We start from the raw sequence: 115,343 nt of genomic DNA on the forward strand, positions 1-115,343 counted from the left end.
TGCTCGACACCTAACCGGCCGTCGCGTTGGGCGGCGGCGGTCGCGGCTAGCACCGGCGCCAACGGTTCCCCGGTCAACGCGCGCCGCTCGCCTAGATCGGCGGCGTCGCGTACCCGGCGACCGGCTTCGGCGCGGCTGATCAGCGTGGCCTCGGCGATCGCGTGGGACAGTTTGCCGCCCAACTCCGCCGGCGAGGCTTCGCGCTGGAGTTCGTTGATCAGTGGGTGTTCACCGGCGGACAGGCGGCGCCGGACGTTCTCGTAGCGGGCCAGCCGGTCCAGCCGTTCGCGGGTGTCCAGCATCGAGGAGTCCAGCCCGAGCACGGCATCGAGGGCGGCGTCCAACGCATCAAAGGCCACCGTGATGGCCTCTCGATCCGCGACGACACCTGAACTCATGCCCCGAAACTTATCGGCACCCACCGACAAAAAACCCCGCCCAGGGACTACTGAAACGAAAGTGACACAAGAGAATTCACCCGTGTGCACTAACGGCGATTGTCGCTACGAGGCGGGCAAATCACCGGGTGGTCCAAACACTGCGGTAGGCGGCCACCCTCAGAATTTCAGGCCGGAGTACATGACCTGGTTGGGATCGTACTTCTGACGCACGGAGGTCAGTTGCGACAGATTCGAGCCGAAGTAGCGCGCCGCCGGGGAGTTGGGCTCCAGATAGTTGACGTAACCGCCGACCGAAAACTGTTGTACCGCTTGGTGCGCTGAACTCAGCCACTGCGTCGCGGCGGCGACCTGGTTGGCGGCGGGCTCGACATACCACTGCAGGACCGCGGACTGCCGGCGCCACGGAAACGCCGAATCCCCCGGGGCGACGTCGGCGATGGCACCACCGAGCGGATCCACCAGCAGCGACGCCTTCCCGGCCGATGCGGGCCACTGCCCGATCGCGGTCGCAATAGCATGCGCCGCAGCAGAATTCACGGTGGTGATCACGTCGGATCCGGCCACGAAACCCCGCGGCGGCGAAGTCGAGCTGCCACCGGCCAGATACGTCACGAGGTCCATTCGGTTCATCGTCTTGTTGGTCACCGCACTGGGCTGCAACCCGACCGCGGCCTTGATCGCGTCGACCACGCCGGACGCGCCGCCGGCAGGGCAGGTCGCCAGGATATGGCAGTCAGGCTGGGGCGAGCCGACTGCGAGATCAACCATGGCCCAAGCGTTTCGGTCGGCACCGTTCAGCCAGTTCTGCCAGCCGACGAGTACCTGGACCGCCGACGACGGGGCGAACTCCAGCCGGATCACGTCGGTGTCGCCGGTCGGGAAGGTCGCGAAGGTCATCGACGTCGTCACCCCCATGTTGCCGCCACCGCCCCCGCGAAGCGCCCAGAACAGGTCCGGATGATCGTTGGCGGACGCGGTGACCACGTCGCCGCTGGGAAGCACCACAGTGGCCGACTGCAACGCGTCGCAGGCCAGGCCGGCATGCCGGGAATCTGCGCCGATCCCGCCGCCGAGCGTCAGCCCCGCGACACCGACGGTGGGACAACTGCCGGTCGGCACGCCGCGACCGGCCCCGGCGCAAACCTGGTGCACCGCCCACAGATTCGTCGCCGGGGTCACCGTGACGTTGCCGCCGTCGAGGTTCGCACCGCCCGGCAGTCCGCGCAGGTCGAGCATCATCGCGCCGTTGGCGCTCGATGCGCCGATGTAGGAATGCCCACCGCCGCGTGGTGCCACCTTGAGCTTGTTCGCCGTCGCGAAGGCGACCGCCTTCTGGACGTCGGCTTGCGAGGACACCGCCACGATCGCCGCGGGGCTGGAGTTGTTGTAGAACGAGTTGAAAACCTGCTTACTCGAGACGAATTGGGCGCCGTTGGCCGGCAGCACGACACTGCCGCCGATGGTGGAGGCTAAACCGCTCCAGCTCGCGACGGCGGCACCGGGGTCGGCGGCAGCCCGCGTGGTCCCGAGCACCGCTCCGGACGCCAACATTGAAACGGCGCCACGCAGAAACGTCTGGCGCGAGATGCCACGATCCATGATGCCGAATTCTTAACTATTTCTCACCGAAGGGCACGACGCCGGCGCAGGTGTCGGATCACAGTGTGGCTTCGATTGGCTGGGACGCGATCCGCCTTCGCCGGTAACGCTTTCCGCGCAATAACCGATGTCTCAGAAGCATCGCGCTCACGAAACGCATAGTGTGCAAACCTTGATCTCCCCGTGTCGTAAATGTGACAGCCGTAGACCAGTCTTGCCAGAGTGATTTGAGTGCCTTCCGAGCACTCCGCGACAGATGGGGAAGCTGTCATGAAAGCAGTTGCAGCTGCGCATGGTTGGGTCTGGATGTTTCGTCAGCAACCCCTGCCGCTTCGCGTGCTGACCGCGGTGGCCGGGCTGCTCGCCGTCGCCGCGGCGTTTGGTTCGCCGCCGGCCGAGGCGGACGCCAACGCTGACGACAGCTTCATCGACGCGCTGAACCACGCCGGCGTCGACTTCGGCCAGCCCGGCAACGCGATGGCCGTGGGCGAATCCATCTGCCCGATGCTGGCCCAGCCCGGCGGCAGCTTCGCCGGGGCCGTCACCAGCGTCCGACGCCAGGGCATGTCACCGGCGATGGCTCAGATGTTCACCACGATCGCGATTCAGTCGTATTGCCCACAGGTGATGGCGAACTTGGCCAGCGGCAATATGCCCAACATGCCCGGCGGCATGATGCCCGGTGGCATGCCGAACATGCCCGGTGTGATGCCGAACATGCCGGGCGGCATGACGCCTGGCGGCATGATGCCCGGGGGCATGCCGAACATGCCCGGCGGCGCGATGACCAACCTGCCCCAGATAACGGGCCCCGGGATCTAACCCGTACCGAGCGGATCGATGGTCCAGGCGATATAGACCATCGCGGCCCCGACCGTCGCGGTCGTCATGAAGTCAATGCCCTTACTGCGCACCGCCAAGAGCCCGGCGCGATCATCCGATAGCACCAAACGCAATATCGCGGCGACACCGACGGCAATGCCGATCAGCAGCGAACCACGACGCCAGAAGTTGGCGCCCACCAACGCGAATGCCGTCACGAAGATCAGCCCGACCAGCAGGATCGGCCACTGAGCTTTGGCCGCGGTCTTCGCCGAAGTCATTGTCGCTCGGCCAGCTCGACCACGTTCGTCAGCAGGAATGCCCGGGTCAGCGGGCCGATGCCGCCCGGGTTCGGCGACACCTGACCGGCGACCTCCCACACGTCGGGATGCACGTCGCCGGTGAGCTTGTCGTCCACCCGGCTGACGCCGACGTCGAGCACCGCGGCGCCCGGGCGAACCATGTCGGCGGTCACCAGGTGCGGCACGCCGACGGCGGCGACGATGATGTCAGCCTGCTTGGTCAACGACGGTAGGTCGCGAGTTCCGGTGTGGCACAACGTTACTGTCGCGTTCTCCGTGCGCCGTGTCAGCAGCAGGCCCAGCGGCCGGCCGACCGTGACGCCGCGGCCGATGACGACCACGTGCGCACCGGCGATCTCGACGTCGTAGCGGCGCAGCAGGTGCACGATGCCGCGCGGGGTACATGGAAGCGGGGCCGGATTATTGAGCACCAGCCGGCCCAGGTTCGTCGGGTGCAAGCCGTCGGCGTCCTTGGCCGGATCGATGCGCTCCAGCGCGGCGTTCTCGTCGAGATGCTTGGGCAGCGGCAACTGCACGATGTAACCGGTGCAGTCGGGGTTGGCGTTGAGCTCGTCGATCGTCTCGTTCAGCTTGGCCGTGGAGATGTCGGCGGGCAGGTCGCGACGGATCGAGGTGATGCCCACCTTCGCGCAGTCGGCATGCTTACCGCGCACGTAGGCCTGGGAGCCCGGATCATCGCCGACCAGGATCGTGGCCAGTCCGGGCGTGCGCCCCGCCGCGGTGAGTGCCGCGACCCGTTCCTTGAGGTCGACGAAGATCTCGTCGCGGGTGGCCTTGCCGTCCAGTGTGATTGCGCCCACGCCTGCCAGTCTGGCACGTCATGGGCGGTGCCTCATGACGGCGACCCGTCCCCCGCAAGCGGGAGGTGCCCCAACGCCCTACTTCGCAACCCTTGCGATCGCCGTTACGCTCCTCGCATGGCATCTGCTCAGCCCCAGATTCCCGACGTATTCAGCCCAGCCAAGCTGGGTCCGATCACGCTGCGCAACCGGACCATCAAGTCCGCGACGTTCGAAGCACGCACGCCCGGCGCTCTGGTGAGCGACGACCTGATCGAGTACCACCGCGCGCCGGCGGCCGGCGGGGTCGGCATGACGACCGTCGCCTACCTCGCCGTCTCCCAGGGCGGACGCACCGAGGGCAACGGGCTCTGGATGCGCCCCGAGGCGGTACCCGGATTGCGCAAGCTCACCGACGCGATCCACGCCGAGGGTGCGGCGATCAGCGCGCAGATCGGCCACGCGGGCCCGGTCGCGAACGCCAAGTCCAACAAGGCCAAGGCGTTGGCGCCGGTGCGGTTCTTCAACCCGATCGGAATGCGGTTCGCTAAGAAGGCAACCCGCGACGACATCCAAGACGTGATCACCGCACACGCCAACGCGGTCCGGCTTGCCATGGAAGCCGGCTTCGACGCGGTCGAAATTCATTTGGGGCACAACTATTTGGCGAGCTCGTTCCTGTCGCCGTTGATCAACCGTCGCAACGACGAATTCGGCGGCTCCTTGGAGAACCGGGCCAAGGTCGCGCGCGGCATCGTGATGGCCGTTCGCCGCGCGGTGGACAAGGAAGGAACGCCGATCGCGGTCACGGCCAAGCTCAATATGGCCGACGGCGTGCGCGGCGCCATCAACACCGAAGAGTCGCTGATCACCGCCAAATGGCTGGAAGAAGACGGCGGCCTGGACGCGATCGAACTGACCGCGGGCAGCTCGCTGGTCAACCCGATGTATCTGTTCCGCGGCGACGCGCCGATCAAGGAGTTCGCCGGCGCCTTCAAGCCGCCGCTGCGCTGGGGCATGCGCATGACGGGCACGAAGTTCTTGCGCGAATACCCTTACCGCGAGGCGTATCTGCTGCGCGACGCCAAGCTGTTCCGGGCCGAACTCAAGATGCCGCTGATCCTGCTCGGCGGCATCACCAACCGCGAGACGATGGACCTCGCGATGGCCGAGGGATTCGAATTCGTCGCGATGGCCCGCGCGCTGCTGGCCGAGCCGGACCTGATCAACCGGCTCGCGGCCGACGGCGCCCAGCACAGCGTCCATTCGGCGTGCACACACTGCAATCGGTGCATGCCGACGATCTACACGCGCACCCGCTGCGTCGTCACCGGAGCGCCCGACAACAGCTGATTCGCGGCCACAGCCGACCCGACGTGCCGCGTTGGTGCAAAAGCGGAAATAGGTCCACGAGCTAGAGTTGGGGCGATGAATTCACCAGCCCCGCCGGCGCTGACCGTCCGGCACGACGGGTCGGAACGCACTTTCGCAGCAGGTCACGACGTGGTGGTGGGGCGCGATCTCCGGGCCGACATGCGCATTACGCACCCCCTGATTTCACGCGCTCACCTGTTGCTGCGCTTCGACCAGGGCCGGTGGCTGGCGATCGACAACGGTTCACTCAACGGCACTTTCGCTAACGGCAGGAGGGTGCCCGTCGTCGACATCCACGACGGGCAGAGCGTCAACATCGGAAACCCGGACGGCCCGCTGCTGACGTTCGAGGTCGGGCGCCATCAAGGGATGGCCGGACGCCCGCCGCGGACCGAGTCGATGGGCATTCCGGCCGCGGCCGCGTCCGTCGCAACGGCGTGGCCTTCGTCACAGGCGTCGGGGCAACCGGGCCATCCGCTGGCCGCTCCGCCCGGGCGCCAGACTGCCTGGAGCGGGAGTCCCGCGCCACGTCCGCAGCCCGGCGCGCCGGCCCAGCGGCCGGGACCACCGGGGCAACCGGTGTATCCGACGTCGGTGGGTCGCCCACCCGCCTATCCCCCGAATGGCCCCCCACCGCCCGGCGGCCCGCCTCCCCCGCCGATGCCGGCCGCACCGCGAACGCAGATGGCGCCGGTCGTCGCCGAGCCCAAAGCCGCGCCGGAGGTGGGGAATCTGGCGACCAAGATGTTCCAGGCGCTGCTGCCGTCCCGGTCCGGTGCGATGCACAAACCCACCGGCGCGCAGACGATCGGGCGCGCCACCGACAACGACATCGTCATCCAGGACGTCTTGGCCTCGCGCCATCACGCGTTCTTGCTCCAGACGCCGCTGGGCACCGAGATCCGCGACGCACACAGCGTCAACGGGACCTTCGTCAATGGCGTCCGCGTCGGCTCGGCGGTGCTGACCGAGGGCGACGTCGTCACGATCGGAAACGTCGACCTCGTCTTCAGCCGCGACACCCTGGTGCGCCGCACCGAAGCGGCGACGCGCACCGGCGGCCTTGAGGTGAACTCGGTCTGCTACACCGTCGAGCAGGGCAAAAAGCAACTGCTGGACCACATCTCGCTGACCGCCCGCCCCGGGACCCTGACCGCGATCATCGGCGGGTCCGGCGCCGGCAAGACGACGCTGTCGCGGCTGATCGCCGGCTACACCAGCCCGACTTCCGGCACGGTGACCTTCGAGGGCCACAACATCCACACCGAGTACGCGTCGCTGCGCAGCAGGATCGGGATGGTCCCCCAAGACGACGTCGTGCACCGCCAGCTCACCGTCAACCAGGCGCTGGGTTACGCGGCCGAGCTGCGGCTGCCGCCGGACACCAGCAAGGCCGACCGCGAACAGGTGGTGGCCCAGGTGCTCGAGGAACTCGAGCTGACCAAGCACGCCGACACCCGCGTCGACAAGCTCTCCGGCGGCCAGCGCAAGCGCGCCTCGGTGGCCCTCGAATTGCTCACCGGGCCGTCGCTGCTGCTGCTGGACGAACCCACCACCGGTCTGGATCCGGCGCTGGACCGTCAGGTGATGATGATGCTGCGTCAGCTGGCCGACGCCGGCCGCGTGGTGCTGGTGGTCACCCACTCGGTGTCCTACCTCGACGTCTGCGATCAGCTGCTGCTGGTGGCCCCGGGCGGCAAGACGGCGTTTCTCGGTCCGCCCAGCCAGATCGGCGCCGCGATGGGCACTACCAACTGGGCCGACATCTTCGCCAAGGTGGGCGCCGACCCGGATGAGGCCAACCGCCGCTTCCTGGCCGAAAACCAGCAAAAGCTGCCGCAGGTGCCGTCCGAGCACAGCCCGGCGGCCGATCTCGGTGAAGCGCCGCACGCCAACGCCTTTCGACAGTTCTCCACGATCGCGCGGCGCCAGATACGGCTGGTCATCTCCGACCGCGGCTACACGGTGTTCCTCGCGTTGTTGCCGTTCCTGATCGGCATTTTGACCCTCACGGTTCGCGGCAACAGCGGATACGGCATGTCCGATCCGCTGGGCAATAATCCCGCCCAGCCCGACCAGATTCTGGTGATGCTCAACGTCGGTGCGGTGTTCATGGGTACCGCGCTGACCATCCGCGACCTGATCGGCGAGCGGCCCATCTTCCGCCGAGAACAGGCAGTCGGCCTGTCCACGGGTGCCTACATGGGCGCGAAAATCGTGGTGTTCTCGACGTTCGCGATCGTCCAGGCCGCGATCGCGACGATCATCTCGGTGATCGGATGGGGCAAGCCGATCTCGAACGCCGTGATCCTGGGCGACGTCAACTTCGAACTGTTCGTCACCGTGGCGGCGACGTGTGTGGGTGCGGCACTACTCGGCATGGCGCTGTCGGCGCTGGCCCAATCCCAAGACCAGATCATGCCGATGCTGGTGGTGTCGATCATGAGCCAGCTGGTGTTCTCCGGCGGCATGATCTGGGTAACCAACCGGGCCGTGCTCGACCAGTTGTCGTGGGTCACGCCCGCCCGCTGGGGCTTCGCGGCGTCGGCGTCGACGATCGACACGCACCGGCTGATCCCGGGGCCGACGGACCCCAAAGACCAGCACTGGAATCACACCAAGAGTGCGTGGCTGTTCGATATGGCCATGCTCGGAGTCCTGTGCATAAGCTATAGCGCGATCGTGTGGTGGAAGATCCGGCTGAAACGACGCTGAACTGATGAATGCGCCTGCGCAATCGATACTGACCGTTCGATCCAACCGATCGGAGGTCAGTTTCGCTCCCGGCGGCGACGTCATCGTCGGTAGCGACGTCCGCGCCGACCTACGCGTAGCGCATCCGCTGGTCGCGCGGGCACACCTGTTACTGCGCTTCGATCACGGCAGCTGGGTCGCGGTCGACAACAGTTCGCGGGGCGGCATTTTCGTCGACGGACGGCGGGTGCCGACCGTCGAGGTCCGCGACGGCCAGGGCATCAACCTCGGCGCCCCCGACGGACCGCGGATCGTCCTGGCGATCGGCCACCATCGCGGCAACGTGGGCGTGCTGCCGCCCACGTCGCAAGCCGTTCCGACGGTCCCGCCGGCCGACCCCGGCGCCCGGCCGGTGCCGCCGCAGCACACGCCCTACGTGGACCCGCCCACCGACGCGGTGCACACCCGAGCCGTGCCGATCGTGCGGCCCACCGTGACGACCCAGGCCGTCCCGAACGATGCGACCCGGGTGGCCAAGCCCACCGGCACGGACATGTCGCAGTTTCCGACCAGGGTGATGAAGATCGTCGGACCCGAGTCGGGCGTACAGGCGCCGGCCGGGGGCACCGCCTGGATCGGTCGCGAACTCGACAACGACATCGTCATCCACGACGTGCTGGCCTCGCGCCACCACGCGTTCCTGGAGCCGACCCCGGCCGGCATCGAGATCCGGGACGCCAACAGCATCAACGGAACGTTCGTGAACGGGGTGCGGGTCGGGCAGGCCCTGCTTTCCGAGGGCGACGTGATCACGATCGGCAATGTCGACCTGGTGTTCAGCGCCGGCCTGCTGGCCCGTCGCCAGGACGCGGCGACCCGCACCGGCGGCCTGGAGGTACGCGACGTCGGCTTCGCGATCAACGGCAAGGATCTGCTGCAGCAGATCACGATGACGGCCCGGCCCGGCACGCTGACGGCCATCATCGGCGGGTCGGGCGCCGGCAAGTCGACGCTGTCGCGGCTGATCGCCGGCTACACCACCCCGACCGCGGGCGCGGTCACCTTCGAGGGCCACAACATCCACACCGCCTACGCCTCGCTGCGCAGCAGGATCGGGATGGTCCCCCAAGACGACGTCGTGCACCGCCAGCTGACCGTCAACCAGGCGCTGGGCTATGCGGCCGAGCTGCGGCTGCCGCCGGACACCAGCAAGGCCGACCGCGAACAGGTGGTGGCTCAGGTGCTCGAGGAGCTGGGCCTGACCGCGCACGCCGAGACTCGGGTCGACAAGCTCTCCGGCGGGCAGCGCAAACGCGCCTCGGTCGCCCTCGAGCTGCTCACCGGGCCGTCGCTGCTGATCCTCGACGAGCCGACCTCGGGGCTGGACCCGGCGCTGGACCTGCAGGTCATGACGATGCTGCGCCAGCTCGCCGATGCCGGCCGCGTCGTGCTCGTCGTCACGCACTCGCTGACCTATCTCGACGTCTGCGACCAGGTGCTGCTGATGGCGCCCGGCGGCAAGATCGCGTTCCTCGGCCCACCCAGCGATATCGGGGACGCGATGGGCACCACCAACTGGGCCCAGATCTTCGCGAAGGTCGGCGCCGATCCCGACGAGGCCAACCGCCGGTTCCTGGAACGCCAGGACCACACGCCTCCCATCCGGGCCGAGACGCCGGCCGACCTGGGCACCCCGTCGCGCACCAGCATGCTGCACCAGTTCTCCACGATCGCGCGGCGCCAGATTCGGTTGATCATCTCCGATCGCGCCTACTTCGCCTTCCTGGCGGTGTTGCCGTTCATTCTGGGTGCGCTGTCGCTCACCGTTCCCGGCCATAGCGGCTTCGGGATCGGCGACCCGAACAGCGAGACGCCCGACGAAGCCGCCCAGATCCTGACGCTGATGTCGATCGCCGCCGTCTTCATGGGTACGGCGCTGACGATCCGCGATCTGATCGGCGAACGCCCGATCTTCCAGCGCGAGCAGGCCGTCGGCCTGTCCACCGGTGCCTACCTCTGCGCCAAGATCACGGTGTTCTGTGCGTTCGCGATCATCCAGGCGGCGATCGCGACCGGCATCGTGTTGATCGGCAAGGGCGCTCCCAAACAGCCGGCGGTGCTGCTCGGTAATGCCAGCTTGGAGCTGTTCGTCACGGTCGCCGCGACGTGCGTGGCCTCGGCGATCCTCGGGCTGGTGTTGTCGTCGATCGCGCGCTCCAACGAGCAGATCATGCCGCTGCTGGTGGTGTCGCTGATGCTGCAGCTGGTGCTCGCCGGCGGCCTGATTCCGGTGACCGGCCGGCTCTTCCTCGACCAGCTGTCCTGGCTGATGCCGTCGCGCTGGGGCTACGCGGCGTCGGCGTCCACGGTGAACCTGCGGCTGCTGGTCCCGATCGGACCGAAGGACAGCCACTGGGCGCACACCGAGAGCGCGTGGCTGCTCGACATGGGAATGCTCGGCGCGCTGTCGGTGATCTACTCCGTCGTCGTGTGGTGGCGCATCCGGCTCCGCCGTTAGTCCGACTTGCCGTTAGTCCGACTTGGCGTCTGGGCCCCCGTCTAAGCGCAGCCCGTGCGCCAACGCGAACGCCATCGCCTGGGGTACGTCCACCCGCACACCGGTCAGGGTGGCGGTGCGCCACAACGCCGGATCGGCTGTCGCGCCGCGCAGGTCGGCGTCGTCGAGGCGGGTACCGGTGGTCCGCGCTCCGGACAGGTCGGCGCCGCGCAGCACGGCCTTGCGCAGGTCGGTCTCCACCAGGCTGGTCTCGCGCAGCCGGCAGCCGCTGAGGTCGACGCCGCGCAGGTCGTTGCCGCCCAGCACCGCGAGCGTGAAATCCACTTCGTCGAAGGTGATCGGACGCAGCCGGCACTGCACGAAGACCGATCCCAGCATGCTGCACTGCGCAAACATGCTGTGCCACAGCGTTGTTCGCTCGAACTTGCAGTTACGGAAGGCGGAGCCGCGGTGCACCGACTCGGCCAGGTTGGCGCCGCTGAAATCGCATTCGTTGAACACCACCCGTTCGGTGCGCAACCGGCCCAAGTCCTCGTCGCGCAAGTCGCGGCCGGTGAACTCGCAATCGGCCCACTGCAGCACCGCGGTCAAGCCGTCAGACTCTGCAGTGCGTACTCGCTGATCGCGATCAGCGCATCGGTGGCCGACCGGCGATCCCTGGCGTCAACACCGATCACCGGAATGTGCGGGGACAGGGCCAGCGCTTCGCGTATCGCCGCAGCGGGATACCTTGGCGCACCGTCGAATTGGTTGACCGCAATCAGGAACGGCAGATTGCGGTGCTCGAAGAAGTCCACCGCGGCGAAGCTGTCCTGCAGCCGGCGGCAGTCGACCAGCACGATCGCACCGATGGCACCGCGCACCAGGTCGTCCCACATGAACCAGAACCGCCGCTGGCCGGGCGTGCCGAACAGGTAGAGCACCAGGTCGCGGTCCAGGGTGATCCGGCCGAAGTCCATCGCCACCGTGGTGGTGCGCTTGTCGGGGGTGGCTTCGAGCATGTCGACGCCGGCCGAGGCGTCGGTGACGATCTCCTCGGTGCGCAGCGGCATGATCTCCGAGACCGCCCCGACGAACGTGGTCTTACCGGCGCCGAACCCGCCGGCGATGACGATCTTCGTCGAGGCGCTGGCGCCGGAGTCAGAGTGCTTTGAGGCCACGCAGGGTCCTCCCTATCAGTTCGTGGCGCTCATCACGGGTCGACTGCTCGGTCAATGTTGCGTGCACCCGAAGGTAACCGGACAGGACCAGATCACCGACCAGCACGCGCGTGACCCCGATCGGCAGGTTCAGCCGGGCCGACACCTCGGCGACGGACGGGCTCTGCACGCACAGTTGGATGATCTTGCCTCTCGCATCGTCGGCGGGCCAGCGGTGCGCCCGCCCGGCCCGCAACGTCTCAACCGGCGCTTCCAGCGGAATGTCGACGCCCGCGTTCGTCCGCCCGGCCGTCAGGGTGTACGGGCGGACCAGGCTCGCCTCACGCGCGGGCGGCCCGGCTTCGCGTTTGTCCATCGCGGCTCACGAACGACTAGCGGAACGGCGGGTGGACTGCACGACGCCGCCCACCCGTTCGACAAGGATCGCCATCTCGTATCCGATCTGACCGATATCGCACGACGTCTCGGCCAGCGTCGCCAGGTGTGACCCATCCCCGACGCGCATCAACAACAAGTAGCCGTTCTGCATCTCGACCACCGACTGCAGCACCTGACCGCCGTCAAACAGCTGCGCGGCACCGGTTGCGAGGCTGGCCAGCCCGGAGGCCACCGCGGCCAGTTGGTCGGCTCGTTCGCGGGGCAGCAGCTCGCTGGCGGCGATGGGCAGACCGTCGACGGACACCAGCAGGGCATGCGCCACCCCGGGGACCTCGCGGGCGAACTTCGTCACCAGCCAGTCCAGTGAGCTGCCTGCAGACGTCATTGCTCATCGGGTCCTTGACTCGAGTGGCGGGCGTGTGACCGTCCGCTGCGCACGCCGCCGAAGTGGTTACTGAACGAGGCGCGAACCGCCTCCGGGTCGCGGGCCGCGTGCAGCCCGCCGTTCGATCCTACGAGGGAATCGTCGGCGTCGGCCGCGCCGGGCACCAGCCGGGCTCCGGGCGTACGCACCGGCAGGCCGTGGTCGGCGGTGCGCTGTTCGACGGGCTTGTCGTCGGCCTCGGCGGCCAGCGACCAGCCGCGGTCCCACACCGACTGCCAGTCCAGGTCGGGGCTGTCGACCAGGTCGTGCGGGTCACCCATCATCTCCGAGAGCATCCGCCGATAGATCACGTCGTCCTTGGACGGGCCGGCCGCGGGAGGGCTCGGTCTAGGGGCCCGGGCAGGTGGCGGGGCCCCGGTCCCGCGCGACCGCGCGGCGAAGAACGCCGAGGTGTCCGATACCGCCGGGGCCGGCTTCGGGGTTGGCTTGGGAGTCGGCTGCGGGGTTGGCGCCTTGGGGCGTGGCTGGTTCTCGTTCTCCCACCACGCAGTGGCCAGTTCACGCCGGCGCTTGGGCAGCGGCGGCTGGGCGGCGGGTGCGGCGGGCACGTCGGTGATGCCGCTGGAGCCGGGGCTGCGGCGGGGCAGCAACGAGATCGGTGGCGCCTCGCCGGCGCCGTTGCCGGGAGTGGCCGCGACGGGGCGTTGACGCGTCGCGGGGTTGCCGTGGTCCGGCGCTGCGCTGGCCAGCTTGGCACTCGGCGACGAGACCGCCCGGATCCGTTCGCGCGGCTCCGCCGAGATTTCGGCCGGGCCGCCGGCGACGCCCTCCAGCACCGCCGGTGGCAGGTAGACCTCGGCGGTCGTGCCGGTGCCCGCCTCCCCGGTCGCCGGACCCCGCAGCCCGACCCGGATACCGTGCCGCGCGGCGATCCGCCCCACCACGAAAAGTCCCATGTGGCGGGCGTTCTCTGGAACGGGGTCGCGGGTGACCTCGCCGCCGGCCTGCAGACGCATGTTGGCCATCCGGCGATCGGAATCGTTCATGCCCAAGCCGGAGTCGGCGATCCGCAACACCACGCCGCCTTGAGGATCCAAGCCGCCGCGGGCCCCGGAGATCCGGACATACGTCGACGGCGGCGAGTAGCGCAGGGCGTTGTCGATCAGCTCGGCGAACAGATGGATCGCGCCACCGGCCGCCGCGCCGACCAGCATGCAGTCGGGCAACTCACCCAGCTCGACCCGGCGATAGTCCTCGACCTCGGAGACGGCCGCACTGATCACCGTCGACAGCGGAACCGGGTCGCGCTGGTCGCGGGCCAGCTGCGCACCGGCGAGCACCAGCAGGTTGGCGCTGTTGCGACGCAGCCGCGCCGCCAGGTGATCCAGCCGGAACAGGCTGTCCAGACGCTCCGGATCCTCTTCGTTGCGCTCCAGCCGGTCGATCAGCGACAGCTGCTGGTCGACCAGCGAGCGGCTGCGCCGCGACATCGTCTCGAACATGTCGTTGACCAGCAGTCGCAACCGCGCCTCATCACCGGCCAGCAGTAGCGCCTGGGTGTGCAGCTCGTCGACCGCGTGCGCGACCTGCCCGATCTCCTCGGTGGTGTATACCGGCAGCGGAGCCGGAATCGGTTCGGCCTCACCGGCTTTGACCCGGGCGATCTCCTCCTCGAGGTCGGTGTGGGCGACCTTGAGCGCGCCGTCGCGCAACACCCGCAGCGGCACCACCAGCGCGCGCGCCATCAGCAGCACGATGAGCAGTGCGATCACGATGGCGGCCAGCACCAGAACGCCGTCGACGATCGCGGAGTTGCGCCGATCGTCGGCCTGGGTGTGCACCGACTTCGTCACGGACGCGGTGGCGTCGGTGACGACTTGCTCGGCGATGGCGTCGGTGGCCTGGATCGAGCGCAGCAGGTCCGGGTTGTCGACGAGCACGGCGGCCGGATCGGACATGATCGCCATCCGGGTCACCATCTGCTGCTGCAGCGTCTTGGCTTCCTGCGAGCCGACACCGAGCACCTGGCTCATCCCGAACAGCGTGGACGGCTCGGTGCCGGCCAGGGTGATCATCGAGGTGCGCAACTGCGGCTCGGGCAGGTCGGCGCCGCGGGTCACCAGGATCTCCTGCATCGTCATCTGGCCGCGGGCCCCGACCGCCCGGCTCAAACCCTGTGCCTGCGCCCGGATCTGCTCGTCGTCCACCTGCACCGACGCGTTGATGACGTCCTCGGCCGTCAACAGCAGCGGCGCATAGGTGGTCACCCGGTCCCGCACCCCGATGCTGTTGTCGCTCACCTTGTCCAGCAGCGACTGACCGCCGCCCAGCAGCGTGCCCACTCCCGTGCGGACATCGGGAGTGACGTCGGTGTCCGCCAGCCGGGTCTGCAGCTCACCCTTGCGGGCGTCATAGTTCTTCTTCGCGCCCTCGATGTCGCGCCCGGTGGAGTTCGCCAACAGGGCGACGTCCAGTGCCGACATGTATTTGGTGAGTGCCGGCAGCAAGTCGGCGCGCGCGGCGGCCAACCGTAGGCCGCTGGAGCTCGACATGGCTGTGTTGACGCGCAGCCCGCCGAAAATCGCCGCCAGAGTAAGCGGGACCAGCACAATCGCCAGCACCTTCCACCCGACCGGCCAATTGCTGGGCGACCAGGCCGGCGGACGTTTCGCCGGTGCCGCCGCGCGGGACTTGGCCTGGGCCAACCCGGTGGGTGCCGCCCCGGGCGAACTGGCCGGGCGGTTGAACATCGTCATGTGGTACCGGCCGCTGCGCCGACACCGCGCATCGAAAGAAACGAGAGGCTCATGAACTTCCTGCTGTTATTCCGCTCCCCCCGCGCCACGACGCGCGAGCGGTAAACGCGTGGCAATTCGACGAGTATGACAGCCCGAGGCCCAGCTCACCAGAATCGTTACTGAGCAGATAGCCAGGGCCTACGCGGCCCGCAGGAGCGCGACGAGGAAGTCGGAGTCGTCGGTGAACGGTCGCAGATCCCAACTGGACAGCAGCACATCGGGAGCGAACCCGGCGGCCGCCGCGTGCTGAAGAAAATCGGCGAACTCGTAGTCGCGCCCGGCGCCGAATCCGATCACCGCTCGACCGTCGTCGGCGAGGTGGGCGCGTAGCCGCTTTAGCACCTGCCCGCGAGTACTCGGCGCGAGGAACGCCATCACGTTGCCGGCGGACACGATCACGTCGAAAGGTTCGGCGATGCCGCGCGCGGGCAAGTCCAGCTCGGCGAGATCGCCGACCAGCCACTGCGGGCCCGGATAGTCCTGCGCGGCCGCGGCGATCAGCGCCGGGTCAACGTCGACGCCGACGACCTGATGACCGACCGTGGCCAGATAGCCACCCACCCGTCCGGGGCCGCAGCCGGCGTCGAGGATGCGGGCGCCGCGGGGCACCATGGCGTCGATCATGCGGGCCTCGCCGACCAGATCCTTGCCGTCGCGGGCCATGGACCGGAAGCGCTCGATGTACCAGTCCGAGTGTCCCGGATCGGCCGCAACCTTGCGCATCCAGATGCTCTGCTCGACCATGCCGCAATTATCGCCGTGTGAAGATGGCCGTGTGTTCCGGCTGCTGTTCTACTCGCCGCGCATCGCACCCAACACGGGCAACGCCATCCGGACGGCCGCGGCCACCGGCGCCGAATTGCATCTGGTTGAGCCGATGGGCTTCGACCTCTCCGAATCCAAGGTGCGCCGCGCCGGATTGGACTACCACGACCTCGCCTCGGTCACCGTGCACGCGACGCTGCAGGCCGCGTGGGAGGTCTTGAGGCCGGCGCGGGTGTACGCGTTCACCGCGCATGCGCCGACATCGTTCGCCGACGTCGCCTATCAACCCGGTGATGTGCTGATGTTCGGTCCGGAACCCGACGGGCTGGACGCACAAACCCTGGCCGACAGCCACGTCACCGGCCAGGTACGCATCCCGATGCTGGCCGGCCGTCGGTCGCTGAACCTGTCCAATGCCGCGGCGATCGCAATCTACGAGGCCTGGCGCCAGCACGGCTATCCCGGCGCGGTGTAGCGATGAGTCCGGGGCCGGGCGCGAGTCAGCCTTGATATGCCCACCTTCATCACGATCGGATACGGCAACGAGGCCGGATACCGCCAATTGAGTGACGACCGTCGACGGGCCGCGCACACCCGCGATGACGAACTCAGTGCGTCCGGAGCGCTGATCGGTCGCGCCGGCGATCCCGTCCAGGTACGCAATCACGACGGCGCGGGGCCGAGCGTCGAGCCGGGCGCATTCCTGCGATCGACACTGCCGATCGCGGGGTTCGCGGTGATCGAGGCTGACGATCTCGACGCGGCGATCGAGCGGGTGAGCCAGACTCCGTGCGCGATGGCGTACGGGGTCGTCGAGGTCTGGCCGCTACAGCCCTGACTACCAGGTATTCCAGTGCGTCAAGGTCTCGCCCGGCAACCGCTTGGCCGGGCGGAAGTCGGTGCCTTTGGTGTAGGCGATCGGGAACAGCCCACCCTGGCTGAACTCCTCGTACGGGATGCCGAGCACCTCGGCGGCCTTGCGCTCGCCGTCGCCGAGCAGGTGCAGCGTCGTCCAGCAGGAGCCCAGCCCGCGGGAGCGCAGCGCCAGGCAGAAGCTCCAGACCGCCGGGAACAGCGACGCCCAGAACGAGACGCCGCCCAGTGGCGACTTGCCTTCGCGGCCCGCGATGCACGGGATCATCAGCACCGGCGCCTCGTGGATGTGCTCGGCGAGATACATCGCCGAGTCCACGACCTTGGGCATCCGCTCGCTGCGGGTGTCGCCTTCGCCGTAATCGGGTTTCGGCGCGGACAGGTAGGGCTGGGCGTGCGACAGGTAGATCTCGCCGATCGCCTTCTTCTTCTCGGCGTCCTCGACGAACACCCACTGCCAACCCTGCGAGTTGGAACCGGTCGGCGCCTGCAACGCCAGCTCGAGGCATTCCATCAGGACCTCGCGAGACACCGGCTTGTCGAAGTCGAGGCGCTTGCGTACCGAGCGGGTGGTGGTGAGGACTTCGTCGAACGACAAGTTGAGGGTCATAGGTGGAGGCTACATTCGGTTTCATGAGCGTCGAACTGACACAAGAAGTTTCCAGCAGGCTGACATCCGACAACTTTGGCTGGCTGACGACCGTCGCCAAATCGGGTCAGCCGGTCCCCCGGCTGATCTGGTTCTACTTCGACGGCGCGGAGCTGACGGTGTACTCCATGCCCCAGGCCGGCAAGGTCGCCCACATCGAGGCGCACCCGCAGGTGAGCCTGAACCTGGATTCCGACGGCAACGGCGGCGGCATCATCGTGATCGGGGGAATCGCGAGGGTCGATGCGGTCGACGTGAATTGTCGAGACGACGAGCCCTACTGGGCCAAGTACAGCGCGGCCGCGGAGCAGTTAGAGGCCGAGGGCATATCGATGGACGCGTTCAGCACGCGACTGAGGATCACGCCGACGAAGGTGTGGACGACGCCGACGGGCTGAGCCCGGGGTCGCTAGGGCGGAGGAGGCGGCCCGTCGGGCGGAATCGCGCCGCCAAAACCTCGCCGCCAGTGCACGTTCGGCGCGGGTCTCTGCGGGTCGCGGGATTTCTAGCGGAAGTCGCGCGACTTGGAGCCGACGGCCAGGGTGATGCGGCCCAACCGCTCGGCCACGACGGTGACTGCGCCGCTGGCATTTTGGACCTGACCGCGCACCAGCAGCGCCGGTGCCGTGTTCGCGAGCTTGCGGTGTCGCGCCCACACCCCGGGCGTGCAGAGCACGTTGACCATTCCGGTCTCGTCCTCGAGGTTGATGAACGTCACCCCCTGCGCCGTGGCGGGTCGCTGCCGATGGGTCACCGCACCGGCGATCAGCACGCGGTCGCCGTCGGGCACGTCGAGCAGCTCGTCGGCGGGCACCACCCCCATCGCGTTCAGGTCGGCCCGCAAGAACTGGGTCGGGTAGCTGTCCGGGGAGATACCGGTGGCCCACACGTCGGCGGCGGCCAGTTCCAGCTCGCTCATTCCGGGCAGCGCCGGGATGTGCGACGACGAACCCACGCCGGGCAACCGGTCCGGCCGTTGGGTGGCGGCGGCTCCGGCCGCCCACAACGCCTCGCGCCGCGATGTCCCGAAGCAGCCCAGCGCCCCGGCCGTCGCCAGCGCTTCGGTCTGCGGCACCGAGAGCTGCAACCGGGTGGTCAGGTCAAGCAGAGATATGAACGCGCCGTTGGCTTTTCGCTCCTGGACCAGTTGTTCGGCGAGGTCGTCGCCGATATGACGGACCGCACCCAGCCCGAGGCGGACCTCGGTGCCGGCGTTTTCCAGCGTGGCGTGCGCCAGGCTGGCGTTGACGTCCGGGCCGTGCACCAGCACGCCGTGTCGGCGCGCATCGGCCACCAGCGACTGCGGTGAATAGAACCCCATCGGTTGGGCACGCAGCAGCGCGGCACAGAACGCGGCCGGGTGGTGCAGCTTGTACCACGACGAGTAGAACACCAGCGACGCGAAGGACAGCGCATGACTTTCCGGAAAGCCGAAATTGGCGAACGCTTCCAGCTTTTCATAGGTCCGGTCGATCACCTCGTCGGTGGCGCCGTGCAATGCGCGCATGCCCTCGTAGAACCTGCCACGCAGCCGTTGCATCCGCTCGGTCGAACGCTTGGACCCCATGGCGCGGCGCAGCTGATCGGCCTCGGCGGCCGAGAAGCCGGCGCAGTCGACCGCGAGCTGCATCAGCTGCTCCTGAAAAAGCGGCACTCCCAGCGTCTTTCGCAGCGCCGGCTCCATGGACGGATGATCGTAGACCACCGGGTCGATGCCGTTGCGCCGCCGGATGTAGGGGTGCACCGACCCGCCCTGGATGGGCCCGGGCCGGATCAGTGCGACCTCGACCACCAGGTCGTAGAAGATCCGCGGCCGCAGCCTGGGCAGGGTGGCCATCTGTGCGCGCGACTCCACCTGGAACACCCCGACGGAATCGGCGCGCTGCAGCATCTCGTACACGCCCGCCTCGGAGAGATCGAGGCGGGCCAGGTCGACCTCGATGCCTTTGTGTTCGGCCACCAGGTCTTTCGCGTAGTGCAGCGCCGAGAGCATACCCAGACCGAGTAGGTCGAACTTCACCAAACCGATGGCCGCACAGTCGTCCTTGTCCCATTGCAGGACGCTGCGATTCTCCATCCGCGCCCACTCCACCGGGCACACGTCGGCGATCGGGCGGTCGCAGATCACCATGCCGCCGGAGTGAATGCCCATGTGCCGCGGCAGGTTCCGGATCTGGATTGCCAGGTCGATCACCTGTTCCGGGATGTCCTCGATGTCGGACGAGTCGGCAAGCCCGTTCCAGTGGCTGATCTGCTTGCTCCAGGCGTCCTGCTGTCCCTGCGAGTAACCCAGGGCGCGCGCCATGTCGCGCACCGCGATCTTGCTTCGGTAGGTGATGACGTTGGCAACCTGGGCGGCATAGTCGCGGCCGTATTTGTCGTAGACGTACTGGATGACCTTTTCGCGCTGATCCGACTCGATGTCCATGTCGATGTCGGGCGGCCCGTCGCGGGCCGGTGATAAGAAACGCTCGAACAACAACTCGTTGACCACCGGATCGACCGCGGTGACACCCAGGGCGTAACAGACCGCGGAGTTGGCCGCCGATCCCCTGCCCTGGCACAGGATGTTGTTGCACCGGCAGAACCGGGCTATATCGTGCACCACCAGGAAATAGCCCGGAAACCTCAGTTGGGCAATGACTTTCAACTCATGCTCGATCTGGGCGTAGGCGCGCGGCGCGCTCTCGGGGAGCCCGTAGCGGTCGCGTGCGCCCGCCATCACCAACTGCCGCAACCAGCTGTCCTCGGTGTATCCGTCTGGCACGTCGAACGGTGGCAGCGAAGGCGCGATCAATGCCAGCCCGAACGCGCACTGCTCGCCGAGTTCGGCCGCGGCGGTCACCACCTCGGGCCGCCGCGCGAACAGCCGGGCCATCTCCTCGCCGGACCGCAGGTGTGAGCCACCCAGCGGAGCCAGCCATCCGGCGGCCGATTCCAGTGACTGCCGGGCCCGGATCGCGCCCATCGCCATGGCCAGCCGCCGGCGCGACGGGTGAGCGAAATGTGCTGCGGTGGTCGCGACGACGCCGACCCCGAACCGCGGCGCCATCCCCGCCAATGTCGCGTTGCGTTCGTCGTCGAGCGGCTGGCCGTGATGGGTCAACTCGATGCTGACCCGGCCCGCGCCGAAGCGGTCCACCAGGTCGGCCAGCGCCGCCGCCGCGGCGTCCGGCCCGCCATCGGAAAGCGCTTGGCGGACATGGCCTTTACGGCATCCCGTCAGGATGTGCCAATGCCCGCCCGCGGCTTCGGTCAGCGTGTCGATGTCGAAGCGCAGCTTGCCCTTCGCACCGCCGGCCAGATGCGCCGCGGCCAGCTGCCGCGACAGCCGCCGGTAACCCTCCGGGCCGCGGGCCAGCACCAGCAGGTGCGGGCCGGGTGGATCCGGGTTCTCGGTACGAGCGCCGGGCCCCAAAGACAGCTCGGCACCGAACACGGTGCGTATGTCGAGTTCGGCGGCGGCCTCGGCGAACCGCACCGCCCCGTACAAACCGTTGTGGTCGGTCAGCGCCAGCGCCCGCAGATCCAGCCGGGCGGCCTCCTCGACCAACTCCTCGGGCGTGCTGGCGCCGTCCAGAAAGCTGTATGCCGAATGCGCGTGCAGCTCGGCATACGAAACGGAATGAGCGGCCGACGGACGGGCCGTGCGGCCACCGTCCGGTGGTCGATAGGCCGGACGCTTGTGCGAGAAGGGGGCCTCATGCGCCGGGCCGGATGGGGTGGGCGCGCCGGCATGGCGCGGCTTGCCGTCGAGCAGCCGCTCGAGTTCCGCCCAGCTCCGCGGCTCATTGCTAAAACCCACACGCACAGTGTATCGAACGCATGTTCGATTTAGTGCGGGGTTGTTAAAGCGGTTGTTAAACGGGTCTTCAACTTCTAAACACAGTCTTAACGGACTGGGATCTACCGCGACGGGGGCGTGGCGACCGATACTGGTACGGGGCAACTAGGGCGGGAACTGAAAATGGTACAGCTGACCACGGCATTGGATTCGGGCTTTCGCACTGCGGCGGACCCTGACCGGCAGGCAAGTACGGCGACGGGCGCGGTCGCCATCGTCGACGGCGCCGTTCCGAACCTGGGACGCCTCAAAGCGCTTCTGGCAGAACGCATTCAGTCGATACCGCGATGCACCCAGGTGTTGCGGACACATCCGTTCAGCGGTACCCAGCACTGGACCGACGATCCGGGTTTCGACCTCGCCCATCACCTGCGCCGGGTCGCGGTTCCCCGCCCCGGCGATGAAGCCGACCTGTCTCGAGCCATCGCCCACGCCCTGGAACGCCCCGTCGAACTGGACCGGCCGCTGTGGGAGTGCTGGGTCATCGAGGGACTGAGCGGCAAGTGGGCGATCCTGATGAAGGTTCACCACCACCTTGCCGACGCCACGCCAGCGGCCCACCTGCTCACCAGGCTGTGCGACGACGCCGACAACGAGATATTCGCCAACCACGTTGTACCCGAGGATGATTCGACCCCAGCCCCGAAGCGGGGCTGGGCCGAGACGCTCTGGCGAGCCTCGACCGCCGCAACCACCGTCACCAGCACGCTGGCCGAGACGGTCTGGTCGGCGGCCCGTGCTTCGTCGGCCGGCCCGGCGGTCACGATGCGGCGCTACAGCACGGTGCGCGTTCCCCTCGCCGCCGTCGACGCGGTCTGCGGCAAGTTCCGGGTGAGCACCAACGACGTCGCGCTCGCCGCCATCACCGAGGGCTTCCGGACCGTACTGCTACACCGCGGCGAACAACCGCGCGCGGGTTCGTTGCGCACCCTGGAGAAGACGTATCTGCCTGTCGAGCATGACGATCCGGTGCAACGCCTGCGAATTGTGCACAGCAGCTTGAACCAGCCGGCGCCCGTGCGGCAATCCACCAGCATCGTGGATCTGGCAACCAGTTCCATGCCATTCACCTTGTGCGCCAAGGCAGTTCGATTGGTGATGAGCCGACTCCCACAACCTGGCATCGTGACGCTGGCCACCAATGCGCCGGGGCCTCGGTACCGGTTGGGGCTGATGGGCGCAACCGTGGAACGCCTGCTGCCGATCCCGCCGACGGCTTCGCAGCTGTCCAGCGGAGTCGCGGTGCTGAGCTACGGCGACGAGCTGATCTTCGGGATCACCGCCGATTACGACGCCGCCCCCGAACTCCAGCAGCTCGCCAGCGGCATCGAACGCGAGATGGCGCGACTGACGGCACTGAGCCAAGACTCCGTCCTGCTGTTCACCAAGGATCGCCGTAAGCGCCGGGCCGGCACGCTGCGGGGCGGCGTGCCCCGCGCGCACCCGACCGCGCGAGCGCGACACTGACCCGACCCGAGCGGCATTGATCACCGTGAGAGGGTTGATCGGTGCCATCGGTCACCATCGACCCGCGCCGCCACGACGCGGTGCTGTTTGAGCGAGACGTCGACTCCGCGCCGGTAGCGCGACTGCGCGAGGCCGGGGTGCGCGTCGCCCTGGGCGTTGAGGACCCGGCCGCGACCGCCGACCGGCTGGGCGTGCGGGCGGGCCGCAGTGTGGTCGTCGCGGCCAGCGACACGGTGGCCACGGCCGCGCGCGATGCCGGATTCGCTTTGGTGATCGGTGCGCAGGACCTGGGTGATGTCACGGTCCGCACCGGGGACCTGCGGATGTCGCAGCTGCCCGACGCGTCGCAGCTGCTTGGCGAGGACCTCGCGGCCCGGCGCCCGGCGGCGTTCTTCGACTTCGACGGCACGCTCTCGGACATCGTCAACGATCCGGACTCGGCGCAGCTGGTCGCCGGTGCGGCCGACGCGCTGCAGCGGTTGGCCGCGCGCTGCCCGGTCGCGATCCTGTCCGGCCGCGACCTCGCCGACGTCACGGCACGCGTCGGCCTGCCGGGTCTCTGGTATGCCGGCAGCCATGGATTCGAACTGACCGCGCCCGACGGAACGCATCACCAAAACGACGCCGCGGCCGCGGCCATACCGGTGCTGGAATCCGCGGCCGCTCAGCTGCGCGAGCGGCTCGGGTCGATTCCGGGGGTCAGGGTGGAGCACAAGCGGTTTGGCGTTGCCGTGCACTATCGCAACGCGGCGCGAGATCGCGTCGGCGAGGTGACGGCAGTGGTGCGCGCCGCGGGTCAGCGCGAGGCGCTTCGGGTGACCACCGGCCGTGAGGTCATCGAGCTACGCCCGGACATCGACTGGGACAAGGGCAAGACGCTGCACTGGGTCCTCGAGCACCTGGACGGATCGGCGGGCCTGACACCGATCTTTTTCGGCGACGACATCACCGACGAGGACGCGTTCGACGCGGTGCACCCGGACGGAATCCCAATCCTGGTGCGGCACAACGACGACGGCGACCGGGCTACCGCCGCGCAGTTCGCGCTGGACAGCCCGGCCGCCGCGGCCGACTTCGTCGATCGCCTGGCGCGCCAGTTGGCCGCCGCCCGCTAGCTCTGCGCGTATTCGACCGCGCCGTCGTCGAGCACGACTCGTCCCGCCTCGGCGCCCTGCGCACCCGAAGCCGTGGTGCGAAAGACCGCCTTGCCCGGCTCGGTGCGCCAGATCAGCGTGGTCAACGTCTCGCCGGGAAACACCGGCGAGCTGAAGCGCGCGTCGATCGAGGTGATGTTCGCGGCCTGCCCGCCGCCGAGCTCAGCGACCAGCGCGCGGCCCGCCACCCCATAGCTGCACAGCCCGTGCAGGATCGGCTTGGGGAAACCGGCCAACTCCCGGGCGAACCACGGGTCGCTGTGCAGCGGGTTGCGGTCACCGGAGAGCCGGTAGATCAGCGCCTGGTCCTCGCGGGTGGGCAGGGCCCGGGTGATGTCGGGCTCGCGATCCGGGAATTCCGGCGCGAGGGGGCGCTGACCCGGTTGCCCACCGAACCCGCCCGCGCCGCGGACCACAAAGGTGGTCGACGTTTCGGCGATCAGCTCCTGAGTATCCGGGTCGGTGCCGCGGCCACGCAGCATCACCACCGCGTTCTTGCCCTCGCCCTTGTCCTGAATGTCGGTGACCTCGGTGACCACCGACAACTTGCCCGCCGGGGGCAGCGGCGCGTGCAGCCGGATCCCTTGCGAACCGTGTAGCAGCATCGCCCAGTTGAAATCTCCGATCTTGCCCGCCGCCCCGAACGCCGGGCAGCAGATCACCGCGTAGGTGGGCAGCACCTGCTGGGTGATCTCGTGGCTGTTCTCGGTGGTGAACGACAGGTCGTCGAGCCCCGCGCCGACGCCGAGGGCGTAGAGCAGGGTGTCCCGGTCGGTCCAGTCGAACAACTTCGGCTCGGTCACCGCACCGACAGCACTCGGGTCAATCGCCATGCGAGTCTCCTCTCGACTACCAGATTCACGCTTTTGCGCACTCAACCATTGCAAACCCTTCCCCATGGGGCAGTCGGCAGGGCAGGCTATCGACATGGCCACGCGCAGCATGATCGGAAAGGCCTTCTGGAAAACAGGGGCCGTACTCGCGGCAACGCTCATCGTCGGTGCCTGCGGGGGGTCGACGCAGGCGCGCGCCATCACGTTGACGTTCATCCGAAACGCCCAGACCCAAGCCGATGCCGACGGCGTCATCAACACCGACCCCCCCGGCTCCGGCCTCACCGCCGAGGGCAGGGGCCAGGCCCAACAGCTGGCCCACCAGAGCGGCCGCAACGACTTCGACGCCGTTTACGCTTCCGCGATGGCCGAGGCACAGCAGACTGCCGGGCCGTTGGCCAGTGAACTCGGTAAGCAGGTGGAGGTCCTGAGCGGCGTACAGGCGCTGGGTGCCGGCTGGTACAACGGCAAACCTCAATCGATGGCGGCTACGACGTACATGTTGGCGCCGGCGGACTGGATCAACGGCGACATCGCGGACAGCATCCCGGGATCGGTGAGCGGCACGCAGTTCAACAACGAGTTCACCGCCGCGGTGAACAAGGTTTACAACAGCGGCCACAGCAAGCCGGTCGTCTTCTCCCAGGGCGCCGCGATCATGGCGTGGACGCTGATGAACGCCCGCAACGGCAAGAGCAGCCTGTTGAGCACCCATCCGCTGCCGAACGTCGGCCGCGTGGTGCTCACCGGAAACCCGACGGACGGGTGGACGCTGGTCGAGTGGGACGGCATCCGCAGCTTCAGCTGATCCCCGCTACCATGACCCCATGCGGTATGTCGTTACCGGCGGTACCGGGTTTATTGGTCGCCGCGTCGTAGCTCGCCTGTTGGACACTCGGCCCGACGCCGACGTCTGGGTTTTGGTCCGGCCCCAGTCGCTGGGACGCTTCGAACGCCTCGCTGCACGGTGGGGTGAACGCGCCAAACCGCTGGTCGGTGAGCTGCCGGAGCTGAGGCTGACCGATGAGCGGTTGGCCGAGCTGGGCCGGGTCGACCATCTCGTGCACTGCGCGGCGATCTACGACGTCACGGCCGGCGAGGCCGAACAGCGCGCCGCCAACGTCGAGGGCACCCGCGCCGTGATCGAGCTGGCGCGACGCCTGGACGCGACGCTTCACCACGTGTCGTCGATCGCCGTGGCGGGAGACTTCGACGGCGAGTACACCGAAGACGACTTCGACGTCGGCCAGCTGCTGCCCACCCCGTACCACCAGACGAAGTTCGAGGCCGAATTGCTGGTCCGGTCGCAACCCGGGCTGCGCTACCGCATCTACCGGCCGGCCGTCGTGGTCGGCGACTCACGCACCGGCGAGATGGACAAGATCGACGGCCCGTACTACTTCTTCGGCGTGCTGTCCAAGCTGGCCGTCTTGCCGTCGTTGACCCCGATCATGCTGCCCGACACCGGGCGCACCAACATCGTCCCGGTCGACTACGTCGTCGACGCGCTCGTCGCCCTGATGCACGTCGACGGCTCCGATGGGCAAACTTTCCACCTGACCTCGCCGAAAACCATTGGGCTGCGCGGTATTTACCGTGGCGTCGCCAAAACCGCCGGACTGCCCGCGCTGCGCGGCTCGCTGCCCCGCTCGGTGGCTGCACCGGTGCTGAAGGCCAGCGGGCGAGTCAAGCGGGTACGCAACATGGCGGCCACCCAGCTCGGGATTCCGGCCGAGGTGCTGGATCTCGTCGACCTGATCCCCACGTTTGTCAGCGATAAGACGCAAAATGCATTGCACGGCACCGGGATTGAAGTGCCCGAGTTCGCCGGTTACGCACCCAAGCTGTGGCGGTACTGGGCCGAGCATCTCGATCCCGACCGCGCCCGCCGCGACGCCCCGGACGGTCCCCTGCAGGGGCGGCACGTGATCATCACCGGCGCATCCAGTGGCATCGGCCGGGCATCGGCGATCGCGGTTGCCGAACGGGGCGCCACGGTGTTCGCGCTGGCGCGCAACGGCTCCGCACTCGACGAGCTGGTCGCCGAGATCCGCGCGAACGGCGGTCAGGCCCATGCCTTCACCTGCGATGTCACCGATTCGATATCGGTGGAGCACACTGTCAAGGACATCCTGGGCCGCTTCGGTCATGTCGATTACCTGGTGAACAACGCGGGCCGTTCGATCCGCCGTTCGGTGGTCAACTCCACCGATCGCCTGCACGACTACGAGCGGGTGATGGCGGTCAACTACTTCGGCGCCGTCCGCATGGTGCTGGCGCTGCTACCGCATTGGCGGGAGCGCCGATTCGGCCATGTCGTCAACGTCTCCAGCGCGGGCGTGCTGGCCCGCAACCCCAAGTACAGCTCGTATCTGCCGACCAAGGCCGCACTGGACGCGTTTTCCGACGTGGTTGCCTCGGAGACGCTGTCCGACCACATCACGTTTACCAATATCCATATGCCGCTGGTCAAGACGCCGATGATCGTGCCCTCCCAGCGGCTCAACCCGGTGCCGCCGATCAGCCCTGAGCGGGCGGCCGCGATGGTGGTGCGCGGACTGGTCGAGAAGCCGGCACGCATCGACACACCACTGGGCACCCTGGCCGAGGCCGGCAACTACCTGTTGCCTAGGACGTCGCGGCGAATTCTGCACCAGGTCTATCTGGGTTACCCCGATTCGGCTGCCGCGCTGGGAGTTTCGCCGGCAGACGGCGCTGCGCGGAAAAGGCGGCCCAAACGCCCGGTGCGCGCCGTCGGCCGCATCGGGGTCCCCCGACCGGTCCGCAAGGCAGTCCGCCTGGTGCCCGGGGTTCATTGGTGACCCAATCCTGGCCGGTGTTCGCCGACGTCGACACCGGCGTCGATGACGCGCTGGCCTTGATCTACCTGCTGGCCAGCCCGGACGCCGATTTGGTCGGCATCGCGTCGACCGGGGGAAATGTTGGCGTACAACAGGTTTGCGCGAACAACCTCGGCCTTCTCGAGCTGTGCCAAGCCACCGGCGTCCCGGTGTCGAAGGGCGCCGACGAAGCACTGGCCGGCCCGCTGCGCACCCCATCCAAAGTCCATGGCCCGCGCGGCCTGGGGTATGCCGACGTGCCACCGAGCAACGCGGCGCTGACCGACTACGACTCGGCCACCGCCTGGGTGCGCGCGGCGCAGGCGTTCCCCGGCGAGCTGATCGGCGTGGCGACCGGTCCGCTGACCAATCTGGCGCTGGCGCTGCGCGCCGAGCCCGCACTGCCAACACTGTTGCGCCGGTTGGTCATCATGGGTGGCTCCTACGACCACATCGGTAACACCACCGCGGTGGCGGAATGGAACATCAGCGTGGACCCCGAGGCGGCCGCCGAGGTGTTCGCGGCCTGGTCCAGCGAAAACCTTGGACCGCAGCAGCTTCCGATCCTGTGTGGCCTGGATCTGACACGCAACGTCGCGATCACACCGGAAGTCCTGGCGAGATTTGCCGACGCCGCGGGATCGACGTCGACGATGATGAGCGTGGACGACCGCCGGGGCACCCGATCGACGGCGTCCAATCCGGTGATCCGAGTGATCGAAGACGCGCTGCGGTTCTACCTCGAGGGTTATTACGACAACGGGCACGGATACCTGGCACATCTGCACGACCCCTTGGCCGCGGCGGTCGCGCTGGATCCTGAACTCATCGCGACCCGCTCGGGGCGGGTGGACATCGAGCTCGCCGGCACCCTGACCCGCGGCATGACGGTCACGGACTGGCGCCGAGAACCTAACGCGCGCATCGGCGTTGGCGTCGATCCGGCGGCATTCTTCGACCGGTTCATCGAACGTGTGGGGCCCTTCGCGCGGCGGCTCGCCCCCTAAGGGGCCCGGCTGCCGGCTTCCGTTGACAGAACCCGCCCAGCAACGCTGGAATAGGTGGATATCTACGCGGGGTTGCGTTAGTCAACACTGGGAGGACTTCGCGATGACAGAGCTGGTAACGGGGAAGGCACTACCAAACGTAGTGGTCACCGGCATTGCCATGACAACCTCGGTGGCTACCGACGCCGAGAACACTTGGAAGTTGTTGCTGGACAGCCAAAGCGGTATCCGCACGCTTGAGGACTCGTTTGTCGAGCACTATGACCTGCCGGTACGCATCGGCGGCCACCTGTTGGAGGATTTCGACCACGGTTTGACACGTGCCGAGCGCCACCGAATGGGCTGGCTGCCGAAGATGACCACGGTTTTGAGCCGCCGGCTGTGGGAGAACGCCGGATCGCCCGAGGTCGACCCCAACCGATTGCTGGTGTCCGTCGGGACCGGCCTGGGCTCGGCCGAGCAAATAGTGTTCAGCTACGACGACATCCGCGCCCGCGGCATGCAGGGGGTTTCGCCGCTGGCGGTGGCGAAGTACATGCCCAACGCCCCCGCCGCGGCGATCGGGCTGGAACGACACGCCAGGGCCGGGGTGCTCACCCCGATCTCGGCGTGCGCATCCGGCTCCGAAGGCATCGCGCAGGCCTGGCGCAGTATCGTCCTCGGCGAGGCCGATATCGCCATCTGCGGCGGTGTCGAGGTCAAGATCGAAGCGGTCGCGATCGCGGCGTTCGGCCAGATGCGCATCGTGTTGTCGACGAAGAACGACGACCCGCCCGGGGCGTGCCGCCCGTTCGATCGGGACCGGACCGGCATCGTGTTCGGCGAGGCCGGCGCGCTGATGGTCATCGAAACCGAGGAGCACGCCAAGGCCCGGGGCGCCAACATCCTGGCCCGGATCATGGGCGCCAGCATCACCTCGGACGGCTTCCACATGGTGGCGCCGGACCCCAATGGCGCACGCGCCGGGCATGCGATGAGCAGGGCGATTCAGCTGGCAGGGCTGACTCCCGGCGACATCGACCACGTCAATGCGCACGCCACCGGCACCCTGGTCGGCGACCTGGCCGAGGCCAAGGCCATCAACAACGCGCTGGGCAGCAACAAAGCGGCCGTGTACGCGCCGAAGGCCGCGCTGGGCCACTCGGTGGGGGCGGTCGGCGCGGTGGAGTCGATTCTGACCGTGCTGGCGCTGCGGGATCAGGTGATCCCGCCGACCCTGAACCTGGAAAACCTGGACCCCGAGATCGACCTGGATGTGGTGGCGGGCAAGCCGCGGCCCGGCAATTACCGGTACGCGCTCAACAACTCGTTCGGCTTCGGTGGCCACAACGTCGCCGTGGCCTTCGGCCGGTACTGACACCCCCTACTCGTAGCTTCCTTCGAGGTACCACCGCCGCTGGCGATAGCACAGCAGCAATGCCCGCCCACTTTCCAGCAACACCTGGGCGCGGGCGGTGCGGCCCGGCGATCGGTCCGGATCCCACCACCGCTCGTCGACCGGCCACGGCCCGGCCCACCAGCGCAGCGGGTCGTCGCTGCCGCGGGAGACCAGGCGCACCGGGTCAGCGGAGAACATCCCCCGGGCGGTCACCCGTATCAAATTCCCTTGGGCGTCAAGCAATTCCACCGGATCGTCGAGCAGTACCGCCGGCGACGGGTCCGGCAGCTGACCGGGCCACGGCAACCCCGGGTCGGCATCCGGAACCGGCTCGTCACCCAGCGGAGTCAGCGTGATGCGTTCGGCGGGTCCGCGGCCTCCGGACAGCACCGGCACCCGCACCGCTTCCGGCCCGAGCAGGCCCTGCACCCGCACCAGGGCGCGGCGGGCCCGCTGCCGGTCCTCCTCACCGAGGCCGCCCCATAACGGCAGCTGCAGCGCCTCGGCGGACACCACCTCCACCGCCTGCAGCCGCAGCGATGTCACCGGCGCCGTCGGGCGAGGATTGCGGGCGGTCCGGCTGCTCAACCACCCGTCCAGTTGCCAGCGCACCCGATCGGCGGTGGCGTCCTCGGTCAACGGCTCGGCGCACCGCCATACCCGGTTCAGTTCTTCGCCGTTGGCGGTGACGGCGTGAATGGACAGCCGGGTGCACCCCACTCCGGCGGACATCAGCATCTGGTGCAGCGTGCCGGCCAGCGAGCGTCCGGCGAATGCCGCGGCATCGACCCGGTCGATCGGGGGATCGCAATCCAGCACGGCCTCGAGTTCGGCCGGTGGCTCCCGCGCGGACGGGCCTCGCTCGGGCTCGCCGCGGGCGAACCGGTGTGCGCTGCACCCGTCGGCGCCGAACCGGGAAGCCACGTCGGTCGCCGACAGTGCGGCGAACTGACCGATGGTGCGAATCCCCAACCGCCACAACAGATCCGTGAGCTCCTCTCGCCCCGGACCGGACAGGCTAGGCTCGGTGGCCAGCTGCCGGATAGACAGCACCGACAGGAACTTCGCATCGCCGCCGGGCGCCACGACACGACCCGCCCGGGCGGCGAAGACCGCGGTGGACAGCTGGTCGGCAATCCCGACCTGACACTCGGCCCCGGCTGCGGCCACCGCGTCGATCAGCCTTTCGGCGGCCTGTTGTTCGGACCCGAAATAGCGGGCCGCTCCGCGCACCGGCAACACCAGCAGACCGGGGCGCAGCACCTCGGCACGAGGCACCAGGTCGTCGACCGCCGCAATCACCCCCTCGAAAAAGCGGGCGTCGCGGTCGGCGTCGGCGCTGGCGACGTGCAGTTGCGGGCAACGGGCCGCGGCCTCGCGGCGTCGCAACCCTCGCCGCACTCCGGCCGCACGCGCAGCCGACGAGCAGGCGATCACCCGATTGGCCAGGGTGACCGCGATCGGGGTCGTCATGGATACCTCCGCCGCTGCTGCCGCCGCGACCGCCGGCCAGTCCATGCACCAAATGGCCAGCACCCGGGAAGACATTCGAACTCACCCGGCTCGCGTCCGGCTGCCGGTCACCCGTCTCCCCGCGCACACCCCACTGACCTGCAGCCGCACTCCGCTGATGCGTCCGAATCCGCAAACCGGGGCGTCGCGGTGACCTGCCGTGATCTCATAGCCGCTGACCCGGGCCTTCAGCCGGGTCGGCGCCCCCTGCCAGTCGCCGTCGGTGACCAGCAGGGTGCAGCCCTTGAGGCGGGCGCGAGCCACCACCGCCCGCGCCCGGGTCAGCGGCACCCGCCGCCCACCCAGTCCGAGCACCACCAGATCCATGCCGTCGATGAGCACCGCGGCCACTTCCACCGGATCGGTCCCGGGGTCTGGTATCACCGCGAGCCGGCTCAGATCCGCCCCCATCTCCACCGCGGCCAGCAGCCCGATATCCGGCTGACCGACGATGGCCGCGTTTCCCCCGGCCGCCGTCACCGCGGCGACCATGCTCAGCAGCAGCGACCGCGCTCCCGACAGCACCGCCACCGACCCCCGGGGTAGTTGCGCGGGGAGCGCCTCGGCCAGCCACTGCGGGACCGGCAGCCGGGACTCCGATTCGGGCAGCAGGCTATCGGGGCGGGCGGCGGGCCTCTCGGGCGCTTTCCCGGACAACACCGCCATCTGCCGGCGTAGCGATTCGAGCTGTTCCGCACGATCCAGGTCGGAGGCGACAGCCGCCGTCATATAGCCTCCTACCAGCAGTTCCTCGATAATATTCGAATGTATGTTCGATTAATTCGAGTAAACACCCACCCTCCGACAACCGTCAAGAAACGGGAGAGGCTGCTTATGCGGTCGGTGCTGTTGTGGCTTCTGGTGCTCATTTGTGGCGCCATCGTGGTGCCCCCGCCGGCTCGAAGCGAGGTCGGGAGCTGTCAACCGGCTGAATTCTTCGCCGCCGATAACGGTGATCCCTTTTTCGAGCCGGAGGCCGATCTGACGTTCGCCCTCAATGGCGTGACGGTCACCGCGTCCAAGCCGCTCGACGGGGTGTACTGGTCCGACGCGCAGCAGCGAATCACCCTGGAGCGTTCGCATGAATTCCAGCTGTGCGGCACCGAGGACGCCCTGCACACCGCCGCCGAGGCACTGCGCCGTCAATTCGACCAGGAATCGGTGCTGTCCTTCGACTACCTGCCACAGACCGCACCGCAGGAGGACGCGCTCATGATCACCGTGCCGGATGTCGACATCGAGCGGCTCGCCACCGCGCTGGCGGCCGATCTTTCCGCCCGCGACCGGTTGCGCGGCGGATCCGTCACCGCGACCGACCACACCCTGGTTCTGATCGCCGCAAACGACGACCGCGACCTCGCCCGCCGACTCGTCAATGCGGCCGGCGGCAACTGGCAAGCAGCTGATATTGCTTACGGCAGAAGAGAATTCGTGAAGTAGCCGCGCGAAAAACTACTCCCACTCGATGGTGCCGGGCGGCTTGCTGGTGATGTCCAGCACCACGCGGTTGACCTCGCGGACCTCGTTGGTGATCCGGGTCGAGATGCGTTCCAGTACCTCGTAGGGCACCCGGGTCCAGTCCGCGGTCATGGCGTCCTCGCTGGACACCGGCCGCAGCACGATCGGGTGACCGTAGGTGCGGCCGTCGCCCTGCACACCCACCGAGCGCACCTCGCCCAGCAACACCACCGGGCACTGCCAGATCAGGTTATCCAGGCCCGCGGCGGTCAGCTCCTCGCGGGCGATCGAGTCGGCACGCCGCAGCGTGTCCAGCCGCTGCGCGGTGACCTCGCCGATGATCCGGATACCCAGTCCTGGACCCGGAAAGGGCTGGCGCCCAACGATTTCCTCTGGCAGACCGAGCTCCCGGCCGACCGCGCGCACCTCGTCCTTGAACAGCAACCGCAATGGCTCGACGAGTTTGAACTTCAGGTCGTCGGGCAGACCGCCAACGTTGTGGTGGCTCTTGATGTTCGCGGTCCCGCTGCCCCCGCCGGACTCCACCACGTCCGGATACAGCGTGCCCTGCACCAGGAAGTCGACTTCAGAATCGGTGTCGCCCACAATGTCTCGCACCGCGCCCTCGAAGGCCCGGATGAACTGGCGGCCGATGATCTTGCGCTTGCCCTCGGGGTTGGTCACCCCCGACAGCGCCTCGAGGAAGGTGTCGGCCGCGTCGACGGTCACCAGGTTGGCGCCGGTGGCGGCGACGAAATCGCGCTGCACCTGCGCGCGCTCGCCGGCACGCAACAGCCCATGGTCGACGAAGACGCAGGTCAGCCGGTCCCCGATGGCGCGCTGCACCAGTGCGGCGGCCACCGCGGAATCCACCCCGCCGGACAGCCCGCAGATCGCATGGCCGTCGCCGATCTGGGCCCGTACCTGTTCGGTCAGCGCATCGGCGATGTTGGCGGCCGTCCACTGCGCGCCGAGCCCGGCGAAGTCGTGCAGAAAACGGCTGAGCACCTGTTGCCCGTGCGGGCTGTGCATCACCTCGGGGTGGTACTGCACCCCGGCCAGGCGTCGGGCCCGGTTCTCGAAGCCGGCGACCGGCGCGCCCGGGCTGCTGGCCACCACATCGAACCCCTCGGGCGCGGCCGTGACCGCGTCACCGTGGCTCATCCAGACCGGCTGTGCCGCTGGCAGTCCCGAATGTAATTCTCCCCCAAGCACTTTCAGCTCAGTGCGACCGTATTCACTGGTACCGGTATGGGCGACCGTCCCGCCCAGCGTTTGTGCCATCGCCTGAAACCCGTAGCAGATGCCGAACACCGGCACGCCCAGGTCGAACACCGCAGGGTCCAGTTGCGGGGCGCCTTCGGTATACACACTGGCCGGCCCGCCGGAGAGCACCAGCGCCAAGGGATCCTTGGCCTTGATCTCCTCGATCGAGGCGGTGTGCGGGATGACCTCGGAAAAGACCCGCGCTTCCCGGACGCGACGGGCGATCAACTGCGCATACTGCGCGCCGAAGTCGACGACCAATACCGGTCGGGTCGGGGGTCGGACTTCGCCAAGATCGGGGTCGAGGTCAGCAGGTTCAGCCACGGTCACGAGTCTAGTGTTCGCGTGTGAGGCCGGGGGCTTGGCCACGCGTCACATTAGGTAGGTCGGTTGGGCAATGCCGAATCGGGTGTTGGCGTAGCGCTTCAGCGCCGAGGGGCTGAAGTAGGCGTGCTGGCCCAGGGTGTGCAAATCCCGAAAGCAGCGTTGCAGGGGCTGATTCGCGTGTACCGCGCCCGCACCGGTCAGCCCGAATGTCGTATCGACCACCTGACGCGCCGCGCGCATCGCCTCCACGGCGGCCAGCCGGAAGCCGGCACGCTGCTCGAGCGACGGTGGGTCACCGGCGATGGCGGTGTCCCACAGCGCACCGACCTCATCGAGCACGAATGCCCGCGCAGACCTCAAACCGGCTTCGGCACTGGCAAACTCGACCTGGACCGCGGCATCCTGCGCGAGTGGCTCGGGTGCCATGGCACGCAACTTCGTGGTCGCGAGATCGGTGAATTCGTCGAGTGCGCGCCGCGCGATGCCGAGCGGGACACCGACCATGCCGATCCCGGCGAGCGTGAAGAACGGAATTCGCCACAACGCGCCGTCGTGGCGGGCCGCATGGAAGAACGGGCTGATGGTGTGCTCGTCGGGAACGGTGAGACCCCGGGCGGCCACGTCGTTGCTGCCGGTGGCGCGCAACCCCAGGACGTCCCAGTTGTCGACGATCTCGGCCTCGGCGCGCGGGAAGAACGCGAGCCGCTGGTCGGGCCCTTGCTCGGGGATCATTCGCGGCTGGTCGCCGTCGAGGACGAAGACACCGGCCAGTATCCAGTCGGCGTGGCGGCAACCACTGGCAAACGGCCATCGCCCGTCGATGCCGAGCCGGCCGCCGCCGTCCGGGACGGCACGCCCGGTGGGCGCGAAGATCGTCGCCGATAAAAAGTCGGCATCCGAACCGAATAGCGTTGTGGCGACGGCTGGTTCGAGCCAGGCGGTGAACGCCGGTGCGCCGCCGCCGATGGCGGCAACCCAGCCGGTGGAACCGTCGGCACGCGCCAGTTCCTCGATCATCTGGATGTTGTCGACCGGGGTTATTTCGAATCCGCCGAGCGAGCGCGGCTGCATGGCGCGGAAGATGCCGGCCGCGCGCAGTCGCTCGACCAGATCGAGGGGCAATGTCCCGAGCGCCGCGGCTTCATCGGCGCGACGGCTGATCTCGGGTGTCAGGGCGCGGGCCACCGCGATGGAATCGGCACCGTTCGACAGGCTGACGGTGGGGCATGTTGCACTTGTCATGTCACGTTCCCTATTTTCATACAGTTAATAGTATTCAATACAGGAGCATGTACTTAATTATGGGATCTGTCAACAAACAGGCACCCCGCCGCTACGACTCGACCCGTCGGCGCGAGCAGGCCCAGCGCAATCGGGACGCGGTGCTCGTGGCCGCCCGGCAGCGGTTCCTGGCCCAGGGCTACGCGGCGACGACGATCGCCGAAATCGCGCGCGACGCCGCCGTCTCGGTCGAGACGGTGTACAAGGCGTTTACGACGAAGGCCGGCGTGCTCAAAGCGCTGTTCGATGTGTCCGTCGCCGGCGACGACGAGCCGATCCCGATGGTCCAGCGAGACGTGATCCAGGCCGTTGCCGATGAAACCGATGCGGCCCGCAAACTGGACATGTATGCCAAGCACCTGGCCGCAACCATGCCGCGCAGCGCCCCGGTCCAGCTGCTCGCGCGCGATGGCGCCGCGTCGTCGCCGGACGCCGGCGAGGTCTGGAAGCAGACGCGGCAGGAAACGCTGACCGGCATGACGATGTTCGCGGCCGATCTGGCCGGGACAGGACAGCTGCGAGTCAGCGCCAAGGAAGCGCGTGACATCCTGTGGACCTACCACGCACCCGAGCTCTACGAACTCCTTGTCCTGGAACGCGGTTGGTCCGCCACTCGCTACGGCAGGTTCCTGGCCCAAGCGCTGATTGGCGCCCTGCTCAAGCCCGAGGATTGACCCTTACAGCGAGAACACCTGACGCAGGGTGTCGACGGTTTCGGGCTCGCCGGTGAAGGCGATTCGACGCAAAGCCGCCTTGCGCTTGGCGTCGCCCGTCGCGAGACGGGCCGTCACGAGGTCTGCCGCACTGGCGGTGATCGTCACCGTGGGCTCGCCGCGAGCGCCGGCCAGGCGTCCCTGCGTGATCACGAAATCAAAATGGCGACCGTCGATTTCGGCTCGGCACGTCGCTTCCAGTCCCGTCGCCTTGCCCGAGTCGAAGCCCAGCAGGATGCCGGCCAGGAACCCGTTGAGCGGCGTGACCGGCCCTTCGTCGATCGGATCCAGCCGGTCCAGACCGAACCACGCGATGCTCTGAATGATCGGCAGCACCCGCTGCCAGCCCAGGTCGCTGAGCGTATAGACGGTGCGCCCGATGGGTGCCGGGAGGTCGGTTCGGTCGACGAGCCCGGCCTCCTGCAGCTCCTTGAGGCGCTCGGCCAACAGATTGGTTGCGATGCCGGGCAATTCGGCGCGCAGGTCGCCGTAGCGGCGCGGCCCTCCGATCAGCTCGCGCAGGATCAGCAACGTCCAGCGCTCACCCAGGACGTCGAGCCCCCGCGCGATCGGGCAGTTCTGGTTGTAGTTGCGTGTCCGCACCCCCGCAGTTTACCAGCGGCAGACAACCTTTTCCATCTCTTGGTTGATTTATTTGTCTATTAGATTTACTGTCTTGTCCATGGGTAAGAAGCTCGCGCTCGCCGTCATCTGCCTCGGCGTCTTCGTCATCAGCGTCGACGCCACCATCGTCAACGTCGCCCTGCCTACGCTGGCGCGCGAACTCAATGCCGACACCTCGCAACTGCAATGGATCGTCGACGCCTACACCCTGGTCATGTCCGGGCTGCTGCTGTCGGCCGGCAGCTTCAGCGACCGCTACGGCAGACGAGGCTGGCTCAATGCCGGCCTCGCACTGTTTGCGATCACTTCTGGCCTTGCGGCACAGGCGAATTCCGCGGATCAGCTGGTCGCGGCGCGCGCCGCCATGGGCGTGGGTGCAGCGCTGATCTTCCCGACCACACTGGGCTTGATCACCAACATCTTCACCGACCCGGTCCCCCGCGCCAAGGCGATCGGGCTGTGGGCGGCGATGGTCGGTGTCGGCGTGGCGGTGGGGCCGATCAGCGGTGGTTGGCTGCTCGAACATTTCTGGTGGGGCGCCATCTTCATGGTGAACATCCCGATCGCGGTGGTCGCCATCGCCGGCGCCGTCCTGTTCGTGCCGACTTCTCGCGACCCCGCGGCACCACGCGTCGACGTGCCCGGCTTGGTGCTGTCGGCGGCCGGCGTCACGGCGCTGGTCTATACCGTCATCGAAGCACCGACGTGGGGCTGGACCAGTCCCCGCGCCGCGGTCGGATTCACGACCGCCGCTGTCCTGCTCGCCGGGTTCGCGTGGTGGGAGCGACGCTGCACCCATCCCATGCTGGACGTCACGGTATTCGCCAATCGCCGGTTCTCCGGTGGCAGCCTCGCGGTGACCGCGGGCTTTCTGACCTTGTTCGGCTTTATCTTCGTCATCACGCAGTACTTCCAATTCATCAAGGAGTACAGCGCTTTTCAGAGTGGCGTGCGGTTACTGCCGGTCGCCATATCGATCGCGTTGGCCAGCATCCTGGGGCCGCGGCTGGTCGAGTGGATCGGCACCACCGCCGTCGTGGCCGGCGGCCTGGCGGTGTTCGCGGCGGGTCTGGCGTGGGCATCGACCGCGGACGCCGCGACGAGCTACACCGAGATCGCCGCGCAGATGCTGCTGCTCGGCGGCGGCCTCGGACTGACGTTTTCGCCGGCCACCGAATCGATCATGGGTTCGCTGTCCGCGGACAAGGCCGGGATCGGCTCGGCCGTCAACGACACCACGCGTGAGCTCGGCGGCACCCTGGGCGTTGCCATCGTGGGCAGCGTCTTCGCCTCGGTCTACTCGGCACACCTGGGCTCGGCGCCCGCGCTGGCCGCATTGCCGACCGGCGTCACCGCCGCGATGCGTAACTCAATGGCATTGGCGCACAAGGTTATCGAACAGCTTCCCGCGGAGCAGGCCGGCCCGGTGCGCGACGCCGTCAACCGCGCGTTCCTGGACGGCCTGCACGTCGGCTCGCTGGTCTGCGCGGGAATCGCACTGGCCGCGGCGATCGCCGTCGCGGCTCTGCTACCGCCACGGCAGCAGACACGTCAATTGGAAACGGCTCGTCACATGGAAAGGGAAGACGCATGAACACTCGCGTGTTGGTCACTGGCGCGACGGGAAAAGTCGGCAGTGCGGTCGCGGCCCAGCTGCTCGAGAAGGGCGTCGCCACGCGGGCCGTCGTGCACCGTGAAGACGCACGCAGCGCGCGGCTACGCCAGCTGGGAGCCGACGTCATCATCGCCGATATGTTTGACATTCAACAGGTCTGCGCCGCGATGCACGGGATCGACCGGCTGTTCTTCAACCCTCCTTACCACCCGCACGCGCTCGACAGTGCAGTCACCTTCGCCGTGGCTGCCCGGCAGGCGGGTACCGAAGCCGTAGTGGCGCTTGGGCAGTGGTTGGCCAGCCCGCAGCATCCCTCGTTGATGACCCGCCATGCCTGGTTGACCGAGAAGCTTTTCCAGCTGCTGCCGGACACCGCGCATGTGGCCGTCGACCCGGGATATTTCGCGGACAACTATCTGCAGTTGATCCCCGTCGCCGCTCAACTCGGCGTGTTGCCGACACCGACCGGAGCCGGCCGAAATGCACCGCCCTCCAACGAAGACATCGCCCGGGTCGCAGTGGGTGCGCTACTCGATCCGCACCGGCACGACGGCCGCGCTTACCGGCCAACGGGACCGGAGCTGCTCTCGGGAGCGCAGATCGCCGACGCGATCGGCGAGGCGTTGGGCCGACGCGTGCGGCATGTCGACGTTCCCGGGTGGATGTTCATGCGCGCGGTGCGCGTCTACAAGAAGCGGCTCGGCGCCGACCTGTTCTTCGAATCCAGCTTGCGCTACTACCTGCCCGAACACGCGTTGGGGAGCTGGGAGGTCGGCGGCCCGACCACGCATGTGCGCGATGTCGCCGGCGTCGAACCCGAAGACTTTCTGACGATCGCACGGCGTTATGCCAACGTGCCGGAAACCCGCTTTACCGCAGCTAATTTCGCACGCCAGCTATGGAGTTTCATGTTGATCCCGTTGGTGCCGATGCATCGGCTGGATCGGTTCGACCGGCTCCAGCAGCATCCACGGCCCGCACATCCTCAACTGTCCGGGCAATCGTCACTGTGGCGAAGCGAGCACACCGAAAGGATCTCCGCATGAACAGCACCCAGGGAACCCAGTATTCGACCGGCCTGTCACAACACAAGATCGAGCAGGCCTTGCTCGCCGCCGGAAAGGACCTCGAGCACCTGGCACCCGCCGACCTCGGCCTGCTGGAGGACTTCCACACCATGGGCCGCATCGCAACAGGTGCGCTGGTGGACCTCGCCGGGATCACCAGCGCGAGTGCGGTGCTCGACGCGGGCAGCGGGGTCGGCGGCACCGCGCGCTATGTCGCCGACCGCTTCGCCTGCACCGTTACGGCCGTCGACCTCACCGAGGAATACTGCGAAACACATCGCTGGCTCAACCGGCTCGTCGGGCTGGACGACCGGATATCGGTTCACCAGGGCGATGTGACCGCGCTGCCCTTCGCGGACGCCGGCTTCGACGTCGTGATCAGCCAGCATGTTCAGATGAACGTGGCCGACAAGGCGCGCCTGTACGCCGAAGCCCACCGGGTGCTGGTCAACGGCGGACGTCTTGCCGTGTGGGACATCACCATTGGCGATGGTCGCGAACTCTCCTATCCGCTACCGTGGGCCGATCAGCCCGCACACAGCCATCTGGTCGCCCCCGAGGAATTGCGTTCGGTCATCGAGTCTTGCGGATTCGTCGTGCAACAGTGGAACGATCTCACCGACCAGGCGGGGGCCGTCATGCAAGCCCTGCTGGCCCAGCCCGCCGGCCCGCTGGGGCTGCACGCCTTCGTGGCCGACTTCGCCCGCAAGGCGCAGAACCTGACCGCCGCGTTGACCGACGGTCGGCTGCGGGTCATCCAGGGCATCGCCCGGGCGGACAGCGCGGGTTAACTGCCGTGAATGCCTGCCGGTTGGGGAGGTCGTGGGGTGGCGGCGCTGCCGGTTTGGTAGTCGGCCCGACGCGCGCGATGCGATAATTATCGCCGGATGAAGTGAACGAATGTCTCTGTGCCCCAGCATGTTTGAGTTTCAGCACCGGGCCGGGCTGACCGGGTTAGTTGGTGGGTGGGGGTTGGGGTTGGAAGGGGTCATACCACCACCAGTGGGCGCGTTCGCCGGTGGGTCCGGGGCATGGTGGGACGTCGGGTGGGGGTTGGGTGGGTGGGCGCGCCAGTGATCCTGGGCGCAGTGGTTGGCCGTCCTCGTCGGTGACGCTGAGGTGGTCGGCGGGTCCGGTGATGGTGATGACGCCGCGGTGGTGCAGCCGGTGGTGATACGGGCACACCAGGACCAGGTTGGCTAGTTCGGTGGGGCCGCCGTCTTCCCAGTGCACGAGGTGGTGGGCGTGCAGACCCCGGGTGGCCCCGCAGCCGGGGATCGCGCAGCTGCGGTGGCGGTGTTCGAGGGCGCGGCGCAGCCGCCGGTTGATCACCCGGGTGGTGCGTCCGGCGCCGATGAGTTCGCCGTCGCGTTCGAACCAGACCTCGCAGGTGGCATCACAGGTCAGGTACTGGCGTTCGGCGTCGGACAGCAGCGGACCCAGATGCAGCGCCGCCGCGCGCTGCTCAATATCGAGGTGCACGACCACGGTAGTGTGCTGCCCATGCGGGCGCCGGGCCGCCTCACTATCCCAGCCGGCCTCGATCAGGCGCATGAACGCGTCGACGGTGTTCGGCAGCGGGGGCCGCTGATCCGAAGCGCCCCCACCATCGGGGTGATCGCGTTTCCATTCGGCGACAAGCGCGTCGCGGTGTGAGGCCAGCGCGGCGTCGAACTTCGCGGCATCCAGGTGCGGGAGTGTGATCCGGTAGCAGCTGAAGCGTTCATCGGAACTCTGGGTGATCGAGGCTTGCGGGTCCGGCCGGGCCGCATCGGGTTCGGGGTCGGGTCGTGGTTCCAGTGTGACCGCGGTGCGCAGCTGGCTGACCGTGGCCACCGCGGCCAGCGCCGCATAATGCGCATCAGATCCCGCACCCGCGCCGGCGGCGATCACCCCGACCTGATCCAGCGACAACCGACCCTCGGCCATCCCCGCCGCACACCGCGGGAATTCCGCGAGCCGGCCCGCGATCGTGGTGATCGTGTGGGCATTGGCCGAGGACAAGGCCAGCTTCCAGCCCAGCAGTGCCGCCACCGAGCGCGCACCGGTGGCCCCGCACAACTCGTCGCGCTCGATCTCCGCGGCGATCTGCACGATGCGCCCATCAAGGGCATTGCGCTGACCGGCCAACTCCGCCAACTCCTCGAACAACACCCCCAGGCGATCCGGCGGGCACGACACCACAGCCTCAGCAGATGCGGTCAACGACATAACAACATCCTCGCAGCGGGGTACGACAAATCCCGGCCGCTCAAAGCCGCACCGCACCCACCTCGCGTCCCTATCCACAGTCACGAATTTGTCCACAGACCCTGCCGACCGAAGCGAGCCGCATCGTCCGGCGGGTGGCAAGTATGTGGGATCGCTGGCGACCTGCGGTCAAGCATGGTGGAGTGGTATCGCTCAACTACTCCCTACAGTGAGGATCCTTTGTGCTGGGTCTGCCAGAGAAGGTGCGTGCTTGCCTGTTCGACCTCGACGGGGTGCTGACCGACACCGCAAGCGTGCATACCAAGGCCTGGAAGGCCATGTTCGACGCTTACCTGTCCCAGCGAGCCGAGCGCACCGGGGAGAAGTTCGTGCCCTTCGATGCCGCCGCGGACTACCGGACATACGTCGACGGCAAGAAGCGCGAAGACGGGGTTCGGTCGTTTCTGCAAAGTCGGGGAATCGAATTGCCGGACGGCGATCACGACGACTCCGGCGACGCCGAAACCGTTTACGGCCTGGGTAATCGCAAGAACGATATGTTCCAGAAGGTGCTCGAGCGAGACGGCGTCGAGGTGTTCGACGGGTCGCGGCGCTACCTGGAGGCGGTCTCGGCCGCGGGCCTGGGCATCGCCGTGGTCTCGTCGAGTGCCAACACCCGCGAGGTGCTCGAGATCACCGGGCTGGAGCGGTTCGTCCAGCAGCGCGTGGACGGGGTGACGCTGCGCGAGGAACACATCAAAGGCAAACCCGCACCCGACTCCTATCTGCGGGGGGCGCAGCTACTCGACGTCGCCCCCGACGCGGCCGCCGTATTCGAGGACGCTCTGTCGGGTGTGGCAGCAGGTCGTGCCGGGAACTTCGGCTACGTGGTCGGTGTCGACCGAGTCGGCCAGGCCGACGATCTCCGTCGCAGCGGCGCCGACATCGTGGTCACCGACCTCGCAGAATTGCTCCAGGCATGATCACCCAGGAAGCCTTCCCCGTCGAACCCTGGGTAGTCCGCGAGACGCGGCTCGACCTGAACCTGATCGCCCAGTCCGAATCGCTCTTCGCGTTGTCCAACGGGCACATCGGGCTGCGCGGCAACCTCGACGAGGGTGAACCGTACGGCCTGCCGGGCACCTATCTGAACTCGTTCTACGAGATCCGGCCGCTGCCCTACGCCGAGGCCGGCTATGGCTACCCGGAGGCCGGTCAGACCGTCGTCGACGTGACCAACGGCAAGATCATCCGGCTGTTCGTCGAGGACGAGCCGTTCGATGTTCGTTACGGCGAACTCGTGTCCCACGAACGGGTCCTCGACCTGAAGGCCGGAACGCTGACCCGCAACGCGCACTGGCGTTCGCCGGTGGGCAAGGAAGTCAAGGTGACGTCCACCCGGCTGGTCTCACTGGCCCACCGCAGCGTCGCCGCCATCGAGTACTGCGTCGAGGCGGTCAACGAGTTCGTCCGTGTCACAGTGCAATCCGAACTCGTCACCAACGAGGACCAGCCGACGACGTCGGCTGACCCCCGGGTGTCGGCCATCCTGGAAAACCCGCTGGAGGCCGTCGAACACGACGAGACCGACTGCGGCGCGCTGCTGATGCACCGGACCCGAGCCAGCCAACTGATGATGGCCGCGGGCATGGATCACATCGTCGAGGTGCCCGGACGGGTCGAGGTCACCAACGACGCGAGTTCGGACTTGGCACGCACCACCGTGATCTGCGGGCTGCGCCCCGGCCAGAAACTGCGCATCGTCAAATACCTCGCCTACGGCTGGTCCAGCCAGCGCTCCCGGCCCGCGCTGCGTGACCAGGTCGCCGCCGCGCTGCACAGCGCCCGCTACAGCGGGTGGGACGGGCTGGTGAAAGCCCAGCGCGAGTTCCTCGACGACTTCTGGGAAAACGCCGACGTCGAGGTCGAGGGCGACTCGGAATCCCAGCAAGCGGTGCGGTTCGGGCTCTTTCACCTCGTGCAGGCCAGCGCCCGCGCCGAGCGGCGCGCCATTCCCAGCAAGGGGTTGACCGGAACGGGTTACGACGGCCACGCGTTCTGGGACACCGAGGGTTTCGTGCTTCCCGTGCTCACCTACACGCTGCCGCACGCGGTCGCCGATTCGTTGCGCTGGCGGGCGTCGACGATGGACATGGCCCGGGACCGCGCGAAAGAACTGGGACTCGAGGGCGTCAGCTTCCCGTGGCGGACCATCCGCGGCCAGGAGTGTTCCGGTTACTGGCCGGCCGGCACCGCCGCCTTCCACATCAACGCCGACATCGCGATGGCCTTCGAGCGCTACCGCGTCGTCACCGGCGATCAGTCGCTCGAGGCCGATTGCGGGCTGAAGGTACTGGTCGAGACGGCGCGGCTGTGGATGTCGCTCGGACACCATGACCGCCACGGGGTTTGGCACCTCGAGGGGGTCACCGGCCCCGACGAGTACACCGCGATCGTGCGCGACAACGTCTTTACGAATCTGATGGCCGCGCACAACCTGGTGGTCGCCGCGGATGCCTGCAACCGTCACCCCGAGTCGGCCGAAGCGCTGGGAGTCACCCACGAGGAGACCGCCTCCTGGCGGGACGCGGCCGACGCGGTCCACATTCCCTACGACGAAGAACTCGGTGTCCACCAGCAGTGCGAGGGTTTCACCAAGTTCGCGGAGTGGGATTTCGAGAAAAGGCACAAATATCCGCTGCTGCTGCACGAACCGTATGTGCGGCTCTACCCGGCGCAGGTGATCAAGCAGGCCGACCTGGTGTTGGCGATGCAGTGGCAAAGCCACGCATTCACCCCCGAGCAGAAGGCGCGCAACGTCGACTACTACGAGCGGCGCACGGTGCGCGACTCGTCGCTGTCGGCATGCTGCCAGGCCGTGATGTGCGCGGAGGTCGGGCATTTGGAGCTGGCGCATGACTACGCCTACGAGGCCGCGCTGATCGATCTGCGCGACCTGCACTCCAACACCCGCGACGGGCTGCACATGGCATCGCTGGCCGGCGCCTGGATGGCGATCGTCGCGGGCTTTGGCGGCCTGCGCGACGACGACGGCATCCTGGAGATCGATCCCGCGCTGCCCGACGGCATCACCCGGCTGCGGTTCCGGGTGCGGTGGCGTGCCTTCCGGCTGATCGTCGACGCCAACCACAACGACGTCACCTACACCCTGAGCGACGGGGACAGCGGCGAGCTGGCCATCCGGCACGCCGGCGAGGAACTCGTGCTCAAGACCGACTCGCCGAAAACCATCGCGGTGCGTCAGCGCAAAGCACTGCTGCCGGCACCGCCGCAACCGCCCGGCTGCGAGCCCACGCACCGGCGGACCCAGGCCCACCAGCTCGGCGGCAACTGATCGGCAGCTACACCACCGGCGCACCGTCTTCGGTTGCGGCAGAAGCGATCTCGTTGTCAAGTAGCTCGACGATGCGCGCTGTGACCGCGGCGGCGGTGGGGTGTTCCCACAGCAGCGTCGGCGGCAACGCCAGCCCGGTCTGCTTCTCGAGCTGACGCCGCAGCGCGACCGTCATGATGGAGTCCACGCCGATTTCGACCAGCGGCATCCTGGTATCGACGCTGTCGGCAGGCAGGCCGAGTTCGGCGGCCACCGCCGTGAGTACCTGTTGACTCACCCACTCCTCGGTGTCCATGTCACCCGGGCCCACCACCGCTAAATCCTGATGCGGCACAACCGAATCCGTGGCAACCGCGGCCGCGACGTCGGCAAGGATCGGCACCGACGTGGCCTCCGGGAGCACCGGCAGCACCACCGGGTTGGCCTCCTGCGAACGCATCGCGACATCCAGAGCACGCAGTGCGTCGTCCGCGCCGATGGTGTCCATGCCCAGCGCATCCAGTTGCGCGGCAATGTATGCCGAGTCCGAGCCCATACCGAGGCCGCGCCAGGCGGTCCACGCCACGCTCGTCGTGACATCGCCTAGCCCGCGCCGGTACCGTGCCAGCGCATCCAGGAAGGCGTTGCCGCAGGCGTAGGCACCCTGCCCGGGGAAGCCGGCCAGGTATCCGCAGGAGGAATACAGCACCAGCCAGTCCAGTTCGCCCGGCGGGAACATCTCGTGCAGTGCCAGCGCCCCGTCGACCTTCGGATGCATGGTCATCGCGATCTCGTCGATTGTCGTATTCGCCAGGAACACACCGGCTTCCACGCCGGCGGCATGGATCACGCCACGCACCGGCGGCAGGCCGGCCAGCACGGAGCGCAGTTCGTCGGCCGCACCAGTGGCGGCGATATCCAGGGCGACCGAGTGCACCCAGACACCGCGATCCTCCAGCGCGGACACCGCGCGGATCTGCGCCTGATTGTCCGCGCTGGACCACTGCGAGCGTTCCGGCAGCCCGGACCGCGACAACAACAGCACCCGGCGCGCACCCAGATCCGCCAATCGCTCGGCGATACGCAGGCCCAGCACGCCGGTCCCACCGGTGACCAGATAAGTGCCGGCCGGGCTGCATTCCATCGCCGGCCCGGCCGCGTTGGTAATGCTGGCCATCCGGGCGGTCAGTGCGACACCGCCGCGCACCACCACCACAGCGTGGCCGCTGAGCGTGGCCAGCGCACCCAGCGGCAGCCGGTCCTCGGCGAGATCGAGCACGCCACCCCACAGCGTGGGATGCTCGGTCGCGGCCACCCGCGACAAGCCCCACAGTGGGGAACGGCTCACGTCAGTACCCTCGTGCACACCCTGGGTCAGGGTCCACAGACGCGACGAGATGTCGTGGCGCAAAAGCGCTTTAAGGGTTGCCAGCACCGTGTCCACGGCTTCGACCGGCCTCTCGGAGGTGCGAGGCAACACCAGCACGACGGAATCGGAGTCGAGATCGGCGGGGACGTCCGCGGGCGTGGCACATACCCGGTGGGCGACCCCGGCGGCTTTCAGGTCGCGTTCGCACCAGGCGCGGACGGCCGGATCGCCGCCCACCAGCACCACTTCGGCCGGAACGGCTGCGATGTCGAAAGGTGTTTTCTTCCAGCCGATTCGGTGCACGACCCGCGATACGTCGCCGCCGCTGTTCTCGAGTTCCTCGAACGTCATGCCGGTGACCTGCACCAGTGGCCGCCCGGTCAGCGAGGCAATGGTCACGTCGGTGCTGGTGCCCTGATCGCGACGGCGAACGTGCAGCAGCACCGAATCAGAGGGTTTGCCAACGACTCTCACCCGATCGATGCGAGCGGGCATGCGCAGCCGGGGCGCTCCGTCGAATACCGTGGACGCCACCGAGGTGGCCGCATCGATGAGCCCGGCCCACGTCGAGGGATGCGACCCGTCCGGCTCGGCCCGCACCTGCGCCAGGAATTCGCCGTCACCGGCCCAGAGATCGACCACCTCCCAGCCGAAACCCATCTCCGCGACACCGAGTTTCGCGAGCTTGTCCACCACGCTGTTCGGCGGCAACTGCTCGGTGCAGCGGACCCGGATCGCGGTCTCGTCGAGCCGCGGCACCTCGCGGTCGTCGGTGGCGGCGGCAACCGCGGTGCAGTGCGTCAGCCAGCCGCCGACGTCGGAACCGTCATCGTCGACCAGGCGGGTGGCGATCGCCAGCGTCTGATCCTGCAGCACCACCTGCACGTCGCGGGTGCGCCCCGGCGCAACGGGTGTGCGCAGATGCACCTCGGTCAGGTCGGTTCCCGCGGCCGTCAGGAAGGTGTTGAGCAGCACCGCGGCCGGAACGATCTCGGTGCCCTGCACGGGATGGTTGCCGGGATAGGGCCGGGTCGACATGTCCAGCCGGGTCTCCCAGACCCGCGCCGGCACGGTGCCGGTGACGTCGAGCCGGCCCCCGAGCAGGGTGTGGCTGTCGGCGTCGTGGACACCGCGCCCGGCGGGCGGCACGCTCGGGATGCGCCAGAAGTCGCGGTGCTGCCACCGGGTCCCCGGCAGGTCGCCGGCCCACGGCGTGGCCGCGGTGACGCCGTGAGCCACGGGTGCGCCGTAGCAGTGCAACGCGGCGAGCGCCGCGGCGACGCAGCGCCGCGCCGGCTGGTCACGGCGCAGTACACCGACGGCCGCGTGCGCCTCGATATCCAAGTGCAGCAGCGTTTCCGCAATGGAGTGTGACACCACCGGGTGGGCCGAAACCTCGAGGAAGAGCCGGTGGCCGTCCTCGGCCGCCGCCGAGACCGCCTCGGCAAAGCGAACCTGGTCGCGCAGATTGGCGACCCAGTAGTCCGGTCCACGCGACGCCGAGGACCGCGGATCGGCCAGCGCGGTGGTGTACAACGGAATCCGGGCCGGCCACGGCTCCGGCAGCGCAGCGGTGAGCCGCGCCAGATCGGCGGTGAGCGCGTCCATCGCCGGGCTGTGGAACGCGACGTCGGTCCGGACGCGGCGCACCATCAGGCCGTCGCCGGCCCAGTGGCCGGCCACCTCGTCGACGGCTGCGACGGTGCCCGATATCACCGTCGAGGTCAGCGACGCGCTGATGGCCGCCACCACGTCGCTGCGCGCGCCGAGCCGCTGCTGGGCATCGGCGAAGGGCAGCGGTACCAGCGCCATCGCGCCCTGGCCCATCACCTTGCGGAAACCCCGGGCGCGGTAGCACGCAACGGCCGTACCCTGCGCCAGGTCGAACACTCCCGCGGTCACGCAGGCCGCGACCTCGCCGACGGAGTGTCCGATCACCGCCGCGGGACGCGCGCCGCGCTCACGCAGCACCGCGGCCAGGCCGACCTGCATCGCAAACGTCAGCGCCTGCACCTGGTCGGTGCCGCCCAGTTCGCCGCGGGTCAGCGCCTCGCGCGCCGAGAAGCCGAGCTCGGTGCCGAAGATCGGATCGATCGCGTCGATCACGGCGGCGAACGCCGGTTCGGCGGCCAGCAACTCCTGGCCCATCTGCGGCCAGTGCGAGCCGTGCCCCGAAAACACCCACACCGCACCGTCTTGCGCACCGGGCAGCACGGTGCCGCGCACCACGGCGGCGTCGCGTCCGCCGTCGGCCAGCGTGCGCAACCCGTCCAGAAGTTCCTCGGAACCCTCGGCGACCACGGCCGCGCGCACCGGTTCGTGGCTGCGGCGGGCCCACAGTGTCGCCGCGACTTCGGTCAGGGCGATGTCGCGGTCGCCGAGGTGCTCGGCCAGTGCGGCCGCCTGCGCGCTCAGCCGGCTCTCCGAGCGACCCGACAGCGGAATCGCCAGCGGTCCAGTCGATTTCGTGAGTTGTGCCGCCGACGCCGGTGGTGCCTCCTCGAGCAGCACGTGCGCGATGGTGCCACCGTAGCCGTAGCTGCAGACCGCCGCCCGGCGCGGGTGATCGGGCCGCCGCGGCCAGGCCTGCGCCACGGTCGGCACCCGCAGGCCGCTGCCGGCCCAGTCGACGGCCGGGGTGAGGTTGCGCACGCCCGCCGTCGGCGGAATCCTGCGGTGGTACAGGGCCAGCACGGCCTTGATCAGGCCAACGGCCCCGGCACCGCCCTCAAGATGGCCGGTGTTCGGTTTGACCGACCCGACCAGCGCGGGATCGTCGTCGGGACGGGCGGCACCGTACACCTGCGCCAGCGCCCCCACTTCGACGGGATCGCCTGTGGGAGTGCCGGTTCCGTGGGCTTCGATGAAATCGACGGTGGCCGGGTCGATCGCCGAGGACCGGCATGCCAGCCGGAACAGATCGGCCTGGGCGGCGCCGTTGGGCGACATGATGCCGACCGTGCGGCCGTCCTGAGCGACCGCGCCGCCGCGGACCACGGCCAGCACCCGGTCGCCGTCACGTACCGCGTCGGCGAGCCGCTTGAGCACCACCACGGCCGCGCCCTCGCCACGACCGTAGCCGTCGGCGGCGGCGTCGAAGGTCTTGCAGCGACCGTCGGGAGCCGTCGCGCCGGCCTGATCGAGCACCCGGGTCAATCCGGGTCCGATCAGCGCGCTGACGCCGCCGGCCAGCGCCAGCGCCGTCTCACCGGAGCGCAGCAGTTGGCAGGCCTGGTGCACCGCCACCAGCGAGGCCGCGCACGCGGCGTCGAGGGCCACGCTGGGGCCGCGCAGGTCGAGCAGGTGTGACACCCGGTTGGCGATCCCGCACAGCGAAGTGCCGATACCGGTCCACGCCTCGATGCCGGGCAGGTCCTCCATCAGGAGCTTGCCGTAGTCGTCGGAGTTGACGCCCATCAGCACGGCGGTGTCACTGCCGGCCAGTGACCGGGGCGGCACGCCGGCGTGTTCGAGCGCCTCCCAACTGACCTCGAGGGCCAGCCGCTGCTGCGGGTCCATCAGCTCGGCCTCGCGCGGCGAGACCCCGAAGAACTCGGCGTCGAAACCGGCGAGGTTGTCGATGAACGTGCCCCACGGGGTGGTGTCCTTGAGCACCGCGGCGTTGCGCGGGTCGCGCCACAGATAGGGCTCCCACCGGTCGGCGGGCACCTCGCGCACCGCACTGCCGCCGGCGAGCAGGAAATCCCAGAACGCCTCGGCGGTGTTGACATCACCGGCCAGCCGGCAGCCGAGGCCGATGACGGCGATCGGTTCCGGTATCGCGTTCGGCTTCACGTGCGGTGCCGAAAGTTGGTCATCGGGGCCACCATTCAATGTCATGTCAGTCGGAGCGTCGTTCATGCCTGCGTCAGGCTTACGACGATTTGCTTCTTGTCCACCTTGCCCACCGCGGTTTTGGGCAGCGAACGCATGGTTTCCAGCACGTCGGGCTTGGCGTGGACGGAGACGCCACGGCCGTCGAGAAATCCGTTGAGCTCGGCCAGAGTGACCGGTGTGCCCTTGAAAACAACTGCTGCACAGATCTTTTCGCCGAGGTACTGATCCGGCAAGGCGACGGCCGCCGCGTCGGCCACGGCGGGATGGGCATGCAGGTGTTCCTCGAGGTCGGACGCCGACACGGTCTCGCCACCCCGGTGGATCACGTCCTTGATCCGCCCGGTGACTTCGACATATCCCGCCTGTGGGCCGCCGGCGAAGATCCGCACCCGGTCGCCGCTGCGGTAAAAACCATCGGGGCTGAAACAGCGGGCGTTGGCCTCGTCGGCGCGGTAGTAGCCGTTGATCGTGTACGGCCCGCGCACCAGCAGCTCGCCCTCGGCTCCCGGGGCCACCTCGTCGCCGTTCTCATCGACGACCTTCATCTCGTCAGCGGGCGACATGGGCCGGCCTTGCACGTGGTCCACCACATCGGCGGGGTCGCCCGGGCGGGTGAAGTTGAGCATCCCCTCGGCCATCCCGAAGATTTGCTGCATACCCGGCGTCAGGTTCTCCCGAATGAAGCGGGCCTCGTCGGGCAGCAGCCGCGACCCGCCGACCTGGACCACCCGCAGCGAGGTCGGCAGCACGGGCTCCCAATCGCAGGCCTGTGCCCACAGCTTGGCCAGCGCGTTGACCAACCCCGTGACGGTGACCTGGTGGCGGTCGATCAGCGCGAAGGCCGCCTCGGGGCTGGGGTCGTCGGTGAACACTGTTTTGGCGCCGACGGTGATCGCGCCCAACAGACCCGGACAGGCCAACGGGAAGTTGTGCCCGGCCGGCAGCACCACGAGGTAGGCGTCCGCTGCGGTCATCCCGTACGCGGCGGCGCAGGCCGACGCGTTGTAGCGGTAGTCGTCATGGGTCCGGGCGATCAGCTTGGGCAGCCCCGTGGTGCCACCCGAGACCAGCAGCAACGCGGGCAGCCCCGGATCTGGCGCCGGGTTCGCCAGCAGCACGTCGGGGCCAGCGAGGTTCGCGACGTCGGACCAGGCCCGGAAGTCGCCGGGATCACCGTCGACCAGCACCCTGGTCAACCGCGGCCGCTCGCGCACCAGCGCGGCGGCCATCTCGCGGTAGTCGAAGCCACCGACCTTGTCCGTGATGATCATCCCGACCGCGCCGCTGACGTCGGCGAAGTGACTCAGTTCGGCGGTGCGGTGGCCGGGCAGGCACAGCACCGGCACCACACCGGCCCGCAACAACCCGAACAGCGCCAACGCGAACTGGCAGGAGTTGGGCAGTTGCAGCAACACCCGATCGCCAGCGGTGAAGCCGAGCTCGATCAGGCCGCCGGCGATGCGATCGGCCAGGGCGTCGAATTCGGCGAAGGTGTAGCTGACGCGGGCATCCGCGATGCCGCAACGGTCCGGCCAACGCTGCGCGGCTTCGCGCAAAATCGAGTCCAAGGGCAGCCCGGCCCAGTAGCCCGCCCGCCGATAGGAGTCCGCCCGATCGCTCGGGAACGGCACGAATCCCGTTGCGAGGTACACACTTTCGTGTTGTTCGACCTCGGCGTCGGGATGTAATCCGGTGCTCATCGCGGTTGGCAGCCCTTCCGGGGGTTAGTTACCTGAGAGAAGCCTAATATAGGGTAGCCTCCACATAGTTAGGGCAGCCTTCACTAATTGCTGAGAGGTTTCACACAATGGGTCGCGGCGCGACGAGCTCACTAACTGTCCGAGAGCAGGTCGCCGAACTCCTCGGCGTCGCCCCCGACGAAGTGGACCCCGACGCCGACCTCATCGCCTCCGGACTCGACTCGATCCGGATGATGTCGCTGTCCGGCCGGTGGCGCCGGCAGGGCATCGACATCGGTTTCGCCGCCCTGGCCGAGAGCCCGACCGTCTCCGCGTGGACGCGGATGGTCTCGGCGCTGCGCGACAGCGCGCCCAACGACGAGGAGCCGAAAGCCACCGACGACGAGGGGGGCGAAACCTTCCCGCTGGCCCCCCTTCAGCACGCATTGTGGTTGGGCCGCAACGAAGAACAGGCCCTCGGCGGCGTGGCCCCACACCTGTATGTGGAGTTCGACGGCACCGGTGTTGACCCTGACCGGCTGCGTGTCGCCGCGGCCGCGCTGGCCCGCCGTCATCCGATGCTGCGGGTGGAGATCCTGCCCGACGGCACTCAGCGGATCACCGACCGCACGTTGCCGGTCGAGGTGATCGACCTGCGTGGCCTCGACGCGGCCACGGCCGAGCAGCGGCTCGAGGAGATCCGCGACACGAAATCGCACCAGATTCTGCACGGCGTGGTGCTCGAAATCGCGCTGACGCTGATGTCCGGCGGGCGCACCCGGCTGCACGTCGACATGGACATGTCGGCCGCCGACGCCGTCAGCTACCGCAACTTCATGGCCGACCTGGCCGTGTTCTATCGCGGCGGCGAGCTGCCCGAGCTGGGCTACACCTATCGGGAGTACCGGGCCGCGCTGACGGCGGCCAGCCCGGTGTCCGAGGCGGACCGCCAGTGGTGGGCCGAGCGGGTGCCCGACCTGCCAGAACCGCCGTCACCCCCGCTGGTGCCGGCCGCCGAACAGTCCAATCCGCGTCGTAACATCCGGCTCTGGCACTACTTCGACGCCGATATTCGCGAGGCGCTATTGGCCGCGGCGCACCGGCGCGGCATCACCCCGGCGATGGCGATCGCCGCGTCCTACGCCGGGACGCTGGCGCGCTGGTCCACCAACTCCCGATTCCTGCTGAACCTGCCGATGTTCGGCCGCGAGCCGTTCCACCCCGACGTCGACAAACTCGTCGGCGACTTCACCACGTCGCTGATGCTCGACGTCGACCTCACCGACGCGCCGACCGCGGCGGCCCGGGCGCGCGCCCTGCAGGAGTCGCTGCACGCCAGCGCGGCACACTCCAGCTACTCGGGGCTGTCGATCCTGCGCGATCTGACCCGGCACCGCGGTATGCCCACGCTGGCACCCTTCGTCTTCACCAGTGGACTCGGACTCGGCGACCTGTTCGACGGCGAGGTCACCGAACAGTTCGGCACCTGCGTCTGGCACATCTCGCAGGGGCCGCAGGTATTACTGGACTCCCAGGCCACCCCGTTCGACGGCGGGCTGCTGGTCAACTGGGACGTGCGCGCGGATGCGTTTCGGCCGGGCGTCGCCGAGGCGATGTTCGCCTACCACGTCGCCGAGCTGATCCGGCTGGCCGACGACGACGACGCCTGGGAGGCACCCGACCCGCCCGCGCTGCCGCAAGAACAGCGCGCCCTGCGCGCCAAGCTCAACGGTGTGACCACGGTGCCAAGCGCAGAAGCGTTGCACGACGGCTTCTTTCGCCGCGCGGCCGCGCACCCCGATGCGCCCGCGGTGTACAGCAGCCTTGGCGAGCTGACCTACGCGCAGTTGCGCGAGCAAGCCCTTGCCGTCTGTGCGACGTTGCGGGCCCGCGGGGTGGGACGCGGCGACGCCGTCGCGGTAATGGGGCCCAAGACCGCCGAGCAGATCCCGGCGCTGCTGGGCATTCACGCCGCCGGCGGTGTGTACCTGCCGATCGGCGTCGACCAGCCGGCCGATCGCGCCGCGCGCATTCTGGGCGGCGCGGGTGTGCACTCGGCGCTGGTGTGCGGGCCCGCAGGGCTCGACGACCTGCCGGTACCCGCGCTGACGGTGTCGGAGGCCGTCGCGCAGGGCCTGCCTGTCGCCGCCGGCACCCAGCCGGCCGGCACCGATCCGGCCGACGTCGCCTACGTGCTGTTCACCTCGGGCTCCACCGGTGAACCCAAGGGTGTGGAAGTCAGCCACGACGCCGCGATGAACACCGTCGAGTTCATCAACTCCCACTTCGAGATCGGCGCCGGCGATCGGTGCCTGGCGCTGTCCACCCTGGAATGCGACATCTCGGTGCTGGACATCTTCGGCATGCTGCGCGCCGGCGGTTCGATCGTGGTGGTGGACGAGGAGCAGCGGCGCGATCCCGACGCCTGGGCCCGGATGATCGAGCAACACCAGGTCACCGTGCTGCACTGGCTGCCGGGCTGGCTCGAGATGCTGGTCGCGGTGGCCTCGGGACGGATCTCGTCGGTACGCGTGGTGCCCACCGGCGGCGACTGGGTGCGAACCGAGATGGTGCGCGCGCTGCGCGCCCAGGCGCCCCGCGTGCGCGTCGCCGGACTCGGCGGCGCCACCGAGACGGCCATCCACAACACCATCTGCGAGCCCGCGGAGTTGCCGAAGCATTGGGCCGCGGTGCCGTTCGGCCACCCGTTGCCGAACAACCGCTGCCGCGTGGTTGCCGCCGACGGATCCGACTGTCCCGATTGGGTTCCCGGCGAGTTCTGGGTCGGCGGGCGCGGCATCGCCCGCGGCTACCGCGGCCGGCCGGACCTGACCGAAGGCAAGTTCGTCGAGCATGATGGCGAGAACTGGTATCGCACCGGCGATTTGGCACGCTACCTACCGGACGGAACGCTGGAGTTCGTCGGCCGCGCCGACCACCGGGTCAAGATCAGCGGCTACCGGGTCGAACTCGGCGAGGTCGAGGGAGCGCTCAATCGGCTGGAGTCGGTGGACGGTGCCGTCGCCGCGGTGATCCCGGTAGCCGGGCGCGAGCAGCTAGCGGCGCTGGCCCGGGTCACCGATCCCGCGCCGACACCATCAGAGCTCACCGCCGCGGTGGCGGGATTGGTTCCGCCGCACATGGTTCCGGACCTCCTCGTGCTGGTCCCCGAGATCCCCTACACCGTAGGCGGCAAGATCGACCGCAAGGCCGCGGGCGAGCGGCTCGCGCGTTCCGTCCGGGAACGGGCCGCCGACGCGGGGACGGGCCGGCGGGCGGCGTCGACGCCCCTGGAACGGGCGCTGGCCGACATCACCGCCGGCCTGTTGCGGGTCGAGGCGGTGAGCGCCGACGACGACTTCTTCGGCCTCGGCGGGGATTCGGTGCTGGCCACCCAGCTGGTCGCGCGCGTGCGCGCCTGGCTGGACACCCCCACCGTGATGGTTGCCGACATCTTCGCCGCCCGCAGTGTGGCCGCGCTGGCCGCCCTGCTTCAGGGCCGCGAACCGGGCAGCGATCGACTGACCCAGGTGGCCGAGGTCTACCTCGAGGTGGCCGAGATGGAACAGCACGACGTGGCCGCCGCGCTGGACTCGACAGCGTCCTGACAACCGGCAATTTCGTCGGATTTCCTGGCTGACCTGCTGCTTTTGCGGCGGGAATTTTGGTGCCCGCTCCCCCTTGCCGGATCTGTATACATTTGACTACACTCTGGGTTAGTCAACTGACTACACCCGAAGTTTCAGGCAAGGACGACAGACATGACAAACCAGATAACCGTCACCAAGCTGGGCAGCCGGATCGGTGCCCGGGTCGACGGGGTGCACCTCGGCGGCGACCTCGATCCGGCCGCCGTCGAGGAGATCCGCCGGGCGCTGCTGACCCACAAGGTCATCTTCTTCCGCGGTCAGCACCACCTCGATGACCAGCAGCAGCTGGCATTCGGTGGACTGCTGGGCACGCCCGTCGGCCATCCGGCCGCCGGTGCGCTCGCGGCCGAAGGCGCGCCGGTCGTCACCCCGATCAACTCCGACTACGGCAAGGCCAACCGCTGGCACACCGACGTGACGTTCGCGGCGAATTACCCGGCGGCCTCGATCCTGCGGGCGATCACCCTGCCCCGCTACGGCGGATCGACGCTATGGGCCTCGACGGTCGCGGCCTACGACGACCTGCCCGAGCCGTTGAAGTGCCTCGTCGAAAATCTGTGGGCGCTGCACAGCAACCGCTACGACTACGTGACCGCCGAAGCGGTCCTGTCGATGAGCGACGCGCAGCGGGCGTTCCGGCAGGCGTTCGAGAAGCAGGAGTTCCAGACCAAACACCCGGTGGTGCGGGTGCATCCGGAGACCGGTGAGCGCGCGCTGATCGCGGGCAACTTCGTGCGCAACTTCGTCGGACTGGACAGTCACGAGTCCAGCGCGTTGCTGGAACTGCTGCAAAAGCGAATCACTAAGCCCGAGAACACTATTCGCTGGCACTGGGAGACGGGTGACGTCGCCATCTGGGACAACCGCGCGACCCAGCACCGGGCGATCGACGACTACGACGACCAGAAGCGGCTGATGCACCGGGTCACCCTGATGGGCGACGTGCCGGTCAACGTGCACGGCGAGCGCAGCATGGTGGTCAAGGGCGCGCCGCTCGAGGTGATCGCGAGCTAACCGGCCGACTTCACCGGGTCGATCGGCAGCCAGCGCAGCGCGCCGGGCGCATCGGCCGGCACCACCGGGTGGTTCGGCGGAATCGGATCCAGCCGCCGGTAGTCGTCGCCCTGTAGCGGCCGCTGGTCGACCTCACCCTTGTTGGGCCACAGCGACGCGGCGCGCTCGGCTTGTGCGGTGATCGACAGCGACGGATTCACACCGAGATTCGCCGAGATCGCCGCGCCGTCCACCACCAGCAGCGACGGGTAGCCGTAGACGCGGTGATAAGGATCGATGACGCCGCGCTCGGGGCTGTCGCCGATCACCGCGCCGCCCAGGAAGTGCGCGGTCAACGGCATGTTGAACAGCTCGCCCCAGGTGCCACCGGCAACGCCGTCGATCTTCTCGGCGATGCGGCGGGTCACCTCGTTGCCCACCGGGATCCACGACGGGTTCGGCTCGCCGTGCCCCTGCTTGCTGGAATACCAGCGGATGCCCAACTTGCCGCGTTTGGTGAACGTGGTGATCGAGTTGTCCAGGTGCTGCATCACCAGCGCGATCATCGTGCGCTCGCTCCACTGCCGGGGATTAAGCAGCCGCAGCATCTTTCGCGGGTCCTCACCGCCGGCGTCGAGCAGTTGGCGCCACCGCGGCACGTCGGTGCCCTGCGGGCCGGGGCCGTCGGTCATCAGGGTTTGCAGCAGCCCCATCGCATTGGAACCCTTGCCGTAGCGGCAGGGTTCGATGTGGGTATCCGACGTCGGGTGGATCGACGACGTGATCGCCACCCCGTGCGTCAGGTCCAGATCCGGACTGACCTCCAGCCGTCCGGCGCCGACGATCGACTCCGAGTTGGTCCGGGTCAGCACTCCCAAACGCTTGGAGAGACGCGGCAATCGGCCCTTGTCACGCATCTTGAACAGCAGATGCTGGGTGCCCCAGGTGCCCGCGGCCAGGATCAGGTGGCTCGCGGTATAGGTGCGCCGGTCTCGGCGCAGCCAGCTTCCGGTGCGCACGGTGCGAACCTCCCACAGCCCGTCCGAGCGCTGCTCGAAACCCTTCACCGTCGTCATCGGAATGACTTGCGCCCCAGCGGATTCCGCGAGACCTAGGTAGTTCTTCAACAAGGTGTTCTTGGCGCCATAGCGACACCCTGTCATGCAGCAGCCGCATTCCAGGCAGCCGGTGCGCTCCGGGCCCGCCCCGCCGAAGAACGGGTCGGGCACCTTGCGCCCGGGCGCCTTGGTGCCGTCGGGACCGAAGAACACTCCGACCGGGGTGGGCACGAAAGTGTCGCCGCAGCCCATCTCGTCGGCGACCTCCTTCATGATGCGATCGGCGTCGGTGAACGTCGGGTTCGTGACGACGCCCAGCATGCGTTTCGCCTGCTCGTAGTGGGGCATCAGCTCGCTGCGCCAGTCGGTGATGTGCTTCCACTGCTGGTCGTTGAAGAACGGATCCGGCGGCACGTACAGCGTGTTGGCGTAGTTCAGCGAGCCGCCGCCCACCCCGGCGCCGGCCAGGATCAGCACGTTTTTGAGCGGGTGAATGCGCTGAATGCCGTAGCAACCGAGCCGGGGCGCCCACAGGAACTTGCGCAGGTCCCACGACGTCTTGGCGAACTCGTCGTCGGCGTAGCGCCGCCCGGCCTCCAAAACGCCGACGCGGTAACCCTTTTCGGTCAGCCGCAGCGCGCTGACACTGCCGCCGAACCCCGAACCAATGATCAGGACGTCAAAATCTGGCTTCATCCCCACCAGTATGAACTTACCGGCCAGTAACGAGCCAGTGTTTCCCAGTCGTCACTCTGGCGTGACGCTCGGCGGTGACGGCCACGCTGGCGTGACGCTCGGCGCCGAAGAGCTAAATGCCGACGTTCAGGCCGACCTTCTGGAATTCCTTGAGGTCGCAGTAGCCGGCTTTGGCCATCGACCGGCGCAGCCCGCCCACCAGGTTCAGGCTGCCGAACGGGTCGTCGGACGGTCCGTTGAGCACCTGCTCCAGCGGCGGGCGCTCACCGACGGCGATCTGCAGCAGCGCCCCGCGCGGCAACGACGGGTGCGCCGCCGCGGCCGGCCAGAACCAGCCATCGCCTTGCGCCTCGTCGCTTTCGGCCAGCGGAGTGCCCAGCATCACCGCGTCGGCGCCGCAGGCGATGGCCTTGGCCAGCTCGCCGGAGGTGTGGATGTCGCCGTCGGCCAGCACGTGCACATAACGACCGCCGGTCTCGTCGAGATACTCGCGGCGCGCGGCCGCGGCGTCGGCGATCGCGGTGGCCATCGGCACGCTGATGCCCAGCACCTCGTCGCTGGTGGTCACGCCCCGGGTGGAGCCGTAGCCGACGATGACGCCGGCGGCGCCGGTGCGCATCAGGTGCAGCGCGGTGCGATGGTCGAGCACACCGCCGACGACCACCGGCACGTCGAGTTCGGAGATGAAGCTCTTCAGGTTGAGCGGCTCTCCGTTGGCGGCAACCCGCTCGGCCGAGACGATGGTGCCCTGGATGACCAGCAGGTCGATGCCGGCCTGCAGCAGAACCGGGGTCAGCGACTGGGCGTTCTGCGGGCTGATCCGGACCGCGGTGGTCACGCCGGCCTCACGGATGCGGGCCACCGCGGCGCCCAGTAGGTCCGGGTTCAGCGGCGCCGCGTGCAGCTCCTGCAGCAGCCGGATCGACGCCGACGGTTCGGGCTCCTTTTCGGCGGCCTCCACCAGCTGCGCGATCTTGGCCTGCACGTCGGCGTGCCGGCCGATCAGGCCCTCACCGTTGAGCACGCCCAGCCCGCCGAGCCGGCCCAGCTCGATCGCGAACTCGGGCGACACCAGCGCATCGGTCGGGTGGGCCACGACGGGGATCTCGAACCGGTAGGCGTCCAGCTGCCAGGCCGTCGACACGTCCTGCGACGAGCGGGTGCGCCGCGACGGGACGATGCTGACTTCGCTGAGTTCGTAGGTGCGACGGGCCACTCTGCCCATGCCGATCTCGACCATGTTCAGTTCGCTGCTCACCGGGCGTAGTAGTTCGGTGCTTCGACGGTCATCGTGACGTCGTGCGGGTGGCTTTCCTTGAGTCCGGCGGAGGTGATCCGGACGAACTGCGCCTGTTGTAGCACCTCGATGGTCGGCGAGCCGGTGTAGCCCATCGCCGCGCGCAGACCGCCGGTCAGCTGGTGGATCACCGACGACAGCGGGCCGCGGAACGGCACCCGGCCCTCGATGCCCTCGGGCACCAGCTTGTCCTCGGAGAGCGCGTCGTCGGCGAAGTAGCGGTCCTTGGAGTAGGACTTGGCGCCGCTGCGGCCCGCCATGGCGCCGAGTGACCCCATGCCGCGGTAGCTCTTGAACTGCTTGCCGTTGACGAAGATCAGCTCGCCGGGCGCCTCGGCGGTGCCGGCCAGCAGCGAGCCCAGCATGGCCGTTGACGCGCCGGCGGCCAGCGCCTTGGCGATGTCACCGGAGTACTGCAGGCCGCCGTCGGCGATGACCGGCACACCGTGCGGTCCGCAGGCCGCGACGGCTTCCAGGATCGCCGTGATTTGAGGTGCCCCGACCCCGGCGACCACCCGGGTGGTACAGATCGAGCCCGGTCCCACCCCGACCTTGACGGCGTCGGCGCCGGCCTCGACCAGCGCCAGGGCGGCCGAGCGGGTCGCGACGTTGCCGCCGATGATCTCGACCTTCTCGCCGACCTCGGCCTTGAGTTTGCCGACCATCTCCAGCACGGTGCGGTTGTGCGCGTGCGCGGTGTCCACGATCAGCACGTCGGCCCCGGCGTCGACCAGCATCATCGCGCGGACCCAGGCGTCACCGCCGACGCCGACGGCGGCGCCCACCAGTAACCTGCCGTCGCTGTCCTTGGTGGCCAGCGGGTGTTGTTCGGTCTTGACGAAGTCCTTGACGGTGATCAGCCCGGTCAACCGGCCATGGCCGTCGACGATCGGCAGTTTCTCGATCTTGTTGCGGCGCAACAGACCCAGCGCCGCGTCCGCGCTAACGCCCTCGCGGGCGGTGATCAGCGGCGCCTTGGTCATCACCTCGGAGACCGGGCGGGTCTGGTCGACCTCGAAGCGCATGTCGCGGTTGGTGATGATGCCGACCAGCGCGCCGGAGTCGTCGACGACGGGCAAGCCGGAGATGCGGAACCGGGCGCACAACGCGTCGACCTGGGCCAGGGTGTTGTCCGGGCGGCAGGTCACCGGGTCGGTGACCATGCCGGCCTCCGACCGCTTGACCATTTCGACCTGGCCGGCCTGTTCGGCGACCGGCAGGTTGCGGTGCAGCACGCCCATGCCGCCGGCCCGGGCCATCGCGATGGCCATCCGCGACTCGGTGACGGTGTCCATCGCGGAGCTGACCAGCGGCACCCGCAGCCGGATCTTTTTCGTTAGCTGGCTGGAGGTGTCGGCGGTGGACGGAACCACATCGGAAGCGGCGGGCAGCAGCAACACATCGTCATAGGTCAGACCCAGCATCGCCACCTTGTTGGGGTTGTCTCCCCCGGTCGGCACCCCTTCGTCGGCCAGCCCGCCGACCCGCAGGTAGGGACTTGCGACCAGGTCGGAGCTGTCTTCGAGGTGGGACGTGCCACGGGACATCGGTGAAACCCTCCATACGCGCGAGGAGCGAGAATCCCATCCTATCGGTCCCGAACGTCGGGGAGTCGCACCTGTTGGCGCGCCGCCCGGCCCAATCGACGCGCACCTGCCTGCTGGCGTTACCACGGCCTGGCTGCGTAGGCTAGGGGCGTGCGTGACCACCTCCCCCCGGGTTTGCCACCCGACCCTTTCGCGGACGACCCATGTGACCCGTCGGCGGCGCTGGACGCCGTCGAACCTGGACAACCGCTGGATCAACAAGAGCGGATGGCGGTAGAGGCGGACCTGGCCGATCTGGCCGTGTACGAAGCCCTGTTGGCGCACAGGGGAATTCGTGGACTCGTGGTGTGTTGCGACGAGTGTCAGCAAGACCACTACCACGACTGGGACATGCTGCGCGCCAACCTGCTGCAGCTGCTGATCGACGGGACCGTCCGCCCGCACGAGCCTGCTTACGACCCCGAACCGGACGCCTACGTCACGTGGGATTACTGCCGGGGGTACGCCGACGCCTCGCTCAACGAAGCGACGTCAGACGCCGACGGATTTCACCGCCGCCACTAAGCGATGGGGCCGCCCGATTAGGGCGATTTACGGGGCGCCGAAGGAGTTGCGCTCGGGTTGATCGCCTTCGGGGACAGCGGAGCGGGCAGCACCACGGAGTTCGGCGCCGGGGCGGCCGGCGGGAGCGTCGCGTTCGGATCGCGGGAATCGACTTTCGCGTTCAGCAGATCGATCTCGTCCAACAATTCCTTGCGCCCGGCACTGTCGTTCATCGACGCAACGGTGCTGCTGACTTCGGCCAGCTGATTCTCGGCCTGGGTCCACTGCCCCTTGTCGATCAGTTGCTGCACCTTCGCCAGATCGGCCTTGGCGGACAACATGATCTGGTTCTGGTTGCTCCGCGGCTCGTCGAAGAACATCGAGTGCAGGCCGTAGAGCGTTCCACCGGGACGCGCCTCGACCACCATGGCACCGAAACCGCTCAGCGCGATCAACGTCGCCGCCACCGTGCCGATCGTCGCCAGGCCGCGCCGGCTGCGTCGCTGCTCGATTATTCCGGCGCGCAGCGCCGCGACGGCCTCCTCCGGCGACACCAGGGCGCTGGCCGGTGGCCACCGCAGGTCGTCGCGCCAATCCCCCAGCAGCGCGGTGAGCGCGTCCTCGTTGGGATCGTCGACATCGATCGGCGCACGTTCGGCGAGAGCGTCGAGGAGCAGATCGCTCCGGGTCAACTCGTCGAGTCCCGGTCGGTCCGTAAAACCAGATTCAGGCATAGTCCCCCGCCGCAACCATCTCGGATTTGAGCCGCGACAAAGCTCGGTGCTGAGCTACCCGGACGGCTCCTGGTGTTGCACCCACGGCGGCAGCGGTCTCTTCTGCAGACAGACCGACGACGACGCGAAGAATCAGAATCTCGCGCTGCTTGGCGGGCAGGATCTCGAGTAATTCGTTCATGCGGCTGACCGAATCGGCTTCGAGGGCCCGCTGCTCGGGGCCCGCCTCGGACGACCAGCGCTCGGGAACGGATTCGGAAGGGTAGGCGAGATCGCGGCCGGCGGCGCGATGGGCGTCGGCCACCTTGTGCGCCGCGATGCCGTACAGAAAGGCCAGAAAGGGACGTCCTCGGTCGCGGTAGCGCGGCAGGGCTGTCAGAGTCGCCAAGCACACCTCCTGAGCCACATCGTCGGCTGTCAGGCCACCCCGTTCGACGGTGCCGACTCGCGCCCTGCAATATCGCACCACTATCGGACGGATGGTCTCCAGCACCTCCCGTAGGGCGTTTCCATCTCCCGCTACGGCTTCGGCAACCACAGCGTCGAGACGTTCCGCTTGAATTGTCATCGACGGCGGTATCTCCAACGTTACAAACGAGGCACATCGCGGGCTAACTCTCGCAATGACAATAACGGCCGAAAGCCGATTCAGCCCGAAGGCCACGTTCCACCGGCGCGCCGCACCTGGCCTGCGCAGATATCCCTAATTTCGGCCAATTTCGGCCCGGAAATCGTGACGCTTTGGATATCGAACAGCAAGCAAGCCGAGGCCCAACGCAGCGGTATCAGGCCCAGACGGCCGGTGGCGTCCAGCGCGGCGTCGGCCACGGCACGGGCGCGGTCGATCTCGCCGGCACTACATAGGGCGGCGGCGAGCACCACGTCGCTTTTGACCCGGTGCCGGTCCGAGGGTCGCTTCATGGCGTGTGCGAGCGCGACGGCATGCTCGGCATGGCCGACCGCGACGGCGCCGTCGCCCGTGGCCATCGCCAGCTCGGCGGCCACCCAGTGCCGCCGCACCGGCAGCCGGTCCGGCACGCCCGCGGCCACTGCCGCGTCCGCGCGCTCCAGGAGTGTCGCCGCGGCAGCGAAACGGCCGACACCCAAAGCATCGGCCGCCAATCCGATCAACGCGTCGGCGCGGGCTTCGGGATCGGTGCCGGCCAGCGCGAGCGCACGACCATCCCAGCCCCGGGCCCGCGCGTGCCAACCGAGTTGGCGCAGAAACGATCCCTGCGTGCTGTGGGCCAGCGAGACCAGCGGGCCGGCCGGCATCTCGCGCCGCAGTACTGCCAGATCCCGGTCGGCGCTGCCGTAGCGGCCCTGCCCGCCGGCCGCCACGGCCCGCAGCCAGAGTTCGCTCGGGGTCCTCGCCGTCGGCAGCGGCCAGCGGGCCGGCTGGTCGCCGAAGGCGGCCGCCGCCAGCGTCCGCGCAATCATCGACGTGTGACCAGTTTCAATCACGGTGATAGTAGTAAACAGTTCGTGCTGCTGGTGTTACTGAAATGTTAATCACGATCATCTCTGTAATAAATGGCGTCTAACCGCCCTCGGGCTCTGAGCTGGGAAATCTCGGTTTGGTCAAGTCCCTGGTAGCACCGTTCTCCTACGCCAAATGCGTGGCGGATGAACGCGGAGTTAATTCTGCTCCAACCTCTATATACTTTGTCACACTAAGCGCCTATTGACGTAAATTCACTGGCCCACCTAAGTTCTAGCAATGACGGGTAGTCATCGGTGACGCCACCCTTAAATCAGTTGCACACTCACTTTGCGAACCAAACCTCACTTGGGCGTGCCGTGCAGAGAGGGAACTAGCCATGCCACAGCCGGAGCAGCTACCTGGGCCCAACGCAGACATTTGGAGCTGGCAGCTGCAAGGACTGTGCCGCGGCGTCGACTCCTCGATGTTCTTTCACCCCGACGGCGAGCGTGGCCGTGCCCGCATGCTGCGTGAGCAGCGTGCCAAGGAAATGTGCCGGCAGTGCCCGGTGATCCAGCAGTGCCGCTCGCACGCACTCGACGTCGGTGAGCCGTACGGGGTTTGGGGCGGCCTGTCCGAATCCGAGCGCGACATGCTGCTCAAGGGCGATATCGGCCGCAACCGCGGCATTCGCCGCTCGGCCTGATCACGGGGTGGCGCGCGGCCGCATCGAACCCACCGCGACGTACGCGAGTGAGAGAACCAGCACGGCGAATTTGATCAGCGCCGCGGTGCGCGCGCGTCGCGCATTGTCCGCGACGCGGTGGCCGCGCAGCACGTTGAGCAGCGAGACGCCCTCGACCGCGTCGGCGGCGACGGCGACACCCACAAGGGCGGGCAGGCCGGCCGGGTGGCCACACCGTCGGCGGGTGCGTTCTACCAGCAGGGCCAGCAGGTTGCCGTAGGTCGCCATGTAGCCGAAATCCAGCCAGGTGGATATCCGTGCGGCACGCTGGCCGCCGTCGCCCCAGCGGGCCATGATGGCCTCGGCCCGAGAAGCGTTGCCGGCCAACTCAAATGGGATGATCCCAGGACCGCCGGTTGCGCGCATGCGCCGTTCCAGCACCAGCATCACCGCGGTATAGCCGGTGAAGGCGAGGGCCGATGCCCCGATCCCCTGGGTAAGTGTGCGCCTGCTCATCAAGGTTCACCTTCGTTTCGGCACCGGCCGAGGCGGGTAGTTCCGGCCTATGATCAAGCGCGTATCCTTCGCTGTCGCGGCGCTGACCGCAACCATTGCTCCGCTGGCCGCATGCGCGAATCAGCAGGGCAACCAGGCCGCCACGTCGTCGTCCAGCGCGCCGCCTGGCGCGGAAAGGTTGACCACGCAGCTGAAGAGCGCCGACGGAACCCAGGTCGGAACCGCAACCATCGATTTCGCGAACGGCTACGCAACGGTGACGGTAGAGGTCGGCCCTAACCAGGTGCTGACTCCGGGTTTCCACGCGCTGATGGTCCACGCGGCCGGCAAATGTGATGCGCCGGACTTCGAATCCGCGGGAAGCGTCTACCAGGCGTCGGATCACACGGGTTTTCCCGCCAGTGGTGACCTGACCGCACTGCAGGTGCGCTCTGATGGCTCGGCGAAGCTCGTGACGACCACCAACTTGCTGACGGCCGCGGACCTGCGCAACAGCTCGGGTACGTCCCTGATCGTCCACCAGAGCGCGGACAACCTGAGCAGTGCCCCCACCGGTGAGGCGAACAAGCGCGTGGCCTGCGGTGTGATTGCCGCGGCGTCGGCGTCGTCCACCTCGCCCAGCACGACGACTAGCAGCGTGACGACGGTGACCACCACGGCCGTGCTGCCCCCGCCGTCGGTCAGCACGAGCACCGTCACGGTCACTCCGAGTCTGACCACCACCTACCTGCCGACCACGACGCCGACCACGTCACCCGGCCTGCCGCCCGGCGCGCACTGAGGTCGGCGTAATTAACCCTGGCCGATCTGCGGCATGATCGCGGCCATATCGGCTAGGTCCCACACCTCGGCGAACTTGCCGTCTTCGACGAGATAAAGAGTGAACTGCGACAGGCGCACCCGGCGGCCGGTGGGCTGCACGCCCTCAAAGACGCCGCGATGGGTGCCCGTGACGGTGAAGTGGGTCGAGATGTAGTGGTCGTCGACGACGAGATGCCGCAGGTCCCAATGCCAATCGGGAAACGCGAAAACTATCGGCGCGAATTGCGCCGCAACGGCGGCGGGATCCATCGGGGCGTCGTTGACCTGGATGGTCGGGGTATAGAACGACGCCATGCCATCGAAATCGTGCTCGTTACAGCACTTCAGGTAGGCGAGGTACAGGGATCGGTATTCTTCGAGCCGACTCACGTTGCCGCCCTTGCGTTCTCAACGAGCCCGCAACACGGCACGCTGCCGCTGTCCACCGTGGATGTCAACCTGGCTCGACCAGGCTGCGACTATCGGTCGGCATCGAATATGGTCACGCATCGACCAGTGGCCGCAGCGCCTCGCCGACCTGGGTGATGACGCCGGGCGTGTAGCCGTGGGTCGGAAGGTTGACGATCACGCCGTCGACGCCCACGTCGAGCACCCGGCGTTTGATTTGATCGGCTACCTGGTCGGCAGTGCCGATGACCGCCCGGCCACCGCGCGCCTCGCCGATATCGGCGGGCGCATCGTCGAGCACGACCGTCAACAGGGTGCTGGTCTCCAGAGTCGCCGGGTCGCGGTCGATCTCGGCGCAGCGCTGCCGGAGTACCTCCAGTTTGCCGGGGAGCGCATCGATGTCGGCGATCAGGTTGAGGTGGTCGGCGTAGCGGGCTGCCAACCGGAACGTCTTCTTCTCACCGCTGCCGCCGAGCATGACCGGGATGTGGTCGCGATAGCGGGGCTCGTTGATCGCGCTCTCGGTGTGATACCACTTCCCGTCGAATGTCGGTCGCTCACCGTGCAGCATCGGCACGATGATCTGCAGCGCTTCGTCGAGCTTTTCGAAGCGCTCGGTGAATGTGCCGAAGTCGAATCCCAGCTGCTGGTGTTCCAGTTCGAACCAGCCCGCCCCGATACCCAGTATCGCGCGTCCCGCGCTGACGACGTCCAGGGTCGTGATCGCCTTGGCCAGCAGGGTCGGGTTGCGATAGGTATTGCCGGTTACCAGCGTCGAGAGCTGCACCCGCTCGGTGGCCGTGGCCAGCGCTCCCAGCGCGGTGTAGGCCTCCAGCATGGGTTCGTCGGGCTCCCCCAACCCCGGCAGCTGATAGAAGTGGTCCATCAGCAGGACCGTGTCGAATCCGGCGGCCTCGGCCTCGGCGGCCTGCGCCTTGACCGCGGGAAACAACTCGGCGACGGACGTGCCATAGGAAAAGCTCGGGATCTGCAATCCAAGTCTGATAGTCACGCCCTACTACAACCGCGCCCGCCAGCCGCCGCATTCCGGATTGGGCAGATTTCTTAGGCGCGGCGCAGCACCAGCAGCTCGCCGGTGAGCTTCCCTTCGGCCAGCAGGTCACCGATGGCCGAACTCTGGCGTTCGGCCAGCTGCCAGACCTCGGTGTGCCCATGCCGCTCGGCAAGCGCCCTCTCGACGGCGTCGACACGCCGATTCCACTCCTCGGGTATCGCGGGCAGACCCGAGGTTGCGGTCCACTGCTCAACGCGCAAACCGGACCTTTCTACCAGGCCGAGTAGGCTGTCGGATGTCGGAAAGTGGTTGCTATCAAGCTGATTGGCAGCCCCCTCGTCGCGGGCCACGAAGACGAGCAATCCGATACTTGCACCCGGACGCACAATCCGCCGCAGTTGCTCGAGCATCCTGAGTTGATCCGACGTCGTGCACAACACCCCCAAAGACCAAGCGGCGTCGAATGTTTCGTTCGGCCACGGCAACGCGGCCCCATCAGCACACACCACCGGATGGTCGAACAGCGTTGCGGCCGCACGACACGCACCGAGTTCTGGCTCCGCGAGCACCGGCCGTACCGAACGCGATTGCGCCGCATAGGCGGCGGGTCCCCCGACGCCCGCGCCGGAGTCCAATAAGCGCGCGCCGGGCTGCAATCCCATCTGCTCGATCAGCCAGTCCAAAGCGGCCGGGCTGCCGCTGCCCCGGCATCCCGCGGGCACGTAGTACTGCGGGCCGAGGTCCACCGCAACTTGCGCCGTCCACTGGGCCACCGTGTCGAACTCGGCCTCCATCGCCTCGGTCACGACGCCTCCGCGCGGATCAGACGGCCCACCTCGGCTTTGATTTCCGCGCCCACCCGGCCACCGGACGCCGAAGCCAATCCGGAGACGTTGACGCCCACCACACCGTCGATCGAGAGCAACGCGCGCGCCTCGGCGACCGCGGCCGCGATCCCCGCGGCCACCGGGTCCGCCGCACCGAGCACCTGCTCGGTGACGTTTTCGTCGAGTTCAAGTCCGGGCAGGCCCTGCAGCACCGCCGCGGAAACGCTGTCGGTGAACACCGCGACGGCCGCGATCACCGGGATCGACAAGCCGGCCGATATGGCAGCCGTCATGAACTCGGCGATCATCTCCGGGTACGGGACGTGATTGAGCACGGCCAGACTCGCTCCCGCGCGCTGCTTCTCCACCAACCGATCGGGCCGGGCGGAAACGGGCGGCGCGGTGGGCGTTTCGGGCACCGCCGCAATCGTGCCCACCGATGCAGCCAGCGAGACCAACCGCGGCCCGTCGAGGTCGAAGGTCTGCGTGACGTCCGGGCGCACGTCGTAGCCACGTCCGTCTCCGGTCACGCACAGCACCGTATCGACGCCGATGCTGTGCAGCCCCCTGAGTTCCTGCTCGAGCACCACCCGGTTGCGGTCCCGGCACGACAGCGTGATCCATGGCGTGACGCCGGCATCGACCAGCAGCGAGCCCATCAGCGTGGGCGGGAAATCCGGCTTGTTCTGGTGCTCGCCGACCAGGACGGCGTCACATCCGGGCGCGAGGACAGCGGCCGTCGCCGCAATGTCGTTGCGGTCGAACGGGGTAGCGCTGAAGTCGGTGAGCACCAACGGCGCGCGAACCGGTCGCGTTGCCGGCACAATCCCCGACCAAGGCACGACGTCGACGAATACGCAAGCACCAGAGCGCATTTCGCACTGGCCGTCCGGCCGCACGCCGCCGCACGGCCCGAACTCCATGCGTTTCGGACAGACTGATTCCGTCAATGTCACCGCAGCTGTATACCCCGCTGCGGACACCGGCAAGCGTCAAGTTGTGTGCACGTCGGGAGTGCGGACATGCTCGGGGCGCAAACCGCGGCCGACAAGAATCGGCGGAAGCGCTTGCAGCGGGCCCCATCCGATGATCTTCGGGATCTGGATCGGCGATAGGTCACCGCTCAAATTGGGTGCGACTGCCCGGTCCTGCACGAACACCTGGGCCGCCTGGACGATCCGAGTGGGCAGCTCGCGGCGCCGCTGCACCTTGGCCAGGTCGGCGTCGGTCAGCCGGCCTTCGCGCAGCGGAGCACACAGAATGTTGGCCGCGGCCACCGCGTCGGCTACCGCAAGGTTGATGCCGACCCCACCGGCCGGCGACATCGCATGCGCGGCATCGCCGATGCACAGCAGCCCGGTGCGCCACCACGTGTCGAGCCGGTCTACCCGCACGTCGAGCTCACTAGTGTCGTCCCACGAGGTCAGATCGTTGACGTGCTCGCGCAGCCGCGGTTGCGCGGTGACGATCTTTTCCTTGAACTCCTCCAGCGATCCACCCCGCGGGCTGGCTCCCTTCGGCATCAGATAGGCGACCTGCCAGTAGTCGCCCCGGTAGATCATGGCCATCATCAGGCCCTTGCGCACTACCCCGAACAGTTCTCGCGGATCGCCGGGACGCCACTTCAGGCGGAACCACAGCACGTCCATCGGGGAGTGCGCCTGCGCGGTCCGCAGCCCCGCTGCGGCGCGCACCGCGGACTTGCGCCCGTCGGCGGCTACCACCAACTCCGCCCGCACTTCCAGATCCGGCGTGCGCACACCGATCACGCGATTGCCGTCGAAGATCAGATCGGCGACCTCCGCGTTGCGGACCAAGGTGAATTCCGGATAGGCAGAAGCCTTTTCAGCAAGAAAGTCGAGAAAGTCCCACTGCGGGATCATGGCGATGTAAGGCTGTTTGAATCCGAGCCGTTTGAGCACCTTGAAGTTGCCCAACGTGCGAATCGAGCCACCGGTGTCGAAGGCGAGACGGTCGATCTTGGTGTGTGGCAGCTTCAAGAACTCGTCGATGAACCCCAGCTCGTCCATGATCCGCAGGGTGCTCGGGTGCACAGTGTCGCCCCGGAAGTCGCGCAGGAAATCGTTGTGCTTTTCCAAGACCACCACCGGGATGCCGGCGCGGGCGAGCAGCAGGGCGTGCACCATGCCGGCGGGCCCGCCCCCGGCGACACATACCTGGGTCTGCATAACTTGTGTCATGGTGTGCTCCTGGCGAAGTTTTGGAATAGAATTGCAGACTACATCAAGTAATGTATCACGGAGGCGGCATGGCGCGACCGGTGGAAACATCCGACGTGGTGGCGGCCGCGCTACGCGCCGCCGAAAAGCTCGGCAAGGATGTGGCCGACGTTCCCGTCGCGATGATCGCCGCGGAGGCGGGGATATCCCGCAGCACCCTGTTGCGGCGCTTCGACGGATCCCGCGCCGCCCTGAACGACGCGGTCCGAGCGGCCGGAGTCGATCCCGGCGGCTTACCTCCGGTTCGCGCCCGGGCGGTGGCCGCCGCCGCGGCATTGATCAGTGAATCCGGCCTTGCCGCAGCAACATTGGAAGCCGTCGCTGCCCGCGCCGATTGCTCGGTTTACAGCCTGCACGCGGTTTTCGGCGGACGCGACGAGTTGATGCGATCGGTCTTCGAACGGCACAGCCCGATCTTGGACATCGAGGAATACCTGGCGCGTCCCGGCGATGACTTGCTCGAAACGGTGCGTGGCTTCTACCGAACGGTGTCGAACGCGTTGAGCCGCCAACCCCGCGTCGCCCCGGCGATTTTCGCCGAAGCCTTTGCACGGCCCACCAGTCCGGCCGTGCAATCCCTGGCCGCTTACGAGCCCCCGCGCCTACTCGCCGTTCTCGGCGGCTGGTTCGCGGGCGAGATCCGTGCCGGGCATATCCGCGACCTGCCCCTGCCGCTGCTGGCCCAACAACTGCTGGGCCCCATCATGATTCACATGCTCACCCGGCCGGTGCTGACGAATGTCACCGGGTGGTCGATGCCCGAGGTCGACACGGTCTGCGACATATTCGCAGAGAACTTCGTGCGGGCCGTCGCGCCCGACTAAGGCCCATACTGTTGGGCATGCAGACGGTGTTGTTCACGCTTGGGTTGGTCCTGTTTCTGCTCGGCCTGCTCACTGGATTTGTCGTCCCGAACCTCAAGAACCCGCGCATGGCGCTGTCGAGTCACCTCGAGGCCGTCCTCAACGGCATGTTCCTCGTCCTGCTCGGCCTACTCTGGCCACACATCCACTTGCCTAACGCGTGGGCGGTCGCGGCCGTCGTACTGATCGTCTATTCCGCATACGCGAACTGGATCGCATCGCTGCTTGCGGCGGTCTGGGGAGCGGGCCGCAAATTCGCGCCGATTGCGACGGGCAACCACAAGGCCTCAGCTTCCAAGGAAGCAATCGTCAGCTTTTTGTTGGTATCCCTGTCGGTCGCAATTGTGGCCGGCGTGGGCATCATCATCGCCGGCCTCTGACGAGATCGGCGACGGAAGGAGGAATTCGATGCTTGGGAAGCGCACCGGCATATTCGCCCTCGCGTCGTCGACCGTCGTCGGCGTTACCTCGGCTCACGCCGCCCCGCTGCCCGCCGTTTGCTCCTCGGCCACCACCGCCGACGGCGTGTGCACCGTCAGGCTGATCTCGTTGAGCGCGAACAACATTGACGGGACGATCACCGGGATTCCGGTCGGGGCCGTGGCTCCGATTACTCTCGCGGGAGAGCTGGACGCGTACCTTCGCTCGGACGGCTTCGGGAACGCGCCGCCAGACCCGGTCCACCGCTGGGATGTGGCGATCGACCGCGCGAGCAACACCACTGCGTCCGGTCCGGATTGGTATGGGCAAGCCAAGTCCAGAGCCTTCCTGCCAAGGGAACTCAACGAACTGGCCACCCAGTTTCCACCCGGCACCACGGTGGTGCGATTCGCGGCCGACGACACCAATCCCGGCGAGTTTCGGCTGGTGTCAATCCAGCCGGTGCACCAGTAGCCGACCAGGCAGCGACTACGCCCGGTAAGTACCGTCAGCTGTGCGCGAAATCAGCGAGCTTGGCGTCGACGGCCGCATGATCGGGTCCCGCGTATGTCTTCGGATCGCCCTTGTTGACCCATACCAGGAACGGGCAGCTGGCCGCGGGACCGTCGACCGTTCCCAGTTGTGCGATCTGCTTGCCCGTGCGCGCCTCGCGGAGTTCGATGTCGTACTGCACGGCGTAGTAATCGACGGTCACGTGTTCACCCTTGTCGGTCTTGAGGTTGCAGGTAAGTGACTTCACCTCGGTTCCGGGCTTGCGGTTAAGGCAGGCAACAACATTCGTCGACAGGAAGTCGTTGGGATTCGCCCGGTAATCGGCACGGGAGTCGAGCGTCACTTCGCGCCAGTGGGTGTTTGTCAGTTCCCGCATCGGGTTCGGCTCGTCGTCTGGCGCGAATGCGGCGATCTTGTACGGCTTGCCGTAGCCCGCGGCGTTGCGGATCGACCCACCATCGCACACCGCATCGAAGTCGGTAATGGAGGCGGCCTTCCGGCTTTCGCCGCGCCCGTCGCGGGCAATGTCGCGGACCACGAAAAACCCGATTATCGCCGCCGGTACCAGCAGGACGATCGCGGCGAGTGAAAGCACAACGACCAGTGCACGATTGGTCTTACGCGGCGCCGGCGCCGGTGGGTAGGGCGGCGGCGGATACGGCGACGGCCATTGCTGCTGGATGTGCGGCGGTTGCGGCGGTGGCCATTGCGGCGGTGGCCATTGCTGCGGATAGTTCACCCTCGTGCCCCCCACGTCATCGGTGCGGCCAGCCTAGCAATCGGCGCGGTCGCAGTAAGACCGTCGAAGACGAAGCACCCCCGGCCGAATGGACCGGGGGTGCTGCGCACAAACTCACTCAGTGATGGTGGTGACCGTGACCGTGGCCGTGGTCGTCCTCCTCGTTAGCCGGCTTCTCGACGACCGCCGTCTCGGTGGTCAGCACCATGCGGGCAACCGACGCCGCATTCAGCACTGCCGAGCGGGTGACCTTGACGGGGTCGATGACGCCCTGCTTGATCAGGTCGCCGTACTCCAGCGTCGCGGCGTTCAGTCCGTGCCCGGCGGGCAACTCGCTGACCTTGTGCACCGCGACCGCGCCGTCCAGCCCGGCGTTGGCCGCGATCCAGTACAGCGGCGCGGTGAGGGCCTCGGCGAACACACCGACACCTGACGCCTCGTCGCCGGACAACGACTCGCGCAGCTTGTCCAGCGACTTGCCGGCCTGAATCAGCGCGGAACCACCGCCGGCGACGATGCCCTCCTCGACGGCCGCCTTGGCGGCCGCGACGGCGTCCTCGACGCTTTCCTTGCGCTCCTTGAGCGCGGTCTCGGTGGCGGCCCCGACCTTGATGACGGCTACGCCGCCGGCCAGCTTCGCCACGCGCTCCTGCAGCTTCTCGCGATCCCATTCCGAATCGCTCGCCTCGATCTCGGCGCGCAGCTGCTTGACCCGCTTTTCCACCGCGTCCTTGGAGCCACCGCCGTCGACGATGATGGTGTCGTCTTTGCTGACCACCACGCGCCGGGCGGAGCCCAGCACCTCGGTGCCCACCTCACGCAGCACCAGACCGGCGTCGGGGTTGACCACCTGGCCGCCCGTTACGATCGCCAGATCCTCCAGGAAGGCCTTGCGGCGGTCGCCGAAGAACGGCGACTTGACCGCAACAGCCTTGAGCGTCTTGCGGATCGAGTTGACGACCAGCGTCGCCAATGCCTCGCCCTCGACGTCCTCGGCGACGATCAGCAGCGGCTTGCCCGATTCGGCGATCTTCTCCAGCATCGGCAGCAGGTCCGGCAACGAGCTGATCTTCTCCTGGTGCAGCAGGATCAGCGGGTCTTCGAGCACGGCCTCCTGCGAGTCGAAGTCGTTGACGAAGTAGGCCGACAGGAAACCCTTGTCGAAGCCGACGCCCTCGGTGAATTCGAGCTCGGTGTTCAGCGTCGACGATTCCTCAACGCTGACGACGCCATCGGCGCCGACCTTGTTCATGCCCTCGCCGACCAGCGTGCCGATCTGCTCGTCGCGCGAGGAGACCGTCGCGATCTGCGCGATACCCTCTCGCCCGGCAACGGGGGTGGCCGCGGCCAGCAGCGCCTCGGACACCGCGTCGGCGGCCTTGCTGATGCCCGCGCCCAGCGCGATCGGGTTGGCACCGGCGGCGACCAACCGCAGACCGCCCTTGACCAGCGCCTGTGCCAGCACGGTGGCGGTGGTGGTGCCGTCGCCGGCGACGTCGTTGGTCTTGGTGGCCACCGACTTCACCAGCTGGGCGCCCAAGTTCTCGAACGGGTCTTCCAGGTCGATCTCACGCGCGACGGTCACGCCGTCGTTGGTGATCACCGGCCCGCCGAATGCCTTGGCCAGCACCACATGCCGGCCGCGGGGACCCAGCGTGACACGCACCGCGTCAGCGAGCTTGTTCACGCCCGCCTCCATCGCGCGACGCGCGGTCTCGTCGTACTCAATCAGCTTGCTCATCAGGCTCCTTCACGCCCGCTACGAACGCATGCCGCCCCGGAAATCACCTGTGCTTGCGCACAGGGATCGCCGGGGCGGAACACGGTTCTTACTTGGATACGACAGCCAGCACGTCGCGTGCCGACAGGATCAGGTACTCCTCGCCGCCGTACTTGATCTCGGTGCCGCCGTACTTGCTGTAGATGACGGTGTCACCCTCGGAGACGTCAAGCGGGATCCGCTTGTCGCCGTCCTCGTCCCAGCGGCCGGGGCCGACTGCGACGACGGTGCCTTCTTGCGGCTTCTCCTTGGCGGTGTCAGGAATGACCAGACCGGACGCGGTCGTGGTCTCGGCCTCGTTGGCCTGCACGAGGATCTTGTCCTCGAGTGGCTTGATCTTCACCTTCGCCACGATTGGAGCCCTCCACTATTTGGATCGGGTCCGGGACTCGCGCCCGGACTGGAGTTGGCGGCCGGCCCTGGGCTTCGCCCGAACCGTCCGTTTATCAGATGATTCGGCATTCGGCCGCGCCCCCGGGCCGTCGTCGCGGGTGCCGACACAGGGGATCGTCCGATTGCCACCTAGCACTCTATACACGAGAGTGCTAGCACTCAAGGCCACCCCGCTGCTTCCCGCGGAATTACGCTGTGAGCTCAGCCGACCTGGCCTTTTACCACCGGCAGCCCCGGGTCGCTCGGCACGTCCAGCGGCGACGGAGCCGCACCCGCGCCAACCAGGTGCGCGGCGAACGACGCGATCATCGCGCCGTTGTCGGTGCACAGCCGTGGCCTGGGGATACGCAGCGTCAGGCCGGCCTGCGCACAACGCTCGGTGGCCAGCTCCCGCAGCCGCGAGTTGGCGGCGACCCCGCCGGCGATCAGCAGCGTCCGCACACCAAGGCCGGTGGCGGCCCGGACGGCCTTCATGGTCAGCACGTCGGCGACGGCCTCCTGGAATCCGGCGGCGATGTCGGCCGTCACGGCGTCCGGATTGCTCTCCACGTACCGCGCGACCGCGGTCTTGAGGCCGGAGAAGCTGAACGTGTGCGGGTCATCCCGCGGGCCGGTCATGCCGCGCGGGAACGCGATCGCGTCGCGGTCGCCGGTGCGAGCCAGCTCGTCGAGGACCCGGCCGCCCGGATACCCCAGGCCCAGCAGGCGGGCCACCTTGTCGTAGGCCTCGCCCGCGGCGTCGTCGACGGTGCTGCCGAGCTCGACGATCGGCTCGCCGAGCGAGCGCACATGCAGCAGATGCGTATGCCCGCCGGACACCAGCAGCGCGACGCACTCGGGCAGCGGCCCGTGCTCGTAGACGTCGGCGGCCAGGTGTCCGCCCAGATGGTTCACCGCGTAGAACGGCACGTCCCAGGCGGCCGAATACGCTTTGGCCGCAGCCACTCCCACCAGCAGGGCGCCGGCCAGCCCGGGGCCAATGGTTGCGGCGACGACGTCCGGCTTGTCCAGTTGGGCGGCGTCGAGCGCGCGGCGCATAGCCGGTCCGAGCGCCTCCAGGTGGGCGCGGGAGGCGATTTCGGGGACCACACCGCCGAACCGGACGTGCTCGTCGACGCTGGAGGCCACCTCGTCGGCCAGCAGTGTGACGGTACCGTCGGCGTCGAGCCGGGCGATGCCGACTCCTGTTTCGTCACAAGAGGTTTCGATGGCCAGAATGGTTGTCATAGTGCTTCCCGCCGCATCGTGTACGCATCCGCGCCGCTGACTCGGTAGTAGCGCTTGCGCAGGCCGATCTGCTCGAAACCCACGCTACGGTAAAGCGCGATGGCGGCCTCGTTATCGGTGCGGACCTCCAGGTAGACGACGCCGCCGTCGGCGAACTCCAGCAGCTCCCCGAGCAGCCGGCGGCCGATGCCTCGGCCCTGGTACTGCGGGTCGACGCCGATCGTGTGCACCTCGTATTCGAAGGGCGGGGTGCGGCCCAACCTGGAGATGCCGGCGTAGCCGACGAGCAGGCCGGCGGCACGCGCACCCACGTAATGGTTATGGGCACTGGCCAATTCGCGATGGAACGCCGCCGCGGGCCAGGGGTCGTCGCCGTCGAACAGCTGGGCTTCCAGTTGGGCACACCGTTGCGCGTCGGCGCGGGTCAGCGCGCCGATCGTCACGGGTTCGCTGCAGGACGTCATCCCCGGTCCGCCAGGGGTTTGGCGTCGGGCCGGCGCAGGTACAACGCCACCAGCGGCAATGGGCGCTGCGACCAGTCGGGAACCGCGGCGACCAGGCCGGCCGCAGTGGGATGGACGGGCTCGCGGACCGCAAGACCGAACAGCGCCGCGTGTGCGGGCGAGCCGGCCACCGCCTTCGCGGGTCCGGGGTCGACGTCTCCGGGCGCATTGACCGACGGGCCGGCCATGCGGAACCCGTCGCTGTATCGGGCCCAGTACACCTCGCGCCGCCGGGCATCGGTAACCACCAGGGTGTCGCCCGTGGTCAGCGCGCCGATAGCGTCCAAACTGCAGACCCCCCGTACGGGGATATCCAGCGCATGGCCATAGGCGGCGGCCGAAGCCATCCCGGCGCGCAGACCGGTGAACGGGCCCGGGCCACAGCCGACCACGACGCCGTCGAGGTCGGCCATCGTCAGTCCGGCTTCGGCCAGCGCGGCAAGCACATTCGGGGTGAGCCGTTCGGCGTGGGCGCGGGCGTCGAGGGTGACCTGCTGGGCCAGCACCGTGCACTCGGCGCCGTCGCGGCGCACGATGCCGGCCGTCACCGCGGGAGTGGCGGTGTCCAGAGTCAAGATCAGGCTCACGACCGGCCCCACTCCCAAGTCACGACCCGCACGTCGGATCCGCGGACCCGCTCCAGCCGGATGTCGAGATGCCGTTCGGCGAGGCGTTCGGCCAGGCCCTCGCCCCACTCCACCACGACGACCGCGTCCTCGAGATCGGTGTCGAGGTCCAGTGAATCGAGTTCGGCGAGCAGGTCCGTGCCCTGGTGGTCCAGTAGCCGGTAGACGTCGACGTGAATCATCGTCGGCGCGCCCGCCTGCCGCGGCGGGTGCACGCGGGCCAACACGTACGTCGGTGAGGTGATCGGGCCGTCGACGTCCATTGCCTGGGCAATTCCCTTGGCTAACATAGTCTTTCCCGCTCCGAGCGGGCCGGACAGCACCACGACGTCACCGGCGCGCAGCTGCTGTCCCAACTGCGACCCGAGCGCGATCGTGTCCTCGACGCGCTCGCAGGTCGCCGTGCCCGCACCGGGTCTCAGTTCAGCCACGGCGCCGCAACCGTTGTCGAGTTCGCCGGTACCACAGGGTCATTCTGCCTGGAACGGCCCGATTGACCAGCCGAACCAGCCCCTCGTTGATGGCCTCGGGCTTGTCCAGCAAGGCCAGGTGACTGGCCCCGCTGACGATGACCAGCTCCGAGCGCGGCAACGAGGCTGCCATCTTCTGCGAGTACTCGTCTGGAGTGATCAGATCGTGGTCGCCGCAAGCGATCAGCGTCGGGATCCGCAGCAGCGTCCACAGGCCGGCGGTTTCGTCGTGGTTTTCCAGCGCGGTCAGGAACCCCACCAGCGTGGGAATCGGGGTGCCGTTCATCATCCGCTGGGAGAATGCGTCCAGGCTGCGGCTGACATGCAGATCGCTGTAGGACGCGGCCCGCAGTATCGGGCCGATCAGCGAGCGCGACACATTGCGGCCGCGGTGCATCAGCTTCGGCGCCGACCGTGCGGTGAACCGCAGTGCTTCCACCGCAGGGTTTTTCAGGATCTCACCCAGCGGTGAGCGGGTAACCCCTTCGGCGGCAGTGGAAATCAGCGCCGCCCCGACGATGCGGCTACCGTACTGGTCCGGGTACTGACGGGCATGCGACAACACCGTCATGCCGCCCATCGAATGGCCGACCAATACGACCACTCCACGCGGGGCGACCTCGGTCAGGACGCATTGCAGGTCCTGCCCGAGCTGGGTCAGCGTGTAGGTCTCGGGCGAGGCCGAGCCGGAGCGCCCATGCCCACGCTGGTCGTAGAAGACCATGCGCACCCGCGGTCCCCACTTCTCGGCGAGTCGCTTGCGCTGAAAGTAGAAGGCACCCATGCGCAGGCAGAAGCCGTGCACGAAGACCATCGTCAGCGCAGCGTCCAGCGGGCCGACTTCACGCACCGCCAACGGCACGCCGTCGGGTGTGGTCACCACATAGCTACGGTCGCTGCTGAGGCGCTCGAAATCCTCGTCGGCGTACGGGTCCTCGGTGAGCGTGACGCGCTGCGTCATCGACCGGCGAACCGAAGCGCCGACGATGGTGGCGACCGCCGTCAGCCCCGCGCCTCCCGCAAGCCAACCCCTTCCACTCAGGCGCCTGCGAGTTTCCTCATCGTTCAACGGTTTCGGCCTCGCGATAGGTCCTGGCGATGCGCCCCCGCGGGCTGGTGACCACTTCGTAATGGATGGTGCCGAGCAGATCGGCCCAGTCCTGGGCGGTGGGTTCACCAGTGGCGCCGGGGCCGAACAGAATCGCCTCGTCGCCTTCTGCCACGTCGACCGGTCCGGGACCGAGGTCGACCAGGAATTGGTCCATGCAGATCCGCCCGACGCCGGGGCGCCGCCTGCCGTTGATCAGCACTTCGAGCCGCCCGCCCAGCGACCGAAAGACACCGTCGGCGTAGCCGATCGGCAGCAGCGCCACGGTCGTGTCGTGCGGCGCGACCCAGGTGTGGGCGTAGGACACGCCCTCGCCCGCGCGGACCGATTTCACCAGTGCGACAGCGCATTTCACCGTCATTGCGGGCAGCAATCCCATGTCGCCGAGCTCGGGAACCGGACTCAGGCCGTAGACCGCGATTCCGGGCCGCACCATGTCGAAGGCCAGGTCGGGACGAGACATCGTGGCCGACGAATTCGACAGGTGGGCAATCTCGAACTCCACGCCCTGGTCGCGGGCGAACGCCAACATCTCGCGGAATCGTTGCGCCTGAACGTCATTGATGGGGTTGTCCGGCTGATCGGCGAAGACCAGGTGCGACATCAGTCCTCGCAGGCACAGGGCGCCGGCCGCGGCGCCGGAGCCCAATGCCTGCAGCATCGCCGGATATTCCGCGGCGGGCACGCCATTGCGGTTCAGCCCGGTGTCGACCTTGATGGTCACCGTCGCGGTGCGCCCCGTTCGGTTCGCCGCGTCGAGCACCTCGTCGAGCTGGCGCACCGACGACACGGCGATCTCGACGTCGGCGAGCAGCGCGGGACCGAAGTCGATGCCGGGCGGATGCAGCCAAGCAACCACCGGCGCGCAGATTCCGTCGGCCCGCAGCGCCAGGGCCTCGTCGACGGTCGCGACACCCAACTCCGCCGCCCCGGCCGTGAGCGCGGCCCGGGCGGCGCGGATGGCGCCGTGACCGTAGCCGTCGGCCTTAACGACGGCCATCACCTGCGCGGAGCCGGCGTGCTCGCGCAGTACCCGCACGTTGTGCGCGATTGCACCCAGGTCCACCACGGCCTCGGCGAGGACGCCCGGCGTCCGGGATATCGGCGTTACTGCCACGGCCCCCATTGTCCCAGAGACCCAAAAAACCCCGCGAAAGTGCAACCAGGGACACCGCTACTTGCGATTTGCGTCCCTAGATGCACTCTCGCGACGCACGACCGCTAGTGCGCGAAGTGCTCGCTGGTGTAGTGCCCGCCCGGCTTCAGCTTGTCCAGGGAGGCCAGCGCGCTGCGGGCATCGTCGTGCAGGGCCCGGGCCAGGTCGGCGGACAGCCCCTCGCGCACCACGACCCGCAGTACCGACACGTCGGAGGCGTTGTCGGGCATCGTGTAAGCGGGCACCTGCCAGCCGTACCCGCGCAGCTCGTGGGAGACGTCGAACTCGGTGTAACCCAGGCCGCGGGCCAGCCGGAAGCTGACCACCGGGATTGCCGAGCCGTCGGAGATCAGCTCGCAATGTTCGCCGTCCCGCAGCTGCTCGCCCAACCAGCGCGCAGTCGACGACAGCGTCTGCATGACCTGGGTGTAGCCCTCGCGGCCCAACCGCAGGAAGTTGTAGTACTGGCCGACGACCTGGTTGCCCGGGCGGGAGAAGTTCAACGTGAACGTCGGCATGTCGCCGCCCAGATAGTTCACATGGAAGACCAGATCCTCGGGCAGGTACTCCTTGCCGCGCCACACCACGAACCCGACGCCGGGGTAGGTAAGTCCGTACTTGTGGCCGCTGACGTTGATCGACACCACCCGCGGGAGCCGGAAATCCCACTTCAGCTCGGGATGCAGGAAGGGCACCACGAATCCGCCGCTGGCCGCGTCGACGTGCACCGGGACATCTACGCCCCCGTCGGCCGCCAGCTTGTCCAGGGCCGCGCAGATCTCGGCGATCGGTTCGAGCTCGCCGGTGTAGGTGGTGCCCAGGATCGCGACCACCCCGATGGTGTCCTCGTCGACGGCATCGACGACCTGCTCGGGGGTAATGACGTAACGCCCCTCCTCCATCGGCAAGTAACGCGGCTCGACGTCGAAGTAGCGGCAGAATTTCTCCCACACCACCTGGACGTTGGAGCCCATCACCAGGTTGGGGGTGCGCCCCTTCCAGGAGCCGACCTTTTCGCGCCAACGCCATTTCATCGCCAGACCGCCCAGCATCACCGCTTCGCTGGAACCGATGGTGGAGACCCCGGTCGCGCTGGACGGATCGTCGTCGCGCAGACCGTCGGCGTGAAAGAGGTCGGCCACCATGGACACACAGCGCTGCTCGATGGCCGCGGTCGCAGGGTATTCGTCCTTGTCGATCATGTTCTTGTCGAAGGTCTCGGCCATCAGCCGCCCGGCCTGGGGATCCATCCAGGTCGTCACGAAGGTGGCCAGGTTCAGCCGCGAGCTGCCATCGAGCATCAGCTCGTCGTGGATGAAGCGATAGGCGGCATCCGGGTCCATCGACTCCTCGGGCAGCCGCAGCGCGGGTATCGGCGCGGTGAACAGGCGGCCGGTGTAGGCGGGGGCGATCGAGTGCCCGGGGACGGACGGATGGCTGCCGGTCATGGCGATCCTCTCGTTGACGATTACAGAGCGGCCAGCGCGGCGCGGATGTGCGGCACGATGCGCGACGCCGAGGTGGGCGCCGCACCGGGACCCGGGTCCGCGGCCGAGAGGGCCGCGGCGCGGGCGTGGACGTAGGCGCCGGCGGCAGCCGCCTCGGCCGGCGGCAATCCCGCGGCCAGCAGCGCGCCGATCATCCCGGACAGCACGTCGCCGGAGCCGGCGGTGGCCGCCCAGGACTGCCCGGCCGGATTGAGGTAGACCGGGCCACCGGGGTCGGCGATGACGGTGACGTTGCCCTTGAGCAGGACGGTCGCGCCGAACGTGTCGGCCAGCTTGCGGGTGGCCGAGACCCGGTCGTCGCCGGGTGGCGCCCCGGCCAGTCGGGCGAACTCCCCCGCGTGCGGGGTGAGCACCGTCGGCGCACGACGACTGGCCACCAGCTCGGGGTGGGCGGCCAGAATCGTCAGCCCGTCGGCGTCGACCAGCACCGGCAGGTCGGTTTCCAGCGCGAACCACAAGGAGGCGGCACCGGCGTCGTCGGTGCCCAGACCCGGCCCGACCACCCAGGCCTGCACCTTCCCGGCCGCCGCGGGTGTGGGCGTCGCGATGACCTCGGGCCACACCGCGAGAACCTGGCTGTGCGCGCTGCCCGCGTAGCGCACCATGCCCGAGGTGGCCGCGACCGCGGCACCCGTGCACAGCACGGCCGCACCCGGATACGTCGACGAGCCGGCCAGGATACCCGTGACACCTTGGGTGTACTTGTCGTCGTGCGGCCCCGGAACCGGCCAGCGGGCCGCGACGTCTTCGTCCTCGAAACCGAGCACTGGTGCTTTTGAGGTGTCCGGCAGGTCGAGCCCGATGTCGACCAGCGTCACGTCACCGCAGTCGGCCAGCGCGTGCACGGGCTTGAGGCCACCGAACGTCACCGTCAGCGCGGCGTGCACCGCGGGGCCGGTGATCGCACCGGTCGCCACGTCGATGCCGCTGGGGATGTCGACGGCGACCACGGGGATTTGGTGAGCGTCGACCGCGGCGAACACTTCGGCCGCCGCCGGCCGCAGCGGACCCGAGCCGGAGATGCCGACCACGCCGTCGATGACGAGATCGGTTGTCGCCGAGACGCTCTCGACGATGCGACCGCCGGCTTTGCGGAATGCGGCCAGGCCCTTGCGGTGAGTGTGGTCCGGGCTGAGCAATACCGCGTCCGCGGCCGCGCCGCGCCGCAGCAGAAAGGTCGACGCCCACAGCGCGTCACCGCCGTTGTCGCCCGAGCCGACGACCGCACACACCCGCCGGCCGGCCACCCCGCCCGTGCGGGCCGTCAACTCGCCGATGATCTCGGTGGCCAGCCCGAAGGCCGCCCGCTTCATCAAGACGCCATCGGGCAGGCTGGCCAGCAGCGGCGCTTCGGCGTCGCGGATCGCATCCACAGAGTAGTAATGCCGCATCGAATTCAGCATTCCATGCTCGTCTGTGTTTTCGCACAGCAGTCGTTCAGCAGCCGTCCGTACATTCGGTGGTAGCGACGATTGGAGGCGCGATGGCGCGGACGGATGACGACACCTGGGACCTGGCAAATGGCGTGGGAGCCACCGCAACCGGCGTGGCCGTGGGCCGCGCACTGGCCACCCGAGCGGCTCAGCCACTGATCAACGACCCGTTCGCCGAGCCGCTGGTGCGCGCCGTCGGCGTGGAGTTTTTCACCCGGCTCGCCAGCGGCGAGCTGGATCCCGCCGAGGTTGACGACAACGGCGACTTCGGCATGGTGGGCATGGCGCTGATGATGGGCATCCGCACCCGATTCTTCGACGACTTCTTCGTGACCGCGGCCGCCGCGGGTGTCCGGCAGGTGGTGATTCTGGCCTCGGGACTGGACGCCCGCGCCTACCGGCTGCCCTGGCCGGACGCAACGACGGTGTTCGAGATCGACCAATCGCAGGTCATCGAGTTTAAGAGCGCAACCCTGGCCGACCTGGGTGCCGACCCGACGGCCAACCGGCGTGCGGTGCCCGTCGATTTGCGCCACGACTGGCCGGCCGCGCTGCGCGCTGCGGGGCTGGACCCCGGCAAGCCGACCGCATGGAGTGCCGAGGGTCTAATGCCGTTCTTGCCCCCCGAGGCCCAGGATCGGCTGCTGGACAACATCACTGAGCTCAGCGCGCCGGGAAGTCAGCTGGCCACCGAAAACCTGCAGGGCACCAGCGGTGCCATCCAGACGATGGCCGAGCGCATCGGTGAGGTCACCGATCAATGGCGCGAACACGGCTTCGACATCGAGATGACCGACCTCTGGTATGCGGGTGAACGCAACGACGTGGTCGACTACCTGCGGTCCCACGGCTGGCAAACGACCGCTAGGGCGGTGCCGGATCTGGCTGCGGATTATGGTCTTTCGCTGCCGCCCCGGCCGGCGGGTGACAACGAGGAGACGCTGTCGGCGATGCAGTACGTCACCGCGACGCGGAACTAGATCGGATCCTCGCGGGCGCGGAATCGTCGTATCGCGGCTCGGAACCGGGCCGGACTCCACGGCTTGTCTATTCTCGCCCGGGCCATCGGATAGAAGCAGAGCCCGATCAGGATCGACGTGAAGTGACCGACCGCGGTGAAGTTCAGCCCGTGTTTGGCCATCGTGATCAGAGGAAAGCCGAAGACGACCAGCAGCACGCCGAGGTAAAGCCAGCGCCATGGCCGCTCGATGCGATACGCCAACACGGCCATGATGCCGACCAGGAAGTAGCTGACCCCGATATCGCGGGAGCGCACCAGCCGTTCCGATGCGTCGTGTTCCTCAATCGCGAAGTACAGGATGCCTTCGCTGATGTAAGTCGAAAGGATGTGGCTGGTCAATCCCACGGTGAGCCAGTTCAAGTGGCCGAGCCAGTGTTCGGCCGGGGCGAGAAACAAGGTGAACAGCAGCAGGTAGGGCTCCAGGCTCTTGCCGTCGATCCACAGCAGGCTGGAAAACAGCACCGAAAGCGGATCGGTGCCCAACTCGTGGATGTTGGTGGAACGGTGCAGCAACACCGAGTGCAATTGCCGCCCGGAGAGCTGGTTTTGGATGACCGTGGTGATCATCAGCACCAGGAGCCAGCCGTAGGTCAGCGGCGCGCTGCTGACGAAATGCCAGACCCCGATAGCCAAGCTCCGTAGTCGCGCCCCCACCGATCCATCCGCCACGGCGTCCACCTTTGCATGCCCGGCGGCTTGGGCAAACTTTTATGCCGCCATTTCAGGTTCGGGTCGTAGATGGCGCCACCAGCAAAAGATGTACAGCACCATCGACATCACCAGTGTGACGATTACCCAGAGCGTGACCGTGACATCGACCCAGGATCCGATCGGGGGTGCGTCGGGCAACGCATTCCGCAGTGGTATCACGGCGAACAGCATTGCCGCGTACCACGTTGTCATCGGCGGCTGGAATTTTCGACGGTCGCGCGCCGTCTGGATGGCGACGAAGGCGCCGACTCCGGCAAGCGCGAGCATCACCACGACGATGACGGCCGCGAACGCCGCGATGCTGGGTGAGCGCCGCAGCTCCACTCGGTACGGCGACTGCAAACTACCCTCACCGGCAACGGAAAGCTGCCAGCCGGAGACACGGTCGACGAATTTCACCGGCAGCTGTTCGGGTCGCTCGGTGCCGTAGATGAGGTCGACCGTGATCGGGCCCGACTGATATTTGTCGAGGGGCCACACCGACGGATCGCCGCTAATCGTCAGCGGGACAGGGTATTCGCCGGGAAGCATGCCCTTCGTCCAGGCGCGTTTGCTGGGCGTGGCCGCGGAGTGGACCACGACGGCGAAGTCTGAGTTGAGGCCGCGGGTGACCGGATCCAGCAGCCCGGGCCCCGGCGTGATGGTGACGTCGGCGTGCAGCGCGCCCTTCATCGACTGGGTATCGAGGAAGTCGATCGTCACCGTGGTCCCGTCGGCCGACGGCTTGCCGGGGGTCAGTTGCAGCGGGCAGCCGCAACCGGACCTGGCGTAGAGCGCGACGGTGGTGACGTAGGCGCCGATGAAAAAGATCACCAGAGCCATGATCGAAAACTTCATGAACCGAGTGCCTCTGGCGAAGCCGTTCGATGCCAAGGTTGTCTCCCCCGCTGACTAGGCCGTCCGACATGCAGCACCCCGGCCAGACATACTAGCGGCTTCCCGCGCGGCGACCAGACGCTAAGCCGGCCGCTGCGAGGCCAGCTCGTCGGGTGCGGGCCGCAGATGCCGCCACCAGCACGAGATGTAGAGCCCCATCGAAATCACCAACACGACGATCACCCACAGCACGATCGTGACGTCGATGAAGGCTCCGAAGGGAGGCGCGTCGGGAAGCGCATTCCGCAATGGCACCACCGCGAACAGCATCGCCGCGTACCAGGTTGTCATCGGCGGCTGGAATTTGCGCTTGTCGCGCCAGGTCTGGACCGCGACAAAGAGCGCGAACGCGGCGAGCGCGATCAGGACACCGAGGATGACAACCGCGAACGCAACCGTGCTCATCGATCGGGACAGATCCACCTGGTAGGGGCCGAGCAGATCTACGTCGCTGATGCGGCTGACGTCGATATCCCAGCCGAGCAGACGATCGGCCATGGTCACCACCGCCGGCACCCGCGTGGACGTGGGGCCGGATAAGAGCTCGGAGACGATGGGCCCCGAGTGGTACTCGTCCAGCGGCCAGACCGCGACTTCACCGCCCACAGCCAGTGAAACCCGAAACACGTCGGGCACAGTGCCTTTCGGCCACGTCCTCTTGCTGGCCGTCACCGCCGACGTGACCGCGATGGTGAGATCTTCCTTGAGATTGTGGGTTCGCGGGTCGAGTAGCGCGGGTCCGGGGAAGACGCTGACGTTGGCGACGAGCAGGCTGTTGGCCGACTGAACTTCCTGGACATCGATGGTCACCCGGGTCAGGTCGGGCTCCGACTGACCTCGAACGACAATACTGCGGTGGCTCAGGCCGCCGTCAACGTACAGCGCCACCGAGACGCCGTAGGCCGCGAGGAACAACACGACACCGACGATGCCGAATATCCTGCGGTGGCTATTCAACGGTGACCGACTTGGCCAGATTTCTCGGTTTGTCGACGTCGTATCCACGGGCTTGGGCCACCGACGCGGCAAACACCTGCAGCGGGATGGTCGATAGCAGTGGCTGCAAAAGCGTTGACACCGAGGGTATTTCGATCAAATGATCGGCGTAGGGACGCACGGTGTCATCCCCTTCCTCGGCGATGACGATGGTCACCGCACCACGCGTCTGAATCTCGCGAATGTTCGACATCAACTTCGCGTGCAGGGTAGCCGACCCCTTGGGTGAGGGCATCACGACGATGACCGGCAGATTGTCCTCGATCAGCGCGATCGGGCCGTGCTTGAGCTCGCCGGCGGCGAAACCCTCGGCGTGCATGTAGGCCAGCTCTTTGAGTTTGAGCGCGCCTTCCAGCGCCACCGGGTAGCCGACATGGCGGCCCAGGAACAGCACGGTCGAGGATTGGGCGAATCGATAGGCAAGGGCGGCAACGGGTTCGATGGTCGCGAGCACCCGCGACACGATCTCGGGCATCGCTTCCAGCTCACGGTATTCGCGCTCGACCTCGTCGGGGTACTTGGTGCCGCGGGCCTGCGCGAGCGCGAGGCCGACCAGGTAGTTGGCAGTGATCTGGGCCAGGAAGGTCTTCGTCGAGGCCACCCCGATTTCCGGGCCGGCGCGTGTGTAGAGCACCGCGTCGCATTCGCGGGGGATCTGCGAGCCGTTGGTGTTGCAGATCGCCAGCACCTTAGCCTTCTGCGCCTTGGCGTGGCGGACCGCTTCCAGAGTGTCCGCGGTTTCACCGGACTGCGAGATGGCGACCACGAGTGTGCTGCGGTCCAAAACCGGGTCTCGGTACCGGAATTCGCTGGCAAGCTCGACTTCCACCGGCAGTCGCGTCCAATGCTCGATCGCATACTTCGCCAGCAGTCCCGAGTGATACGCGGTGCCGCAGGCTACGACGAATACCTTGTCGACCTCGCGCAGTTCCTGATCGGAGAGACGTTGCTCGTCGAGGACGATGCGGCCGTTGACGAAATGGCCGAGCAGCGTCTCGGCCACCGCCGTGGGTTGCTCGGCGATCTCCTTGAGCATGAAGTACTCGTAGCCACCCTTTTCGGCGGCGGCGAGGTCCCAATCGATATGGAACTCGCGATAATCGACGTCTTCGTTGCCGTCGAAGTCGGTGATCCGGTAGCCGTGGGCGGTGAGCACCACGCATTGGTCCTGGCCGAGTTCGACGGCGTTACGGGTGTGCGGAATGAAGGCCGCCACGTCCGAGCCGACGAACATCTCACCGTCGCCGACACCGACCACCAGCGGCGTCGACCGTCGCGCGGCCACGATGGTGCCGGGCTCGTCGGCATTGGCGAACACCAGCGTGAAGTGACCCTCCAGCCGGCGCAGCACGGCGAGGACCGAAGCGGCGAAGTCGCCGGCCGTCTCACCCTCGCGGTACGCCCGGGCGACCAGGTGCACGGCGACCTCGGTGTCGGTGTCGCTGGCGAACTCGACCCCAGCCGCCTCCAGCTCCTGACGCAGGGTCGCGAAGTTCTCGATGATGCCGTTGTGGACGACGGCGATCTTGCCGGCGGCGTCGCGGTGCGGGTGCGCGTTGCGGTCCGTCGGACGGCCGTGGGTGGCCCAGCGCGTGTGGCCCAGGCCGGTGGTGGCACCCAGGTCCGTGGCCGGCATCTCGGCCACCGCTTTGTCCAGGTTTTCCAGTCGGCCGGCGCGGCGGCGCACGGTGAGCCGGCCGGTGCCGTCGACCAGCGCGATGCCCGACGAGTCGTAGCCGCGATACTCCATGCGGCGAAGTGCGTCCATGACGACTTGGCAGGCAGGGGCCTGCCCGACGTAGCCGACAATTCCGCACATTGTGACCAGGGTAGTGCAGATGAAGCGCCCGCTCGGCCCGCTGCCAGGCCCACCCCGATCGAGGGTGCGCTCAGGGCGGCTTTTGGGCCGAAATGTCGCCCTGAGCTCACACTCTGCGCCCTGAAGTGACACAGGACGCCCAGCCGGTAACGTTTGGCCCGCCCACCAGCGCGAAAGGCCCGTCTTGACCGACCCGTACCGCCGCTTCTCCGTCAGGCTCCACGAGCACACCGGCATCGTGTTCTTTTGGGTCCAGCGCAGCATTACCTGCACCGGAACGCTCGAGCAATGCGAGAAGGCATACCGCGATGCGCAGCGGCATTGCCTGGTCACTGGCTGGTGGGGTCTGGTGTCGTTCTTCCTGATGAACCCGATAGCGCTGATCTCGAACTACACGGCGATTCGGCGAGTGCGCGCCCAGGCGAAGGAAGCCCCGGCGCCGCACCTCGCGACACCCTATGCCCCCGCCGGCCAGGCAGCTCCCGCCGTTGCACCACGCCAGGCCGTCGCGCCGCACCCAGCCGCCCCACCCCGACCGGTCGGGCCGCCGCCGGGCTGGTACCCCGACCCGGGCGGGCCGGGGCAGCGGTACTGGGACGGTGTCGCGTGGACTCACTGGACCCATCCCCGCTAACGTCGACGGGTGGCCCGCATCCGCAAGCTCGTCACCGCCCTCAGCCGCCGTGGCCCGCACAAGGTTTTGCGTGGTGACCTCGCTTTCGCCGGACTGCCAGGAGTGGTGTACACCCCCGAATCCGGGCTGAACCTGCCCGGTATCGCCTTCGGCCACGACTGGCTCACCGGCACTGCCCGCTATTCGGGTCTGCTCGAGCATCTGGCGTCGTGGGGCATCGTGGCCGGCGCGCCCGACACCGAGCGGGGGCTGGCGCCGTCGGTCCTCAACCTGGCCTCCGATCTGGGCACCGCGCTCGACATCGTGGCGGGGGTGCGGCTGGGGCCGGGCAACATCAGCGTGCACCCGGCAAAGCTCGGCGTGGTGGGCCATGGCTTCGGCGCCTCGGCGGCCGTGTTCGCCGCTGCCGGAATGCCGACCGCGCTGGCTGCGGCCGTCGCGGTGTTTCCGACCGTCACGACTCCCCCGGCCGAGCAGCCGGCCGCGTCGCTGAAGGTCCCGGGGTTGATCCTGACCGCGCCGGATGATCCAAAGACGTTGAACGCCAACGCGCTTGCGCTTTCCAGCGCGTGGAGTTCGGCCACGCTGCGCATCGTCAGCAAGGCTGAACCCCGCGGGCTTGGTGAGGGCCGACGACTGGCGTCGGTGTTCGGGCTACCCGGTTCCCATCGCCGCACCCAGCGATCGGTGCGCGCCCTGCTGACCGGATACCTGCTCGCCACACTGGCCGGTGACAAGACCTATCGCGAATTCGCCGATCCAGACGTGGTGCTGCCCAAGACAACTCCGGTCGATCCCGAGGCCGAACCGGTCGCCCTCGAAGAGAAGATCGTCGCGCTGCTGAAGTAGCGTTCGCCGGGCCGGCGCGACGTCGGCTGCCCCGCCATCGGGCGCCGTCAGCGGCGTGATTAAGTGTCGTTCATGCGAATCGGAATCGCCCTGGACTATTCCGGCGGCTTTCACGAAGCCGTCGACCGCATCGTCGAACTCGAGAAGGCCGGCCTCGACATCGCCGTGGTGGCCGAGGCGTATTCCTACGACGCCATCAGCCAGCTGGGGTATCTGGCCGCCAAGACCAACACCATCGAATTGGCCACCGGCGTCGTTCCCCTCTACATCCGTACGCCGTCGCTACTGGCGATGACCGCCGCGGGCCTGGATTTCGTGTCGGGCGGCCGGTTCCGCCTCGGCATCGGGACCTCGGGGCCTCAGGTGATGGAGGGGTTTCACGGCGTCGCGTTCGACGCCCCGCTCGGGCGCACCCGCGAGGTCGTGGAGATCTGCCGCAAGGTGTGGCGGCGCGAGCGGGTGCAATACGACGGCAAGTACTATCAACTGCCGCTGCCGCCGGACCGTGGCACCGGTTTGGGCAAGCCGCTCGCGCTCATCAATCACCCTGTGCGCGAACGTATTCCGATAACAATCGCGGCGCTGGGCCCGAAGAACGTCGAGCTCACCGCGGAGATCGCCGAGGGCTGGCAACCGGTGTTCTACCTTCCGGAGAAGGCCCACGCCGTCTGGGGCGAGGCGCTGGCTGCCGGCACCGCCAAACGGGATCCGGCCCTGGGCCCGCTGGACACCATGGTGCACGCGTCGGTGGCGATCGGCGACAACGTCGAGGAGCGGCTGGCCTGGGTCAAGCCGCAGCTGGCGCTCTATCTCGGTGGCATGGGCGCCAAGGGCAAAAACTTCTACCACAACCTGGCCACGCGTTACGGCTACGGCGAGGTCGCGGACAAGATCCAAGAGCTGTATCTGACCGGCCGCAAGAGTGAGGCCGTCGACTTGGTGCCCGACGAGCTGGTGCGGGGTATGTCGCTGATCGGTCCGCGCGGTTTCGTCAAGGAGCGCATCGCCGCCTTCGCCGAGTCCGGCGTGACGACGCTGTTGGCAAGTCCGGCGGCGGCCGACCCTCAAGAGGCGGTGCGCTTCGTCGAAGAGGTGCTCGAATTGCGGGACGCCTGAGGCGTCACTGCCCTGCCTGCGGAACCTGGTCTGCGGCAATCTCACACGGCGTCGCCCCGTCTGCTGGCGGCGCCGGGGCGGCCGCCGGCGTTGGCGGCGGGGTAGGTGGCTCGGCGGGGGCCGGCTCGCCAACCGGTAGTGGCGGCGTCTCGGCGGCCGGCGGGGCACTCACCGGCTGAGCCTCGTCGGCTTCCTTTGGCTCATCGGTCTTTTCAGCATCGGCCTGGTCACGTTCTTCGTGGTCGTCGTCGTCATGCTCGTCGTCGGGTTTGAACGGATCCTCATCCTCGTCGAACGGGTCGTCACCCAGTGGATCGTCGAGCCCCGACGAGTCGCCGAGCCCGTCTGTCGCCGAACCCAGCAGACCACTCAGTGCGTCAACGATGCGGCCGGCCAGCCCGCTGAGGCCGCCCAGACCGCCGGCTCCACCACCCGGATCCCCGAGTGCGCCGGCACCCGTCGGCAGGGCAGCAGCATCGCCCAGGCCGGCGCCCACGTCAGACAGCGGTGGCGCAGCGGCCAATACCGGTGGTGTGGGGTCCGAAAGCGGTGGCGCGGCGGGCGTCGGAGCCGCAGCGGGGGCGTTGGCTACCGGTAGGGGGGCCGGGGCCGGCGCGACGGCAGAAAGCACCGCCGCGGGTGCCGTCGCGGCCGCAGGCGGCTGGGGAGGTAACCCCGGGGACGGTTGGGGTAGTTGGAAACCGGGGCCGAGGTCGCCGGGCATGTCGAAGTACGCTGCGGGTGCGGCGGCCATCCGGTCGTTCACCATGTCGTAGGCAGTGCCGAACGCGGCCGTCGACGAGCGCATGGCCGTCAGCCAATCATTACGAATGTCGTTGTCCACGTAAGCCATTACCTGCCCACGGACGACTTGCTCCGCCGTCGACCGCTCCCCCGCCCCGGCCGTCACCACCGCGGCCGCGGCCAACCACGCCGATCGCTGCGTCTGGCTGCGATCGTCGATGGCGATGGCAGCACCGACCTTGGAGTCGAGCAGGTACCACAAGTTGTCGCGTAGCGATTCGCACCGCTGCGCGGCAGCGCGCACCTCGGTGGCGACCACGTTGGCAGCATCGCAATGGCTTTGCAAGAACGCGACGGCGACGTCGCTTCCCGCCCCCGTCCAGGCCGCCACCAGCTCGGCGACCTGATCCTGTTGAATCCGCAAGCCCTCCAATGCCGCAGCGCCGGCCGCCCGCAGCGCAGCGCAGTCGCGGTCGAGGACACGAAGGTCGAGGCCGTCTTCACTGTCGAACCAGTCGCGGATCTGCGACGGCTGCGACGTCAAGTCCGGATGCTCGTATCCCATTGTCTGACAAGCCCGTACGTAGGCCTGCGTGTGTTCGATCGCGACCCGGCCCTCGGCGAGGCGTTCGGCGACGTCCAACCGGTCGGCCACGGTCAGGCGATTCGCGCCGCGGCGTACCGCTCGGCGTCGGCATAGCGCTGCGCTCCGGACCGCAACGCGACGGCGATCGCGACCGAGGCACGTGACCACTGCGACAACTGCGCCGTCAACCGCTCCAACTCGGCCCGTAGCGCATCCCCGCGCGCGGTGTACGCCCGTCCAGCCGTTGCGCCGCTGAAAGCCAACGCCGCCAAGTGATCACAGACCGCGCTGTCGACCAGATCGGCAGCAGCCCGCAGCTGATCGGCAACTCGATGTACCGCCGCGACGTCGATTCCGGTGCGGTCAAAAGTGGCTTGTCGTATTCCCATGCCTAGTCCGACGCCGGACTCCCCATGCGGGTTCCAGCGAAAAGGAACTAGCGCTGGTCGCTGACCGCTTCGGCGACGCGATTGGCCACCCGCTGGGCGATGTCTTCTTCGGGCGCTTCGACCATGACCCGGATCATCGGCTCAGTTCCCGAGGGGCGCAACAGGATTCGACCGGTGTCGCCGAGTTCGGCCTCGGCCTCGTCGACCGCGCTGCGCACCGACGGCGCCGCGGCGGCGGTGTTCTTGTCGGCAACCTCGACGTTGATCAGCACCTGCGGAAACGACTGCATCGGCGCGGCGAGGTCGGCCAGCGACATGCCGGTCTGCACCATGCGGGTCATCAGGCGCAGCCCGGTGACGATGCCGTCGCCGGTGGAACCCAGCGCGGGCATCACGATGTGGCCGGATTGCTCGCCGCCCAGGCTGTATTCGCCGGACCGCAGTTCCTCGAGGACATAGCGGTCCCCGACGCCGGTGGTGCGGACGCTGACGCCCGCCGCGCGCATCGCCTGATGCAGTCCGAGGTTGCTCATCACGGTGGTGACCAGGGTGTTGGAGGCCAGCTCACCGGCTTCCTGCATGGCCAGCGCGAGCACCACCATGATGGCGTCGCCGTCGACGAGTTCGCCCCTGGCGTCCAGCGCCAGGCACCGGTCTGCGTCGCCGTCATGGGCCAGGCCCAGGTCGGCGCCGTGGGCGAGCACCGCGGCGCGCAGCGAGTCCAGGTGCGTCGATCCGCAGCGGTCGTTGATGTTGAGGCCGTTGGGCTCGGCGTTGATCGCGATGACCCGGGCTCCGGCGGCGTGGTAGGCGCGGGGTGCGGCCGATGACGCCGCGCCGTGGGCGCAGTCGACGACGACGGTCAGGCCGTCGAGTGGCAGCGTGTTGGCCTTGCCGACGTGGCGCAGGTAGCGATCGGCGGCGTCCTCGGCGTCGATCACGCGGCCGATCGCGGCGCCGACGGGTCGCGCGCCCGGCCCGGCGGCGACCAACGACTCGATCTGGTCCTCGGTGTCGTCGTCCAGCTTGTGGCCGCCGGGCCCGAAGATCTTGATGCCGTTGTCGGGCATCGGGTTGTGCGACGCCGAGATCATCACGCCGAAGTCGGCGTCATAAGCGCCGGTCAGGTAGGCCACCGCGGGGGTGGGAAGGACCCCGACGCGCAACGCGTCGACACCCTGGCTGGTCAGGCCCGCGATCACCGCGGCTTCGAGCATCTCGCCGCTGGCCCGCGGATCGCGGCCGATCACGGCGATGTGCCGGCCCGGTTTTCCCGGTCCCGCCAACCGCCGCGCGGCCGCGCTGCCCAGCGATAGTGCCAGCTCAGCGGTCAATTCGCGATTGGCGACTCCGCGAACACCGTCGGTGCCGAATAGTCGAGCCATCGGACAAACCTCTCACAGTGACGTCATGCGCACAAAGTGCACTTCCTTTTGTGACCGCAACCGCGCATGTTTGTGCGCCGACACGCCGAAAGGGTGCCCAAAAGACGCGCAACGATGCTCCCCCCGTGAAACAGGGGGAGCCCCGCCGCGGCCAGAAAGTGATCGCTGATCAGCGCTTGCTGTACTGAGGTGCCTTACGGGCCTTCTTGAGGCCGTACTTCTTGCGCTCGGTGGCGCGCGGGTCACGGGTGAGGAAGCCGGCCTTCTTCAGCGGGGGCCGGTCCTCGGGCTGGGCCAAAATCAGCGCCCGGGCGATGCCCAGACGCAGCGCACCGGCCTGACCCGACGGGCCGCCGCCGTGCAGCAGCGCGTAGACGTCGAAGGTCTCCAGCCGGTCGACGGTGACCAGCGGGGCCTTGATCAGCTGCTGGTGCACCTTGTTCGGGAAGTAGGCCTCCAGGCTGCGCCCGTTCAGGTCGAACTTGCCGGTGCCGGGCACCAGGCGCACCCGCACCACGGCCTCCTTGCGGCGGCCGACGGTCTGGATGGGCCGCTCGAGCACGATCGGCTCGCTGGACTTGGTCGCGGGGGCCTCGGCCGGGGTCTCGGCGGTGTCCGCCGGGGCTTCCTCAGTGGTCACCTCGACGACCACCTCGGTGGTCTCCTCAGGCGTTGCCTCGTTGGTCTCGGTCACTGGGCCACCTGCTTGATCTCGAACGGAACCGGCTGTTGCGCCGCGTGCGGGTGCTGCGGGCCGGCGTAGACGTGGAGTTTGCGCTGGATCTGCTTGCTGAGCTTGTTGTGCGGAAGCATGCCGACGATCGCGTTCTCGACGACGCGGGTGGGGTGCTTCTCCATCAGCTCACCGATCGTGCGCTTGCGCAGACCGCCGGGATAGCCCGAGTGGCTGTAGGCCAGCTTGCTCTGCAGTTTGTCGCCGCTGATGGCGACCTTGTCGGCGTTGATGACGATGACATAGTCGCCGCCATCGACATTGGGGGCGAACGTCGGCTTGTGCTTACCGCGCAACAGGGTGGCTGCCGCGACGGCAAGGCGACCAAGCACTACGTCCGTGGCGTCGATGACGTACCACGACCGCGTGGTGTCACCCGCCTTTGGCGCGTAGGTGGGCACAGCGCTTACCTTTACTTTCTCTCGGGTGGATCCCGGTTCGAAGCCGGGTGCCGGTCAGGGCGGCCCTGGCGGGTCTGCGGTTGGGGTTTGGTCTCGGCGACCGACATTGACCCGAGTCCCCGGCGTACCGCACGCCAACGGAGCAGCTTACCGACCCACATCCCCGCAGGTCAAAATGACTGTGCGGTCCCGACGGCTCTCCTTCCGCCGGGACCGCACAGTGGCTCGTGCGGGCGCTACCTTGCCCAGACGCCCGCCGCCCGGCGGTCGGCGTCCGCAACCTCGTCGGCGCCGTCACGCACCGCGTTTCCAAGGTCGACCAAGATCTCGTTCAATGCGGTGGCCGCCTGGTGCCATTTGAGCTGCTCAGCCTGGTAGGCGGCGGCCGCTTCGCGGGTCCAGAGCTGTTGCAGCGGGGCGATTTGCGAGCGCAATTCGTCAAGCGCCGCATTGAGACGAGCCGAGGTGGTGTGGATCTCCTGGCGCACCGAGTGTTCGATTTCGCCGAAGTTATAGGACAGCACTGGGTCCACCGGAATGTCCTTTCACAGGTCGCCGCCGGCAACGCCGATGTGGTGGGCATGGTTCAGGCCGGCATCGCGCAGCGTGGCCTCGTTGTACCGAATGGTCTCCGCGATCGCGTGCAGCACGTGATACAGCCGCAACGACTCGGCATTCCAGCGATCCACCACGTCCTTGAATCGGGCGGCCGCGAACCCACCCCACACTGATGGCGGCACGCTGCTCATCCGGCCGATGAACGCCTGCAGCATCGCCCGGATCTCATCATTGCGGCCGTCCGTCGTGCCTGCGACCGAGCGCATCAGATCAAAGTCGGTGCTCAGCGTGTGCGCACCTGGCGGTGTAGTCACCCTTCTCCTTCCTCTTCGATACCAAGTACGACCACCTGCACCTCCGTTTGGTTCCCCCCAATTTCCCCCCCGTCGCGAAGGCTCATGCGATCGCGTGGGCGGACCGCACCGCCTCCTCACACACGTCGCGAACGGCATCCTCACCACCGGGCCGGCTCTGACATCCGATGCTGATCCGAACCGATCCATCAACCAACACCGTCCATCGCACGTGATGACTGGCGCGCACTTCGCGATACGTCACGGCGGGGCGTCCCGCGGTAATCCCGGACGGATTGAAGTCGACAAACACCCCCGCGGGCTCGCTGTCGATCGCCAGCTTCAACCGGTCGGCAGTGATGCGCAGCGTCTCGTCGGCAATCGGTGACTGGGTGATGTGCAACGCCACTTCACGATCTGACTGCGACGTGACCTGCACCCGTGCCGAACCCGGCCCCGCGATCACCCGCTGCGTCGTCCAATTCGCCGGCACCGTCAGTGCAACCCGGCCTTCCACGAGGAATGTCGTCGACGCCACCGAAGTCACGGGGGCAACGCCGCGATGACCGCCCACCGCGATCGCCGGCACCGTCGCGGCCAGCACGACTGTGGCAGCCGCGAGACCCCCGGACATCCGGATGCGCAACCGCACCCGATCGGGGTCGACGCCCGACGGCCGCACCCGATCCTTGACGTCGCAAGTCGCCGACAACGCCAACCGAGCTAGCCGGGCATCGTCCACCCGCACTGTTCTCTGTCCGCGTCGGCGCAAGCCGCCGATGAGCAACGCGGCAAGCTCTCGGGCCCCGGCGACGCTGTCAGGCACATCAATCAGTACGGTTGCTGTTGTCCCGCAGGTCATTTCGTCGACGAGACGCACAACCTCTGCAACCACGCTCTGCGAATCCGCCCGCCGCGCAACGGCCACGACATCGTCACCCACGATCGCGATCAGCCGCTCGGCGATCTCCACCACCGGCACTTGCGGCTCCGCCTTCGACACCCGGCGAATCAACCACGACCGCGGTCGCACCAACACATCATCGGACACCGCCGCGGCCGCGCCGGCAACCACATCCACCCGCGCCGACGGCCACCAGGATGGATGCACTATCCGAATCGCTTTCCGCGCCTGCAGATTCCCACAATCCAACGACCGCAGTCCACGGCGCCACAGCCGATCGACGGCGACGGGCAATCCCTCAACCAATGCCACCTGATCGTCAATCGCGTTCAAAGCCACGTGGAGTATTTCCGATGTCTCGTCGGCGACAGTGCTTGTGGCACAACACAGGCGGTGAATCATCCCCGGGCCCGCCGCGATAATGGCGTGATGCCCGGTCACGGTGTCGGACTCCAGCCCACCTGAATTACCTGTTCGTCGCCGGCGTCGTTGACCAAGATGCCACGCCCCGGCGGCAATCGCACCGGACGCCCGGCACCCAACAGCGAGCCATCATCCGGTCGCGCACTCATCATCAGTCCCATGCAACCGATCTCCCGCAGGCCCGCCAGCAGAGGCTCGAACAAGCCGCGCGACGCACCCCCGCTGCGCCGCGCCGCGATGAGGTGCAATCCCAGATCCTGTGCATGCGGCAGGTATTCGAGAACGTCCAACAGCGGATTTCCGGCCGGTGCGGCGACCAGGTCGTAGTCGTCGACGACGACATAAATATCTGGCCCGGACCACCAGGACCTGGCCCGCAGCTGCGCCTGTGTGACGTCCGGCGCGGGCATCCGCCGCTGCAGCAGATCGAGCAGGTCCGGCATCAGCGCCCTGAGCGCAGTGGGCGACATGGCATAGCCGCCGAGATGTTGTGACTCCACGACGCCGAGCAGCGTGCGCCGAAAGTCGACGATCAGTAGACGTGCCTGTGCGGCCGTCCGCGTCCGAACAATTTCGCCGCACAGAGTCCGCAACGCGGTCGTCTTTCCGCACTCGTTCTCTCCGAGGATCAGCAGATGCGAATTCCGCTCGAAATCAATAGCAACCGGCCGCAATCGACGCTCCTCAAGCCCAAGGAGGATCTGCGTGCCGCCCTCGGCGGCCGCCGACTCGACGACGGCACACTGGTCAACGTGCGTGGGCAGCAGCGGTATGGCAGGGGCGGCCAGCTCGCCGTGGCGGCATCGCAATTCGTCTGCGTCAATCGGACGGCACATGACCATGTGCAGACCGTCGTGGGACAGACCGCGGCCCGGACTGTCGCGGGGCACGTCGTGCGCTCGTTTGCGGTCAAGCTCCGAATCGGCCGGATCGCCTAGCCGCAGTTCGATGCGGGTGCCAATCTGGTCTCTCAACGAGGGTCTGATCTCGGCCCAGCGCGAGGCCGACAGCACGACGTGCACCCCAAATGACAACCCCTGGGACGCAATGGCAGTGACCGCGCCCTCCAGATTCTGGAACTCATCACTCAAACTCGCCCAGCCGTCGACGACGAGGAACACATCAGCGCGTTGCTCACAAGACTTGGCCTCCCGAGCGCGCATGATCGATTCGATCTCGGCGATCATGCGCGCGACGAGCCGGGGTTCGGTTCTGCTCGCGATCGTGCCGATATGCGGCAGTGTGCGCAGTGACTCGAACGTTCCGCCGCCAAAGTCCAGACAGTAGAACTGCACCCGCCCCGGATCGTGAGCGGCCGCCAGCGCGGTGATCAGCGTCCGCAGGGCTGTCGACTTGCCCGTTCGGGGAGCGCCCACGACCGCGACATTGCCCGCCGCTTCGGACAAGTCGACCATCAGCGGTGTCCGACACTGCTCGAAGGGACGATCGACGATGCCGATGGGCACACTCAGGCTTGCCGTTCCCGCGTCGCGCAGCAGGCTATCCAGTGGCGGTGCCAGGCCCAACGGGGGCAGCCACACTCGGTGCGCAGTCGGCCCGTGCCCGGACAGCCGGTCCAGCACAGTCCGAAAGATGGTGGGTGCGGGCGACGCGCCTGACCCGGCGACGCGGGCGATCGGTCCGACGGCGTGCGCGGTAAACATCCGCACCGCTGCCGGCATCTGCGGGAGCGCAGAGGCGACGCCACGCGCCGAGCTGTCTGGACCTGACACGAATGCGGTTTGGAAGCGGATCAGCTCGCCGCTGCCGCAACGCAGCAACCCCGCTCCGGGAGTGTTCGGTAGCTCGTATGCGTCGGGTGTTCCCAAGACGATTCGTGATTCGCTGGCGGACAACGTCTTCAAACACACGCGGTAGGACAGGTGCGCTTCCAGCCCACGCAGCCGGCCCTCGTCGAGGCGCTGACTGGCAAGCAGTAGGTGCATGCCCAGTGACCGGCCGAGCCGACCGATCGCGACGAACATATCGGCGAAATCGGGATGCCGGCTGAGTAGTTCGGAGAACTCGTCGACAACGATGAACAGCACCGGCAGGGCGCTCATCATCGCACCGGACCGACGGGCCCGCTCGTACGCGGCAACGCTGGAGCACTTCGCCGTCCGCAGCAACTCCTGCCGACGATTCATCTCACCGGCCAGTGCGTCTCGCATCCGCGCGACCAGCGGCGCTTCCTCTGAGAGGTTGGTGATCACCGCGGCGACGTGCGGAGCCTGTGCCAAGTCGAGAAACGTTGCCCCACCTTTGAAGTCGATGAGGAGCAGGTTCAGCAGCTCCGGAGAGTTCCGTGCCATCATGCCCAGCGCGACGGTGCGCAGCAGCTCCGACTTGCCCGACCCGGTCGCGCCCACACAGAGCCCGTGTGGCCCCATGCCGTCTTCGGCGGCCTCCTTGATATCGAGTTCGAGGGCAACTCCGTCCAGCGTGCGTCCGATCGGAGCGCGAAGCCGAGCGCGGTGATCGTGGCTGCGCCACGCCACGATCGGGTCGTAGCCGGCGACATCGTCAAGACCGACCAGGCCCGGCCATCCTGAATCGCCGCCAGGGTGAGACGCAGTGCCTGCCCGATAGGCGGCAAGACGACGCGCACACATCTGCGCATCGAACGGATTCATCCGGTCGGGGTATGTCAGGGCGTGCACCGCGCCGCAAACCCGAATGGTCAACGGCGAGCGGCTAAGGCCGGAGCCCGTCTGGAGAGTGGTCGCACCCCGGATAGCGCCCGCGCCGTCGACGTCGCCGAGCCCATGCTGGTCGACGACGATCACCGCGCGCGCCGGCAGTTCGGTGCCGGCCAGTGCGCGCTGCATCTCCGCGGCGCTTTCATACAGCATTCGGGCACTGCCTACCGAATCCTTCGCGGTCGGGTGTTGGCAGTGCGGCAACCATTTCAACCACTCCCATTGTGCCCGAGTGTGATCCGCGATAACGGCGGCAATCAACAATCGATCCGGCGGGTGCAGCACGGCGAGCTGGCAGATCATCGCACGCAGCAGTCCACGCACCTCGGCCAAATCACCATCGACAATGACCGACGTTGCTGGGTCCAAGGGAAGGACGATCGGCACGTCGGTGATCGTCTCGTGGGTCCGGATGAAGCGCTGTGCGGCCGCGATGGTGACCGGATCGGTACGCTGCCCGGCCGGCATTTCAGGGGCTACCAGCGTGGCCGAAAGTGGTTGAGTACCGATGCCGACGCGCACCGAACAGAAGTCGGGGTCGCTCGCTCGTCGTTCCCACATCCGCGGACCACCGATCAACGTCCATAACGCAGCGGGGTCGGGGTGACGCCACCTGAGCGAGACGCGCTGTGCTGCAGCGATTTCGATTACCGATAGGCGTAACCGTCTCAGATATCCCAGGTAATCGACACGGTTCGCGGCAATCTCGTGACCGCGCCGATGGCCACGTTGAGCGATCGATGTCAGCACCATCGACACCAGCATCATCACCGGGAAGGCCAGAAATCCGGGGTTGCGGGTCACGGTCGGGCCGGAGAAGAAGGCCAGCGCCATGACTGCGACGGTTACGACGGACATCACAATCGGCAACAGGCGCATCGGCAGACTTGGTGTCGTCAACTGCGGCAGTTCCGGTGGCGCGGCAACGACGATGTCCGCGCTCGCGGCTTGCGTCGGCAGCCGGCGCTGCACCGGCACGAACACCTCAGTCATCCCGGCCCCTCCCCGCGTGCGACGACGGTAAGCAGGGCTGGGAGTGTCCGCAACTCACCTGTGGATGGCCGAATATTGGTATGTCGAAACTGCTTTAAAGTCCGGATCATCCGAATCTGAAGAGGTTGCGTTGTCTGTATCCGATCCGGGGCTTCGCCGCGTGTGCGTGCATGCCGGCACCGCCGTCGTTGACTTGGCCCTGCCGTCCGAGATGCCGGTTGCCACCCTGCTGCCGCCCATCGTCGACACGCTTAAAGCCCACGGCGTCAGCAATCCCACCGCGACCCGGTATCAGCTGTCGATCCTGGGTTCGTCGACCTTGGATTCGTCCACGACGCTGGCGCGCAGCGGTGTGCGCGACGGCGATGTGCTCGTCCTGAGCAGGTCTGAAACGCCGCCACCCACAGTGCGATACGACGACGTAGCAGAGGCTGTGTCGGACACGCTGGACGGCGGGAGGTGGAGTCCGTCCCGAAACGAGTTGACAACGCGTCTTACCGCCGCCGTGGGAGCCGGCTGTCTGTGCGGTATCGGATGCCTGACACTCATTCGAAACACCCTCGCCGCCAATGCTGTCCGTGATCTGAGCCGCACCGCAGGAATCGCTGCGCTCATTGCCTTCGCGGCCGCGATGCTGGCGGCACTCGCAAATCGCACGTACCGCGACGCCGTGGCCGCCCTCACGCTGAGTCTGGTCGCTACGGCATTCTCCGCGGTCGCGGGCTTTCTCGCGGTATCCGGCCCCCCGGGCCTGCCCCACGTGCTTCTGGCGGCCGCGGCAATCGCGGTCACCGCTGTGCTGGCGATGCGCGTATCCGACTGCGGAAAAACAACATTGACCGCGGTGTCGTGTTTCGCGGTGGTCGTTGCCGTCGCCGCGGTCGGAGGTCTGATCGCCGACGTCCCATTGCAGGTGGTCGGTGCGATGTTGGCGGTGGTATCGCTTGGTCTACTCGCGGTTGCGGCACCCGCCGCGCTCGTCCTGGCCGGATTGTCACCGAAGGTGGCCGACCCACATCTAGTGCCGGACGATGTGGCCGCCAACGCTGTTCGTGCCGATGCCTGGTTGGCCAGCCTGCAAGCCGCGTTCTCGTTCTCGGCGGCCACCGGCGCCATCGCCATCGTGGCGACGGGCACACCGCGGCTGGGATGCGCCGCGCTGGCGGCAGCCACCGGTGTGCTACTTCTGCTGCGGGCCACGTCGGTCGACAAAAGAAGGACGTTGGCAAGCGCCATCGCCGGTATGGCCACGATCGGAACAACATTCGGCATTTGCGCGATCAGAGCCCCGGAACGCGCGACGTTGATCGCCGCGGCGACGGCGTTGTCGGTCGCCGGCGCGGTCTACCTCGGGTTCGTAGCACCGCGGATATCGCTGTGCGCCATCGCGCGAAAATGCGTCGAGGTCCTGGAGTGTGCGGTGCTGATCGCCACTGTGCCGCTGGCCTGTTGGACATGTGGCCTCTACGACGCCGCCCGCGGCCTGCATCCGACATGGGGTTGAGGACGTCGCATCTCGTCCGGCTAGTGGCGGTATCGGTGCTGACGGCATTATCGAACTGGGGAATGCCCTCGGCATACGCGGTTTCACCACCAGAGATCGATGACAGGTTATTGCCGAAGCCGGCGTTGCCGGCACCCACGAGACCGACGGTGCAACGCGAGGTCTGCACGATGGTGACCGGGGATCCGGGTCCGGGACGAAACCAGCTCGCAGATCTGGATTTACCGCACGTCTGGCAGCTGACCCGCGGCGCGGGCCAACGCGTCGCGGTCATCGACACCGGCGTTTCGCGTCATCCACGGTTGCCCGAAGTGGTGCCGGGCGGCGACTATGTATTCACCGGCGACGGCACCCAGGACTGCGACGCCCACGGGACGTTGGTCGCCGGAATCATCGCCGCCACAGCCGATTCGACAGCCGATAGTTTCAGCGGCGTCGCCCCCGACGTCACGTTGATCAGCATCCGGCAGTCCAGCTCGAAATTCGCACCGGCCAGCAACCCCTCGAACTCGGGCGTCGGCGATGTAGACACCATGGCGAAAGCGGTCCGGACTGCTGCCGACCTGGGCGCGTCGGTGATCAACATTTCATCGGTGGCGTGCGTTGCGGTCACGTCGGCGCTCGACGACCGGGCACTGGGCGCCGCGCTGGCCTACGCGGTCGACGTCAAGAACGCCGTCGTGGTCGCCGCGGCCGGAAACACCGGCGGCGGCGGACAGTGTCCGGCCCAGCGCCCGGATGCGACCTGGCAGACCATCTCAGTCGCGGTCAGTCCGGCCTGGTACGACGACTACGTGCTGACCGTCGGTTCGGTAAACGCCGACGGGACACCCTCGGCCTTCACTCTTGCCGGCCCGTGGGTCGACGTCGCCGCTATCGGGCAGGGGGTGACGTCGTTGACTTCCACGCCGTTATCCGGAACCAGTTACGCCGCACCGCTTGTCAGCGCACTGGCCGCGTTGATCCGGGCCCGGTTCCCCGCGCTGACGGCGCGGCAGGTGACGCAGCGCATCGAGTCGACCGCACATCATCCGTCCGGGGGATGGAATCCGTTCGTCGGCAGCGGCACCGTCGACGTCCTGGCCGCGGTGAGCACCGACTCCGGCGCGCCCGTCAATGCCGTCAAGCCGCCGCCGGCGCACGTTCCGGTCGCCCCGCCGGTACCGAAGCCGGCGAATTTTGTTGGGCGGGATACCGCGTTGCGCGGTGCGGCCATGTGCCTGGTCGCTCTGCTGTGCGCGCTGATCGTCGGTGCGGCCAAGCGGCGGCTACCAGGATCCCGCGATGGTGTCGCGGGCGACTGAGGCGCCCGCCCTGCTCAGTTCCGGCCCGGACGGGAGTACCGCGATCATCGGCCATGGCACCGGAACAGGGCCCGTCCGCAGACCGAGGTCACGGGCGGCGTCGTCGTCGTGGATCGCGAACCGCACACCGGTGTCGATGACGAGATAGCGGGTGCCCGCCCCGCCGTTGGCCCGCACGTACCCGCTCCGGCCGGGTGGCAGGTAGACAGCATCGAGTGCGGGGCCGCGGCCGTCTGCTTGTGACAACGACACGGGGACCTGGCCGGGCGGAAGCGGCAAGCCACTCGCGGTCAGGATCGCCGCACCCGACGCGGCGGGCCCCGAACTCACACACACGGTGGTGGCGACGATTAGGCCGTCGTCCCCGGGCGCGCGTTCCGGGAATGTCCCCACCGGCAGCGTGTCGACGATCGGGGCGCCCCGAATCACGTCGGGTGCCACCGCGATGATGTTGGCAGCGCCGCGCGAGTCGCCGAACCGCAGGAGATCCGCGGCTACCTGGCCGACGCGCTGGACTCCGGTGCTCAGGACCGCGTAGTACTCGTCGCCGTCTCCGCGGGTGATACGCAGCACACTTCCGACGGGAAAGTCGGGCAGCCCGGCCGCCCTGCCTCCGGCGCTCCGGATTCGTGGCGCCCTGATCGGCGGCGCCTCGGGGATCGTGTTCAGCAAGGACTGCGAAACGACGCTGGGCGGGTGGCCCTCCAGCCGTAATGCGCGCACGACCGCGGTGTCCGCGAGATCCACGACGGCCCGCACGCCGTGGTACAGCAGGTACACCGGCGGACCCGTACCCGGTGCGACCAGCAGTGCCTGATCGCGTGCCAGGCGATGGGCCGGCGCCGCGCCGGTCGGCCCGACGATCACCGTCGTGGCGGTTCCGCCTTCCGTATCGCAGATCGTCCAGACCGCGTCGTCGCCGGATAGCTGTGGACCGACAAGCTGCGGTGCGCCCGGAATGCCCAGCAGCGGACCACGTTTGGTGCGGCGCAGGTCGGATTCCGGCATTGGCTGCGGATTGGCATCGGTGGCCGCGACCAGCCGCGCCGAGGCCAGGTTGAGCACCGGGTGCCAGGTATCGCCGACTCGCACATACAGCGCTCCGGTCTCCTTGCCCATCACGATCTGGGCGTGATCCAGCCGGACCTGGGGCCGTAGCAACCCGATGAATGCACAGCCCAGCGCCGCGACGGCCGCCAGTGCGCAGCCCGCCGTCAGGGGTCCGGTGCGCGCACGCAGCGGCTGATCCGGCGCGCCGGCAGCGCCGCTCAGTAGTGCGCGCTCAAGCCGGCGCAGCAGGAATCGATAACCGCTCACCTGTGCCCAGGTCGTCGATTGGTGGGGCACTGGCCTCCCAAAGTCCGCGAATCCGCAGGTCACAGTAACCGCGTGGCGACGCCTCGCGCCGCCCGTTATCCACAGCCGGATAGGTTTGGCGAGGTCACAATTTGGGTAAAATTGGCGCGTGATTTTTCACCGCATCCGTACCCGTCGGGAGGGCAGCGTGCGGTTAGCCGGTCGCCTGGTCGGCCTGGGCGCATCCGCCCTGGTCATCGCCGCGGGCCTGCTCGCCACACCGAGTGCCCCCGTCGCGCGCGCCTTCGACTGCCCCGACGTCGAGGTGATTTTCGCCCGCGGCACCAACGAGCCGGCCGGCCTGGGCCGCGTCGGTGACGCCCTGGTCGATTCGCTGCGCCAGCAGACCGGTTTGAACATCCTGCCCTACGGGGTGAACTACGCCGCCAGCAAGCTGCAGCTGCACGGCGGCGACGGGGCCAACGACACCATCGACCGCGTCAAGAAGAGCGTGGAAACCTGCCCCAACACCAAGATCGTGCTGGGCGGCTACTCGCAGGGCGCGTCGGTGATGGACATCGTGGCCGGCGTCCCGATCGGCGGTATCAGCTGGGGCAACAAGCTGCCGCCGCAGTACGCGGACAACATCGCCGCGGTGGTCACCTTCGGTGACGTGGCCGATCGCGCCGGCGGCACGCTGCCCACCCAAAGCGCATTGCTCGGCTCCAAGGCCATGGACTACTGCAACCCCAACGACCCGATCTGCCATGCCGGTCCCGGCAACGAGTGGAGCGGTCACACCGAGGGCTATGTCCCCGTCTACACCACGCAGGCGGCGCAGTTCGTGGCGTCCAAATTGGTCGGCACCGGCCAGTCGATGCCCGGGTACGGGCCGTCAGCTCCGGGTGCCGGTCCCAACACGCCCGGCTACGGCCCGCAAACGCCAGGGCAGGCACCGGGTCCCGGTTCGCCGACGCCTGGGCCGTTGAGCCCCAGCTACGCACCGCAATCACCGGCCCCGTCGGCGCCCGGACCCACGGTTCCCCAGACCGACGTGGTTGCCGCGGTTCACTAACGCGCGATCAACAACCCGTACTATCGCGGCATGAGCCTTGCCGCGAAAAGATCACGGGCGCATAACATTTGCCTCTTGGCAGCCGCCGCACTGTTGGCGGGCGCCGCGATACTGTTCGGGTCTCCGCTGATCCCCCGCGCGTTTGCCGGGTGCCCCGACGTCGAGGTGGTGTTCGCCCGCGGCACCGACGAGCCCCCCGGCCTCGGCAAAGTCGGCGGGGCGTTCGTCGATTCGCTGCGCCGCCAGAGCAGCCGCGACATCGGCTCCTACGCCGTCAACTACCCCGCCAACGACGATTTTCTGGCCGCCACCGACGGCGCGAACGACGCCAGCAACCACATTCAGCACATGGCCGACCACTGCCCCAGCACCAAGCTGGTGCTCGGCGGCTACTCGCAGGGCGCCGCCGTCATCGACATCGTCACCGCCGCACCCATAGCCGCCTTGGGCTTTCGTGATCCGCTGCCGGCCGAGGCCGCCGACCATGTCGCCGCGGTGGCCCTGTTCGGGAATCCGTCGGGGCGGGCCGGCAATCTGATGACGGCCCTGAGCCCGGACTTCGGCAACAAGATCCTCAATCTGTGCGTCCCGGGCGACCCGATCTGCTCCGACGGCAACTCGTGGCAGGCGCACCTGAGCTACGTGCCGGGACTGACCAACAAAGCAGCTCACATCGTCGCCGCCAAGATCTAGCGCGCACACAAAGATCCGGTAACACCGCGATCGCGGAGTGATCACGGCCGTTCACTAAAGCCCGCCGAAAATGCGTACCATCGGCTCATGGGGGTTAGACCGCTTGGCAACGCAGTGTTCGCGACATGCATGATCGCCGGCTCGGCTTTGGCGCTGGCTCCGGTGGCCTCGGCGGGGCCACCGTGCCCGGGTGCCGAGGTGGTGTTCGCCCGCGGCCGCGAGGAACCGCCGGGCGCCGGCCTGGTCGGTGATGCGTTCGCGAACTCGCTGCGCGCCAAGACGCAGCTGCCGGTCGGCGTCTACGGGGTCAACTACCCCGCCGACGTCGATCCCGCCAAGGGCGCCAACGACATGAGCAGCCACGTCCAGTACATGGCCAAGCATTGCCCGACCACCCGCGAGGTGCTCGGCGGCTACTCGCTCGGGGCGGTGGCCGCCGATCTGGTGATCGCGGTGACCCAGCCCTCGTTCGGCTTCAAGAACCCGCTGCCTCCGGGCATCGATCAACACGTGGCCGCGGTCGCGTTGTTCGGCAACGGCACGCAGCGGGTGCTCGGCCCCGTCCCCGGCTTCAGCCCGGCCTTCGCCGGCAAGACGATCGAGGAGTGCGCCCCCGGCGACCCGATCTGCAACGGCAACGGCAAGGCGGTGTGGGCGTCGCATCTGCAGCCCTCCTACATCGACTCGGGATTGGTCGATCAGGCGGCCGGCTTCGCCGCGGGCAAGCTGTAGGCGTATTCCACAGGCGCACAGGCAATTCCCAGGCACCTCGAGTGGCGATTGCCACAACGTCACCGGACAATGCAGTCGTGACGACCACCGCCGCGACCGACCGTGACACCTCGCCAGCCGCTGCCCGGGAAACGCTCGAAGACTACACGCTGCGCTTTGCCCCGCGCAGCTACCGCCGGTGGTCCACCGCGGTGGTGGGCATCTCCGCACTAGGCGGCATCGCGTATCTGGCCGACTTCGCGATCGGCGCCAACCTCGGCATCACCTACGGCACCGCAAATGCGTTGTGCGGAATCGGGATTTTCGCCGTCGTGATCATCGCGACCGGACTGCCGCTGGCCTACTACGCGGCGCGCTACAACATCGATCTGGATTTGATCACCCGCGGCAGCGGCTTCGGTTACTACGGCTCCGTGGTGACCAACGTGATCTTTGCCACGTTCACGTTCATCTTTTTTGCGCTCGAAGGCTCGATCATGGCCCAAGGCCTGCAGCTGGGCTTGCATATTCCGCTGTGGATCGGCTACGCCTGCTCGACGCTGGTCATCTTCCCGTTGGTGATCTACGGCATGAAAGTGCTCTCCCAGCTTCAGCTTTGGACCACACCGCTGTGGCTGCTACTGATGGTCGCGCCATTCATCTATCTCGTCACCAGCCATCCCGAGTCGGTCGGCGAGTTCTTCTCCTACACCGGCAAGGCGCCCCACGGCGGCGTCGACGCCGGCTCGGCGCTGCTGGCCGCGGGCGTGTGCCTGGCGCTGATCGCCCAGATCGCCGAACAGATCGACTACTTGCGGTTCATGCCGCCGCGCACGCCGCGAAACTCCCGCAGCTGGTGGACCTGGGTGGTGTTGGCCGGTCCCGGTTGGGTGCTGTTCGGCGCGATCAAGCAAATCGTCGGGCTGTTCCTGGCCATCTATCTCGTCTTCCACCTGACGGGTTCGCTGTCGATCGCGAATCAGCCGGTGCACCAATTCGACGAGATCTACGGCAACTTCCTGCCGGACTGGCTGGCACTTACGCTGGCCGTGATCCTGGTGGTGCTCAGCCAGATCAAAATCAATGTGACGAACGCTTATTCGGGTTCGCTGGCCTGGACCAACTCGTTCACCCGCGTCACCAAGCATTACCCCGGCCGCGTCGTCTTCCTCGCCGTGAACCTGACGATCGCACTAATCCTGATGGAAGCCAACATGTTCGACTTCCTCAACACGATCCTGGGTTTCTACGCCAACTGCGGAATGGCGTGGGTGGTGGCGGTGGCTTCCGACATCGTCTTCAACAAGTACTTGCTGGGTCTGTCGCCGAAGGCGCCCGAATTCCGCCGCGGCATGTTGTACCCCGTCAACCCGGTCGGCTTCGGTTCCATGCTGCTGGCCGCGGGGCTGTCGATCATCGCATTCTTCGGTGGACTAGGCCCCGAGTTACGTCCTTATTCGCCGTTGGTCGCCATCGTCGTCGCGCTGGTGATGCCGCCGATCCTGGCGATCGCGACGCGGGGCAAGTACTACCTGCGCCGCGCCGACGACGGCATCGAAGTCCCGATGTACGACGAGCACGGCAACCCCGCGGCCGATGAATTGACCTGCCACGTCTGCAATCACAACTTCGAACGTCCCGACATGCTGGCCTGCCAGGTCCACGAAGCGCACATCTGCTCACTGTGCCTGGCCACCGACAAGCAGGCCGAGCATCTACTGGGGGCCCAGCACTAGCGGGTGCGCAGATCCCGGGTGATCAGGATGCGCGACGCGAGCTCGTCGTCGCGCGGATAGTCCACGCCAACCAACGTCAGACCCTGCGCCGGAGCGGCCGCGAAATCACTGGATCGTGTTGTTGCGCTAAGTAATTCACGACACCACTCTCGAGAGCGCCGGTGTTCGCCGACGGCCAGTAGCGCGCCGACCAGTGAGCGCACCATCTGCCAGCAGAACGCATCGGCGGTGACGTGCGCGGTGATCAGGTCGCCGTCGCGCGACCAGTCCAGCCGCTGCAGGTCGCGAATCGTGGTGGCACCGTCGCGGTAGCGGCAGAAAGCTGCAAAGTCGTTCAGCCCCACCAGGTCTTGCGACGCCTCGCTCATCGCGTCCACATCCAGCTCCCGCGGCCACGCGGTGATGTAGCGCGCCTGCTGCGGCTGCGCGCCGTAGGCAGCCGTCGACAACCGGTACTCGTAATGACGCCGCAGCGCCGAGAAGCGCGCATCGAAACTAGCTGGGGCGCGGGCAATTCCGAGCACCCGAACGTCGGTGGGTAAAAAGCGGCCCAGCCGGCGCAGTAGCGGCAGGAATTCCGGGTCGCCGGCGCGCGGCGAACGTGGGTAGGCGTTGGGCAAGGCGGCGGCGGGCACATCGACATGGGCCACCTGTCCGGTGGCATGCACTCCCGTGTCGGTGCGCCCGGCCGCCCACAGCTTTACCGGCGTGCGGAAAACCGTCGTCAGCGCGTCGTCGATGACGCCGGCGACAGTGCGCTGCCCCGCCTGCGTTGCCCAGCCCGCGAAATCGGTTCCGTCGTAGGCGATATCGAGCCTAAGACGGACGTCTTCGCTACTTGTCGGAGGACTCGTCACCCTCGTCGGCGGCCTCGGGCTCGGTGGCAGCCTCGGCCTCGGCAGCCGGCTCGGCCGCGTCGGTCGTGGTCTCTTCGGCCTCGGGAGCCGTCGCCTCTTCGGCGGTCGGGCCTTCGGCGGCCTCGGGCTCGACCGCGGCCTGCGGCGCGGCGGCCGCGGCCACCGGCGCAGAGGCCGCTTCCGAAGTCTTCTTCGAAGCCTTCACCCGACGCGCCCGGTCGGCCTCCGAGGTGACGGTCTTTTCCTGCACCAACTCGATCACGGCCATCGGGGCGTTGTCGCCCTTGCGCGCCTCGACCTTGATGATGCGGGTATAGCCACCCTCACGATCGGCGAAGTGGGGCCCGATCTCCGCGAAAAGGGCGTGCACCACGTCCTTGTCGCGGATCTTCTTCATCACCTCTCGGCGATTGTGCAGCGTGCCCTTTTTCGCGTGCGTGATCAGCTTCTCCGCGTATGGCCGCAGCGCACGTGCCTTCGGTTCGGTCGTCTTGATGCGACCGTGCTCGAACAGCGACGTGGCCAGGTTGGCCAGCAGAGCCTTCTGGTGCGAAGACGACCCGCCGAGGCGAGGGCCCTTGGTGGGCTTGGGCATTGCACTATCTCCTATTTAGCGGCCGACCCCCGTATCAGGTAGGGCCGGGACGGATTCTTTAAAGCTGTTCGGTTTCGGCGTAGTCCGCGTCGTCGTACGACGCCTCGCTGGACCAGGTGCCCGTGGCGACGTCGTAACCCGCGACCTCCGACGGGTCGAAGCTCGGCGGGCTGTCCTTGAGCGACAGGCCCAGCTGGTGCAGCTTGACCTTGACCTCGTCGATGGACTTCTGGCCGAAGTTGCGGATGTCCAGCAGGTCGGACTCGGTGCGGCTGACCAGCTCGCCGACGGTGTGCACACCCTCACGCTTGAGGCAGTTGTAGGACCGCACGGTCAGATCCAGGTCATCGATCGGCAGCGCGAACGAGGCGATGTGGTCGGCCTCGGCCGGCGACGGCCCGATCTCGATGCCCTCGGCCTCGACGTTGAGTTCACGTGCCAGACCGAACAATTCGACCAGGGTCTTACCCGCCGACGCCAGGGCGTCGCGGGGGGTGATCGAACTCTTGGTCTCGACGTCCAGGATCAGCTTGTCGAAGTCGGTGCGCTGCTCGACCCGGGTGGCGTCCACCTTGTAGGTGACCTTGAGCACCGGCGAGTAGATGGAATCGACTGGGATACGGCCGATTTCGGCACCGGAAGCGCGGTTCTGCACGGCCGGCACGTAACCACGACCACGCTCGACGACAAGCTCGACTTCGAGCTTGCCCTTGTCGTTCAGCGTCGCGATGTGCATGCCGGGGTTGTGCACCGTGACGCCGGCGGGCGGCACGATGTCACCCGCGGTGACCTCGCCCGGGCCCTGCTTGCGCAGGTACATGGTGACCGGCTCGTCCTCCTCGGAGGACACGACCAGACCCTTGAGGTTCAGGATGATGTCGGTGACATCCTCCTTGACGCCGGGCACGGTGGTGAACTCGTGCAGCACGCCGTCGATGCGAATGCTGGTCACGGCCGCGCCGGGAATCGACGACAGCAGCGTGCGCCGCAGCGAATTGCCAAGGGTGTAACCGAAACCCGGCTCCAGCGGTTCGATGACGAACTGGGACCGGCTGTCGGTGAGGATTTCCTCGGACAGTGTGGGTCGCTGAGAAATCAGCATGGTGTTTCTTTTCTCCTTCTCGGCACCCGCTATTTGATGCCGTTAGGGTTTTCCAGTTCGGCGGCTGCCGACTGGAAGTCTTTAGCTACTTCGAGTAGTACTCGACGATGAGCTGCTCGGTGAGCGGCACGTCGATCTGTGCGCGCTCGGGCAATTGGTGCACGAGGATGCGCTGACGCTCCCCCACCACCTGCAGCCAGCTCGGGATCGGACGGTCGCCCGCCGTCTCCCGCGCGATCTGGAAGGGCACCGTGTTCAGCGACCCGTCCCGCACGTCGATGATGTCGTACTGCGACACCCGGTAGCTGGGCACGTTGACGTGCACGCCGTTGACGCTGAAGTGCCCGTGGCTGACCAGCTGGCGGGCCATCCGGCGGGTGCGCGCCAGCCCGGCGCGGTACACGACGTTGTCCAGCCTGCTTTCCAGGATCTGCAGCAGGTTCTCACCGGTCTTGCCGGTGTGGCGCACGGCCTCTTCGTAGTAGCGACGGAACTGCTTTTCCATCACGCCGTAGGTGAAGCGGGCCTTCTGCTTCTCCTGCAGCTGCAGCAGGTATTCGCTTTCCTTGATCCGCGCGCGGCCGTGCTGGCCGGGCGGGTAGGGACGCTTCTCGAAGGCCTGGTCGCCACCGACGAGGTCGGTGCGCAGCCGGCGCGATTTGCGCGTGATGGGTCCGGTGTAACGAGCCATGTTTTTTACCTAGACCCTTCTGCGCTTGGGGGGGCGGCAGCCGTTGTGCGGCTGGGGGGTGACGTCGGAAATCGCGCCGACCTCCAGGCCCGCGGCCTGCAGCGAACGGATCGCGGTCTCCCGGCCCGAGCCCGGGCCCTTCACGAACACGTCGACCTTGCGCACCCCGTGCTCCTGGGCCTTGCGCGCGGCGTTCTCCGCGGCGAGCTGCGCGGCGAACGGCGTCGACTTACGCGAACCCTTGAAGCCGACGTGGCCCGACGACGCCCAGGCGATGACGTTGCCCTGCGGGTCGGTGATGCTCACGATCGTGTTGTTGAACGTGCTCTTGATGTGCGCGGCGCCGTGCGGGATGTTCTTCTTTTCCCGCTTGCGGGTCTTCTGCCCCTTTTTGGGGGCCGACGCTGATGCCTTCTTGGCTGGTGGCATGGGCGGTTACCTGGCCTTCTTCTTGCCGGCGATGGTGCGCTTGGGGCCCTTGCGGGTACGCGCGTTGGTCTTGGTGCGCTGGCCACGCACTGGCAGGCCGCGGCGGTGCCGCAGGCCCTGGTAGCAGCCGATCTCGATCTTGCGGCGGATGTCTGCCTGAACCTCGCGGCGCAGGTCACCCTCGACCTTGAGGTTGGCCTCGATGTAGTCACGCAGGTGGGTCAGCTGGTCGTCGGTGAGGTCCCGGGTGCGCAGATTCCGGTCGATGCCGGTCGCTTCCAAGATCTCGTTGGAGCGGGTACGGCCAATGCCGAAGATGTAGGTCAGCGCGATCTCCATCCGCTTGTCACGCGGCAGATCGACGCCTACTAGTCGAGCCATAGGTGGCGTTTCCTCTTTTACTAAGCGGAGGTCTTTTCCCAGCCCGTTCCCGAGTTGTTCGGGGCCCGGCCTCCGACCGGGCGTAGGTGAGCGGCGTATCCACTCAGTGGTGCTGGGAGGTCTGCATTCAGTTGTGGGTGCTACTGCGAGTTAGCCCTGGCGCTGCTTGTGGCGTGGATCGGAGCAGATCACCATGACCCGCCCATGCCGACGGATCACCCTGCACTTGTCGCAAATCGGCTTCACGCTGGGGTTGACCTTCACGGCTCTTCGATCCTGTTCTCGTCTGTTGTTTGGTTACTTGTACCGGTACACGATGCGGCCCCGGGACAGGTCGTAGGGAGACAGCTCCACTACCACCCGGTCCTCGGGCAGGATGCGGATGTAGTGCTGCCGCATCTTGCCGCTGATGTGGGCAAGCACCTTGTGACCGTTCTCCAGCTCAATGCGAAACATCGCATTGGGCAGAGGTTCGACCACCCGGCCCTCGACCTCGATGGCGCCGTCCTTCTTGGCCATAACTACTCGTCAAATCCTCGTCGTTTAGTTTCGTTGTCGTCTGCGCCAACAACGGCACAGCATTCACACCGACTTTGGAACGTGAGCCGGTGACAGGAAATTCCTAGGGAACGGACACACAAAAAAGCCGGCGCGAAATGTCGCACCGTCGTTCCATGGTACCCGCTCGTGCGGCGTGGCCAAAATCCGCGATCCGGGCGCTCGCGGGCGCCACCTCGACCCACCACACCAGGCCTGACAAGCGCATACTTGACCACGATGACACGTCCCCATGATGGCACCGCGCAGGCACGCAAACCGGTGATCCTGACCGTCGACGACGATCCCGCGGTTTCCCGCGCTGTGGCCCGGGACCTGCGGCGCAAATACGGCGAAGACCACCGCATCGTGCGCGCCGAGGCCGGTCCCGAGGCGCTGGAAACCCTCAAGCAGCTCAAGCTGCGCGGCGAAACAGTTGCCGCGCTGATCGCCGACTACCGCATGCCGCAGATGAGCGGCATCGAGTTTCTCGAACAGGCGATGGATTTATACCCGGTGGCGCGCCGCGTGCTGCTGACCGCCTACGCCGACACCCACGCCGCGATCGACGCGATCAACGTCGTGGACCTGGACCACTACCTGCTCAAGCCGTGGGATCCGCCGGAGGAGAAGTTCTACCCCGTGATCGACGGCCTGCTCGAGGCCTGGCGGGCGGCCCCGGAACACCCCATCCCGCACACCAAGGTGATCGGGCATCGCTGGTCGGCGCGGTCCTGGGAGGTGCGCGACTTCCTGGCCCGCAACGGCCTCTACTACACCTGGTTCATGGCCGACGAGCCCGACGGCGAGCGACTCC

At 67.7% G+C, this 115,343-nt stretch carries 105 protein-coding genes (1 of these 105 running past the window's edge); 39 read left to right on the top strand and 66 right to left on the bottom strand.

The genetic code is table 11. The annotated features are described in order from the left end of the window. Together AAHS21_RS00005 and AAHS21_RS00010 are read right to left on the bottom strand one after the other, a co-directional pair. Positions 1–398, bottom strand: a 398-nt coding sequence (locus AAHS21_RS00005) for a DUF222 domain-containing protein (RefSeq protein WP_342925712.1), incomplete at its 3' end; no start/stop codon positions are given. A 159-nt stretch (positions 399–557) separates the two neighbouring features. Further along, entirely contained in the window at positions 558–2,000 is a 1,443-nt protein-coding gene (locus AAHS21_RS00010) for an FAD-binding oxidoreductase (protein WP_342925713.1), read from the bottom strand. Positions 2,001–2,270: 270 nt separating this feature from the next. On the opposite strand from AAHS21_RS00010, the gene AAHS21_RS00015 reads away from it, so the two are divergent. Beyond that, positions 2,271–2,822: a DUF732 domain-containing protein gene (locus tag AAHS21_RS00015; RefSeq protein ID WP_342925714.1), complete on the top strand. Its 552-nt coding sequence runs from the start codon at positions 2,271–2,273 to the stop codon at positions 2,820–2,822. Here the strand turns inward: AAHS21_RS00015 and AAHS21_RS00020 are convergent. Further along, entirely contained in the window at positions 2,819–3,103 is a 285-nt protein-coding gene (locus AAHS21_RS00020; RefSeq protein WP_342925715.1) for a DUF3017 domain-containing protein, read from the bottom strand. The two genes, AAHS21_RS00015 and AAHS21_RS00020, sit on opposite strands and share 4 nt — an antisense overlap. Next, complete coding sequence (locus AAHS21_RS00025) at positions 3,100–3,945, bottom strand: bifunctional methylenetetrahydrofolate dehydrogenase/methenyltetrahydrofolate cyclohydrolase (protein WP_342925716.1); 846 nt, start codon at positions 3,943–3,945, stop codon at positions 3,100–3,102. Before AAHS21_RS00025 ends, AAHS21_RS00020 begins: the two co-directional genes overlap by 4 nt. A gap of 117 nt (positions 3,946–4,062) precedes the next feature. Between AAHS21_RS00025 and AAHS21_RS00030 the strand changes: the two genes are divergently transcribed. From AAHS21_RS00030 to AAHS21_RS00040, 3 genes are all read left to right on the top strand, one after another. Continuing rightward, positions 4,063–5,277 (top strand): NADH:flavin oxidoreductase, encoded by a 1,215-nt coding sequence (locus tag AAHS21_RS00030; protein WP_342925717.1) that lies wholly within the window; start codon positions 4,063–4,065, stop codon positions 5,275–5,277. Positions 5,278–5,352: 75 nt separating this feature from the next. Further along, complete coding sequence (locus tag AAHS21_RS00035; RefSeq protein WP_342925718.1) at positions 5,353–8,013, top strand: ATP-binding cassette domain-containing protein; 2,661 nt, start codon at positions 5,353–5,355, stop codon at positions 8,011–8,013. A gap of 4 nt (positions 8,014–8,017) precedes the next feature. Further along, on the top strand, positions 8,018–10,510 hold the full coding sequence (locus AAHS21_RS00040; RefSeq protein WP_342925719.1) for an ATP-binding cassette domain-containing protein: 2,493 nt from the start codon (positions 8,018–8,020) through the stop codon (positions 10,508–10,510). A gap of 12 nt (positions 10,511–10,522) precedes the next feature. Here the strand turns inward: AAHS21_RS00040 and AAHS21_RS00045 are convergent, their stop codons facing one another. The 6 genes from AAHS21_RS00045 to AAHS21_RS00070 all read right to left on the bottom strand — a co-directional run bounded on the left by AAHS21_RS00045 (position 10,523) and on the right by AAHS21_RS00070 (position 15,975). Next, positions 10,523–11,092 carry a pentapeptide repeat-containing protein gene (locus AAHS21_RS00045; RefSeq protein ID WP_342926516.1) on the bottom strand — a complete coding sequence of 190 codons (570 nt, stop codon included), beginning with the start codon at positions 11,090–11,092 and terminating at the stop codon, positions 10,523–10,525. Between the two features lie 5 nt (positions 11,093–11,097). After that, the gene (locus AAHS21_RS00050) at positions 11,098–11,670 is read right to left on the bottom strand and encodes an ATP/GTP-binding protein (protein WP_342925720.1); all 573 of its coding nucleotides are present in this window, start codon (positions 11,668–11,670) and stop codon (positions 11,098–11,100) included. Continuing rightward, positions 11,651–12,025, bottom strand: coding sequence for a DUF742 domain-containing protein (locus AAHS21_RS00055; RefSeq protein ID WP_342925721.1), 375 nt, complete (start codon positions 12,023–12,025; stop codon positions 11,651–11,653). The genes AAHS21_RS00050 and AAHS21_RS00055 overlap by 20 nt, the downstream gene beginning before the upstream one ends. A gap of 6 nt (positions 12,026–12,031) precedes the next feature. Continuing rightward, the gene (locus AAHS21_RS00060) at positions 12,032–12,433 is read right to left on the bottom strand and encodes a serine protease inhibitor (RefSeq protein WP_342925722.1); all 402 of its coding nucleotides are present in this window, start codon (positions 12,431–12,433) and stop codon (positions 12,032–12,034) included. Further along, entirely contained in the window at positions 12,430–15,189 is a 2,760-nt protein-coding gene (locus AAHS21_RS00065) for an ATP-binding protein (protein WP_342925723.1), read from the bottom strand. Before AAHS21_RS00065 ends, AAHS21_RS00060 begins: the two co-directional genes overlap by 4 nt. A gap of 180 nt (positions 15,190–15,369) precedes the next feature. Beyond that, complete coding sequence (locus tag AAHS21_RS00070) at positions 15,370–15,975, bottom strand: class I SAM-dependent methyltransferase (protein ID WP_342925724.1); 606 nt, start codon at positions 15,973–15,975, stop codon at positions 15,370–15,372. 31 nt (positions 15,976–16,006) lie between these two features. Here AAHS21_RS00070 and AAHS21_RS00075 point away from each other — a divergent pair, with 31 nt between their 5' ends. After that, positions 16,007–16,471, top strand: coding sequence for a tRNA (cytidine(34)-2'-O)-methyltransferase (locus AAHS21_RS00075; RefSeq protein WP_342925725.1), 465 nt, complete (start codon positions 16,007–16,009; stop codon positions 16,469–16,471). Between the two features lie 36 nt (positions 16,472–16,507). Beyond that, positions 16,508–16,834 carry a YciI family protein gene (locus AAHS21_RS00080; protein WP_342925726.1) on the top strand — a complete coding sequence of 109 codons (327 nt, stop codon included), beginning with the start codon at positions 16,508–16,510 and terminating at the stop codon, positions 16,832–16,834. Here the strand turns inward: AAHS21_RS00080 and AAHS21_RS00085 are convergent, their stop codons facing one another. Continuing rightward, on the bottom strand, positions 16,835–17,479 hold the full coding sequence (locus AAHS21_RS00085; protein ID WP_342925727.1) for a nitroreductase family protein: 645 nt from the start codon (positions 17,477–17,479) through the stop codon (positions 16,835–16,837). A gap of 23 nt (positions 17,480–17,502) precedes the next feature. On the opposite strand from AAHS21_RS00085, the gene AAHS21_RS00090 reads away from it, so the two are divergent. Next, positions 17,503–17,916 carry a TIGR03667 family PPOX class F420-dependent oxidoreductase gene (locus AAHS21_RS00090; protein WP_342925728.1) on the top strand — a complete coding sequence of 138 codons (414 nt, stop codon included), beginning with the start codon at positions 17,503–17,505 and terminating at the stop codon, positions 17,914–17,916. A 107-nt stretch (positions 17,917–18,023) separates the two neighbouring features. Here the strand turns inward: AAHS21_RS00090 and AAHS21_RS00095 are convergent, their stop codons facing one another. Continuing rightward, positions 18,024–21,323 carry an error-prone DNA polymerase gene (locus AAHS21_RS00095; protein WP_342925729.1) on the bottom strand — a complete coding sequence of 1,100 codons (3,300 nt, stop codon included), beginning with the start codon at positions 21,321–21,323 and terminating at the stop codon, positions 18,024–18,026. 162 nt (positions 21,324–21,485) lie between these two features. Here AAHS21_RS00095 and AAHS21_RS00100 point away from each other — a divergent pair, with 162 nt between their 5' ends. Next, positions 21,486–22,829 carry a wax ester/triacylglycerol synthase domain-containing protein gene (locus AAHS21_RS00100; RefSeq protein WP_342925730.1) on the top strand — a complete coding sequence of 448 codons (1,344 nt, stop codon included), beginning with the start codon at positions 21,486–21,488 and terminating at the stop codon, positions 22,827–22,829. 41 nt (positions 22,830–22,870) lie between these two features. After that, positions 22,871–23,944, top strand: a complete 1,074-nt coding sequence (otsB, locus tag AAHS21_RS00105; protein ID WP_342925731.1) for a trehalose-phosphatase — start codon at positions 22,871–22,873, stop codon at positions 23,942–23,944. Here otsB and AAHS21_RS00110 read toward each other — a convergent pair. Then, on the bottom strand, positions 23,941–24,816 hold the full coding sequence (locus AAHS21_RS00110; RefSeq protein ID WP_342925732.1) for a MaoC/PaaZ C-terminal domain-containing protein: 876 nt from the start codon (positions 24,814–24,816) through the stop codon (positions 23,941–23,943). The two genes, otsB and AAHS21_RS00110, sit on opposite strands and share 4 nt — an antisense overlap. Positions 24,817–24,910: 94 nt before the next feature. Here AAHS21_RS00110 and AAHS21_RS00115 point away from each other — a divergent pair, with 94 nt between their 5' ends. The 4 genes from AAHS21_RS00115 (at position 24,911) to kasB (ending at position 30,020) form a co-directional block, all read left to right on the top strand. Beyond that, complete coding sequence (locus AAHS21_RS00115; RefSeq protein WP_342925733.1) at positions 24,911–25,624, top strand: histidine phosphatase family protein; 714 nt, start codon at positions 24,911–24,913, stop codon at positions 25,622–25,624. A gap of 19 nt (positions 25,625–25,643) precedes the next feature. Then, complete coding sequence (locus AAHS21_RS00120) at positions 25,644–27,638, top strand: SDR family oxidoreductase (protein WP_342925734.1); 1,995 nt, start codon at positions 25,644–25,646, stop codon at positions 27,636–27,638. Then, entirely contained in the window at positions 27,635–28,663 is a 1,029-nt protein-coding gene (locus AAHS21_RS00125) for a nucleoside hydrolase (RefSeq protein WP_342925735.1), read from the top strand. Before AAHS21_RS00120 ends, AAHS21_RS00125 begins: the two co-directional genes overlap by 4 nt. A 103-nt stretch (positions 28,664–28,766) precedes the next feature. Next, complete coding sequence (kasB, locus tag AAHS21_RS00130; protein ID WP_342925736.1) at positions 28,767–30,020, top strand: 3-oxoacyl-ACP synthase KasB; 1,254 nt, start codon at positions 28,767–28,769, stop codon at positions 30,018–30,020. Between the two features lie 6 nt (positions 30,021–30,026). Here the strand turns inward: kasB and AAHS21_RS00135 are convergent, their stop codons facing one another. Further along, positions 30,027–31,589 (bottom strand): DNA polymerase Y family protein, encoded by a 1,563-nt coding sequence (locus AAHS21_RS00135; protein WP_342925737.1) that lies wholly within the window; start codon positions 31,587–31,589, stop codon positions 30,027–30,029. A gap of 6 nt (positions 31,590–31,595) precedes the next feature. Continuing rightward, entirely contained in the window at positions 31,596–32,282 is a 687-nt protein-coding gene (locus AAHS21_RS00140; RefSeq protein ID WP_342925738.1) for a hypothetical protein, read from the bottom strand. A gap of 105 nt (positions 32,283–32,387) precedes the next feature. Here AAHS21_RS00140 and AAHS21_RS00145 point away from each other — a divergent pair, with 105 nt between their 5' ends. Continuing rightward, positions 32,388–32,993, top strand: coding sequence for a hypothetical protein (locus AAHS21_RS00145; RefSeq protein ID WP_342925739.1), 606 nt, complete (start codon positions 32,388–32,390; stop codon positions 32,991–32,993). Positions 32,994–33,005: 12 nt separating this feature from the next. Here AAHS21_RS00145 and guaA read toward each other — a convergent pair whose 3' ends face one another. Together guaA and AAHS21_RS00155 are read right to left on the bottom strand one after the other, a co-directional pair. Continuing rightward, positions 33,006–34,601, bottom strand: coding sequence for a glutamine-hydrolyzing GMP synthase (gene guaA, locus AAHS21_RS00150; protein WP_342925740.1), 1,596 nt, complete (start codon positions 34,599–34,601; stop codon positions 33,006–33,008). Positions 34,602–34,649: 48 nt separating this feature from the next. Next, positions 34,650–35,846, bottom strand: a complete 1,197-nt coding sequence (locus AAHS21_RS00155) for an acyl-CoA dehydrogenase family protein (RefSeq protein WP_342925741.1) — start codon at positions 35,844–35,846, stop codon at positions 34,650–34,652. A gap of 59 nt (positions 35,847–35,905) precedes the next feature. Between AAHS21_RS00155 and AAHS21_RS00160 the strand changes: the two genes are divergently transcribed. Then, positions 35,906–36,559 carry a helix-turn-helix domain-containing protein gene (locus tag AAHS21_RS00160; protein WP_342925742.1) on the top strand — a complete coding sequence of 218 codons (654 nt, stop codon included), beginning with the start codon at positions 35,906–35,908 and terminating at the stop codon, positions 36,557–36,559. Between the two features lie 3 nt (positions 36,560–36,562). Here AAHS21_RS00160 and AAHS21_RS00165 read toward each other — a convergent pair whose 3' ends face one another. Continuing rightward, positions 36,563–37,201: a helix-turn-helix domain-containing protein gene (locus tag AAHS21_RS00165; RefSeq protein ID WP_342925743.1), complete on the bottom strand. Its 639-nt coding sequence runs from the start codon at positions 37,199–37,201 to the stop codon at positions 36,563–36,565. Positions 37,202–37,280: 79 nt separating this feature from the next. On the opposite strand from AAHS21_RS00165, the gene AAHS21_RS00170 reads away from it, so the two are divergent. From AAHS21_RS00170 to AAHS21_RS00180, 3 genes are read left to right on the top strand one after another with little or no spacing between them, the layout of a single operon-like run. Next, positions 37,281–38,816: an MFS transporter gene (locus tag AAHS21_RS00170; RefSeq protein WP_342925744.1), complete on the top strand. Its 1,536-nt coding sequence runs from the start codon at positions 37,281–37,283 to the stop codon at positions 38,814–38,816. Beyond that, positions 38,813–39,883 carry an NmrA family NAD(P)-binding protein gene (locus AAHS21_RS00175; protein ID WP_342925745.1) on the top strand — a complete coding sequence of 357 codons (1,071 nt, stop codon included), beginning with the start codon at positions 38,813–38,815 and terminating at the stop codon, positions 39,881–39,883. The genes AAHS21_RS00170 and AAHS21_RS00175 overlap by 4 nt, the downstream gene beginning before the upstream one ends. Continuing rightward, positions 39,880–40,695: a methyltransferase domain-containing protein gene (locus tag AAHS21_RS00180; RefSeq protein WP_342925746.1), complete on the top strand. Its 816-nt coding sequence runs from the start codon at positions 39,880–39,882 to the stop codon at positions 40,693–40,695. Before AAHS21_RS00175 ends, AAHS21_RS00180 begins: the two co-directional genes overlap by 4 nt. A gap of 163 nt (positions 40,696–40,858) precedes the next feature. Here the strand turns inward: AAHS21_RS00180 and AAHS21_RS00185 are convergent, their stop codons facing one another. After that, positions 40,859–42,115 carry an HNH endonuclease signature motif containing protein gene (locus AAHS21_RS00185; protein ID WP_342925747.1) on the bottom strand — a complete coding sequence of 419 codons (1,257 nt, stop codon included), beginning with the start codon at positions 42,113–42,115 and terminating at the stop codon, positions 40,859–40,861. Between the two features lie 221 nt (positions 42,116–42,336). Between AAHS21_RS00185 and AAHS21_RS00190 the strand changes: the two genes are divergently transcribed. Beyond that, positions 42,337–43,077, top strand: a complete 741-nt coding sequence (locus tag AAHS21_RS00190; protein WP_342925748.1) for a beta-phosphoglucomutase family hydrolase — start codon at positions 42,337–42,339, stop codon at positions 43,075–43,077. Next, a complete protein-coding gene (locus AAHS21_RS00195; RefSeq protein ID WP_342925749.1) occupies positions 43,074–45,449 on the top strand; it encodes a glycoside hydrolase family 65 protein in 2,376 nt (791 codons plus the stop codon). Before AAHS21_RS00190 ends, AAHS21_RS00195 begins: the two co-directional genes overlap by 4 nt. A gap of 7 nt (positions 45,450–45,456) precedes the next feature. Here the strand turns inward: AAHS21_RS00195 and AAHS21_RS00200 are convergent, their stop codons facing one another. Beyond that, entirely contained in the window at positions 45,457–50,637 is a 5,181-nt protein-coding gene (locus AAHS21_RS00200; RefSeq protein ID WP_342925750.1) for a beta-ketoacyl synthase N-terminal-like domain-containing protein, read from the bottom strand. 17 nt (positions 50,638–50,654) lie between these two features. After that, on the bottom strand, positions 50,655–52,334 hold the full coding sequence (locus tag AAHS21_RS00205; RefSeq protein WP_342925751.1) for an AMP-binding protein: 1,680 nt from the start codon (positions 52,332–52,334) through the stop codon (positions 50,655–50,657). A 107-nt stretch (positions 52,335–52,441) separates the two neighbouring features. Between AAHS21_RS00205 and AAHS21_RS00210 the strand changes: the two genes are divergently transcribed. Next, entirely contained in the window at positions 52,442–55,921 is a 3,480-nt protein-coding gene (locus AAHS21_RS00210; RefSeq protein WP_342925752.1) for an amino acid adenylation domain-containing protein, read from the top strand. A 153-nt stretch (positions 55,922–56,074) separates the two neighbouring features. Further along, entirely contained in the window at positions 56,075–56,977 is a 903-nt protein-coding gene (locus tag AAHS21_RS00215; protein WP_342925753.1) for a TauD/TfdA family dioxygenase, read from the top strand. Here AAHS21_RS00215 and AAHS21_RS00220 read toward each other — a convergent pair. The 3 genes from AAHS21_RS00220 to guaB all read right to left on the bottom strand — a co-directional run bounded on the left by AAHS21_RS00220 (position 56,974) and on the right by guaB (position 61,554). After that, positions 56,974–58,710, bottom strand: coding sequence for a GMC family oxidoreductase (locus tag AAHS21_RS00220; protein WP_342925754.1), 1,737 nt, complete (start codon positions 58,708–58,710; stop codon positions 56,974–56,976). The genes AAHS21_RS00215 and AAHS21_RS00220 overlap by 4 nt on opposite strands. Before the next feature lie 112 nt (positions 58,711–58,822). Further along, a complete protein-coding gene (locus AAHS21_RS00225; protein WP_342926517.1) occupies positions 58,823–59,950 on the bottom strand; it encodes a GuaB3 family IMP dehydrogenase-related protein in 1,128 nt (375 codons plus the stop codon). Positions 59,951–59,964: 14 nt separating this feature from the next. After that, positions 59,965–61,554 carry an IMP dehydrogenase gene (gene guaB / locus AAHS21_RS00230; RefSeq protein WP_342925755.1) on the bottom strand — a complete coding sequence of 530 codons (1,590 nt, stop codon included), beginning with the start codon at positions 61,552–61,554 and terminating at the stop codon, positions 59,965–59,967. Positions 61,555–61,704: 150 nt separating this feature from the next. Here guaB and AAHS21_RS00235 point away from each other — a divergent pair, with 150 nt between their 5' ends. Next, positions 61,705–62,118, top strand: coding sequence for a DUF5319 domain-containing protein (locus AAHS21_RS00235; RefSeq protein WP_096284976.1), 414 nt, complete (start codon positions 61,705–61,707; stop codon positions 62,116–62,118). A gap of 17 nt (positions 62,119–62,135) precedes the next feature. Here AAHS21_RS00235 and AAHS21_RS00240 read toward each other — a convergent pair whose 3' ends face one another. From AAHS21_RS00240 to AAHS21_RS00250, 3 genes are all read right to left on the bottom strand, one after another. Continuing rightward, positions 62,136–62,831, bottom strand: coding sequence for an anti-sigma-D factor RsdA (locus AAHS21_RS00240; protein WP_342925756.1), 696 nt, complete (start codon positions 62,829–62,831; stop codon positions 62,136–62,138). Then, positions 62,824–63,399: a sigma-70 family RNA polymerase sigma factor gene (locus AAHS21_RS00245; protein WP_207768468.1), complete on the bottom strand. Its 576-nt coding sequence runs from the start codon at positions 63,397–63,399 to the stop codon at positions 62,824–62,826. The genes AAHS21_RS00240 and AAHS21_RS00245 overlap by 8 nt, the downstream gene beginning before the upstream one ends. A gap of 80 nt (positions 63,400–63,479) precedes the next feature. Next, entirely contained in the window at positions 63,480–64,295 is an 816-nt protein-coding gene (locus AAHS21_RS00250) for a hypothetical protein (protein ID WP_342925757.1), read from the bottom strand. A gap of 356 nt (positions 64,296–64,651) precedes the next feature. On the opposite strand from AAHS21_RS00250, the gene AAHS21_RS00255 reads away from it, so the two are divergent. Next, the gene (locus AAHS21_RS00255; RefSeq protein ID WP_342925758.1) at positions 64,652–64,960 is read left to right on the top strand and encodes a WhiB family transcriptional regulator; all 309 of its coding nucleotides are present in this window, start codon (positions 64,652–64,654) and stop codon (positions 64,958–64,960) included. Here AAHS21_RS00255 and AAHS21_RS00260 read toward each other — a convergent pair whose 3' ends face one another. After that, positions 64,961–65,455 (bottom strand): hypothetical protein, encoded by a 495-nt coding sequence (locus AAHS21_RS00260; protein ID WP_342925759.1) that lies wholly within the window; start codon positions 65,453–65,455, stop codon positions 64,961–64,963. It lies immediately after the preceding gene. A 49-nt stretch (positions 65,456–65,504) separates the two neighbouring features. Between AAHS21_RS00260 and AAHS21_RS00265 the strand changes: the two genes are divergently transcribed. After that, the gene (locus AAHS21_RS00265) at positions 65,505–66,236 is read left to right on the top strand and encodes a superoxide dismutase family protein (RefSeq protein WP_342925760.1); all 732 of its coding nucleotides are present in this window, start codon (positions 65,505–65,507) and stop codon (positions 66,234–66,236) included. Between the two features lie 11 nt (positions 66,237–66,247). Here AAHS21_RS00265 and AAHS21_RS00270 read toward each other — a convergent pair whose 3' ends face one another. The 5 genes from AAHS21_RS00270 to AAHS21_RS00290 form a co-directional block, all read right to left on the bottom strand. Continuing rightward, a complete protein-coding gene (locus AAHS21_RS00270) occupies positions 66,248–66,646 on the bottom strand; it encodes an ester cyclase (protein ID WP_342925761.1) in 399 nt (132 codons plus the stop codon). 112 nt (positions 66,647–66,758) lie between these two features. After that, positions 66,759–67,676 (bottom strand): LLM class F420-dependent oxidoreductase, encoded by a 918-nt coding sequence (locus AAHS21_RS00275; protein WP_342925762.1) that lies wholly within the window; start codon positions 67,674–67,676, stop codon positions 66,759–66,761. Between the two features lie 53 nt (positions 67,677–67,729). Next, on the bottom strand, positions 67,730–68,485 hold the full coding sequence (locus AAHS21_RS00280) for a methyltransferase domain-containing protein (RefSeq protein WP_342925763.1): 756 nt from the start codon (positions 68,483–68,485) through the stop codon (positions 67,730–67,732). Next, on the bottom strand, positions 68,482–69,462 hold the full coding sequence (locus tag AAHS21_RS00285) for a methylenetetrahydrofolate reductase C-terminal domain-containing protein (protein ID WP_342925764.1): 981 nt from the start codon (positions 69,460–69,462) through the stop codon (positions 68,482–68,484). The genes AAHS21_RS00280 and AAHS21_RS00285 overlap by 4 nt, the downstream gene beginning before the upstream one ends. A 36-nt stretch (positions 69,463–69,498) precedes the next feature. After that, positions 69,499–70,707: an FAD-dependent oxidoreductase gene (locus AAHS21_RS00290; RefSeq protein ID WP_342925765.1), complete on the bottom strand. Its 1,209-nt coding sequence runs from the start codon at positions 70,705–70,707 to the stop codon at positions 69,499–69,501. A gap of 68 nt (positions 70,708–70,775) precedes the next feature. On the opposite strand from AAHS21_RS00290, the gene AAHS21_RS00295 reads away from it, so the two are divergent. Genes AAHS21_RS00295 through AAHS21_RS00305 form a run of 3 tightly spaced genes read left to right on the top strand, consistent with a single transcriptional unit; the run spans position 70,776 to position 72,503 of the window. Then, positions 70,776–71,570, top strand: a complete 795-nt coding sequence (locus AAHS21_RS00295; protein ID WP_342925766.1) for a TetR family transcriptional regulator — start codon at positions 70,776–70,778, stop codon at positions 71,568–71,570. A gap of 17 nt (positions 71,571–71,587) precedes the next feature. Continuing rightward, complete coding sequence (locus AAHS21_RS00300; RefSeq protein WP_342925767.1) at positions 71,588–71,989, top strand: hydrogenase; 402 nt, start codon at positions 71,588–71,590, stop codon at positions 71,987–71,989. 28 nt (positions 71,990–72,017) lie between these two features. Then, positions 72,018–72,503, top strand: coding sequence for a hypothetical protein (locus tag AAHS21_RS00305; RefSeq protein WP_342925768.1), 486 nt, complete (start codon positions 72,018–72,020; stop codon positions 72,501–72,503). A 34-nt stretch (positions 72,504–72,537) separates the two neighbouring features. Here AAHS21_RS00305 and AAHS21_RS00310 read toward each other — a convergent pair whose 3' ends face one another. From AAHS21_RS00310 to AAHS21_RS00360, 11 genes are all read right to left on the bottom strand, one after another. Further along, a complete protein-coding gene (locus AAHS21_RS00310) occupies positions 72,538–73,281 on the bottom strand; it encodes a hypothetical protein (protein ID WP_342925769.1) in 744 nt (247 codons plus the stop codon). Positions 73,282–73,399: 118 nt separating this feature from the next. Further along, a complete protein-coding gene (gene groL / locus AAHS21_RS00315) occupies positions 73,400–75,022 on the bottom strand; it encodes a chaperonin GroEL (protein ID WP_342925770.1) in 1,623 nt (540 codons plus the stop codon). An 88-nt stretch (positions 75,023–75,110) separates the two neighbouring features. Further along, positions 75,111–75,413, bottom strand: coding sequence for a co-chaperone GroES (gene groES, locus AAHS21_RS00320; RefSeq protein ID WP_090600574.1), 303 nt, complete (start codon positions 75,411–75,413; stop codon positions 75,111–75,113). Between the two features lie 242 nt (positions 75,414–75,655). Then, entirely contained in the window at positions 75,656–76,681 is a 1,026-nt protein-coding gene (gene tsaD / locus AAHS21_RS00325) for a tRNA (adenosine(37)-N6)-threonylcarbamoyltransferase complex transferase subunit TsaD (protein WP_342925771.1), read from the bottom strand. After that, the gene (gene rimI / locus AAHS21_RS00330) at positions 76,678–77,145 is read right to left on the bottom strand and encodes a ribosomal protein S18-alanine N-acetyltransferase (RefSeq protein ID WP_342925772.1); all 468 of its coding nucleotides are present in this window, start codon (positions 77,143–77,145) and stop codon (positions 76,678–76,680) included. Before rimI ends, tsaD begins: the two co-directional genes overlap by 4 nt. Then, entirely contained in the window at positions 77,142–77,783 is a 642-nt protein-coding gene (gene tsaB / locus AAHS21_RS00335; RefSeq protein WP_342925773.1) for a tRNA (adenosine(37)-N6)-threonylcarbamoyltransferase complex dimerization subunit type 1 TsaB, read from the bottom strand. Before tsaB ends, rimI begins: the two co-directional genes overlap by 4 nt. After that, a complete protein-coding gene (gene tsaE / locus AAHS21_RS00340) occupies positions 77,768–78,241 on the bottom strand; it encodes a tRNA (adenosine(37)-N6)-threonylcarbamoyltransferase complex ATPase subunit type 1 TsaE (RefSeq protein WP_342925774.1) in 474 nt (157 codons plus the stop codon). Before tsaE ends, tsaB begins: the two co-directional genes overlap by 16 nt. After that, positions 78,234–79,286, bottom strand: coding sequence for an alpha/beta hydrolase (locus AAHS21_RS00345; protein WP_342926518.1), 1,053 nt, complete (start codon positions 79,284–79,286; stop codon positions 78,234–78,236). The genes tsaE and AAHS21_RS00345 overlap by 8 nt, the downstream gene beginning before the upstream one ends. Positions 79,287–79,338: 52 nt before the next feature. Further along, complete coding sequence (gene alr, locus AAHS21_RS00350) at positions 79,339–80,505, bottom strand: alanine racemase (RefSeq protein WP_342925775.1); 1,167 nt, start codon at positions 80,503–80,505, stop codon at positions 79,339–79,341. A gap of 104 nt (positions 80,506–80,609) precedes the next feature. Continuing rightward, positions 80,610–81,992 (bottom strand): glutamate decarboxylase, encoded by a 1,383-nt coding sequence (locus tag AAHS21_RS00355; RefSeq protein ID WP_342925776.1) that lies wholly within the window; start codon positions 81,990–81,992, stop codon positions 80,610–80,612. Positions 81,993–82,012: 20 nt separating this feature from the next. Then, positions 82,013–83,443 carry an NAD(P)H-hydrate dehydratase gene (locus AAHS21_RS00360; RefSeq protein WP_342926519.1) on the bottom strand — a complete coding sequence of 477 codons (1,431 nt, stop codon included), beginning with the start codon at positions 83,441–83,443 and terminating at the stop codon, positions 82,013–82,015. Between the two features lie 92 nt (positions 83,444–83,535). Between AAHS21_RS00360 and AAHS21_RS00365 the strand changes: the two genes are divergently transcribed. After that, positions 83,536–84,465, top strand: coding sequence for a class I SAM-dependent methyltransferase (locus tag AAHS21_RS00365; RefSeq protein ID WP_342925777.1), 930 nt, complete (start codon positions 83,536–83,538; stop codon positions 84,463–84,465). Here the strand turns inward: AAHS21_RS00365 and AAHS21_RS00370 are convergent. The 4 genes from AAHS21_RS00370 to glmS all read right to left on the bottom strand — a co-directional run bounded on the left by AAHS21_RS00370 (position 84,462) and on the right by glmS (position 88,908). Continuing rightward, positions 84,462–85,175: a rhomboid-like protein gene (locus tag AAHS21_RS00370; protein ID WP_342925778.1), complete on the bottom strand. Its 714-nt coding sequence runs from the start codon at positions 85,173–85,175 to the stop codon at positions 84,462–84,464. The genes AAHS21_RS00365 and AAHS21_RS00370 overlap by 4 nt on opposite strands. A 39-nt stretch (positions 85,176–85,214) precedes the next feature. Further along, positions 85,215–86,054 (bottom strand): DUF4436 domain-containing protein, encoded by an 840-nt coding sequence (locus tag AAHS21_RS00375; protein WP_342925779.1) that lies wholly within the window; start codon positions 86,052–86,054, stop codon positions 85,215–85,217. Positions 86,055–86,174: 120 nt separating this feature from the next. Continuing rightward, the gene (locus AAHS21_RS00380) at positions 86,175–87,011 is read right to left on the bottom strand and encodes a DUF4436 domain-containing protein (protein ID WP_342925780.1); all 837 of its coding nucleotides are present in this window, start codon (positions 87,009–87,011) and stop codon (positions 86,175–86,177) included. A gap of 31 nt (positions 87,012–87,042) precedes the next feature. Next, a complete protein-coding gene (gene glmS / locus AAHS21_RS00385; RefSeq protein WP_342925781.1) occupies positions 87,043–88,908 on the bottom strand; it encodes a glutamine--fructose-6-phosphate transaminase (isomerizing) in 1,866 nt (621 codons plus the stop codon). 184 nt (positions 88,909–89,092) lie between these two features. Between glmS and AAHS21_RS00390 the strand changes: the two genes are divergently transcribed. The 3 genes from AAHS21_RS00390 (at position 89,093) to AAHS21_RS00400 (ending at position 91,507) form a co-directional block, all read left to right on the top strand. Continuing rightward, entirely contained in the window at positions 89,093–89,542 is a 450-nt protein-coding gene (locus AAHS21_RS00390) for a DUF2510 domain-containing protein (RefSeq protein WP_342925782.1), read from the top strand. Between the two features lie 9 nt (positions 89,543–89,551). Further along, complete coding sequence (locus AAHS21_RS00395) at positions 89,552–90,391, top strand: dienelactone hydrolase family protein (RefSeq protein WP_342925783.1); 840 nt, start codon at positions 89,552–89,554, stop codon at positions 90,389–90,391. A 72-nt stretch (positions 90,392–90,463) separates the two neighbouring features. Then, positions 90,464–91,507 (top strand): LLM class F420-dependent oxidoreductase, encoded by a 1,044-nt coding sequence (locus AAHS21_RS00400; RefSeq protein ID WP_342925784.1) that lies wholly within the window; start codon positions 90,464–90,466, stop codon positions 91,505–91,507. Positions 91,508–91,511: 4 nt separating this feature from the next. Here AAHS21_RS00400 and AAHS21_RS00405 read toward each other — a convergent pair whose 3' ends face one another. The 9 genes from AAHS21_RS00405 to eccCa form a co-directional block, all read right to left on the bottom strand. Beyond that, on the bottom strand, positions 91,512–92,906 hold the full coding sequence (locus tag AAHS21_RS00405) for a hypothetical protein (RefSeq protein WP_342925785.1): 1,395 nt from the start codon (positions 92,904–92,906) through the stop codon (positions 91,512–91,514). A gap of 2 nt (positions 92,907–92,908) precedes the next feature. Then, the gene (locus AAHS21_RS00410) at positions 92,909–93,226 is read right to left on the bottom strand and encodes a type VII secretion target (protein WP_342925786.1); all 318 of its coding nucleotides are present in this window, start codon (positions 93,224–93,226) and stop codon (positions 92,909–92,911) included. A gap of 47 nt (positions 93,227–93,273) precedes the next feature. Next, positions 93,274–94,611, bottom strand: coding sequence for a phosphoglucosamine mutase (glmM, locus tag AAHS21_RS00415; protein WP_342925787.1), 1,338 nt, complete (start codon positions 94,609–94,611; stop codon positions 93,274–93,276). A gap of 169 nt (positions 94,612–94,780) precedes the next feature. Then, positions 94,781–95,251, bottom strand: a complete 471-nt coding sequence (gene rpsI, locus AAHS21_RS00420; RefSeq protein WP_342926520.1) for a 30S ribosomal protein S9 — start codon at positions 95,249–95,251, stop codon at positions 94,781–94,783. A gap of 50 nt (positions 95,252–95,301) precedes the next feature. Further along, positions 95,302–95,745, bottom strand: a complete 444-nt coding sequence (gene rplM / locus AAHS21_RS00425; RefSeq protein WP_342925788.1) for a 50S ribosomal protein L13 — start codon at positions 95,743–95,745, stop codon at positions 95,302–95,304. A gap of 236 nt (positions 95,746–95,981) precedes the next feature. Then, positions 95,982–96,284, bottom strand: coding sequence for a WXG100 family type VII secretion target (locus AAHS21_RS00430; protein WP_096284906.1), 303 nt, complete (start codon positions 96,282–96,284; stop codon positions 95,982–95,984). Positions 96,285–96,290: 6 nt separating this feature from the next. Beyond that, on the bottom strand, positions 96,291–96,617 hold the full coding sequence (locus AAHS21_RS00435) for a WXG100 family type VII secretion target (RefSeq protein WP_342925789.1): 327 nt from the start codon (positions 96,615–96,617) through the stop codon (positions 96,291–96,293). A gap of 82 nt (positions 96,618–96,699) precedes the next feature. Then, complete coding sequence (locus AAHS21_RS00440; RefSeq protein WP_342925790.1) at positions 96,700–97,941, bottom strand: type VII secretion-associated protein; 1,242 nt, start codon at positions 97,939–97,941, stop codon at positions 96,700–96,702. Beyond that, positions 97,938–101,615, bottom strand: coding sequence for a type VII secretion protein EccCa (gene eccCa, locus AAHS21_RS00445; protein ID WP_342925791.1), 3,678 nt, complete (start codon positions 101,613–101,615; stop codon positions 97,938–97,940). Before eccCa ends, AAHS21_RS00440 begins: the two co-directional genes overlap by 4 nt. Before the next feature lie 130 nt (positions 101,616–101,745). Between eccCa and eccD the strand changes: the two genes are divergently transcribed. Both eccD and mycP read left to right on the top strand, forming a co-directional pair. Continuing rightward, complete coding sequence (gene eccD, locus AAHS21_RS00450; RefSeq protein ID WP_342925792.1) at positions 101,746–103,119, top strand: type VII secretion integral membrane protein EccD; 1,374 nt, start codon at positions 101,746–101,748, stop codon at positions 103,117–103,119. After that, the gene (gene mycP / locus AAHS21_RS00455) at positions 103,110–104,423 is read left to right on the top strand and encodes a type VII secretion-associated serine protease mycosin (protein WP_342925793.1); all 1,314 of its coding nucleotides are present in this window, start codon (positions 103,110–103,112) and stop codon (positions 104,421–104,423) included. The genes eccD and mycP overlap by 10 nt, the downstream gene beginning before the upstream one ends. Here mycP and eccB read toward each other — a convergent pair. Continuing rightward, positions 104,388–105,770 (bottom strand): type VII secretion protein EccB, encoded by a 1,383-nt coding sequence (gene eccB / locus AAHS21_RS00460; protein WP_342925794.1) that lies wholly within the window; start codon positions 105,768–105,770, stop codon positions 104,388–104,390. The two genes, mycP and eccB, sit on opposite strands and share 36 nt — an antisense overlap. 157 nt (positions 105,771–105,927) lie before the next feature. Here eccB and AAHS21_RS00465 point away from each other — a divergent pair, with 157 nt between their 5' ends. The 4 genes from AAHS21_RS00465 (at position 105,928) to AAHS21_RS00480 (ending at position 109,934) form a co-directional block, all read left to right on the top strand. Continuing rightward, positions 105,928–106,794 (top strand): cutinase family protein, encoded by an 867-nt coding sequence (locus AAHS21_RS00465; protein WP_342926521.1) that lies wholly within the window; start codon positions 105,928–105,930, stop codon positions 106,792–106,794. Positions 106,795–106,824: 30 nt separating this feature from the next. Continuing rightward, entirely contained in the window at positions 106,825–107,487 is a 663-nt protein-coding gene (locus AAHS21_RS00470) for a cutinase family protein (protein WP_342925795.1), read from the top strand. A gap of 87 nt (positions 107,488–107,574) precedes the next feature. Continuing rightward, positions 107,575–108,219, top strand: a complete 645-nt coding sequence (locus AAHS21_RS00475; RefSeq protein ID WP_342925796.1) for a cutinase family protein — start codon at positions 107,575–107,577, stop codon at positions 108,217–108,219. A gap of 77 nt (positions 108,220–108,296) precedes the next feature. After that, positions 108,297–109,934 (top strand): hypothetical protein, encoded by a 1,638-nt coding sequence (locus AAHS21_RS00480; RefSeq protein ID WP_342925797.1) that lies wholly within the window; start codon positions 108,297–108,299, stop codon positions 109,932–109,934. Here the strand turns inward: AAHS21_RS00480 and truA are convergent. The 8 genes from truA to infA all read right to left on the bottom strand — a co-directional run bounded on the left by truA (position 109,931) and on the right by infA (position 114,508). After that, positions 109,931–110,791, bottom strand: coding sequence for a tRNA pseudouridine(38-40) synthase TruA (gene truA, locus AAHS21_RS00485; protein ID WP_342925798.1), 861 nt, complete (start codon positions 110,789–110,791; stop codon positions 109,931–109,933). The two genes, AAHS21_RS00480 and truA, sit on opposite strands and share 4 nt — an antisense overlap. Then, positions 110,769–111,386 (bottom strand): 50S ribosomal protein L17, encoded by a 618-nt coding sequence (rplQ, locus tag AAHS21_RS00490; protein WP_342925799.1) that lies wholly within the window; start codon positions 111,384–111,386, stop codon positions 110,769–110,771. Before rplQ ends, truA begins: the two co-directional genes overlap by 23 nt. A 58-nt stretch (positions 111,387–111,444) precedes the next feature. Next, complete coding sequence (locus AAHS21_RS00495) at positions 111,445–112,488, bottom strand: DNA-directed RNA polymerase subunit alpha (RefSeq protein ID WP_096284885.1); 1,044 nt, start codon at positions 112,486–112,488, stop codon at positions 111,445–111,447. A gap of 85 nt (positions 112,489–112,573) precedes the next feature. Continuing rightward, positions 112,574–113,179, bottom strand: a complete 606-nt coding sequence (gene rpsD, locus AAHS21_RS00500; RefSeq protein WP_342925800.1) for a 30S ribosomal protein S4 — start codon at positions 113,177–113,179, stop codon at positions 112,574–112,576. A gap of 9 nt (positions 113,180–113,188) precedes the next feature. Then, a complete protein-coding gene (gene rpsK / locus AAHS21_RS00505) occupies positions 113,189–113,608 on the bottom strand; it encodes a 30S ribosomal protein S11 (protein ID WP_342925801.1) in 420 nt (139 codons plus the stop codon). Between the two features lie 6 nt (positions 113,609–113,614). Next, positions 113,615–113,989, bottom strand: coding sequence for a 30S ribosomal protein S13 (gene rpsM, locus AAHS21_RS00510; RefSeq protein WP_025737540.1), 375 nt, complete (start codon positions 113,987–113,989; stop codon positions 113,615–113,617). A gap of 150 nt (positions 113,990–114,139) precedes the next feature. Next, positions 114,140–114,253 carry a 50S ribosomal protein L36 gene (rpmJ, locus tag AAHS21_RS00515; protein WP_003879483.1) on the bottom strand — a complete coding sequence of 38 codons (114 nt, stop codon included), beginning with the start codon at positions 114,251–114,253 and terminating at the stop codon, positions 114,140–114,142. A gap of 33 nt (positions 114,254–114,286) precedes the next feature. Then, complete coding sequence (gene infA / locus AAHS21_RS00520) at positions 114,287–114,508, bottom strand: translation initiation factor IF-1 (RefSeq protein WP_003418601.1); 222 nt, start codon at positions 114,506–114,508, stop codon at positions 114,287–114,289. 258 nt (positions 114,509–114,766) lie between these two features. Between infA and AAHS21_RS00525 the strand changes: the two genes are divergently transcribed. Beyond that, positions 114,767–115,343: the start of an FAD-dependent oxidoreductase gene (locus AAHS21_RS00525; RefSeq protein WP_342925802.1), read on the top strand. Its footprint extends 1,100 nt past the window's final position; 577 of the gene's 1,677 nt are visible here — the first part of the coding sequence; the start codon lies at positions 114,767–114,769; its stop codon lies off the right edge, out of view.

This window comes from Mycobacterium sp. 050272 (assembly GCF_039023525.1).
Classification (GTDB): Bacteria; Actinomycetota; Actinomycetes; order Mycobacteriales; family Mycobacteriaceae; genus Mycobacterium.

Bases quoted from the DNA above. Each gene is read 5' to 3' on its own strand.
- AAHS21_RS00010 (WP_342925713.1), bottom strand. From the start codon at position 2,000: ATGGATCGTGGCATCTCGCGCCAGACGTTTCTGCGTGGCGCCGTTTCA.
- AAHS21_RS00015 (WP_342925714.1), top strand. From the start codon at position 2,271: ATGAAAGCAGTTGCAGCTGCGCATGGTTGGGTCTGGATGTTTCGTCAG.
- AAHS21_RS00020 (WP_342925715.1), bottom strand. From the start codon at position 3,103: ATGACTTCGGCGAAGACCGCGGCCAAAGCTCAGTGGCCGATCCTGCTG.
- AAHS21_RS00030 (WP_342925717.1), top strand. From the start codon at position 4,063: ATGGCATCTGCTCAGCCCCAGATTCCCGACGTATTCAGCCCAGCCAAG.
- AAHS21_RS00035 (WP_342925718.1), top strand. From the start codon at position 5,353: ATGAATTCACCAGCCCCGCCGGCGCTGACCGTCCGGCACGACGGGTCG.
- AAHS21_RS00040 (WP_342925719.1), top strand. From the start codon at position 8,018: ATGAATGCGCCTGCGCAATCGATACTGACCGTTCGATCCAACCGATCG.
- AAHS21_RS00055 (WP_342925721.1), bottom strand. From the start codon at position 12,025: ATGGACAAACGCGAAGCCGGGCCGCCCGCGCGTGAGGCGAGCCTGGTC.
- AAHS21_RS00060 (WP_342925722.1), bottom strand. From the start codon at position 12,433: ATGACGTCTGCAGGCAGCTCACTGGACTGGCTGGTGACGAAGTTCGCC.
- AAHS21_RS00065 (WP_342925723.1), bottom strand. From the start codon at position 15,189: ATGACGATGTTCAACCGCCCGGCCAGTTCGCCCGGGGCGGCACCCACC.
- AAHS21_RS00070 (WP_342925724.1), bottom strand. From the start codon at position 15,975: ATGGTCGAGCAGAGCATCTGGATGCGCAAGGTTGCGGCCGATCCGGGA.
- AAHS21_RS00080 (WP_342925726.1), top strand. From the start codon at position 16,508: ATGCCCACCTTCATCACGATCGGATACGGCAACGAGGCCGGATACCGC.
- AAHS21_RS00085 (WP_342925727.1), bottom strand. From the start codon at position 17,479: ATGACCCTCAACTTGTCGTTCGACGAAGTCCTCACCACCACCCGCTCG.
- AAHS21_RS00090 (WP_342925728.1), top strand. From the start codon at position 17,503: ATGAGCGTCGAACTGACACAAGAAGTTTCCAGCAGGCTGACATCCGAC.
- AAHS21_RS00100 (WP_342925730.1), top strand. From the start codon at position 21,486: ATGGTACAGCTGACCACGGCATTGGATTCGGGCTTTCGCACTGCGGCG.
- AAHS21_RS00110 (WP_342925732.1), bottom strand. From the start codon at position 24,816: ATGGCGATTGACCCGAGTGCTGTCGGTGCGGTGACCGAGCCGAAGTTG.
- AAHS21_RS00115 (WP_342925733.1), top strand. From the start codon at position 24,911: ATGGCCACGCGCAGCATGATCGGAAAGGCCTTCTGGAAAACAGGGGCC.
- AAHS21_RS00120 (WP_342925734.1), top strand. From the start codon at position 25,644: ATGCGGTATGTCGTTACCGGCGGTACCGGGTTTATTGGTCGCCGCGTC.
- kasB (WP_342925736.1), top strand. From the start codon at position 28,767: ATGACAGAGCTGGTAACGGGGAAGGCACTACCAAACGTAGTGGTCACC.
- AAHS21_RS00135 (WP_342925737.1), bottom strand. From the start codon at position 31,589: ATGTCTTCCCGGGTGCTGGCCATTTGGTGCATGGACTGGCCGGCGGTC.
- AAHS21_RS00140 (WP_342925738.1), bottom strand. From the start codon at position 32,282: ATGACGGCGGCTGTCGCCTCCGACCTGGATCGTGCGGAACAGCTCGAA.
- AAHS21_RS00145 (WP_342925739.1), top strand. From the start codon at position 32,388: ATGCGGTCGGTGCTGTTGTGGCTTCTGGTGCTCATTTGTGGCGCCATC.
- AAHS21_RS00155 (WP_342925741.1), bottom strand. From the start codon at position 35,846: ATGACAAGTGCAACATGCCCCACCGTCAGCCTGTCGAACGGTGCCGAT.
- AAHS21_RS00160 (WP_342925742.1), top strand. From the start codon at position 35,906: ATGGGATCTGTCAACAAACAGGCACCCCGCCGCTACGACTCGACCCGT.
- AAHS21_RS00170 (WP_342925744.1), top strand. From the start codon at position 37,281: ATGGGTAAGAAGCTCGCGCTCGCCGTCATCTGCCTCGGCGTCTTCGTC.
- AAHS21_RS00175 (WP_342925745.1), top strand. From the start codon at position 38,813: ATGAACACTCGCGTGTTGGTCACTGGCGCGACGGGAAAAGTCGGCAGT.
- AAHS21_RS00180 (WP_342925746.1), top strand. From the start codon at position 39,880: ATGAACAGCACCCAGGGAACCCAGTATTCGACCGGCCTGTCACAACAC.
- AAHS21_RS00185 (WP_342925747.1), bottom strand. From the start codon at position 42,115: ATGTCGTTGACCGCATCTGCTGAGGCTGTGGTGTCGTGCCCGCCGGAT.
- AAHS21_RS00195 (WP_342925749.1), top strand. From the start codon at position 43,074: ATGATCACCCAGGAAGCCTTCCCCGTCGAACCCTGGGTAGTCCGCGAG.
- AAHS21_RS00200 (WP_342925750.1), bottom strand. From the start codon at position 50,637: ATGACATTGAATGGTGGCCCCGATGACCAACTTTCGGCACCGCACGTG.
- AAHS21_RS00205 (WP_342925751.1), bottom strand. From the start codon at position 52,334: ATGAGCACCGGATTACATCCCGACGCCGAGGTCGAACAACACGAAAGT.
- AAHS21_RS00210 (WP_342925752.1), top strand. From the start codon at position 52,442: ATGGGTCGCGGCGCGACGAGCTCACTAACTGTCCGAGAGCAGGTCGCC.
- AAHS21_RS00215 (WP_342925753.1), top strand. From the start codon at position 56,075: ATGACAAACCAGATAACCGTCACCAAGCTGGGCAGCCGGATCGGTGCC.
- AAHS21_RS00220 (WP_342925754.1), bottom strand. From the start codon at position 58,710: ATGAAGCCAGATTTTGACGTCCTGATCATTGGTTCGGGGTTCGGCGGC.
- AAHS21_RS00225 (WP_342926517.1), bottom strand. From the start codon at position 59,950: ATGGTCGAGATCGGCATGGGCAGAGTGGCCCGTCGCACCTACGAACTC.
- guaB (WP_342925755.1), bottom strand. From the start codon at position 61,554: ATGTCCCGTGGCACGTCCCACCTCGAAGACAGCTCCGACCTGGTCGCA.
- AAHS21_RS00240 (WP_342925756.1), bottom strand. From the start codon at position 62,831: ATGCCTGAATCTGGTTTTACGGACCGACCGGGACTCGACGAGTTGACC.
- AAHS21_RS00245 (WP_207768468.1), bottom strand. From the start codon at position 63,399: ATGACAATTCAAGCGGAACGTCTCGACGCTGTGGTTGCCGAAGCCGTA.
- AAHS21_RS00255 (WP_342925758.1), top strand. From the start codon at position 64,652: ATGCCACAGCCGGAGCAGCTACCTGGGCCCAACGCAGACATTTGGAGC.
- AAHS21_RS00260 (WP_342925759.1), bottom strand. From the start codon at position 65,455: ATGAGCAGGCGCACACTTACCCAGGGGATCGGGGCATCGGCCCTCGCC.
- AAHS21_RS00265 (WP_342925760.1), top strand. From the start codon at position 65,505: ATGATCAAGCGCGTATCCTTCGCTGTCGCGGCGCTGACCGCAACCATT.
- AAHS21_RS00290 (WP_342925765.1), bottom strand. From the start codon at position 70,707: ATGACACAAGTTATGCAGACCCAGGTATGTGTCGCCGGGGGCGGGCCC.
- AAHS21_RS00295 (WP_342925766.1), top strand. From the start codon at position 70,776: ATGGCGCGACCGGTGGAAACATCCGACGTGGTGGCGGCCGCGCTACGC.
- AAHS21_RS00300 (WP_342925767.1), top strand. From the start codon at position 71,588: ATGCAGACGGTGTTGTTCACGCTTGGGTTGGTCCTGTTTCTGCTCGGC.
- AAHS21_RS00305 (WP_342925768.1), top strand. From the start codon at position 72,018: ATGCTTGGGAAGCGCACCGGCATATTCGCCCTCGCGTCGTCGACCGTC.
- groL (WP_342925770.1), bottom strand. From the start codon at position 75,022: ATGAGCAAGCTGATTGAGTACGACGAGACCGCGCGTCGCGCGATGGAG.
- tsaD (WP_342925771.1), bottom strand. From the start codon at position 76,681: ATGACAACCATTCTGGCCATCGAAACCTCTTGTGACGAAACAGGAGTC.
- rimI (WP_342925772.1), bottom strand. From the start codon at position 77,145: ATGACGTCCTGCAGCGAACCCGTGACGATCGGCGCGCTGACCCGCGCC.
- AAHS21_RS00355 (WP_342925776.1), bottom strand. From the start codon at position 81,992: ATGACCGGCAGCCATCCGTCCGTCCCCGGGCACTCGATCGCCCCCGCC.
- AAHS21_RS00360 (WP_342926519.1), bottom strand. From the start codon at position 83,443: ATGCGGCATTACTACTCTGTGGATGCGATCCGCGACGCCGAAGCGCCG.
- AAHS21_RS00365 (WP_342925777.1), top strand. From the start codon at position 83,536: ATGGCGCGGACGGATGACGACACCTGGGACCTGGCAAATGGCGTGGGA.
- AAHS21_RS00375 (WP_342925779.1), bottom strand. From the start codon at position 86,054: ATGAAGTTTTCGATCATGGCTCTGGTGATCTTTTTCATCGGCGCCTAC.
- glmS (WP_342925781.1), bottom strand. From the start codon at position 88,908: ATGTGCGGAATTGTCGGCTACGTCGGGCAGGCCCCTGCCTGCCAAGTC.
- AAHS21_RS00400 (WP_342925784.1), top strand. From the start codon at position 90,464: ATGCGAATCGGAATCGCCCTGGACTATTCCGGCGGCTTTCACGAAGCC.
- AAHS21_RS00410 (WP_342925786.1), bottom strand. From the start codon at position 93,226: ATGGGAATACGACAAGCCACTTTTGACCGCACCGGAATCGACGTCGCG.
- glmM (WP_342925787.1), bottom strand. From the start codon at position 94,611: ATGGCTCGACTATTCGGCACCGACGGTGTTCGCGGAGTCGCCAATCGC.
- eccCa (WP_342925791.1), bottom strand. From the start codon at position 101,615: ATGACTGAGGTGTTCGTGCCGGTGCAGCGCCGGCTGCCGACGCAAGCC.
- mycP (WP_342925793.1), top strand. From the start codon at position 103,110: ATGGGGTTGAGGACGTCGCATCTCGTCCGGCTAGTGGCGGTATCGGTG.
- AAHS21_RS00470 (WP_342925795.1), top strand. From the start codon at position 106,825: ATGAGCCTTGCCGCGAAAAGATCACGGGCGCATAACATTTGCCTCTTG.
- AAHS21_RS00475 (WP_342925796.1), top strand. From the start codon at position 107,575: ATGGGGGTTAGACCGCTTGGCAACGCAGTGTTCGCGACATGCATGATC.
- rplQ (WP_342925799.1), bottom strand. From the start codon at position 111,386: ATGCCCAAGCCCACCAAGGGCCCTCGCCTCGGCGGGTCGTCTTCGCAC.
- AAHS21_RS00495 (WP_096284885.1), bottom strand. From the start codon at position 112,488: ATGCTGATTTCTCAGCGACCCACACTGTCCGAGGAAATCCTCACCGAC.
- rpsD (WP_342925800.1), bottom strand. From the start codon at position 113,179: ATGGCTCGTTACACCGGACCCATCACGCGCAAATCGCGCCGGCTGCGC.
- rpsK (WP_342925801.1), bottom strand. From the start codon at position 113,608: ATGCCACCAGCCAAGAAGGCATCAGCGTCGGCCCCCAAAAAGGGGCAG.
- rpsM (WP_025737540.1), bottom strand. From the start codon at position 113,989: ATGGCTCGACTAGTAGGCGTCGATCTGCCGCGTGACAAGCGGATGGAG.
- infA (WP_003418601.1), bottom strand. From the start codon at position 114,508: ATGGCCAAGAAGGACGGCGCCATCGAGGTCGAGGGCCGGGTGGTCGAA.